This window comes from Rhodococcus sp. B7740 (assembly GCF_000954115.1).
Lineage (GTDB): Bacteria > Actinomycetota > Actinomycetes > Mycobacteriales > Mycobacteriaceae > Rhodococcoides.
The window spans coordinates 519042-631332 of record NZ_CP010797.1; the positions used below are offsets into that span (position 1 = coordinate 519042).

At 64.0% G+C, this 112291-nt stretch carries 128 protein-coding genes, 3 tRNA genes and 2 pseudogenes (2 of these 133 only partly in view); 102 read left to right on the forward strand and 31 right to left on the reverse strand.

What is annotated here, in order from left to right:
• A protein-coding gene (locus NY08_RS02355; RefSeq protein WP_032379159.1) for a glycine--tRNA ligase crosses the window boundary here: on the forward strand, positions 1 to 178 show its 3' end. It extends 1208 nt beyond the left edge of the window; the window shows 178 of its 1386 coding nt (coding positions 1209–1386); its start codon lies beyond the left edge, outside the window; it ends in the stop codon at positions 176 to 178.
• Positions 179 to 247: 69 nt separating this feature from the next.
• Here NY08_RS02355 and NY08_RS26560 read toward each other — a convergent pair whose 3' ends face one another.
• Positions 248 to 2299 carry a TPM domain-containing protein gene (locus tag NY08_RS26560; protein ID WP_045194684.1) on the reverse strand — a complete coding sequence of 684 codons (2052 nt, stop codon included), beginning with the start codon at positions 2297 to 2299 and terminating at the stop codon, positions 248 to 250.
• Positions 2300 to 2427: 128 nt separating this feature from the next.
• On the opposite strand from NY08_RS26560, the gene NY08_RS02365 reads away from it, so the two are divergent.
• The 7 genes from NY08_RS02365 to dnaG are packed head-to-tail and all read left to right on the forward strand — an operon-like array spanning position 2428 to position 9934.
• Positions 2428 to 3342: an ABC transporter ATP-binding protein gene (locus NY08_RS02365; protein ID WP_045194686.1), complete on the forward strand. Its 915-nt coding sequence runs from the start codon at positions 2428 to 2430 to the stop codon at positions 3340 to 3342.
• Positions 3339 to 4142, forward strand: coding sequence for an ABC transporter permease (locus NY08_RS02370; RefSeq protein ID WP_045194688.1), 804 nt, complete (start codon positions 3339 to 3341; stop codon positions 4140 to 4142). Before NY08_RS02365 ends, NY08_RS02370 begins: the two co-directional genes overlap by 4 nt.
• A gap of 46 nt (positions 4143 to 4188) precedes the next feature.
• Complete coding sequence (locus NY08_RS02375; RefSeq protein WP_032394750.1) at positions 4189 to 5298, forward strand: sensor histidine kinase; 1110 nt, start codon at positions 4189 to 4191, stop codon at positions 5296 to 5298.
• 12 nt (positions 5299 to 5310) lie between these two features.
• Positions 5311 to 5919, forward strand: coding sequence for a response regulator transcription factor (locus tag NY08_RS02380; protein ID WP_032394536.1), 609 nt, complete (start codon positions 5311 to 5313; stop codon positions 5917 to 5919).
• Between the two features lie 55 nt (positions 5920 to 5974).
• The gene (locus NY08_RS02385; RefSeq protein WP_045194690.1) at positions 5975 to 6691 is read left to right on the forward strand and encodes a YdcF family protein; all 717 of its coding nucleotides are present in this window, start codon (positions 5975 to 5977) and stop codon (positions 6689 to 6691) included.
• Positions 6692 to 7966, forward strand: a complete 1275-nt coding sequence (locus NY08_RS02390; RefSeq protein ID WP_045194692.1) for a deoxyguanosinetriphosphate triphosphohydrolase — start codon at positions 6692 to 6694, stop codon at positions 7964 to 7966.
• A 51-nt stretch (positions 7967 to 8017) separates the two neighbouring features.
• Positions 8018 to 9934: a DNA primase gene (gene dnaG, locus NY08_RS02395; RefSeq protein WP_045194694.1), complete on the forward strand. Its 1917-nt coding sequence runs from the start codon at positions 8018 to 8020 to the stop codon at positions 9932 to 9934.
• Here the strand turns inward: dnaG and NY08_RS02400 are convergent.
• Complete coding sequence (locus NY08_RS02400) at positions 9931 to 10176, reverse strand: hypothetical protein (RefSeq protein ID WP_032394749.1); 246 nt, start codon at positions 10174 to 10176, stop codon at positions 9931 to 9933. The two genes, dnaG and NY08_RS02400, sit on opposite strands and share 4 nt — an antisense overlap.
• Positions 10177 to 10336: 160 nt before the next feature.
• Here NY08_RS02400 and NY08_RS02405 point away from each other — a divergent pair.
• Positions 10337 to 10409, forward strand: a tRNA-Asn gene (locus tag NY08_RS02405).
• On the opposite strand, the gene NY08_RS26680 is transcribed toward NY08_RS02405, so the two are convergent.
• Positions 10371 to 10742: a helix-turn-helix domain-containing protein gene (locus NY08_RS26680; RefSeq protein ID WP_082073962.1), complete on the reverse strand. Its 372-nt coding sequence runs from the start codon at positions 10740 to 10742 to the stop codon at positions 10371 to 10373. The two genes, NY08_RS02405 and NY08_RS26680, sit on opposite strands and share 39 nt — an antisense overlap.
• Positions 10743 to 10840: 98 nt before the next feature.
• Between NY08_RS26680 and NY08_RS02410 the strand changes: the two genes are divergently transcribed.
• From NY08_RS02410 to NY08_RS26565, 66 genes are all read left to right on the forward strand, one after another.
• Positions 10841 to 11032, forward strand: a complete 192-nt coding sequence (locus NY08_RS02410) for a helix-turn-helix domain-containing protein (RefSeq protein ID WP_045194696.1) — start codon at positions 10841 to 10843, stop codon at positions 11030 to 11032.
• Positions 11029 to 11169: a hypothetical protein gene (locus NY08_RS25975; protein WP_158462496.1), complete on the forward strand. Its 141-nt coding sequence runs from the start codon at positions 11029 to 11031 to the stop codon at positions 11167 to 11169. Before NY08_RS02410 ends, NY08_RS25975 begins: the two co-directional genes overlap by 4 nt.
• Positions 11166 to 11795: a hypothetical protein gene (locus NY08_RS02415; protein WP_045194698.1), complete on the forward strand. Its 630-nt coding sequence runs from the start codon at positions 11166 to 11168 to the stop codon at positions 11793 to 11795. Before NY08_RS25975 ends, NY08_RS02415 begins: the two co-directional genes overlap by 4 nt.
• Before the next feature lie 114 nt (positions 11796 to 11909).
• Complete coding sequence (locus tag NY08_RS02420; protein ID WP_045194700.1) at positions 11910 to 12257, forward strand: hypothetical protein; 348 nt, start codon at positions 11910 to 11912, stop codon at positions 12255 to 12257.
• Positions 12250 to 12486: a hypothetical protein gene (locus NY08_RS02425; RefSeq protein WP_045194701.1), complete on the forward strand. Its 237-nt coding sequence runs from the start codon at positions 12250 to 12252 to the stop codon at positions 12484 to 12486. The genes NY08_RS02420 and NY08_RS02425 overlap by 8 nt, the downstream gene beginning before the upstream one ends.
• Position 12487: 1 nt before the next feature.
• On the forward strand, positions 12488 to 12727 hold the full coding sequence (locus tag NY08_RS02430; RefSeq protein ID WP_045194703.1) for a hypothetical protein: 240 nt from the start codon (positions 12488 to 12490) through the stop codon (positions 12725 to 12727).
• 228 nt (positions 12728 to 12955) lie between these two features.
• Entirely contained in the window at positions 12956 to 13750 is a 795-nt protein-coding gene (locus NY08_RS02435) for a hypothetical protein (RefSeq protein ID WP_144407297.1), read from the forward strand.
• Entirely contained in the window at positions 13747 to 14145 is a 399-nt protein-coding gene (locus NY08_RS02440; protein ID WP_045194707.1) for a hypothetical protein, read from the forward strand. Before NY08_RS02435 ends, NY08_RS02440 begins: the two co-directional genes overlap by 4 nt.
• Positions 14146 to 14221: 76 nt before the next feature.
• The gene (locus tag NY08_RS02445) at positions 14222 to 14473 is read left to right on the forward strand and encodes a hypothetical protein (protein WP_143545184.1); all 252 of its coding nucleotides are present in this window, start codon (positions 14222 to 14224) and stop codon (positions 14471 to 14473) included.
• Between the two features lie 34 nt (positions 14474 to 14507).
• Positions 14508 to 15944: a ParB/RepB/Spo0J family partition protein gene (locus NY08_RS25040; RefSeq protein WP_052683695.1), complete on the forward strand. Its 1437-nt coding sequence runs from the start codon at positions 14508 to 14510 to the stop codon at positions 15942 to 15944.
• Positions 15945 to 15947: 3 nt separating this feature from the next.
• On the forward strand, positions 15948 to 16121 hold the full coding sequence (locus NY08_RS25980) for a hypothetical protein (protein ID WP_158462498.1): 174 nt from the start codon (positions 15948 to 15950) through the stop codon (positions 16119 to 16121).
• A 3-nt stretch (positions 16122 to 16124) separates the two neighbouring features.
• The gene (locus tag NY08_RS02455) at positions 16125 to 16847 is read left to right on the forward strand and encodes a hypothetical protein (protein ID WP_045194709.1); all 723 of its coding nucleotides are present in this window, start codon (positions 16125 to 16127) and stop codon (positions 16845 to 16847) included.
• A complete protein-coding gene (locus tag NY08_RS02460; RefSeq protein ID WP_045194711.1) occupies positions 16847 to 17179 on the forward strand; it encodes a DUF7352 domain-containing protein in 333 nt (110 codons plus the stop codon). The genes NY08_RS02455 and NY08_RS02460 overlap by 1 nt, the downstream gene beginning before the upstream one ends.
• Positions 17176 to 17997 carry a hypothetical protein gene (locus NY08_RS25045; protein ID WP_052683696.1) on the forward strand — a complete coding sequence of 274 codons (822 nt, stop codon included), beginning with the start codon at positions 17176 to 17178 and terminating at the stop codon, positions 17995 to 17997. Before NY08_RS02460 ends, NY08_RS25045 begins: the two co-directional genes overlap by 4 nt.
• Positions 17994 to 18548 (forward strand): hypothetical protein, encoded by a 555-nt coding sequence (locus tag NY08_RS02470; RefSeq protein WP_045194713.1) that lies wholly within the window; start codon positions 17994 to 17996, stop codon positions 18546 to 18548. Before NY08_RS25045 ends, NY08_RS02470 begins: the two co-directional genes overlap by 4 nt.
• Entirely contained in the window at positions 18545 to 19132 is a 588-nt protein-coding gene (locus NY08_RS02475) for a hypothetical protein (protein ID WP_045194715.1), read from the forward strand. The genes NY08_RS02470 and NY08_RS02475 overlap by 4 nt, the downstream gene beginning before the upstream one ends.
• Positions 19133 to 19137: 5 nt before the next feature.
• Positions 19138 to 19938, forward strand: coding sequence for a DUF6551 family protein (locus tag NY08_RS02480; RefSeq protein ID WP_045194716.1), 801 nt, complete (start codon positions 19138 to 19140; stop codon positions 19936 to 19938).
• Positions 19935 to 20099 carry a hypothetical protein gene (locus NY08_RS25985; RefSeq protein ID WP_158462500.1) on the forward strand — a complete coding sequence of 55 codons (165 nt, stop codon included), beginning with the start codon at positions 19935 to 19937 and terminating at the stop codon, positions 20097 to 20099. Before NY08_RS02480 ends, NY08_RS25985 begins: the two co-directional genes overlap by 4 nt.
• Before the next feature lie 113 nt (positions 20100 to 20212).
• On the forward strand, positions 20213 to 20773 hold the full coding sequence (locus NY08_RS02485; protein WP_144407298.1) for a hypothetical protein: 561 nt from the start codon (positions 20213 to 20215) through the stop codon (positions 20771 to 20773).
• The gene (locus tag NY08_RS25990) at positions 20770 to 20907 is read left to right on the forward strand and encodes a hypothetical protein (protein ID WP_158462502.1); all 138 of its coding nucleotides are present in this window, start codon (positions 20770 to 20772) and stop codon (positions 20905 to 20907) included. Before NY08_RS02485 ends, NY08_RS25990 begins: the two co-directional genes overlap by 4 nt.
• Positions 20904 to 21077, forward strand: coding sequence for a hypothetical protein (locus NY08_RS25995; RefSeq protein ID WP_155290788.1), 174 nt, complete (start codon positions 20904 to 20906; stop codon positions 21075 to 21077). The genes NY08_RS25990 and NY08_RS25995 overlap by 4 nt, the downstream gene beginning before the upstream one ends.
• Before the next feature lie 98 nt (positions 21078 to 21175).
• A complete protein-coding gene (locus NY08_RS26190) occupies positions 21176 to 22669 on the forward strand; it encodes a hypothetical protein (protein ID WP_052683697.1) in 1494 nt (497 codons plus the stop codon).
• A gap of 2 nt (positions 22670 to 22671) precedes the next feature.
• Complete coding sequence (locus NY08_RS25055) at positions 22672 to 23325, forward strand: hypothetical protein (protein WP_052683950.1); 654 nt, start codon at positions 22672 to 22674, stop codon at positions 23323 to 23325.
• A complete protein-coding gene (locus NY08_RS02500) occupies positions 23322 to 24431 on the forward strand; it encodes a hypothetical protein (protein ID WP_045194721.1) in 1110 nt (369 codons plus the stop codon). The genes NY08_RS25055 and NY08_RS02500 overlap by 4 nt, the downstream gene beginning before the upstream one ends.
• Positions 24428 to 24712, forward strand: coding sequence for a hypothetical protein (locus NY08_RS02505; protein ID WP_045194723.1), 285 nt, complete (start codon positions 24428 to 24430; stop codon positions 24710 to 24712). Before NY08_RS02500 ends, NY08_RS02505 begins: the two co-directional genes overlap by 4 nt.
• A 234-nt stretch (positions 24713 to 24946) precedes the next feature.
• Positions 24947 to 25105, forward strand: coding sequence for a hypothetical protein (locus NY08_RS26180; protein ID WP_162484859.1), 159 nt, complete (start codon positions 24947 to 24949; stop codon positions 25103 to 25105).
• Positions 25102 to 25512 carry a hypothetical protein gene (locus NY08_RS02515; protein ID WP_045194725.1) on the forward strand — a complete coding sequence of 137 codons (411 nt, stop codon included), beginning with the start codon at positions 25102 to 25104 and terminating at the stop codon, positions 25510 to 25512. The genes NY08_RS26180 and NY08_RS02515 overlap by 4 nt, the downstream gene beginning before the upstream one ends.
• Entirely contained in the window at positions 25509 to 26075 is a 567-nt protein-coding gene (locus NY08_RS02520; protein ID WP_045194727.1) for a hypothetical protein, read from the forward strand. The genes NY08_RS02515 and NY08_RS02520 overlap by 4 nt, the downstream gene beginning before the upstream one ends.
• Before the next feature lie 330 nt (positions 26076 to 26405).
• Positions 26406 to 26675 carry a hypothetical protein gene (locus tag NY08_RS02530; protein ID WP_045194730.1) on the forward strand — a complete coding sequence of 90 codons (270 nt, stop codon included), beginning with the start codon at positions 26406 to 26408 and terminating at the stop codon, positions 26673 to 26675.
• Between the two features lie 505 nt (positions 26676 to 27180).
• On the forward strand, positions 27181 to 27351 hold the full coding sequence (locus NY08_RS26000; protein ID WP_158462504.1) for a hypothetical protein: 171 nt from the start codon (positions 27181 to 27183) through the stop codon (positions 27349 to 27351).
• A 14-nt stretch (positions 27352 to 27365) separates the two neighbouring features.
• Positions 27366 to 27710, forward strand: coding sequence for a hypothetical protein (locus NY08_RS02535; RefSeq protein WP_144407299.1), 345 nt, complete (start codon positions 27366 to 27368; stop codon positions 27708 to 27710).
• Positions 27711 to 27846: 136 nt separating this feature from the next.
• On the forward strand, positions 27847 to 28350 hold the full coding sequence (locus NY08_RS26185) for a hypothetical protein (RefSeq protein ID WP_045194732.1): 504 nt from the start codon (positions 27847 to 27849) through the stop codon (positions 28348 to 28350).
• Positions 28337 to 29386, forward strand: coding sequence for a hypothetical protein (locus tag NY08_RS26195; RefSeq protein WP_045194733.1), 1050 nt, complete (start codon positions 28337 to 28339; stop codon positions 29384 to 29386). The genes NY08_RS26185 and NY08_RS26195 overlap by 14 nt, the downstream gene beginning before the upstream one ends.
• Positions 29373 to 30011 carry a hypothetical protein gene (locus NY08_RS26200; protein ID WP_045194734.1) on the forward strand — a complete coding sequence of 213 codons (639 nt, stop codon included), beginning with the start codon at positions 29373 to 29375 and terminating at the stop codon, positions 30009 to 30011. The genes NY08_RS26195 and NY08_RS26200 overlap by 14 nt, the downstream gene beginning before the upstream one ends.
• Positions 30012 to 30021: 10 nt before the next feature.
• Positions 30022 to 31512 carry a phage portal protein gene (locus tag NY08_RS02555; protein ID WP_235387079.1) on the forward strand — a complete coding sequence of 497 codons (1491 nt, stop codon included), beginning with the start codon at positions 30022 to 30024 and terminating at the stop codon, positions 31510 to 31512.
• Positions 31490 to 33706, forward strand: coding sequence for a hypothetical protein (locus NY08_RS26205; RefSeq protein ID WP_052683698.1), 2217 nt, complete (start codon positions 31490 to 31492; stop codon positions 33704 to 33706). Before NY08_RS02555 ends, NY08_RS26205 begins: the two co-directional genes overlap by 23 nt.
• 8 nt (positions 33707 to 33714) lie before the next feature.
• Entirely contained in the window at positions 33715 to 33975 is a 261-nt protein-coding gene (locus tag NY08_RS02565) for a hypothetical protein (RefSeq protein ID WP_144407300.1), read from the forward strand.
• A 140-nt stretch (positions 33976 to 34115) separates the two neighbouring features.
• On the forward strand, positions 34116 to 34823 hold the full coding sequence (locus NY08_RS26005; protein ID WP_158462506.1) for a hypothetical protein: 708 nt from the start codon (positions 34116 to 34118) through the stop codon (positions 34821 to 34823).
• 31 nt (positions 34824 to 34854) lie between these two features.
• The gene (locus NY08_RS02575; protein WP_045194747.1) at positions 34855 to 35217 is read left to right on the forward strand and encodes a hypothetical protein; all 363 of its coding nucleotides are present in this window, start codon (positions 34855 to 34857) and stop codon (positions 35215 to 35217) included.
• A gap of 17 nt (positions 35218 to 35234) precedes the next feature.
• Complete coding sequence (locus NY08_RS02580; RefSeq protein WP_045194749.1) at positions 35235 to 36257, forward strand: major capsid protein; 1023 nt, start codon at positions 35235 to 35237, stop codon at positions 36255 to 36257.
• Positions 36257 to 36631: a hypothetical protein gene (locus tag NY08_RS02585; RefSeq protein ID WP_045194750.1), complete on the forward strand. Its 375-nt coding sequence runs from the start codon at positions 36257 to 36259 to the stop codon at positions 36629 to 36631. Before NY08_RS02580 ends, NY08_RS02585 begins: the two co-directional genes overlap by 1 nt.
• Before the next feature lie 3 nt (positions 36632 to 36634).
• Positions 36635 to 37111 carry a hypothetical protein gene (locus NY08_RS02590; RefSeq protein ID WP_052683699.1) on the forward strand — a complete coding sequence of 159 codons (477 nt, stop codon included), beginning with the start codon at positions 36635 to 36637 and terminating at the stop codon, positions 37109 to 37111.
• A complete protein-coding gene (locus NY08_RS25065; RefSeq protein ID WP_052683700.1) occupies positions 37108 to 37527 on the forward strand; it encodes a hypothetical protein in 420 nt (139 codons plus the stop codon). Before NY08_RS02590 ends, NY08_RS25065 begins: the two co-directional genes overlap by 4 nt.
• Positions 37528 to 37547: 20 nt before the next feature.
• Positions 37548 to 37814 carry a hypothetical protein gene (locus NY08_RS02600; protein ID WP_045194751.1) on the forward strand — a complete coding sequence of 89 codons (267 nt, stop codon included), beginning with the start codon at positions 37548 to 37550 and terminating at the stop codon, positions 37812 to 37814.
• A 46-nt stretch (positions 37815 to 37860) separates the two neighbouring features.
• Positions 37861 to 38163 (forward strand): hypothetical protein, encoded by a 303-nt coding sequence (locus tag NY08_RS02605; RefSeq protein WP_045194752.1) that lies wholly within the window; start codon positions 37861 to 37863, stop codon positions 38161 to 38163.
• Positions 38163 to 38465, forward strand: coding sequence for an HK97 gp10 family phage protein (locus tag NY08_RS02610; RefSeq protein WP_032394500.1), 303 nt, complete (start codon positions 38163 to 38165; stop codon positions 38463 to 38465). Before NY08_RS02605 ends, NY08_RS02610 begins: the two co-directional genes overlap by 1 nt.
• The gene (locus NY08_RS02615) at positions 38462 to 38953 is read left to right on the forward strand and encodes a hypothetical protein (RefSeq protein ID WP_045194754.1); all 492 of its coding nucleotides are present in this window, start codon (positions 38462 to 38464) and stop codon (positions 38951 to 38953) included. The genes NY08_RS02610 and NY08_RS02615 overlap by 4 nt, the downstream gene beginning before the upstream one ends.
• Before the next feature lie 91 nt (positions 38954 to 39044).
• A complete protein-coding gene (locus NY08_RS02620; RefSeq protein WP_045194755.1) occupies positions 39045 to 39605 on the forward strand; it encodes a hypothetical protein in 561 nt (186 codons plus the stop codon).
• A gap of 40 nt (positions 39606 to 39645) precedes the next feature.
• A complete protein-coding gene (locus NY08_RS02625) occupies positions 39646 to 40101 on the forward strand; it encodes a hypothetical protein (RefSeq protein WP_045194757.1) in 456 nt (151 codons plus the stop codon).
• Between the two features lie 44 nt (positions 40102 to 40145).
• Entirely contained in the window at positions 40146 to 40550 is a 405-nt protein-coding gene (locus tag NY08_RS02630) for a hypothetical protein (RefSeq protein ID WP_144407302.1), read from the forward strand.
• Positions 40551 to 40554: 4 nt separating this feature from the next.
• A complete protein-coding gene (locus NY08_RS25070) occupies positions 40555 to 45441 on the forward strand; it encodes a phage tail tape measure protein (protein ID WP_052683702.1) in 4887 nt (1628 codons plus the stop codon).
• Positions 45438 to 46307 (forward strand): hypothetical protein, encoded by an 870-nt coding sequence (locus tag NY08_RS02640; RefSeq protein WP_045194758.1) that lies wholly within the window; start codon positions 45438 to 45440, stop codon positions 46305 to 46307. The genes NY08_RS25070 and NY08_RS02640 overlap by 4 nt, the downstream gene beginning before the upstream one ends.
• Positions 46304 to 47899: a Gp37-like protein gene (locus NY08_RS02645; RefSeq protein WP_045194759.1), complete on the forward strand. Its 1596-nt coding sequence runs from the start codon at positions 46304 to 46306 to the stop codon at positions 47897 to 47899. Before NY08_RS02640 ends, NY08_RS02645 begins: the two co-directional genes overlap by 4 nt.
• Positions 47900 to 47910: 11 nt before the next feature.
• Positions 47911 to 48525: a C39 family peptidase gene (locus NY08_RS02650; RefSeq protein WP_052683703.1), complete on the forward strand. Its 615-nt coding sequence runs from the start codon at positions 47911 to 47913 to the stop codon at positions 48523 to 48525.
• Complete coding sequence (locus tag NY08_RS02655) at positions 48522 to 48848, forward strand: hypothetical protein (protein ID WP_045194761.1); 327 nt, start codon at positions 48522 to 48524, stop codon at positions 48846 to 48848. Before NY08_RS02650 ends, NY08_RS02655 begins: the two co-directional genes overlap by 4 nt.
• On the forward strand, positions 48848 to 49669 hold the full coding sequence (locus NY08_RS02660) for a glycoside hydrolase family 19 protein (RefSeq protein WP_144407303.1): 822 nt from the start codon (positions 48848 to 48850) through the stop codon (positions 49667 to 49669). Before NY08_RS02655 ends, NY08_RS02660 begins: the two co-directional genes overlap by 1 nt.
• The gene (locus NY08_RS02665) at positions 49669 to 50148 is read left to right on the forward strand and encodes a hypothetical protein (RefSeq protein WP_045194763.1); all 480 of its coding nucleotides are present in this window, start codon (positions 49669 to 49671) and stop codon (positions 50146 to 50148) included. Before NY08_RS02660 ends, NY08_RS02665 begins: the two co-directional genes overlap by 1 nt.
• Positions 50148 to 50582, forward strand: coding sequence for a hypothetical protein (locus NY08_RS02670; RefSeq protein WP_045194765.1), 435 nt, complete (start codon positions 50148 to 50150; stop codon positions 50580 to 50582). Before NY08_RS02665 ends, NY08_RS02670 begins: the two co-directional genes overlap by 1 nt.
• Positions 50566 to 50985 (forward strand): hypothetical protein, encoded by a 420-nt coding sequence (locus NY08_RS02675; RefSeq protein ID WP_045194767.1) that lies wholly within the window; start codon positions 50566 to 50568, stop codon positions 50983 to 50985. Before NY08_RS02670 ends, NY08_RS02675 begins: the two co-directional genes overlap by 17 nt.
• The gene (locus NY08_RS02680) at positions 50985 to 52070 is read left to right on the forward strand and encodes a hypothetical protein (protein ID WP_045194769.1); all 1086 of its coding nucleotides are present in this window, start codon (positions 50985 to 50987) and stop codon (positions 52068 to 52070) included. The genes NY08_RS02675 and NY08_RS02680 overlap by 1 nt, the downstream gene beginning before the upstream one ends.
• A gap of 4 nt (positions 52071 to 52074) precedes the next feature.
• Positions 52075 to 54441, forward strand: coding sequence for a hypothetical protein (locus tag NY08_RS02685; protein ID WP_045194771.1), 2367 nt, complete (start codon positions 52075 to 52077; stop codon positions 54439 to 54441).
• A gap of 10 nt (positions 54442 to 54451) precedes the next feature.
• The gene (locus tag NY08_RS02690) at positions 54452 to 54730 is read left to right on the forward strand and encodes a hypothetical protein (protein WP_045194773.1); all 279 of its coding nucleotides are present in this window, start codon (positions 54452 to 54454) and stop codon (positions 54728 to 54730) included.
• Positions 54727 to 56547 carry an SGNH/GDSL hydrolase family protein gene (locus NY08_RS02695; protein WP_045194775.1) on the forward strand — a complete coding sequence of 607 codons (1821 nt, stop codon included), beginning with the start codon at positions 54727 to 54729 and terminating at the stop codon, positions 56545 to 56547. The genes NY08_RS02690 and NY08_RS02695 overlap by 4 nt, the downstream gene beginning before the upstream one ends.
• A gap of 1 nt (position 56548) precedes the next feature.
• Entirely contained in the window at positions 56549 to 58612 is a 2064-nt protein-coding gene (locus NY08_RS02700) for an Ig domain-containing protein (RefSeq protein ID WP_045194778.1), read from the forward strand.
• A 36-nt stretch (positions 58613 to 58648) separates the two neighbouring features.
• Positions 58649 to 59893 (forward strand): O-antigen ligase family protein, encoded by a 1245-nt coding sequence (locus tag NY08_RS25075; protein ID WP_144407304.1) that lies wholly within the window; start codon positions 58649 to 58651, stop codon positions 59891 to 59893.
• Positions 59890 to 60021 carry a hypothetical protein gene (locus tag NY08_RS26565; protein ID WP_268748826.1) on the forward strand — a complete coding sequence of 44 codons (132 nt, stop codon included), beginning with the start codon at positions 59890 to 59892 and terminating at the stop codon, positions 60019 to 60021. Before NY08_RS25075 ends, NY08_RS26565 begins: the two co-directional genes overlap by 4 nt.
• A gap of 50 nt (positions 60022 to 60071) precedes the next feature.
• Here NY08_RS26565 and NY08_RS02710 read toward each other — a convergent pair whose 3' ends face one another.
• Positions 60072 to 61316, reverse strand: a complete 1245-nt coding sequence (locus NY08_RS02710; RefSeq protein WP_082073672.1) for a Fic family protein — start codon at positions 61314 to 61316, stop codon at positions 60072 to 60074.
• Positions 61317 to 61737: 421 nt separating this feature from the next.
• Here NY08_RS02710 and NY08_RS02715 point away from each other — a divergent pair, with 421 nt between their 5' ends.
• Positions 61738 to 61995, forward strand: a complete 258-nt coding sequence (locus NY08_RS02715; RefSeq protein WP_144407305.1) for a hypothetical protein — start codon at positions 61738 to 61740, stop codon at positions 61993 to 61995.
• A gap of 184 nt (positions 61996 to 62179) precedes the next feature.
• Positions 62180 to 63106 carry a tyrosine-type recombinase/integrase gene (locus tag NY08_RS02720; RefSeq protein WP_045194782.1) on the forward strand — a complete coding sequence of 309 codons (927 nt, stop codon included), beginning with the start codon at positions 62180 to 62182 and terminating at the stop codon, positions 63104 to 63106.
• A gap of 25 nt (positions 63107 to 63131) precedes the next feature.
• Here NY08_RS02720 and NY08_RS02725 read toward each other — a convergent pair whose 3' ends face one another.
• From NY08_RS02725 to NY08_RS02735, 3 genes are read right to left on the reverse strand one after another with little or no spacing between them, the layout of a single operon-like run.
• Positions 63132 to 63797: a hypothetical protein gene (locus tag NY08_RS02725; RefSeq protein WP_144407306.1), complete on the reverse strand. Its 666-nt coding sequence runs from the start codon at positions 63795 to 63797 to the stop codon at positions 63132 to 63134.
• 38 nt (positions 63798 to 63835) lie between these two features.
• Entirely contained in the window at positions 63836 to 64369 is a 534-nt protein-coding gene (locus NY08_RS02730; RefSeq protein ID WP_052683707.1) for a DUF2637 domain-containing protein, read from the reverse strand.
• A gap of 13 nt (positions 64370 to 64382) precedes the next feature.
• A complete protein-coding gene (locus NY08_RS02735) occupies positions 64383 to 65249 on the reverse strand; it encodes a tyrosine-type recombinase/integrase (protein WP_235387082.1) in 867 nt (288 codons plus the stop codon).
• 463 nt (positions 65250 to 65712) lie between these two features.
• On the opposite strand from NY08_RS02735, the gene NY08_RS02740 reads away from it, so the two are divergent.
• The gene (locus NY08_RS02740; protein ID WP_045194788.1) at positions 65713 to 66627 is read left to right on the forward strand and encodes a ScbA/BarX family gamma-butyrolactone biosynthesis protein; all 915 of its coding nucleotides are present in this window, start codon (positions 65713 to 65715) and stop codon (positions 66625 to 66627) included.
• Here NY08_RS02740 and NY08_RS02745 read toward each other — a convergent pair.
• The gene (locus tag NY08_RS02745; RefSeq protein WP_045194790.1) at positions 66605 to 67246 is read right to left on the reverse strand and encodes a ScbR family autoregulator-binding transcription factor; all 642 of its coding nucleotides are present in this window, start codon (positions 67244 to 67246) and stop codon (positions 66605 to 66607) included. The genes NY08_RS02740 and NY08_RS02745 overlap by 23 nt on opposite strands.
• 82 nt (positions 67247 to 67328) lie before the next feature.
• On the opposite strand from NY08_RS02745, the gene NY08_RS02750 reads away from it, so the two are divergent.
• From NY08_RS02750 to NY08_RS02760, 3 genes are all read left to right on the forward strand, one after another.
• Complete coding sequence (locus NY08_RS02750; protein WP_045194792.1) at positions 67329 to 67796, forward strand: NUDIX domain-containing protein; 468 nt, start codon at positions 67329 to 67331, stop codon at positions 67794 to 67796.
• A 74-nt stretch (positions 67797 to 67870) separates the two neighbouring features.
• Complete coding sequence (locus tag NY08_RS02755; RefSeq protein WP_032394474.1) at positions 67871 to 68068, forward strand: hypothetical protein; 198 nt, start codon at positions 67871 to 67873, stop codon at positions 68066 to 68068.
• A 52-nt stretch (positions 68069 to 68120) separates the two neighbouring features.
• A complete protein-coding gene (locus tag NY08_RS02760; RefSeq protein WP_045194796.1) occupies positions 68121 to 69587 on the forward strand; it encodes an MFS transporter in 1467 nt (488 codons plus the stop codon).
• Positions 69588 to 69596: 9 nt separating this feature from the next.
• On the opposite strand, the gene NY08_RS02765 is transcribed toward NY08_RS02760, so the two are convergent.
• The gene (locus NY08_RS02765; protein ID WP_032394472.1) at positions 69597 to 70352 is read right to left on the reverse strand and encodes a GAF and ANTAR domain-containing protein; all 756 of its coding nucleotides are present in this window, start codon (positions 70350 to 70352) and stop codon (positions 69597 to 69599) included.
• A gap of 114 nt (positions 70353 to 70466) precedes the next feature.
• Here NY08_RS02765 and NY08_RS02770 point away from each other — a divergent pair, with 114 nt between their 5' ends.
• The 4 genes from NY08_RS02770 (at position 70467) to NY08_RS02785 (ending at position 73825) form a co-directional block, all read left to right on the forward strand.
• A complete protein-coding gene (locus tag NY08_RS02770; protein WP_032394471.1) occupies positions 70467 to 70934 on the forward strand; it encodes a universal stress protein in 468 nt (155 codons plus the stop codon).
• Positions 70935 to 71040: 106 nt separating this feature from the next.
• A complete protein-coding gene (locus tag NY08_RS02775; RefSeq protein ID WP_045199606.1) occupies positions 71041 to 72831 on the forward strand; it encodes a TIGR03767 family metallophosphoesterase in 1791 nt (596 codons plus the stop codon).
• Positions 72828 to 73178, forward strand: a complete 351-nt coding sequence (locus NY08_RS02780) for a hypothetical protein (protein ID WP_045194800.1) — start codon at positions 72828 to 72830, stop codon at positions 73176 to 73178. Before NY08_RS02775 ends, NY08_RS02780 begins: the two co-directional genes overlap by 4 nt.
• An 8-nt stretch (positions 73179 to 73186) precedes the next feature.
• Positions 73187 to 73825 carry an EI24 domain-containing protein gene (locus tag NY08_RS02785; protein ID WP_045194802.1) on the forward strand — a complete coding sequence of 213 codons (639 nt, stop codon included), beginning with the start codon at positions 73187 to 73189 and terminating at the stop codon, positions 73823 to 73825.
• Here the strand turns inward: NY08_RS02785 and NY08_RS02790 are convergent.
• The 3 genes from NY08_RS02790 to NY08_RS02800 all read right to left on the reverse strand — a co-directional run bounded on the left by NY08_RS02790 (position 73766) and on the right by NY08_RS02800 (position 76787).
• Positions 73766 to 74383, reverse strand: a complete 618-nt coding sequence (locus tag NY08_RS02790; RefSeq protein ID WP_045199608.1) for a YdeI/OmpD-associated family protein — start codon at positions 74381 to 74383, stop codon at positions 73766 to 73768. The two genes, NY08_RS02785 and NY08_RS02790, sit on opposite strands and share 60 nt — an antisense overlap.
• A 126-nt stretch (positions 74384 to 74509) precedes the next feature.
• Positions 74510 to 74583: transfer RNA gene (locus NY08_RS02795), tRNA-Ile, on the reverse strand.
• 68 nt (positions 74584 to 74651) lie between these two features.
• Positions 74652 to 76787 (reverse strand): molybdopterin-dependent oxidoreductase, encoded by a 2136-nt coding sequence (locus NY08_RS02800; RefSeq protein WP_045194804.1) that lies wholly within the window; start codon positions 76785 to 76787, stop codon positions 74652 to 74654.
• An 85-nt stretch (positions 76788 to 76872) separates the two neighbouring features.
• On the opposite strand from NY08_RS02800, the gene NY08_RS02805 reads away from it, so the two are divergent.
• From NY08_RS02805 to NY08_RS02815, 3 genes are all read left to right on the forward strand, one after another.
• Entirely contained in the window at positions 76873 to 77676 is an 804-nt protein-coding gene (locus NY08_RS02805; protein WP_045194805.1) for a serine hydrolase domain-containing protein, read from the forward strand.
• 144 nt (positions 77677 to 77820) lie between these two features.
• Positions 77821 to 78333: a DUF3145 domain-containing protein gene (locus NY08_RS02810; RefSeq protein WP_032394465.1), complete on the forward strand. Its 513-nt coding sequence runs from the start codon at positions 77821 to 77823 to the stop codon at positions 78331 to 78333.
• A 91-nt stretch (positions 78334 to 78424) separates the two neighbouring features.
• The gene (locus NY08_RS02815; protein WP_032394464.1) at positions 78425 to 78874 is read left to right on the forward strand and encodes a cold-shock protein; all 450 of its coding nucleotides are present in this window, start codon (positions 78425 to 78427) and stop codon (positions 78872 to 78874) included.
• A 201-nt stretch (positions 78875 to 79075) separates the two neighbouring features.
• On the opposite strand, the gene NY08_RS02820 is transcribed toward NY08_RS02815, so the two are convergent.
• From NY08_RS02820 to aceE, 6 genes are all read right to left on the reverse strand, one after another.
• The gene (locus NY08_RS02820; protein WP_032394463.1) at positions 79076 to 80509 is read right to left on the reverse strand and encodes an acyl-CoA carboxylase subunit beta; all 1434 of its coding nucleotides are present in this window, start codon (positions 80507 to 80509) and stop codon (positions 79076 to 79078) included.
• Between the two features lie 129 nt (positions 80510 to 80638).
• Positions 80639 to 81889: a KasA/KasB family beta-ketoacyl-ACP synthase gene (locus NY08_RS02825; protein ID WP_032394462.1), complete on the reverse strand. Its 1251-nt coding sequence runs from the start codon at positions 81887 to 81889 to the stop codon at positions 80639 to 80641.
• Between the two features lie 8 nt (positions 81890 to 81897).
• The gene (acpM, locus tag NY08_RS02830; protein ID WP_045199610.1) at positions 81898 to 82242 is read right to left on the reverse strand and encodes a meromycolate extension acyl carrier protein AcpM; all 345 of its coding nucleotides are present in this window, start codon (positions 82240 to 82242) and stop codon (positions 81898 to 81900) included.
• 87 nt (positions 82243 to 82329) lie between these two features.
• Positions 82330 to 83238, reverse strand: coding sequence for an ACP S-malonyltransferase (locus NY08_RS02835; RefSeq protein ID WP_032394461.1), 909 nt, complete (start codon positions 83236 to 83238; stop codon positions 82330 to 82332).
• A gap of 128 nt (positions 83239 to 83366) precedes the next feature.
• Complete coding sequence (locus NY08_RS02840) at positions 83367 to 84746, reverse strand: PucR family transcriptional regulator (protein ID WP_235387083.1); 1380 nt, start codon at positions 84744 to 84746, stop codon at positions 83367 to 83369.
• Between the two features lie 87 nt (positions 84747 to 84833).
• The gene (gene aceE / locus NY08_RS02845) at positions 84834 to 87653 is read right to left on the reverse strand and encodes a pyruvate dehydrogenase (acetyl-transferring), homodimeric type (protein ID WP_045199614.1); all 2820 of its coding nucleotides are present in this window, start codon (positions 87651 to 87653) and stop codon (positions 84834 to 84836) included.
• Positions 87654 to 87908: 255 nt separating this feature from the next.
• Between aceE and NY08_RS02850 the strand changes: the two genes are divergently transcribed.
• From NY08_RS02850 to NY08_RS02860, 3 genes are all read left to right on the forward strand, one after another.
• Positions 87909 to 88331 (forward strand): DUF3052 domain-containing protein, encoded by a 423-nt coding sequence (locus tag NY08_RS02850; RefSeq protein WP_032394460.1) that lies wholly within the window; start codon positions 87909 to 87911, stop codon positions 88329 to 88331.
• Between the two features lie 31 nt (positions 88332 to 88362).
• Positions 88363 to 88824 carry a peroxiredoxin gene (locus tag NY08_RS02855; protein WP_032394459.1) on the forward strand — a complete coding sequence of 154 codons (462 nt, stop codon included), beginning with the start codon at positions 88363 to 88365 and terminating at the stop codon, positions 88822 to 88824.
• Between the two features lie 87 nt (positions 88825 to 88911).
• Positions 88912 to 88983: transfer RNA gene (locus NY08_RS02860), tRNA-Val, on the forward strand.
• A 4-nt stretch (positions 88984 to 88987) separates the two neighbouring features.
• Here the strand turns inward: NY08_RS02860 and NY08_RS26685 are convergent.
• Positions 88988 to 89665, reverse strand: a pseudogene (locus NY08_RS26685) (transposase); the annotation flags it as partial.
• Between the two features lie 204 nt (positions 89666 to 89869).
• Between NY08_RS26685 and NY08_RS02870 the strand changes: the two are divergent.
• Positions 89870 to 90775: a hypothetical protein gene (locus tag NY08_RS02870; RefSeq protein ID WP_144407308.1), complete on the forward strand. Its 906-nt coding sequence runs from the start codon at positions 89870 to 89872 to the stop codon at positions 90773 to 90775.
• 317 nt (positions 90776 to 91092) lie between these two features.
• On the opposite strand, the gene NY08_RS02875 is transcribed toward NY08_RS02870, so the two are convergent.
• From NY08_RS02875 to NY08_RS02885, 4 genes and pseudogenes are all read right to left on the reverse strand, one after another.
• Positions 91093 to 92157 (reverse strand): DUF3644 domain-containing protein, encoded by a 1065-nt coding sequence (locus NY08_RS02875; protein WP_082073673.1) that lies wholly within the window; start codon positions 92155 to 92157, stop codon positions 91093 to 91095.
• A gap of 144 nt (positions 92158 to 92301) precedes the next feature.
• Positions 92302 to 92591 (reverse strand): annotated as a pseudogene (locus NY08_RS26380) (5,10-methylene tetrahydromethanopterin reductase); the annotation flags it as partial.
• Between the two features lie 289 nt (positions 92592 to 92880).
• Positions 92881 to 93408, reverse strand: coding sequence for a hypothetical protein (locus NY08_RS02880; protein WP_144407309.1), 528 nt, complete (start codon positions 93406 to 93408; stop codon positions 92881 to 92883).
• 224 nt (positions 93409 to 93632) lie between these two features.
• Positions 93633 to 94778 (reverse strand): IS3 family transposase, encoded by a 1146-nt coding sequence (locus NY08_RS02885; protein ID WP_235387084.1) that lies wholly within the window; start codon positions 94776 to 94778, stop codon positions 93633 to 93635.
• Positions 94779 to 94969: 191 nt separating this feature from the next.
• Here NY08_RS02885 and NY08_RS25790 point away from each other — a divergent pair, with 191 nt between their 5' ends.
• Positions 94970 to 95653 (forward strand): hypothetical protein, encoded by a 684-nt coding sequence (locus tag NY08_RS25790; protein WP_144407310.1) that lies wholly within the window; start codon positions 94970 to 94972, stop codon positions 95651 to 95653.
• A 1217-nt stretch (positions 95654 to 96870) separates the two neighbouring features.
• Positions 96871 to 97545 (forward strand): nitroreductase, encoded by a 675-nt coding sequence (locus tag NY08_RS02895; protein WP_045194812.1) that lies wholly within the window; start codon positions 96871 to 96873, stop codon positions 97543 to 97545.
• On the opposite strand, the gene NY08_RS02900 is transcribed toward NY08_RS02895, so the two are convergent.
• Together NY08_RS02900 and NY08_RS02905 are read right to left on the reverse strand one after the other, a co-directional pair.
• A complete protein-coding gene (locus NY08_RS02900; RefSeq protein ID WP_045194814.1) occupies positions 97542 to 97970 on the reverse strand; it encodes a hypothetical protein in 429 nt (142 codons plus the stop codon). The genes NY08_RS02895 and NY08_RS02900 overlap by 4 nt on opposite strands.
• 44 nt (positions 97971 to 98014) lie before the next feature.
• Complete coding sequence (locus tag NY08_RS02905; RefSeq protein ID WP_045194816.1) at positions 98015 to 98956, reverse strand: NAD(P)/FAD-dependent oxidoreductase; 942 nt, start codon at positions 98954 to 98956, stop codon at positions 98015 to 98017.
• Positions 98957 to 99060: 104 nt separating this feature from the next.
• Here NY08_RS02905 and NY08_RS02910 point away from each other — a divergent pair, with 104 nt between their 5' ends.
• Positions 99061 to 100470, forward strand: a complete 1410-nt coding sequence (locus NY08_RS02910) for an amino acid permease (RefSeq protein ID WP_045194817.1) — start codon at positions 99061 to 99063, stop codon at positions 100468 to 100470.
• On the opposite strand, the gene NY08_RS02915 is transcribed toward NY08_RS02910, so the two are convergent.
• Complete coding sequence (locus NY08_RS02915; protein ID WP_045194818.1) at positions 100467 to 101633, reverse strand: iron-containing alcohol dehydrogenase; 1167 nt, start codon at positions 101631 to 101633, stop codon at positions 100467 to 100469. The genes NY08_RS02910 and NY08_RS02915 overlap by 4 nt on opposite strands.
• Positions 101634 to 101721: 88 nt before the next feature.
• Positions 101722 to 103215, reverse strand: a complete 1494-nt coding sequence (locus tag NY08_RS02920) for a CoA-acylating methylmalonate-semialdehyde dehydrogenase (RefSeq protein ID WP_045194819.1) — start codon at positions 103213 to 103215, stop codon at positions 101722 to 101724.
• A 112-nt stretch (positions 103216 to 103327) separates the two neighbouring features.
• On the opposite strand from NY08_RS02920, the gene NY08_RS02925 reads away from it, so the two are divergent.
• From NY08_RS02925 to NY08_RS02935, 3 genes are all read left to right on the forward strand, one after another.
• Complete coding sequence (locus NY08_RS02925) at positions 103328 to 104224, forward strand: LysR family transcriptional regulator (RefSeq protein ID WP_045194820.1); 897 nt, start codon at positions 103328 to 103330, stop codon at positions 104222 to 104224.
• Positions 104225 to 104415: 191 nt separating this feature from the next.
• The gene (locus tag NY08_RS26570) at positions 104416 to 104541 is read left to right on the forward strand and encodes a hypothetical protein (protein ID WP_256978899.1); all 126 of its coding nucleotides are present in this window, start codon (positions 104416 to 104418) and stop codon (positions 104539 to 104541) included.
• Positions 104542 to 104587: 46 nt separating this feature from the next.
• Positions 104588 to 105556 (forward strand): cobalamin biosynthesis protein, encoded by a 969-nt coding sequence (locus tag NY08_RS02935; RefSeq protein WP_045194822.1) that lies wholly within the window; start codon positions 104588 to 104590, stop codon positions 105554 to 105556.
• Here NY08_RS02935 and NY08_RS02940 read toward each other — a convergent pair.
• Genes NY08_RS02940 through NY08_RS02950 form a run of 3 tightly spaced genes read right to left on the reverse strand, consistent with a single transcriptional unit; the run spans position 105497 to position 107616 of the window.
• Positions 105497 to 106435 (reverse strand): SURF1 family cytochrome oxidase biogenesis protein, encoded by a 939-nt coding sequence (locus tag NY08_RS02940; RefSeq protein WP_045194828.1) that lies wholly within the window; start codon positions 106433 to 106435, stop codon positions 105497 to 105499. The genes NY08_RS02935 and NY08_RS02940 overlap by 60 nt on opposite strands.
• 18 nt (positions 106436 to 106453) lie before the next feature.
• Complete coding sequence (locus NY08_RS02945; RefSeq protein WP_045194830.1) at positions 106454 to 106927, reverse strand: low molecular weight protein-tyrosine-phosphatase; 474 nt, start codon at positions 106925 to 106927, stop codon at positions 106454 to 106456.
• Positions 106924 to 107616 (reverse strand): HAD-IA family hydrolase, encoded by a 693-nt coding sequence (locus NY08_RS02950; protein WP_045194832.1) that lies wholly within the window; start codon positions 107614 to 107616, stop codon positions 106924 to 106926. The genes NY08_RS02945 and NY08_RS02950 overlap by 4 nt, the downstream gene beginning before the upstream one ends.
• A gap of 55 nt (positions 107617 to 107671) precedes the next feature.
• On the opposite strand from NY08_RS02950, the gene cobC reads away from it, so the two are divergent.
• The 4 genes from cobC to NY08_RS02970 all read left to right on the forward strand — a co-directional run bounded on the left by cobC (position 107672) and on the right by NY08_RS02970 (position 111802).
• Positions 107672 to 108709 (forward strand): Rv2231c family pyridoxal phosphate-dependent protein CobC, encoded by a 1038-nt coding sequence (gene cobC / locus NY08_RS02955; RefSeq protein WP_045199619.1) that lies wholly within the window; start codon positions 107672 to 107674, stop codon positions 108707 to 108709.
• Positions 108710 to 108723: 14 nt separating this feature from the next.
• Positions 108724 to 109845, forward strand: a complete 1122-nt coding sequence (locus tag NY08_RS02960; RefSeq protein ID WP_045199620.1) for a Nif3-like dinuclear metal center hexameric protein — start codon at positions 108724 to 108726, stop codon at positions 109843 to 109845.
• 104 nt (positions 109846 to 109949) lie between these two features.
• A complete protein-coding gene (locus tag NY08_RS02965) occupies positions 109950 to 110687 on the forward strand; it encodes a zinc ribbon domain-containing protein (RefSeq protein ID WP_045194834.1) in 738 nt (245 codons plus the stop codon).
• 5 nt (positions 110688 to 110692) lie between these two features.
• A complete protein-coding gene (locus NY08_RS02970; RefSeq protein WP_045194836.1) occupies positions 110693 to 111802 on the forward strand; it encodes a bifunctional RNase H/acid phosphatase in 1110 nt (369 codons plus the stop codon).
• A gap of 17 nt (positions 111803 to 111819) precedes the next feature.
• Here NY08_RS02970 and NY08_RS02975 read toward each other — a convergent pair whose 3' ends face one another.
• Positions 111820 to 112291 carry the 3' portion of a helix-turn-helix domain-containing protein gene (locus NY08_RS02975; protein WP_235387085.1) on the reverse strand. The gene runs 452 nt beyond the window's last position, so 472 of the gene's 924 nt are visible here — the last part of the coding sequence; its start codon lies off the right edge, out of view; the stop codon is at positions 111820 to 111822.

Here is a 112291-nt window from a genome sequence, read left to right on the forward strand (position 1 = left end):
CATCGGTCGCCGTTACCGTCGACAGGACGAGATCGGCACCCCGTTCTGCATCACCGTCGACTTCGACACCCTCGACGACCACGCAGTCACCATCCGCGAGCGCGACACGATGGCGCAGGAACGCGTGGCACTCGATCAGGTCGAGGGCTACATCGCCTCCCGTTTGATCGGCGCGTAAGAACCTCACTCACCCGACAGGGCCCGATCTCGCGATGAGATCGGGCCCCGTCGGCTGTCGAGGGGTGGGTCAGAAGCGGCCGCCACCACCACCGAATCCGCCGCCACCGCCGCCTCCGCCGAAGCCCCCGCCGCCGCCGAATCCGCCACCGAAGCCTCCGCCACCCCCGCCGCCGCGAAGCACACTGTTGATCAGAATGCCGCCGAGCACTGCGCCGGCGATGTTGCCGCCGCTGCCGCCGCCGCGAGGACCGTGACGATTCTCCCAGTTCTGGACATCGGACTGGGCGATCTGCGATGCGCGCGAGGCCAATTGGCTGGCAGCGTGAGCATGCTTGAGGGCTTCGTCGGGGTTGTCCTGGCCCAGCTGCCGAGCCGCGCCGAGGTGGCGTTCGGCCTCGGACAGGCGCGTTCTGGCATCGGCCCCCACACCGCCACGGCGGGTCGAGATGTAGTCCGCGGCCGCGGTGATCTGCGCCTGAGCGGCCGCGATATCGCGATCCAGACGGGCCCGCAGTTGGTCCTCGGCAGCCTTGTCCGCCGAGGCCTCGTCGACGATCTTCTCGAGTTCGGCGTCGGCCGCCGCGAGCGCGGTGTAACTGCCCAGAGGGTCCGAGGACTGCGCGGTCTCTGCGTTCTTCAGAGCCGCCTGCGCCGCCGTCATGGCCGACTGCAGTTCGGCCCCACCGTGTTCGGCCAAACCACGAGCCTGCTCGATGTCGCGGCGAACGTCCGCGATGGCGTCGGGCAGGGTGGCGATGGCATGCCGGATGTCGTCTCGCGCATGGTCGACGCCGTCGAGCAGGGTCTTGGCCTGGTCGACGGCTCGTTCGGCCGTTCGAATGGCGGTCACAGCAGGTCCCTGCTTTCCGGGCGGGAGTGCTGCCGCCTTGCGGCCGGCTTCGATGTTGTCCTCGGCCAGTGCCATTCGGTCCTTGGCCATCGTGACGTTGTCTGCGATCGAGGCCAGGGCGGAGGCGGCGAATTCCGAATGCAGCTGCGCGAGAACCGTTTCGGATTGCGGAATTCTCACCGTCAAGCCGACGACCGCCTGGGTCAGCTCGTCGAGGTGGGCGTCTGCGTTCATCACGAGATCGCGGAACCCGTCGAATTCCTCCACCCGCGAATCGAGTTCGCGATCGGCCTGGCCACAGGAGGAGATGATCTCGACGAGCATGGCGCGACGCTGATCGGGAGTTTCCGGAATGGCGTCGTCGAGGCGTTGGCGGATCTCGAAGGCGGACGCGAGGGCCCGTTTGGCGTTGTCGTGGGCGGCGATGAAGGGTGCGGCCGCAGAATCTCCGAACTCTCCACGAGCGAGGTTCAATTCCTCTTCGCTGGCGCGTACTGCATTGTCGGTCTCGACCAGGATTTCCTTGGCGCGGGTGTCGAGTACGTCGATGGGGAAGGCGGCCAGTGCGGCCGGATCGTTCGGGTCGATCTTCGCCACGGCCTCGACCTCGGCGGCGACGCGGGCCTTCTTGCGTCGCGACGAGTAGACGACGGCTCCGCCGCCGGCCACGGCCAGTACGCCGACGCCGATCAGCAGGGGTGCGGACGAGCCGCCGCTGCCGCTCGAGGCATACGCGTCGCCGAGCGCGCCCGCTGCTGCGATGGCCGCACCGGACCAATCTTCTTCGCGCAGTGCGGGTTCGACGTCATTGACCCGAATATCTTCCTGCTCGGACGAGGTGATCTGCGACAGTCCGGTGTTCACACCGAGGTAGTACGAACGGTCCACGGTCGCGACCGCGAGCAGAACGTCGCGCTGCCCGAGATCGCTCCTCGATGCAGTCTGCTCGGCCCAGCTCGCCGCCGACATGTTGTCGAAGTCAGCGACGTACGTGACCCACAACCGAAGCTGGCTGCTGCCGTAGAGGTCGTCGACGGAGGTCTGTACCTCGGCCATCGAGTCGGGGTCGAGTGCCTGGACGTTGTCGGTGATCTGCGTGGGCAGGCGCGACGGAGCCTCTGCGGAGGCGACCCCCGGCGCGAGCAGGACCGCCGCGAACAGGGTCAGGGCACCCACGGCGGCGAGACGACGAAATCGATGGACCGAGCTTCGGGCGGCTGACTTTCGAACGACTGTGGCGCTGCTGTGCCGCCGGTGCTGGACTGCCATGCGCTGAAATCTACCGGCTGGGCGGCGAGGAGATCGAGCAGGTCGATGTGGATGCATGACAGTTGTCACCTCGCAATCGTGACGCTCGAACGAGGTCGACGCTGCTCGATCGCAGCAGAGTGATTCCCATGACCACAACGAAGGCAGTCGAACTGCGAAACGTCACCAAGACCTACGGCTCGGTCCGGGCGGTCGACGGGCTCAGCCTGTCCATCGAACCGGGCGAGGTCGTCGCATTTCTCGGACCGAACGGAGCGGGAAAGACGACCACCATCGACATGATGCTCGGCCTGGCGACACCCACCACCGGGTCGGTGTCGGTGTTCGGGGGAACACCCGCGGACGCGATCGCCCAGGGCCGCATCTCGGCCGTCATGCAGACCGGCGGTCTGCTTCGCGACCTGACCGTCCGAGAAACCGTCGAATTGACGTCGGCACTGTTCGCCCGCACACGGTCGGTGAAGGAAGTTCTAACCCGGGCCGGCATCGCCGACATCGGACATCGCCGAGTGGCCAAATGCTCCGGCGGACAGCAGCAGCGACTGCGATTCGCGCTGGCACTGCTACCCGATCCGGACCTGCTGGTGCTCGACGAGCCGACCACCGGAATGGACGTCGAAGGACGTCGCGACTTCTGGAACGCCATTCGCCAGGACGCCAGCACCGGCCGAACGGTGCTGTTCGCAACGCACTACCTCGACGAGGCCGACGCGTACGCGGACCGCATCGTGCTGGTGCGGCACGGCAAGATCGTCGCCGACGGCAGCGCCGCCGAGGTGAAGAACCTGGCGGCAGGGCGCACCGTCACCGCCACGCTGCCCGGCGTCGACCAGTCGGTGTTGCTGGCTCTGCCGGGAGTGGACCGCGTCGATACGCGTGGCGACAAGGTGATCGTCCACGGACGCGACTCCGACGCGGTGGCCCGGTACCTGCTCAACGACGCACACGCGACCGATCTCGAAATCGTCTCGCGCAACCTCGAGGACGCATTCCTCGCCCTGACCACCGACTCCGAAAACAACCTCGCCGGGAGCATCCGATGACCACGACCACGCAGTCCACAACCACCCGCACATCCGGCAGAGCCGTTGCCTGGGGCGGATTCTCGACCACGTTCCTCGGACTCGAAATCCGCAGACTGTTCCGAAACAAGCGCACGCTGATCTTCACGTTGGTCATGCCGCCGGTGTTCTTCGTCATCTTCGGCACGCAGTCGGACTACCGCTCCGACTATCCCTTTGCGCACGGCAACGTCACCGGTTACATCGCCATCAGCATGGCCGTCTACGGAGCGATGCTGGCGACGACCAGCGGGGGAGCGATGGTGTCGGTCGAGCGGGCACAGGGGTGGAGCCGACAGCTTCGCCTGACGCCGCTCAGGCCCGTCGCCTACATCGTCACCAAGGTGCTCGTGGCCATGACGATGGGCGCGGCCTCGATCGTGGTGGTGTTCGTCGTCGCGAAGTTCCTCGGGGCGGACATGCCGATCTGGGTGTGGATCGTCAGCGGCCTGATCGGCTGGATCGGCTCGGCGGTGTTCGCCGCGTTCGGACTGTTCATGGGCTACCTGCTGCCCTCGGAGAACGTGATGCAGATCCTCGGACCCGTGCTCGCGTTCCTGGCGCTGGCAGGCGGACTCTTCGTTCCCCTCGGTGACAGCGGCTGGTTCCCGATGTTGGCCCAGTTCACCCCGCTCTACGGCTTGGCCACCGTGTCCCGGGCCGCGTTCGCCGGGACCGAAACCGGAACGTTGCTGGTCGCCGTGATCAATCTGGTGGTCTGGGCGACGATCTTCGTCACAGGCGCGGCGATGCTGTTCCGGAGAGACACCAAGCGTGCGTGAGACCGAAACCGCTGATCGTGTCGCCCACAGGGATACCGTGGGCGACATGACCACGTTCACCGCCGATCTCCCCGAGGGCCGGGTCTGGCGGTACGGCTGGATGTTCGGAGCCATCTGGCTCATCTATCTGATCTATCCGTTGAACGAGATTCTGTCTCTGGAATCCGTGCCGGCCCGGGTCTTCGGGATCGTCGTGATTCTCGGCTTCGGTGTCGTGTTCACATCCACCTTCTGGCGTTTCCGCAACGGACACCGCCGAGGACATCCACTGCCGACGTCGCAGGCATGGATCGCGCTCGGGGTGATGGTGGCCCTGACTTTCGCGATGAGTGCCTTGGTCGGTACCACCGGTTTCGGCGCGACCGTCTACATAGCGGTGCTGGCGATGATGACCCTGCCGGTCCGGCAGGCCTGGGCGTTGGTGGCGGCGATGGTGGTGATCGTCGAAGCGGCTCCACGCTTCGTCGATTCCTGGGAGCCCGACAACTTCTTCGCCTTCCAGCTGCTGATCAGCGCGGCCGCGGCTTGGGGAATCACTCAGGTCTTCCAGCGCAATCACGAATTGGCCGTGGCCAGGCAACAATTGGCAGACCTGGCCATCGTGGCCGAACGCGAGCGCATGAGCCGGGATGTGCACGACATCCTCGGTCATTCCCTGACCGTCATCACCGTCAAGAGCGAACTGGCCGGCAGGCTCATCGAGATCGACCCCGCCCGAGCGGCCGTCGAGATCGCCGAACTGGAAACCCTTGCCCGGCAAGCACTTGCCGATGTGCGCAGCACCGTCGGGGGCATGCGACAGGTCGACATCGGATCCGAGTTGGCCAGTGCACGAACCGCATTGACCGCTGCGGGAATCGATGCCGAACTTCCCGATGACGCCGACGTGGTGCCACTGCGACATCGAGAACTGTTCGGTTGGGTGATCCGGGAGGCGGTGACCAATGTGGTCCGCCACTCGAGCGCACGACATTGCCGAGTGACGCTGACGGCGTCGACCATCTCCATCGTCGACGACGGAGTGGGACCGGCAGACAAGGATTCCGGCGGCAACGGTCTGCGGGGTCTGGGAGAACGAGTGGCCGCCGCGGGTGGTGCACTGACGATCGCCCGGGTGCCGACCGGTGGTTTCAGGGTGGAGGTACACGGTGAATAGGACGCAGGCGCAATGACCATCACACTCCTGCTGGCGGACGACCAAGCCCTGGTGCGGGGAGCGTTAGCAGCTCTGCTGGGGCTCGAACCGGATCTCGACGTCGTCGCCGAGGTGGGACGCGGGGACGAGGTCGCCGCTGCCGTTCTCGAACATCGACCCGACGTCGTCCTGCTCGACGTGGAGATGCCCGGCAAGAACGGTATCGAGGTCACCGCCGAACTGGCCCTGATCGCTCCGGAGTCGAGAGTGCTGATCGTCACCACATTCGGACGACCCGGCTACCTGCGGCGCGCGATCGATGCGGGTGCGTCGGGTTTCGTGGTCAAGGACACCCCAGCCAAGCAGTTGGCCGACGCCGTTCGGCGCGTGCACATGGGGCTTCGCGTGGTCGATCCGACGCTGGCGACCGAAACCCTCACCGACGGCGTCTCTCCACTGACGGCCCGAGAGCAGGAGGTTCTCCGGGCGGCCGCCAAGGGCGGGACGGCGGGATCCATCGCTGCTCAGGTCCACCTCTCGGAGGGCACGGTACGCAATCATCTGTCGTCGGCGATCGGTAAGACCGGCACCAGTACCCGGGCCGAGGCGGTACGGGTGGCCGAGGACAGAGGGTGGCTGTAGGTCGTTCGGGGCGCGCCGTGACCACGCCGACGAGCAGGCCTGGCAAACTCGAGGGGTGAATTCAACTCTCGACCGAGATTCGTACGGAGACCCGTACGACGATCGGTATGCCCCGGACCCCGGTCCCGAGCGCCTGGGCTTCTTCGGAACGCTCGGACGCTGGGCCGGTCGGCTCGTCGCGGGAGTGGTGCTGATGTCGCTGGTGCTGGTCGCGGGAACAGCAGTGCGGGTGTGGCAGGTGGCGCGCATCGACGACTATTCCAAGGCGGACGCCATCGTGGTGCTCGGTGCCGCGCAGTACAGCGGCACCCCCTCGACGGTGTTCGAGGCACGACTGTCCCAGGCCGCGTCGCTGTACGAGCAGGGTATAGCCCCCGAGATCGTCACCGTCGGCGGCAAGCAGGAGGGGGACCTGTTCACCGAGGCCGCGTCGGGCCGCAACTATCTGATCGATCAGGGCGTTCCCGCCGACGCCATCGTTGCCGTCGAGACCGGCTCGGACACACTCGAGAGCATCGAGGCCGTGAGCAACACCCTGCGCGAGCAGGGCAAGTCGTCGGTGGTGTTGGTCAGCGATCCGTGGCATTCACTTCGCACCCGAACCATGGCGCGCGACGCAGGCCTGGACGCCTGGACCTCGCCGACGCGCACCGGTCCGGCCGTCTACACCAGAGAATCCCAGGCGCACGGAATCGCCAGGGAGACAGGCGCTCTGCTGTGGTATCAGCTGACCCACTTCACCGCGGACTTCTCCTACACGGCAGGCCAGTAGATGACCGGCACATACTCGGCCCACGACGTCGAACGATTCGTCCCCGAACCGCCCAAGACCGCGGGACTGCGGGCCGGGGCAGACAACGCCTCGCACCGAAGCGCCTTCGCGCGCGATCGAGCGCGCGTGTTGCACTGCGCCGCACTGCGCAGGCTCGCCGACAAGACCCAGGTCACCGGACCGCGAGACGGAGACACCCCACGCACGCGGTTGACGCACTCGCTCGAAGTTGCCCAGATCGGCCGCAGCATCGCCGAAGGACTCGGCAGCGATCCCGATCTGGTGGACCTGGCCGGGCTGGCGCACGACATCGGCCACCCGCCGTACGGGCACAACGGCGAACGCGCCCTCGACGAAGTGGCCCAGGATTGCGGTGGGTTCGAGGGCAACGCGCAGAACCTGCGCATTCTCACCGGACTCGAGCCGAAGATCCTCGATGCCGACGGTCGCAGCGTCGGGCTCAACCTGACCCGAGCCTCGCTCGATGCCGCCACCAAGTACCCCTGGATCCGACCAGCCCCGGGCGCGAAATTCGGTGCCTACGACGACGACTCCGCCATTCTGGGTTGGGTGCGTGACGGCGCTCCGGACGAACACAAGTGCCTCGAAGCGCAGAGCATGGACTGGTCCGACGACGTGGCGTACTCGGTGCACGACGTCGAGGACGGTGTGATCGACGCTCGAATCGACCTGCGGGCGCTGTCCGATCCGATCGAGCGACGCGCCCTCGCAGAACTCGGCGTCTCCGAATTTCGCGGACTCGATGTCGATGAACTGATCGAGGCCGCGGATCGCCTGTCGAGGATGCACGTCGTGGTCGCGGTCGGACGCTACGACGGAACTCTCGCCGCATCGGTGGCGCTCAAGCACATGACCAGTGAACTCGTCGGCCGCTTCGCCACCGCCGCCATCGAGGGCACGCACGAGAAGTACGGCACCGCGCCGTTGAGTCGCTACGACGCCGACCTGGTGGTGCCGTCGATCGTCGGCTCGGAGGTTGCGCTGCTCAAAACCATGGCCCTGCGGTACGTGATGTCCGACGCCGGACACAAGATCCGCCAGGAGCGTCAGCGCGATCGCATCCACCGCGTCGCCGAGTGGTTGATGCGCTCGGCTCCGGGCGAGCTGGACCCCATCCTGGTGCCCGCCTGGCAGCGGGCCGACAGCGATGCCGAACGGACCCGAGTGGTGGTCGACCAGATCGCGTCGTACACCGAAAGTCGACTCGAACTGATCGACAAGCGTTCGCTCGGAGCTCAGGCCAGCTGGGGCTGACCGCTCGCGACCGAATGTGGGTAGGTCCGGATCGGGACTAGACTGCCCTTCGTGGCCGGCCGAATTCCTGAACGCGACATCGCCGCCATTCGCGAACGCACACGGATCGAAGACATAGTCGGCGACTACGTCTCTCTCAAGCGCGCGGGCGGCGACTCCATGAAGGGGTTGTGCCCCTTCCACGACGAGAAGTCTCCGTCGTTCCATGTCCGTCCCAATCACGGTCACTATCACTGCTTCGGCTGCGGCGAGGGAGGCGACGCCTACTCCTTCCTCCAGAAGATCGAGCACATCTCCTTCGTCGAGGCCGTCGAGCAATTGGCCGATCGGTTGAACTACTCGATCTCCTACGAGGGCGGCGGGCCGTCGGTTCAACGCGATCGCGGCACCCGAGCGCGCCTGATCGCCGCGAACGCGGCCGCGCAGGAGTTCTACGCGGGCAGGCTCGGCGGTCCCGACGCCCAGGCTGCGCGGGACTACCTCACCGAGCGCAACTTCGACGGGCATGCCGCCTTGGCATACGGCTGTGGTTATGCGCCCGACGGCTGGGACACCCTCACCAAACACCTGCTGGGCAAGGGCTTCGAGGCCAAGGAAATAGTCGACGCGGGGTTGGCGACACCCGGTAAGCGGGGGACGCCGATCGATCGCTTCCGGCGTCGGCTGGTGTGGCCGATTCGCAGTCAGAGCGGCGACGTCATCGGATTCGGCGCGCGCAAGCTGTTCGACGACGACACGATGCCGGGTAAGTACATCAACACCCCGGAAACGATGCTGTACAAGAAGTCTCAGGTGTTGTTCGGCCTCGATCTGGCGCGCAAGGAGATCGCGAAATCGCATCAGGCCGTCATCGTCGAGGGCTACACCGACGTGATGGCGATGCACCTGGCAGGCGTCAAGACTGCGGTGGCGTCCTGCGGAACCGCATTCGGCGAGGATCATTTGGCGATGCTGCGTCGATTGATGATGGACGACAGCTACTTTCGCGGTGAAGTGATCTACACCTTCGACGGCGACGAGGCGGGCCAGGCGGCCGCGATGAAGGCATTCGAGGGTGATCAGAAGATCGCCGGTCAGACGTTCGTCGCCGTCGCGCCGGATGGAATGGACCCGTGCGATCTGCGCTTGAAATCCGGCGACAACGCCGTTCGCGATCTCGTGGCCAGGCGCACTCCGATGTTCGCTTTCGTCGTCAAATCGCTCCTGCGAGAACATGATCTCGACACGCCCGAGGGTCGCGTCGAAGCATTGAAGCGAACCGTCCCCGTGGTCGCCCGCATCAAGGATGCGTCGCTGCGGGACGAGTACGCGCGGCAGCTCGCCGGCTGGACCGGGTGGGACGACACCGCGATGGTGCTCGCCCGCGTGCGCGACGAGGCGAAGAAGGGTGCCCGAGGCGACTCGAGTGGAAAACGCGTGCCGTTCGAGAAGCGTCAGGCAGCGCCCGCCGAAGCCCCCGCCGGGCCGCCGCGTCCCAATCCCACCGATCCGTCCCTGTGGCCGCAACGGGAAGCTCTCAAGGCGGTATTGCAGATGCCCGCGATGGCAGGAACGGTGTTCGATTCGCTCCCGCCGGAAAGCTTCCATCACCCGGCGTACGCGGCTGTGCGCGACGCAGTGGCGGCTGCGGGAGGCACCGCGGCCGGGCTGGGCGGAGGGGAGTGGGTCGACGCCGTGGCCAAACAGGCCAAGGACGCCGTTGTCGTGTCGTTGGTCACCGAGCTCGCCGTCGACCCGATGCGCGTGGCCGACGACGCCCTCACCCGCTACATCTCGGGCGTGCTCGCACGACTCCAGGAGGTATGGGTCGGCCAACAGGTGGCGGAACTCAAATCGAAACTTCAGCGCATGTCGCCGGTGGAGAAGCCCGACGACTACAACGCGCTGTTCGGCGACCTCATCGCCCTCGAGCAGTACCGCCGCAGTCTGCTCGAGCTCGCCGTCGGGAGTGTGGCCGAGGTCGGTTAGCGCCGCAGCTGATCGCGGGGAACGAAGACCTGGGTCTCGTCGTCGATCGGCTTCATCGGTTCCAGTCGTGGCTGGGTGTTCAGGGAATCGGACAGCTTCTGACGGCCGACCTCGATCGCCTTCTTGGTGGCCGGGCTCGACGCGACGGCGCTCGCCGTCTTGCGAATCTGCTCGTACCGGCCACGTCCCGCCTTGGCACCGAGTACGTAAGCAGCTCCGGCCGCCAGTACCAAACGAATCATCAGTAGGTCCTCCCATAGGGCGTGCGGCTGTTCTTCCATCTTGCCCGACGAACCTCTAGCAGGGCGATTTGGTACTCGGCAGAACCCGATTTGGTAGTAGCAAGGGGGTGTGCGCTATTGTTTCCAACGGCTCGCACGAGAGTGTGACGCCGCGAGGTAATCCCCCATAGCTCAATTGGCAGAGCATTCGACTGTTAATCGAAGGGTTCCTGGTTCGAGTCCAGGTGGGGGAGCGTCGAGCCCCCGTTCGGATCTTCATCCGGGCGGGGGCTTTCGCCGTTCTGTAGCCAGTCATAGGACACGCCGCACTTCAGCGCCCACTGCTTTACGAAGACTTTCCGCGGCGCAGCCCCGTGGCCGTTGAGCCAACGGCTCAGGCTGCTGCGCGCCATTTCGAGCTCGTCCGCCATATCTTGGACGGTGAGCCCTGCGTGGCCGAGTGCCATCTGTAGACGCCACCCCAGGGTGAGTGGGGGGACCACGCCGCGTTCCTGCTGGGTAACGACGTCTGTTTGTGACGAAGTCTCGATGCTCATACCGCGAAGTATAGGACGCATGTCGGACATACGACAAGCGTAATTCACGACACACCGGTTCGGTGAAGATCAATGATCGCGAAACCGACGGTTGACGGCCATGCGACATATGTCGTACGGTGCTACCCATGACCGAACTCGAACTACTGACCAGTGGTGAGGCGGGTGTCCTGCTGACCAAGAGCGCCCGCACCGTTCAGCGCATGGTCGACGCCGGCACTTTGAAGCCAGTTCGTCGTCTCCCAGGCGTGAACGGTGCGTTCCTCTTTAAACGCTCCGACGTCGAAGCACTCATGCCCAAGCCGAAGGTCGCACGGTGATTGCGCTGCAGCGCAAGCGATCTCCGCGCAGCCTCGCGCTGTGGTTGCTCGGAACCTGCGCGGCCGGCGCGGCGGGGTGGGTACTGATCCTCCACGTTTTCATGCTCGCTGGTGCGGCACTGCGGAGCTGGCTGTGAGCGCGCCGGAGCGGAGCGGTAAGCGGTTCCTGCTGTCGCCGGACAAGCGTCCCTACGACCTCGGGCGTCTTCCCAGTCACGTGCCCCACGTTGTCGAGCAGCAGCGGTTGCGTCAAGAGCGGGAGCGAGAGTGCGCCAAACAGGCTCAGTCCGCCGCGCGCACTGCCACCTCGTGGATGCGAGACGCTATCCGTGCGATCGAGGACCTGGACTATGCAGACCGCGTAGGGATGCTCGCTGAAGGCACTGAGCGAATCGATCTTGTTGTGGGAGAACTGAACAAGCGGATGATGCGACTGTGCGAAGCCCTACGCGAGGTGCTTACCGTCAATGCGGATCCGGTTCCGTACATCTCTACGTCTACCGCTGCCATCGGGTCGGACATCGAAAAGCTGATGGCTCGCAGTCCGGCCATGACGGCCCAGGTCCACATCAACAACACGATCGAGCACTTCCATCAGCTCACCGGCAACGATGCGTTGCGCACGGAGCCGGATGTTCCGAAGCCTGGCCAGCATCTCAAGAGCCGCCCGTCGGGGAAACCTGTCGGGCCGACTGACCGTCACGGTGGCGCGCTGAATCCCACTGCGGCCCCTGATGGTTCAGGCCCCGGTGGTGGCGGCTGACCGGCCCCCCGGGTCGCCGCCACCACCGGTCACCACCTACCTCGACCGACAAGTAACGGGCCCCGCATTGCCCGCGAGGCCCGTCTACTCACCAGAAGAATCGAGTGAATCCTGATGAGCACCAGCAACAATACCCCCGACTGGTCGCAGCAGCTCTCCGACGCGATGGCCGCCGACGCGCAGCTCGCGTACGACCGCTACATCCCGGCCGCCGCGACACCGACGGACCGGCCCGACGGCGTCGATCTTCTCGTCCCACACGTCGACGAGAACGGCAAGACCAAGTACACGGTGTACCCGTGCCGAGTGGTGTACCGCGGTGAGCTCGACGGTCTGCACCTGTGGCAGGCAGTCAACGACCGATGGATGCAGCCCGGCGACAAACTCCGCGTCGCATACCTGCCCCCGCACTCGGAGGTCACCGGACCGCCTGTCGCAGCTCCGGCGGTGGCTCATGGCTGACACCGCTTGCGTCGGAGTGATCAACGGCCGCCGCGCCGTCCGTCTCGCCCGGGAGGCGAAGCGCGCGCAGCTGATCGACAACGCCGAAGTCATCCGCCGTGCCGCCAAGAGTGCACTCGATCAGCTCGCCGAAACCGACGACGCGCGCGATCAGCACAAGCTCATCACCCACATCGGTTACCAACTCAGCCTGCTCGAGGCAGTCCTCGAAAACGTAGCGGAGGCATGACATGTCCGACATGAAAGTGATCGTGTCCGAGGTCAACGCGAAACGTGGCCTGGTCAACGAGCGGTACTTCATCCAGATCGATGCCGTCGACAAGAAGTCGCCACTCGGCAAGGCGGTCGTCGAGCAGTCACCGCAGGGCGGCGGCGAGACACCGATCACCGAGGTCACCGCCGACTCTCTCCCGAAGCATGTCCGTGACGCCCTGTACTTGTGGCTCGCATCGGTCGAGGTGACCGCGTGATGACTGCCGAACGCATCGCCTACGTGTTGATCGCCGCCAGTGCGGTGTGCGGATACTTCGCGCTCCGTCTGATCTGCTCGCTCGTCATCGCCGCCGGGTGGTACGTCTCATGAACGAGCAGCTGCCACCGCAGGTTCGGTGCCGCCTCCGCTTCTACATGCTGTTCATCGTCGGTCTCGTCGGCATCATCGTCGTGGCCTCCCTCGCCCCGTTGGTCGGTGGTGCGTGATGCCGTTCTTGACCGACAGATCGACGTTCGAGTACTTCACCGCGGCGTGCCGGAAGTCAGATGCCCGGGTGGCGCTCTCGGTAGAGGTCGATGGCACGCGCTTTGACCTTTTTGGCCTCGACCATGTCAGTTTCTACTTCGTCGCGCGCGTCGAGGACGATCCATCCCTGGAGGTGTATGGCGCACTGGACCGCGCGTTGGAGGTACTCGGTATCGACGGCACCGTCTTCCCCCTGGTAATCAGCGCGGAGGACCGAGAAGCCATCTTCGCCGGGGACGTACAGGGCGAATCGTGTGGATACGCCGTCTTCGCTCGAAAACTCGGACACGATCGCCGCGTGTCCAGCAAGTCGAGCGGTGGCATCGAGGGCCTTGACCAGGCTGGCGACGATGTGGGGTTCTGCTCGCAGCTCGTTCCTGTCGCTGCCGATGAACAGTCTGGCGTGAGGCATGAGTCGTCTCCTGGGCTCGGGGGTGGTGACAGCGTACGAGACGACCGCCCGCAGACCGGGTGGGCAAAGCTGATCGTGCGGCCTCCGGTGCGCAGGTATCAGCAGGTACCTCGGCAAGTCGACGCGGTGCAGTGGACCGGGAGCAACTTCGGCGACCTGATGGTCTTCGTCGCCGGCGTGAACGTCGCTAGGCGTGGGGACCGGTTCTGCATCGAGCCGCTGGACGAACCGTCCATTTTCGCTGTGCCGGGTGACTACATCGTCCGCGACGCGGCAGGGAAGTACCAGTGCATCCCGGCCGTCGAGTTCCAGTCCACTCACGCCGTCGTGGTGTCGCTGTGAAGCGCCTCGATCACCCGGAACGATTCGAGCAAGCGCTCGCCGGACATCTGCCGGGTGAAGCGTTGTCGCCGTATGACCGCCGCGTGCTGGTGTCCACCCTCGTCGGCCGGTGCATGACCGACCGCGAGATCGCCGAGCACACGAAGTGGACGGACTACACGGTCGTCCGGATCCGTGAGCATCTCGGACTCGAATCCGTCCACCCTGCCCCTGATGTCCCCGAATCGGTGGGTGCCGATCACATCCCGTGCTTGCTGTGCAACCAGATCACCGCTGTCACAGCCGAATCTGCCCGTCACGGAATGTGCCCGGAGTGCGCGCCGGTGATGGCCCAGACACGAGCGACTGTGCGCAGGCATCGAGTGCTCGCCGGTATTCGCGCACGGACCGGCTGAACGAGAGGAAGGAGGAACACGGGCTGTGGCGAGCGAATGCAAGGACTGTCACGCACCGGTGCATTGGTGCAAGTCGATGTCCCGGGAGGACCGATGGATACCGGTGGACATCTCACCGGACCCGGAACTCGGCACCGTCCGCAAGCACTTCTCCGGACCGGTGAACGGCCGCGTGGTGTACGGCGAAGTCCTCAAAGGCTCCGACCTCGACGCTGCCCGAGCAGACGGGGAGCGCCTGTGGATACGGCACTCCGAAATCTGCACCGCACGCAAGCCGTACAACCCCCGCCCAGCTCACGTCCAACTCGATCTGCCGAACAGAACATGACCGCCCGCCCGCTACATGCCAGGAGCGACACACGATGACCACCACCACGACGCCCGCCACCGAGGTCCGCGAGACCACACTCGAACACCTCCGGCCGACTGCGATCGTCCCGCACCCGAAGAACCCACGGACCGACCTCGGTGACGTCACCGAGCTCGCCGAGTCCATTAAGGGCCAAGGTGTCCTCGAACCGTTGATAGTGACGCCCGCGAAGGCGAAGGGAAAGTACACGCTCATCGCCGGGCACCGCCGTCACGCGGCCGCGAAGCGAGCGGTACTGAAGACGGTGCCGTGCATCGTCCGGTTCGACCTCGCCGGAGACGACCGCGCGCAGCTCGAAGTGATGCTCACCGAGAACCTGCACCGCTCCGACCTCAACGTCGTCGAGGAGGGCAACGCCTACCAGTCACTGCTCGAGTTCGACGACGTCGACCTCAAAGGCCTCGCCACCCGGACCGGCCACAAGCAGAAGACCATCAAGGATCGGATCAAACTGGCGAATGCGCCGCAGACGTTGCGCGACAGGCTCGTCGCCCGTCAGGTGACGATCGAGGACGCTCTGGCGCTCACCGAGTTCGCCGACGATCAGCAGGTGTACGACCGCCTTGCCCTGTTCCTCGGTACCCCGAACTTCGCATTCAACGTCGAGGAGGCGCGCAAGCAGAGGGCCTGGCTGAGACGCGAGGCGAAGATCGTCAAGGAGCTCACCGACAAAGGGATTCGCGTGGCCACCGACGACGCACTCGACGAGGAGGCCGACGCGGCAACGGACGCGGCCGAAACTGATCCCACCGTTGTCACCTTCGATTGGATCGAAGCTCAATCCGAGGACGAGATCCCCGACGGTGCAGAGCGCGTCGCTCTCACCGACCGGCACGTCGAGTCCGGATACGTCTGGAAGTACAAGCAGTTCTTCTCCGGCTCCGACACGGACGCCACCGACTCATCGGGCAAGCCGATCAAACCCGCCGTCGAGACGCCGGCGCAGGCACAGGCGCGGGAGGAGCGCGCTCGCAAGGCCAAGCTCGACGAGGATCTGCGAACCGCGGCCACGGTGCGCCGCCGTTTCCTCGCAAAGGCCGCAGCCGAAAGCAACGCCGACTTTGCTGTCCAGTGCCTACGCCTATACGTCATGGATCGATCGACCCGATCCGGGATGACCAAGTCCGCATCCATGGAACTTCTCGGCGTGCCGCCGATGACGAAGGACGACGACGAGAACGACCACGCTGAGATCGAACGCCACGTCAACAAGATGACCCTGCCGCAACTGGCGGTGTCTGCGTACCTGCTGGACAAGGTCCTGCAGGAAGAGCACCTGGCCAACGCATTTCAGTGGCAGCGCGAACCGTACCCGGCGCTCGATGCTTGGCACCACGACCTCACCGAAGTGTTCGGCTACGTGTACACCGACGCCGAGCAGGGGCTTCTCGACGCACTCGATGCGGCCACGGCCGATGCGCAGGAGTAACCGGTGGACTCCGCCGCTCTCACTGCCGCACAGCAGTGGTTCCTGTCCCTCCCTCCGGAGCGGCAGGTCGGTATCCACCGCTACATCGCGGGTAAGGAAGCGGCCCCGCACACCGAAGTCGAAGGCCAGCTCGCCATCCCCATCCCCGGACAACGCCACCGATCAGGAAGGACGTAGACCATGAGCGACGTCATCATCACAGTCGGCACCGCCGACCTCCGCGCCGCACTCTCCTCGGTCGTCGTGCACGCCGGAAACGACGAGCACCTCCCGACCTACACGCGTGTCCGGTTGCTCGTGGACCCGGTCAATCTGTGGGTCACGGCCACCGACCGGTTCTCGATGGGACAGGCCATCGTCTCGATCTGGGAGCAGGTCGAACCGGGTCTCGCGACGATCGATGTCCTGCCGGAGGACGTGAAGAAGATCCTCTCGATCTTCAAGGCAGGCAAGGAGAAGGCTGACTCGGACGCACCAGAGTTCCAGGTCCGGATCGAGGCCGACGACGAGTTCGTCACCCTGATCGACTGCGCCGGGTTCGTCGACGGCCGCTCCTACAAGATCCCACGGCTTCCGCACGATGAGCAGTTCCTCGACATCCCGAAGCTGATCTCACGATCCCACCACGCGCCACCGGTGTTGCTCGAGAACATGGCCGTGAACGGTACGGACCTCGCACGCTTCGCTGTCGCCGCCAACGCGTACATCAAGCCGCTGCTGATCGAGTCGCACACCGGATCTCGCGCCCTTCTGATCCGGGCGGGGGAGTCGTTCCTCGGAATGCTGTTGCCCCTGAACATCAGCGAGGACACCGAGGCCAGGAACAAGGAATGGGCTGTCGCGTGGTCGTCGCGGCTACCGAACCCCGACCACATCAACAACCACGATGAGGCGGCGAGCTGATGTCCAACATCTTCAACGTATTCCGGTACTCGATCCCAGTCACCGACTCGGAGTTCTTCCTACCCCTGAGCCCGAACTCGGTGGTGCTGTCGGTCGCCGACTCCCGTAACCGCCCGACCGACTACGTCGATGTGTGGGTGCGGGTGCCCAAGGCCGATCGCTACGCCACCGAGACGGGACGGTACGCGGTGTTCCGTATCGCGGGCACCGGACACGACGTCGAAGCCGAGGACGCGACCCACTTCCTCGGCACCGTCGTCACCGCCCTCGGGCTGGTGTGGCACGTCTTCTACCGCTTCGAGACCTCGACAGACGGGATGGCCATCCGATGAACGACCCGCACACCCCGGCATCGACACCGGCCTTCATCAGCACCTTCGTCGCCACGCAATCCCCGGAGGCCGCCAGCGACATGAGAGTGATCATCACCTGCCGAGGAATCGGCGAACCGTACGGCACCAACAGCCTGTCCGGCGTCACGAAGAGCCTGGACCCGAAGAAATACCTGATCATCGAACTGGTCTGGTCGGCCGCGTTCGGGCCGGTACCGCGCTGGGACGGAGACAGTTTCACAGTCAACGTCCTTCACGCCGAACATGCTCTGCTGGGACTGATCGCGAAGTACCCGGGCGCGATCCTCCTTGGGTACTCAGGCGGCGCTCAGGTCGCCGGAAACGTCGCTGCCCAGATCGGTGAAGGTTGGCACCCGGCGTTGACGATTCGCGCGGTCGTTCTGATCTCCGATCCCTCCCGCCACACGAGTCAGATCATTGGCGTCAACCGCGGCGGGCAAGGCATCCTCGGTGGCCGGTACATCAAGTCCGACCGGTTCCAGGTGCTGCAATTCTCCGCCCCCGGCGACCCGATCTCCGAGCTCCCCGAGGGCAACGCCCTCGCCGACCTCGCGCAGCTGATCACCAGTCTGTCGCTCGTCGACGTACCCGCGTGGATGGAGGACCTCCGCCGCAAAGCACTGAAGGGTGCACTGCAGATCTGGAAGCGCTCCGGAGTCGACTGGTGGAACGCCTACAAGTGGTCCCTCGGCTACACCGCACACGGCCGCCACACCTGCTACCTGCACGAGAAGATGCAGGGCGAGTCCGTCACCTACGCTGAGCGCGCCGCTTCGATGATCGCAGGCGTGCGATGACGATCACGACACCAGCAGGTGCACCGGATATCGATCCCGAGGAGCTGATTGCCAAGGCGGTCAACGCCCTTGTCGATCGCCAGCGCATCTTCGACAACGGCATCGCCAATAAGTTGACGGGCGAGCAGGTCGCCGATGAGGTGCTGATGGAGCTGCGGAGTAACGGCTGCTCGATCTCGACGCCTCAACGATTCACACCTACACCCGCCGACTTCGCATTCACGGCGTACGGAGTCAGTCTCTCCGAGCTCGGCGAAGACAGCGACAGCATGATCGCCCTCGGCCACGTCGAGCCACGCCGAATGTTGGCCGCTCTCAACAGGTACTGGCGCAAGTTCTGCGGACTGGACTACGCCGACATCAAGTGGGCCTTCGAGGACACTGTCGGATCGACCCAGGTCAAGCACAGGTGGGTTCAGTTCACCAGAAATCCTCACGCCGACGGTGGGGACTTCGAGTTCGAGTGGATGGCGTGGCCGGCACCGGCCCCGAACCCCGGCGACCCCTACCGCTTCGATGTGGCTACTCCCGTGACGAGGTGGGAAGCATGACCTGGCCCGTAACGCACGTGTACCGCAGCACCGCAACAGATCTGGTCGAAGCACTCACCTTGGCAGAGGCGCGGCGCGAAAACTTCAAGGCCGAGTGTGACGATTGGGCAGACACCTACCCGATGGATTCCGTCGATCGCGAGTATCAGATCCGGTACGACGGCGTCACCCTGGACCGCTGGTTCGCGGGCTTCGAGTTCGTGGAGGGTGATGACACCAGGTACCGCCGCAAGGCAGCCGACGCACCGCACCCGGGCTGGAAGTTCAACCGCCGAATCGGGTGCTGGGTGGCCGACCCTCGCACCGAAGCAGGTAAGGCGCTCGGTCGATCGATGCCGTACGTAAAGGGATCGGCGTCGATCGCCGATCGGCTTACTGGCCTACCCACCATGATCACCGTCGGTGAGACCGGTAACGGCGGCTTCTCCTGCACGTCGGCACGCATCACCGTCGCGGACGGCGTTGTTACAGCTGCTTGCCCAGGCGATCCGTTCGACCAGCGAGGTCCGAAGCCGAGAGAAAAGTTCGCCAGCTACTGGACGCCCGTGAAGTTGTCCGACTACTACGCCGAGCAGGGGCTCTGATCACGATGACCACACCGACCTCGTTTCCGATGGCCGTGGCCGTCACCGATCTGTTCGTCGACCACACCTACCAACGGGACTGCGACGTCAAGCGAGTCCGCAAGATCGCCGCCGAATGGGACCCGCGCCTTGTCGGCGTCCTCGACGTCTCCGATCGCGGTGATCAGGCGCATCCTCGTTTCGCGATCATCAACGGTCAACACCGCTGGGCCGCAGCAGGTATGCGCGACCCCGACGCGCACCTCGTCGTTAACGTCCACACCGGCCTCGACGTTGCGGGCGAAGCGAAACTGTTCGACGACATCGACCGCAAGACCAAACCCATCTCCACGTGGGACCGCTGGCGGGCCCGCAAAGCGTCCGGCGACCCCGACGTCACCGTCATCGAAGACGCAGTCACGCAACTCGGGTTAGAGATCAACCCCCGACCCGGACCGAAGAACCTGCGCTGCATCACCAGCCTGGAGAAGCTACTTCGCAAAGGCGGCCAATCGCTCGTCGTCAACACACTGTTCCTGATCACGGATACCTGGCCCCCGTCTCAGGACGCACTCGAAGGCGCGATTGTCGCCGGCGTCGGAATCCTTCTCGAGTCGTTCGACGACGTCGAGGCTGGTGCAACCTTCAAGACCGGGCGGCTCGCCGACGCGATGACAGAGATGACACCCCGTCAGATCCGCGCGCAGGCTCAGAGCCTGCGTGAGTTCGAGTCCGGCTCTCTCGCAACGATGGTCGCCGTCGTGCTGGTCCGCCTGTACAACCGCGAACGTGGACCGAAGCTCGATGAGAAAGCGATCCGCGGATGACTGCGATAGGACAGGAATACGCCTGGGTGTTCTTCGTCGCCGTGGCCGGTATCGCGCTGTACGCGCTTGCCTGGTCCATTCTGCGCGAGTCGGATTCGACGCGTGCGCGCGGCTATCCCCGTAATTCTCCCGAAGCTCGAATCTTGAGAGGTGAACTGTGACGAACGCACTGGTGTTCTTGGATACGGAAACGACTGGCCTGCATCATGATCGGCGGCCGTGGGAGATCGCACTGATTCGCCGAGAGCCGAACGGCGACACGGCGGAGCTTCGGGTGTTCGTCACCGACGTGGATCTGTCGTCGGCCGAGCTGATGGGCCTGAACGTTGGGCATTTCTACGACAACCATCCGTCGTTCCGAACCGATTCTCCGATGGGGATTCCCTGGGGCGATGAGGAGTTTCAGACCTCTCCGGGGGTGTGGCTGGCCACGGAAGCGAAAGCTGCCGTGCTGGTCGAGCGGATCACTCGCGGCGCGACGATCGTTGGCAACAATCCGACGTTCGATGTCGAGGTGCTGGCCGCGATGCTGCGTCGTCACAAGCTGTGTCCGGCATGGCATTACCACCCAATCGATGTCGTGTCGCAGGCCCTCGGGTTCCTGAGTGTCCTCAACCTCAAGGTGTTGGGGGACTTGCTCGCGCCTGAGCTCGTAGAGGACCTGACGCCGCCGTTGAAGTCGGACAAACTCTCGAAGCTCTGTGGCATCACACCACCCGAGGGGGATGAGCGCCACACGGCGATCGGTGACGCCCGGTGGGTGCAGCGGTGGTACGACCGGCTGAGCAAGCCGTTCGAGGATGCCGACACGACCGAATCGGAGCAACCGCAGTGAGCCGCACCGAGATCGGTTCGGTCGCGGTGGCGTTGGGTCTCGCGACGTCGGCGGTGTTCTTCGTCGCGTTCCGAGTGACATCGGCGGCCGTGGCGTTCGGCGAGGTGTATCTCGAGCGTCGGGGTCGGACATGATTCGGCCGTTTCTCGAGCGCGGGATGAAGGGCTGGAAGATCACCTGCGATTCGTGCGGGAAGGTCGCGCACTTCTACGTCGACACCGCGCGTGAGGCGTTCGACCTTGCTCGCCGGCACTCGTGGATCAAGAGCAGCAGCCGCGATCTCTGCCCCGACCATCCGTCCTGACCGAAGGAGAAGCCAGTGCGTGTATTCGCCAGGGCACCGCCCTTAACCATTAATCATGTCGCCCCCGTTGTTACCCGTTCTCCGACAAAGGATGTCCGTTGCCGTTCTTCCAGCTGGTCGACGAGTTGGCCACCAACCGCAAGATCAAGGCGCTGTTGGATCCCACACTCGACGGCGACACCTCTGGATGTGCAGCGTTCACCGTGTGGGCACTGGCGGGAACGACGTGTCAGGCGTCAGGTGAAGATGGGGTAGTCAAACGTGCTGACGTGGCGAGGATTCTTCTCGACACTCGGATGAGCCTCGACGCCGCCACCATGTTGGTCGAGGTGGGTTTGTGGCACGCACCGGGGCACGAGTGCCCTCGGTGCCCGCCTGTCGCGGACGGGACATTTCTGTTCCACGACTGGTTCGATCTGAAGTACGACACGGGCGCAGCGGTCCGGCTCAAGCGGCGCAAGGCCGCGGAGCTGAAGACCGACAAGATCGTTGCGGCTGTGTGGGCGCGGGATTGCATCGATCCGAAGGTCCCGGCGAAGCAGATGTCGGCGCACTGCCGTTACTGCGGCGTCGTGGTCAAGCGCATGGACAACAGGTCGGGTGTCAAAGCACACCTCGAGCACGTCGACCCTGCAGTGGCGAACGGTGCACGCAACATCGTGATCGCGTGCTCGCCCTGCAACCAGAGCAAGGGCAACCGAACACCGCAGGCCGCGGGAATGACGTTACGTCCGGCACCGCGCTCGGGTCCTGAGCAGCACAGTTCCACCGTGGTCTCGCCGCCACGTTCCGATGACGGGCTGGTTTCGTCTCCGCGTTCCGACGCCGGGTTGTCTTCGACGGGTAGCTCCCGCGAAGGCGTACTCGCCGGCCGCGATGCAGACGATGCGGTACTCGCCGGAACGGACGACGCAGGGACGCGCAATGCCTCCCAGGACCGCCGCACACGGCCTCAGGTGGCCGACCCGTCAGCAGTTGTCACGCCAGGCTCACCGGGGCAACCCGTCGCTGGGACAGTGCACGACAACGCCGACGAGTCGGCCACCACCCGGCCAGCGGGCGACGAGCCGACCAAACCGGAACAACCGGCGATCAAACCGCCACGGCCAGCGTCGAATCCGGAACAAACCCCGATCAAACCGGATCAACCCCGGAATCAACTTTCGGGAGCTGTGCTCGGGCGCGTGCGGGCGCAGGTGCGCCAGGCAGGGTCAGGGCAGGGTGATGGTTTGGGTAGGGGTCTGGGGAGGGGTCACTCGTCTGGGTCACCCGACCACCATCCATCCGGAGACACCGCTCGTAAACGTGGACGCCGCAGATCTCGTGGCCGTTCCCGTAGCTCTACGAAACAGGCCAGTCCAGATCCATCTCCCGACCGACCTGTGAATCCATTCCCACCAAGGGAGTTCACCACCGCGCAAATGCTCGATCCATCGATGGACGCGGGCGCTGCACCCGATGTCGAAGTCCCCGCCAGATTCGGCTCGCCGTGGCACGGCTGGCGCGGCCCGGCGTCGACGGTGACGGAAACCATCTGCGACATCCACGGTCAGCACGAACCGTGTTCCACCTGCAAGACGAGCGAGGAGTGACCGTGAGCGATTACCCATCCGGCCTGACCCTGCGGCCGATCGAGCGTTGGCCGGCACCACGAACCGAACAGCCCGGTCCGTCACCGTTCTCCGCCCCGTGGCGATCGACCCTGCAGCTCCTCGACCGTGAGCTTCGGGCGATCGGTTCAGGCAACCGACCAGCGACGGCGATCCTGCAGATCGCGATGCGCGAGCAAGACTTCCGAAACGATGGGCTTCCGAGAGCCAACGCGGTGCCGAAGCATCCCGGTGTGATCCTCTCGATCGAGTCGAGCAAGGGCCCGTTGTCGTTCCCGTGCGATCGGTTCACTCACTGGCAAGACAACCTGCGGGCGATCGCGCTGTCGTTGGAGGCGCTCCGCAAGGTCGACCGATTCGGCACCACACCGAATGCCGAGCAGTACACCGGGTTCCGTGCAATCGGATCGGCGAGCTCCACTCCCACTGAGTCGACCGCTCAGGCATTGCGTGCCCTCGAACTGATCGCATTCCCGGACACCGACGGCGTCGACCCATCCGGCATTGCCTCGTCCGACCGGATCAAGCGACTGGCGAAGGCGGCCACCCATCCGGATCGAACCGGCGGCGACAGCAACGCGTTCCAACGCGTGCAGGACCTGATCAAGATCCTCGGCTGGGATGAGGGCCGCGCATGAGCATCGACGTCGCCGCAACCACCTGCGTGTGCTCCCTCCCACACAAGCGCATCCCCGACAAGGGCGAGCCGTTCACCGCGGCCGACGGCAAGACCGGCGTCGGAGACGGGATGACCGCGGTCTGGGAACGAGCAGTCGACGGCGGCCGCGCGGTCACCGCGTCCCACGACGGCTCGACTCTCTGCCGCGGGCACCTCACCCGGCTGCAGGATCTCATCGCATCCACCCCGCGCACGGTGGAGTGGATGCGCGAGCAGATCGAGCCGTCGAACACCGCTCCGGATCGCAGTGCCGGATACACCAAACCGTCGAAGAAGGAACCGCCCCTGCCGATCTCCGCGGCCGCCGTCGACGCCGCCGACGAGGAACTGATCTTCCTGAGCGAGTGGGCAGACCAGATCGCGGCGGCCCGCGGCGAGATGGGACCGGACTTGACCGGCGCACGAACCACGTGGCGGTCGACGTACCGGCCGCTCGCACCATTGCAACAAGAGCGCCGCGTCGTCGGATTCCGCGCGATCGAACCGATCATGGTGAACCGCACCGTCAACTCGGTCACGAAGTACCTGCTCGATCGACTCGACTGGATCGCCGAGCAGGAATGGGCGGGGGAGATGATGGCCGAGCTCGGCGCGAACCGACGCTCACACACCAACCGGTGGCCACTCGGCGATACCTCGCGGCGCGCCAAGGGATTCCGGTGCATGGACTGCAACCGCGAATCCATCGTCGTCCACCCGCCAGCGCACGCACCGATGTACGAGGAGATCCCGGTGCTGCGGGAGCCGCCCGAGCACTACCCGCCCGGCGGTGTCGGCCCTCGGATGGAACCGGCCCCGTTCCCTCGGCTCGACGGGTACGGGCACCCGCTCCTCGACGACGCCGGCCAACCGGTCCTGCACGTCATCCGCCGGGAGCTGTACGCGCACCCGATGCTGGTCGCCTGCTCGGACCTCCGCTGCGGCGGCCGGGTCGACGAAGTGTATTGGAACTGGGCCAGTCTCGTCGCCGAGTCCGGCGCAGACATCCGAGACAAAGACATCCGCAGGAGAGCGATGGGCACCACGTCCGGAGCGAGCATCTACGAAGGGAACGGCTGGACATGAGCCAAGTCATCGTCGGAGGAACAATCGTGCTGTGGGCCGCGCCACGGTGGCGTCGAGCGCTCTACCGGATCGGCCTGAAACGGCATCATCGCTGGTTGGGTGATGTCGGTGGAAGCGCACGGATTACGGCCCACGGCAACGAAATCCTGGAACTCGCGTGTGAATGGTCGGACTACCGCAAGGAATACGGGACGAGAAACCTGCACCGCGAGCACGAAGCGTTCAAGGCTGGGTGGGAAGCAGCTCGCGGCAAGTCATTCGAGCCGGGACCGCTCCGATGAGCTCAGAGATCCGCTCGGCTGCTTGCAAGCACTGCGGGGAGCCCATCGAGTATTCGACTGACCGATGGCGTCACCTGACCCCAGGCTGGAAGGGAATGCTTTCCTGCCCCGCATACCTCGACCCACTCGACAGTCGCGGCCGACGCCAGATGGCCGCACCGAAGGAGACACCATGAGCGACCCGCGCATCGAACCACAGGACATCATCCAGATGGTGGAGTCGACGATTCCGGCGTGTGGTCGCTGCACGCTTTGGCGGCGCGGATCTACGCCCGCGGTTTCGAGGATGGCGAACGAGCCGAGAGCGAACGCAGCAACGCGCAGCGCCGACGTGAACGTGAAGCACGCATCACTGCCGAGAAGCGCGTTCCGATTTCGGGGGTGGTGTTGTGAGCACACCGGTCTGTCAGGACTGCGGCGTCGAGATGGTCACCATTCAAGGCCCGGAGAATTTGATGACGGTCAAGTGTCCGCGTTGCGGCGAGGGCTGGAATCCCGCTACCGAAGCTCTCGCGGAGAGCACACCAAACCCCACACACATCATTGCGGACGCCGTCGCGCAACTGGAAGCCGCAGCACCGAGCGCTGTTGCTGCGCATGTGATGTCGAAGCTGACGGACGCCGGTTACAGCATCATGCCCAGCGGGGACGTCGAGCTGCTGGAAAATATTCGCTGGACCGTCAATGGCTCTACGCCGATGGACCTCAATGACGAGTTCGCAGACGGTTTCAATGCCGCGATGCGCAACATTCATCGGATACTGCATCCCGCCGCTGCCGCCGAGGGGGAGAAGCCGTGAGCGCGCCACTACCGGAGGCTGTCATCGCAGGGCAGGTCGCCGATTCGATTGGACGCGCACTGTTCTCGGTCGTACGCGCCGAGGAGATGGACCGCAAGATGCCGGCCGTCACGCGTCCGGATCTCATTCGATGGATGCAACGGAACGGCTGGGTCCATCGGGCCGTGGGTTCGCTCGGTGGCATGTGGCAGCACATCGATACTCACACCGATGTCGGCGTGCCCTTCGTTCTCGACGCCGAGTATGAGCCACACATCCTGGCACGCCTGATCCGCTTCACTCACCTCGGTGAGGATCTCGACGCCCTCCGACGCGTCATCACGGCTACCCAGTTCGGTGCAGCGAAACCAAGAGCCGAGGCGCAGGCCGAGCCCAGATACGGGGGCATGGGTGCAGATCGCCGGGTCCAAGTCGGCGACACCGACTACGAGGTGGCGATCTACGAGGGGCGACTGACGATCTTCGGTTGTGACTGTTGCGAATCTGTGCCGACCGTAGACAACGCCGAAGCGATTAGGGATCTCATTGAGGAATGGATCCACTACACGCCGAAGGCGCACTGACCTATGGACGGTGCCGATCCTCTGGACGTGGACTCCGATCAGTACGTGACGCTTGGCGAAGCTGTGCGCCGGACCTCCCGATCGCGACCGACGATCTTGCGGTGGGTGAAGGCCGGCACGGTGCGGACGATCGAGCGTCGAGGCGTTCGCGGCTTCCATCTCGCCGATCTCGTTGACGCCGAAGCGGCGGCACATTACAACGCGGCTCGGACACGAAAACGGTAGAAGCGCTGTGACCAGCGTGTGGACATATGGTGGTGTACTCTTCGCGTAAGCGATCGGTGACTCCACGTCCCGGTCGCTTTGTCGTTCCCTGACTGAGGAGATCCAATGTGCCGCAGTGAGGAGCAGCGTGAAGCTGACGATGCGCTGACTGCCGCTATCGATCGTGTCTGGCTCGCGTACTACCCGGATACTGAGCCGGGCATTCTGATGGAGTATGTCGTCAACGCCAGGCGTCGAACCTTCGACAAGGATGACGGCAGCCCGCTCACCTCGAACGCGACGATGCCTCAGGATGGTGATGTGCCACTCGACACCATGCTTGGTCTTCAGATGTTCGGAGTGCTGCGGACGCAGGCTCAGATACAGCAGGACTGATGGCACGGGCATCCAAGCGTGTGTGCTCGGTGCCTGGGTGTCCGTCGATACAGGCTGGCCCACTGTGCACGGTGCATGCGCGTGAGCGGGAACGGTACCAACGAGCAACGGTGCCGACCAAGGTCACTCGCGATCGAGCTGAACAAGAGCGTCGAGCGCAGGCGGTCGCGGATTGGGTTGCCGTGCATGGCTATTGGTGTCCTGGTGTTCGCCGGCCAGGCCATGCGTCGCGGGACCTGACTGCGGCCCACGATCCACCGATCGCACTCGGCGGCGACCCGCACGGACCGCTGAAGGTGCACTGCCGAAGCTGTAACAGCAGGCAGGCTGCACGCTTCTGACCAGCGGAAACGCAGATGGTTCGCGTCGGTAACCAATGCTCTGACCTGCGGCGATGCACCCCAGGGGGGTGCCCCTACGGGGCCCTCCTCGAGGTTCGCCGTGGGGGAGGGCTCTCCGAGGTGCGGAGGGTTCAAGAAGTTCCAAAAAATCGAGAGGCCTGCCGATGCACGCGTCATACCTGCCGATGCACGAGTCACCGTCCGCGAGGTACGTGCGGCAGATGCAGACCTGGATGAATCCCGGTCTGGACTTCAGCCAGGAGAAGGCCGCCGAAAAAGAGCGCATCGCTCGACTGTTCGGCAAGGCCTTGCCTCCCGTCCAAGCTCAACACTGAAAGGAAACTGCGACATGCCAGCGCAGAATCTGAATCGCAACCGCAGTCGAATGAGTCATTGGCCGAGAAGGTTCCGTACTCGCCGCGTCGATCTCGACGCGATGCAGTTCCTCGGGTCATCGGCCAGCGGGAAAGACATCGTTAACTGGGTGTTTCTCAGTGGTGGTGTCGCGTCGTGGACCGAAGCCACGCCGGCCTTCGAATCGGACGACGGTATGCAAGGTTGTCCAGCGCAACCATGCAGGCTGACTGTCTGTCACGTCGAGGTCGTCCCGGGATCCTGGGTGTTGCTCATCGACGGTGAATGGACCGTGATGGACGATGCGCAGTTCCACGAGAGGTATCAGCCGTGGCCCTGATGGATCGATGGCACAACCTGGTCGCTGCATGCGTCCGGAAGCTCGCCCACCGAATGGGTTGGTTCTGATCGTTTCTCCCGCGGCGCACTGCTGCGGTGTCTGTTCGGCGCACTGCCGAACGTAGGAGTTGGTGGCGATGACGAATCACGGAGGTGCACGCAGCAGGTCCGGGCCGAAGCCGTCGATGTACTCGGCGCGTTCGGACGCTCGCGATCTGAAGGCAACTCGTCTGCCGGTCGAGGGTTACAGCGACGACTTCCCTCCGCTGTCGGAGTTTCTGCCCGATGCGTCCGAGCGTGAAGGCCTGGTGTGGGCCGAGGCCTGGACGACTCCGCAGGCTGCTCAGTGGATTCGCGAGCCGTACCGGTTCCGGACGATCGCGATGTGGGTTCGCTGGACCGTGAAGATGGAGGACCGGGAAGCGCCGGCCGCTGTTGCGTCCGCGGCGTTGCGTCTCGCTGACCAGATCGGTCTCACGCCGTCGGGTCTGAAGGAGAACGGCTGGGTGATCGTGCCCAAGGATCAGATCGTTCCGGAGTCGCCGCCGGCGAAACAGCGTGCAGCGGGCAAGGTCATCGAACGCACGACGGGAACCGGTCGCCGGTTGCGTGGTGTAGTCCGGTCCGATGGCAGCGACTGAGTCGTACGCCGTCGACTTTCCCACCCTCGCTGATGTTCTCGACCCCTGGTATCAGGCGCACTGCTCGATTCCCGACGGATTCAACGTCGGGGATCCGTTCGTCATGGCCGACTGGCAGTTCTGGTGCACCGCGAACCATTACCGGGTGAAGAAGTCCGCTCGGTGGCAGCCGCGGAAGCCGATGCTCAACCAGGCGTTCACATATCGGCGCTCGCAGATCGTCGGGCCGCAGAAGTCGGGCAAGGGTCCGTGGTCGGCGGCGGTGATCGCGGGCGAGGCCGTGGGTCCGACGTTGTTCGCCGGTTGGGCCGAGGACGGCGACGGGTACGCGTGCTCGGACTTCGGGTGTGGCTGCGGGTTCGAGCACGCATACAACCCGGGCGAGCCGATGGGTATGCCGTGGCCGACACCGATCATTCAGCTGACCGCGACGTCGGAGGATCAGGTCGACAACGTCTACGGACCGTTGACGACGATGATCGAGAACGGCCCGCTGTCGGAGCTCATGGGCATCCGGGAGAACTTCATCCGGCTACCGGGCAATGCCCGCGACTCGATGGTGGAGAAGGTCACCTCGAATGCACTGTCCCGCATCGGAAAGCGCGTCTCGTTCGTACTCAACGACGAGACCGGCCTGTACACGAAAGAGAACAAACTCGTCGACGTCGCTGATGCACAACGTCGAGGTGCGGCAGGTATGCAGGGCCGCACGATGGAAACCACGAACTGCTGGAATCCAGCGCAGCACTCGTATGCGCAGCGGACCTACGAATCGCGCATGAAAGACGTATTCAAGTTTTACCGGATGCCGCCGACTGGGTTGCGTTGGGAGAACAGGAAAGAACGTCGGGAACTGCTGCGGTTCGTGTATGCGGGTTGCCCGTGGATCTCGATCGATTCGATCGACGCCGAGGCCGAGGAAATTTCGGAGACCGACCCGCCGAAGGCGGAGCGGTGGTTCGGCAATCGCCTCGTCCAGGGTGTGGGTGCCTGGATGGATCAGGATGTCTGGGACGGTGCGTATGCGAGGGCCTGAGCGACTGTGGTTGCCGAATCCCAAGGCCGGGACTCAGATCTGCGTCGGCTTCGACGGCTCGGAGTCCAACGACTGGACTGCGATCCGCGCGCAGACGAAAGAGGGGTACTCGTTCACGCCGCGTTACGGTGACGAGCGGGCCCTGCGGCCGACGATCTGGAATCCGGCGGAGTACGGCGGCCAGATACCGCGTGATCAGCTCGAGGTGGCAGTCGAGCACATCTTCGACCGCTGGGATGTGGTCCGGATGTACTGCGACCCGGAGGGTTACTACTCCGAGATCGGGTCGTGGTCTGTGACGTACGGCGCGGACAAGGTGTTCGAGTGGCAGACCAACCGGCCTCGGCAGATGCACGAGGCGCTGCTGCGGTGCGAGACCGATCTGCGGAGCAAACGAATGACGCACGACGGGTGCCCGATCACGACCCGCCATGTCCTGAATGCACGCAACGTGCCGATGCCGTCGCAGCGGCACGGCATCCGCAAGCCGGTGGGTGAGCATCACCGCAAGATCGACGCGGCGGTGGCCACGGTCCTCGCCAACGAGGCCACGCAAGATGCGTTGGTCGCGGGCTGGCCGGATCCGGTCGATCAGCGCGTGTTCTTCTTCCGAAACCGAAAATGAAGGAGGGGTTGTGACAGCACCGATTCTGCGTACGACCCTGTCCTCGGAGCACCGGGACCTGATCGGCAAGATGAACGCGAGTCTGTCTCGCCTGCAGGCTGCCGACCGTCTGCACGATCTGTATTTCGAGGGCGATCAGCGGGTCAAGCAGCTCGGTATCGCTGTGCCCCCGGAGTTGCGGATGTTCGAGACCATCGCGAACTGGCCGCGGATGTACGTCGAGGAGATCGCGCGGCGGCAGCGAATCAAGTCTCTGATTCGACGCGATTCCAAGTCTGCGGTCGTCATCGACGAGGAGGGCAACGAAGAGCCACCGAAGGCGTCCCGCCAAGACATCGCCTTGCAGGAGAGCTTCGACGTCAACAATCTCGCCTCCGAGATCCGACTGCTGAACAAAGAGACGATGATCTACGGCCGCTGCTACATGACGGTCGGAACCAACGAGGACGATGCCGACCACCCGCTGATCTCGGTCGAGTCCCCATTGCAGATGTCGTGCCTGATCGACCAGCGGCGACGCCGGATGAAAGCAGCGTTCCGCCAGTTCCGCACGGACGACGGCGATCGTGTCGGCACGTTGTTCCTGCCAGATCAGACGATCCAGGTGATTGCCGGGCCGCGTGGCTGGCAGTACGACGAGGTGGGCGGCGACGCCGAGAACGAGGACGACAACGACGCCGTCGACGATCACCAACTCGGTGTCATTCCGGTCGTGCTGTTCCTGAACCGTCGTCGGCTGGGCAAGTGGACAGGCACGACCGAGATGAAGGACATCATGGGTCTGACCGACGCGTGTGCCCGCTCTCTGGCGAACATGCAGGTTGCCCAGGAGACGCACGGCACGCCCGGCAAATGGCTGCTCGGCGCGACGAAGGGCGACTTCGTCGATGAAGAGGGGCAGCCGATCCCACTGTGGGAGTCGTACTTCACTGCGATGGCTGCAACGGCCAAGGGTCCGCGCGATGCGATGTTCGGTCAATTCTCGGCATCGGATCTACGGAACTTCCACGACACGGTGAAGTTGTACGCGGGACTGGGCTCGTCTGTGACGGGTCTGCCGATCCGGTACTTCGGCCAGAACACTGCGAATCCCGCTGCCGAAGGTGCTATCCGGGCCGACGAGTCACGGATCAACGGCAACGCCGATGAGAAGAACGAGAGCCAGGGGACAGGAATCGGGTGGGTGATGGTGCTTGAGGAGCGATTCCGCACTGGTGAGTGGCCGGATAAGGGCACGGCGATCAAGGTCGAGTGGAAAGATCCCGCTACCGCAACGAAGGCCGAAGAGGCGGACCATATCCAGAAGCTCAACGGCGGCACACCGGTGTACTCCCGCGAAGGTTCGTGGGACGAGCTCGGCTGGGACGAGGCACGTAAGAGCCGCGAACGCCGTAACTTTGCGGCCGAGAGTGATCCGGTGCTGGACCGGCTCAATCGCAAGTTGACCGAGGTACCCAAACGCACCCCGGGAGACATCGATGATTCCGGAACCGGCAGCTGACAGTTACGTTCGCCAGCAAGGCATCCAGAACGACGTCATCGAGGCCGCAACGCAGATCTGGGGCCGTCGTCCGCCCCGCGATTTCGATGTGTGGTTCGCCGACAACGTCGATCGACTCGTTGCCGTCGTCGCTGCCGGACAGCAGGCTTCGGCCGTTGGCACCGACGAGTACGTCGCGGACACCCTCGACGCACTCGACACCGTCGTCGAGCCGATCGCGCAGGTCGATCCGGAAGGCCTGATCGGAGTTGCGTCCGACGGCCGCGCTCTGGACACGCTCATGTACTCGCCGATCATCACCGCGAAGGGCGAGATCAAAAAGGCGGTCGACCGCGGCCTCCCGATCGGCCCCGACGTGCTGTCGGCCGCGTGGGAGACAGGGCTGCGCATGACTCAGCTCCGGGCGCAGACGCAGGTCGCCGACGTCAACCGCGTCGCGACCGGGCTGAGTGTGACCGTGCGCCCGGACGTCGGGTACGTGCGGATGCTCAATCCGCCGTCGTGCTCGCGGTGTGCGGTGCTGGCTGGCCGGTTCTACCGATTCAGTAGCGGTTTCCTTCGGCACCCGTTCTGCGATTGCCGGCACATCGCGTCGACGGAGGACATCGCCGACGACCTCCGCACCGACCCGATGGACTACTTCGCCTCGCTCGATCCGCGGATGCAGGACAAGATCTTCACTCTCGCAGGGGCGCAGGCCATTCGCGAGGGCGCGGACATCGCGCAGGTCGTCAACGCGCGCCGCGGTGCGCACGGACTCGCCACCGCGGGCCGACTCGTTCGCCGTGACGTCTACGGGCAGAGCCTGTTCACCACGACCGAGGGCGTCACCAAGCGCGGTGTCGCAGGCAAGCTGATCCGACGCCGCGGCCGGACGCCGGAGACGACACCCAGGCTGATGCCCGAGGACATCTACGAGCTGTCGGGTGGCGATCGCGACGAGGCGCTCCGTCTCCTGCGGTTGAATGGCTACGTCCTCGACCGGTCGGGTCCTCGCTCTGGAATCGGATCACGAATTGGCCTGGTGCCCAATCTCGACGCGACCGTCAAGCCGCCGATGCCGGTGAAACCGCCCATGGTCGATCTCGATGCAGTGGCCGATTGGCTCGGAGCCGAGGACAAGTACAAGGCCGACGTCAAGAAATGGCTCGCGGCCGAAAAGAAGTACACCGCCGACGTGAAGAAGTGGCTCGCAGCGGAGAAGAAGTTCAACGCCTCGCGGATCCTGTCGCCCGCTACGCGCGAACTCGTCGCCACCGCCAAGGCGTCTCTGCCAGTGGACAGAGCCGGATGGCTCGACACAACGATCAAGTACCCGAAGGACCGTAACGGCGCAAAGCTGGTCCCCGAAGAGCTGCGGCGGCACCTCGACTCGACATTGTCTGTCGGTCGTGCCGTGCGCGACGATGCGATGAAACGCATCGCCAAGGACACACAGGTCAAGAGGCTACTGGCCGAGGAAAAGGAACTGGTCGCCAGCGGCGGTGCGTTTGCTCCGCGTCGCAACGAGATCTCCAAGCTCGTAGCCAAGCGCGAGCAACAGCTCATCCTCGACACGCTGCGGGAGATTCGCCAGATCGGTGGAGTGAAGCAGCCAGCAGTCATCGCCGACTTCGGCATATCGAGTGCAACAGCCGGCACTGCGGAAGGCTTGGCCTCTCTGCGCCGAGCAGAATCGATCTTCCCCGCAGATTGGTTGCGGACCGCATCTGCCAGCCGCTTGGATATCGGCAAAGCAGATCGAGCCTTCTATTCCGCAAATTACGACTACATCGCCGCTGACGCCAAGGACGAGAAGCCCAACTACCGCGGAGGTTTCGACTCCCATCCCGACGAGGTGATGGCACACGAACTGGGCCACCGCATGGAATCGAAGATCGACGGACTCACGCAGCTGGAGTTCGCCCTGCTTCGCTCCCGCTCCACGAAAGACGGGGTCCTCGAACAGCTCACCCGGGTGTATCCCAACGATGCTGCACTGGCCGCCGAGGTTGGGTACGAGGACGACTGGAAGGATCGGTACGCGGGCAAGTCGTACGCCGACGACTCCACGATGGCCGATCCGGCGCGCCGTCCTGCGGAAGTGTTCCAGGTAGGTTTGCAGGACACATTCGGACGCAGCAACACCAAGGGTGAGTTCGACGAGTCGAGTCAGCTACAGGAATTCGTGATCGGAGTGATGGCGCTTCTATGACCTGGAAAGTGACGTCCCAGACGGACCCGGAACGGTGGCTCGAGTCCACCGGCGGTATCGAGTTCACCGCCGACCCCGAGACAGTGTACGAGCTCGGCGATCTCGGCCAGCTGGTGTACCCGCTGACCCCGGTCGGCCCGGGGGTACGCGGAGTGCAGACACCGTCCGAACTGTTCGGTGCCGCGTGGTACGTCATTCCGTCACCTCGAGTGGCCGGCGACCATCCGCCTTACCCGGCCATTCCGAACGATCCTGACGTCATCTACTGACTGACTTTGCAAGGCCCCGAACGCAACTGCGGTCGGGGCCTTTCTCATGCCCGTGTCACGCGCGGGCCGTTTTCGCCTGACCCGCACTGGGGCAGGTATCACGCTGCCCGCACGGGGCGCACCACTAGGAGAAACCGCTCATGCGCAGAACCATCCTGTCCGACGAAATGTTCGCCTCGCTCGTCACCCGTGGCCGCCAGCCGGTCGTGTGGTCGGTCCAGCCGCTGCAGCAGCAGATGGACAAAGACGATCCCGACGACAAGGACGACCCTGACGACTCCGACGATCCGGACGACGACAAGGACGACCCCGACGACGACAAAGACGACGTCGACGACACCGACGATCCGGACGACGACAAGGACGACCCCGACGACAAGAAGTTGGGGCCGAAGGGTGAACGCGCTCTCGCTGCGATGAAGGAGAAGCTGCGCACCGAGCGGGCACGCCGCCGTGCGGCCGAAGCGAAGAACTCGGCTGCGGTAGTGGACGACAAGGCGAAAGAGGCGGAGCGGGACATTCTCGCGAAAGCCAACTCGCGAATTCTGCGTTCGGAAGTACGGGCCGCTGCTGCGGGCAAGCTCACCGACCCTGCCGACGCAATCAAGTTTCTCGACCTCGATCAGTTCGATGTCGGTGAAGACGGCGAAGTGGACGAGGACGAGATCGGGGATGCGATCGACGAACTGGTCAAGCGGAAGCCGTATTTGGCCGCGCAAAGCGGCGACCAGAAGAGAAGGCGTGCACCCAAGGGTGACCGCAGGCAGGGCGGTGGTGGTCGCGATGCGACCGGCACGGTGTCTGCCGGCCGCTCGCTGTACGAGGCCAAGAAGAAAAAAACCACCTAATCGAACTGACCTCTGAAGGAGGGACATTCACATGGATCTCAACGTCAAGCGCGAAGATTTCGGCCAGGACGATCGGTCGTGGCTCGCCACTGCACACGGCACCGAGACCGCGCGTCCGATCAACATCGACGTCGCGTCGTTCGCTGGCAAGGTCGTCGACGGCTGGATCAAGTCCGGGTACGCGCTCAAGAAGATCGGATCTCGCTACGGACTCCGGACCGATGGCGACGCCGACGCGATCGAGGGCCACCTCTACACCGCGGTGAAGGTTCCGGCCGGACTCTCGGTCGTCGCCGGCGCTTTGTACTGGCACGGCGCGGTCGTCACCGCAAAGCTGCCGCAGTCCGTCAACACCGCGGGGCAGGCAACTGCACGCGACATCCGATACTTCTAGGAAGGGGCTGAACAGCAATGGTGGCTCTGGTACTCAACAGCGACTACATTTCTCCCGCCGAACTGTCCGGCTACGTCCGCGAGGCGTTGAAGGACCGCCCGATCAACGATCTGGCGCTCGTCGACGATCTGCTCCCGGACACCCTGATCGACGACGTCGACTTCCGGGCGAACATCACCCAGCTCGGACTGCGACGTGCCGCGAAGTTCCGCACGTACGACACCGAGGCTCCGCAGTCCGCGCGCAAGGGCGTGGCGCGGATCTCCGGTGAGCTCCCTCCGATCTCGGAGAAGCGCATCCTCGGTGAGTACGACCGGCTGCGTCTGCGCAAGGCGGACAGCGCGATTCTCGACATCATCCTCAACGATGCCGTCGAACTGGCCGAGGCGCTCAAGACCCGCATGATCATGGCCAAGGCTCAGGCGGTCGTGACCAGCAAGGTCTCGCTCGCGCAGGACGGCCTAGAAGTCGAGGCCGACTTCCAGCGGTCGGCCGGTCACTCGGTCACCGCGGCGACGCTCTGGTCCGGCGCGGCCGATCCGATTCTCGATCAGGAGTCATGGTTCACCGTCTTCCGACTCCTCAACTCGGGCAACCCCGCCCGTGCGATCACCTCGCAGCGCGTGATGTCCACGCTCATGCGCAACCCGGTGATCAAGGCGATGTGCCTCGCTCCCGGTGCGACGCAGGGAATCGTCACGCGGGAACAGGTCAACGCCTTGTTCACCTCGTTCGGACATCCCCCCTTCGAGATCTTCGACGCCCAGGTCGAGGACTACAACGGCAACACGGTCCGCCTGATCCCGGACGACCGGATCCTGTACATCGCCTCGAACGGTGCCAAGCTCGGCGAAACCCTGTGGGGCATCACGGCCGAGGCCATCGAGTCCGACTACAACATCGACGCCACCGAAGCGCCGGGCATCGTGGTCGGCTCATACATCAACCCCGATCCGATTCAGCGTTGGACGAAGGCCTCGGGCATCGGCCTGCCGATCCTCGGCAACTCCAACGCGACGATGATTGCGAAGGTGCTCTGATGGCAAACCTCACCACGATCGTGCACGTTCCGGACGAGAACGGGACCTACCACATCTTCAACCCCGGTGACGAAGTGCCGGACTGGGCGGTCAAGGCGATTACCAACCCGACAGTGTGGGACGAACCGCCGGTGATCGCAGCCAAGACCACGGCCGCGAAGAAGACCGCGGCGAAGAAGGCAGCACCGCGCAAGGCAACGGTCGCCGCGGCCGCCGACGCCGGAACTGGCTCCGACGCCACCGGTGGTGACACCGACGGAGACGGTGACAATGCGGACGGCGGCGACAGCAGCGGCGAGGACGCAGACTCGTCGGGTGGCGGAGACAACGCCGACTCGACTGCTGCCGACTCGTCGGCGTCCATCGGGGACTGACCGATGGCGTCGACGGATCCGCTGATCACCGTCGACCACATTCGTGACGCCAGCCAGGAAAGCTTTCCCGAGGACGCGAACTCCCCGGAGCTGAAGCAACTTCAGTTCCTCATTCGGTTCGCGTCCGGGAAGGCCCGCAACGACGTGCGCCGCACGTCAGGGCTGGACCTCGATCGCGGACTCGCAGAGGGCCTGCTCGACCGAGACGTGATGATCGGCGTGATGTCGGTGGCGGTCATCCGCGCACTGACAAACTTCCGGCGAGGCCTCGGCGTGAAGTCGATGCAATTTCCGGAAGAGACGACCGAGTTCGATCTCGCTCCGGACGCGTCGTCGCTGGTGTACTTCACACCGAGCGAAATCGCGGACCTCACACCGATGCCCGCCAAGGGCGGACTCGAATCGTCGTCGTTCTCAATCTCGCCGTCCTACGCACCGGACCGCCGACCGCAACACTTCCGTCGGGACTTTCTCACATGAGGCGGTACCCGCAGAACTGGTCGGTGCTCCGCGAGAACCCTCCGGTCTACGACGAGTCGACAGGCAACAAGATTCCGGTCCCGCCGACGGCAGTTCCGGTCACCGGACTGCTGTCGCTGCGTTTCCTCGAGACGAAGCAAGAGCAGCTTCCCGGAGAGCTGACGACCAGTCAGATGGTGCTGCAGCTCAACGCTCCGGTACCGGGCGGACTGAACGGCCGGGACCGACTCCGCTTCGACGGTGATACCCGCACGGCCGGACCGGACGCGACCGACATCGTCGAGGTCGGTCAGATCGTGTACGTCCGTGGCCGGCCGAAAGAGCGACGGTCGGCCGCCGGAGGCCCGGTGCAGTACGTGGTGGCAATCGTCGAGCACGGATCGGATATGGCCTCGAACCCAGAGTTGACCCCGTAACCGAAAGCGAGTGATCCGCAATGGATCAGCCCGAAGCGCATCAGCCGAAACCGCAACCGCCCTACCCGACGACGTCGCATTTTGTGGTGACGCAGTTGGCCAAGGATCTCGACGGTCTGGCGTTCGGTGCGGCCGATTGGCATTTCAACTTCAGGACCGACCCGAACTATTACGCGTCACTCGCGCAGGCAGTGCTCAACGCACAGGCCGGGTGGTTCCTCGACATGCGGACCCGCGAATGGGTTCTGCGTGAACAGCTTTCCGATGAACAGAAGGCAATGACCTGACCTGTCCCGGTCGGGTCGCCCGCACTTACGAAGGAGATTGACCACCATGGCCGATACCGAAAACACCGAGCCGTCCGCTCAGCCGATCGTCGTGTGGACCGACGACAAGGGGCGCAGGCACCACGCCGCCGAGGGCACGTTCGCTCACAAGGCGTACCTGGCCGAGGAAAAGCTGAAGGAGGGCAAGACTGCTGCGGCCGCCGAGCCCGACGCCGACGCAGACCAGGGCGGGGATGCTGACGTCGCTAAGACCGACGCATCCGTTCCCGCGACTCCTGCCGAGCTGACCTCGACACCGGGTGGTCGGCCTGCCGGGCCGCCGAAGGCCGCCGCGCCCAAGTCGTCCTGATGTCTGCTCGCCTGACCATCTTTCCGGGGCAGGTACGCGAGCAGGTCACCGCGACAACGATCGAGGGTCGCATCGCAATCGCGACGGAGATCGTCGACGAGGCGCGCGCAGCTGCCCCGGTCGACACCGGCTACTTCCAGTCGGAGTTCCTGGTGGAGTACGAGGGTAGGCGGGTGTTCGCGGTGAACGCGGCCGACGACGCCAGCTACATCGAGTACGGCACTCTCGATACTCCGCCGGCGGCGGTGATGACCGATGCGGCTCGCGCGCACGGTAAGTACTCCGGCTGGACTCCGCGATGACGCCGAAGGTGCGAATCCCGTTCGCTCCCGGTGCCGTTCGTGAAGCGCTGCAGGCGGACGGCGATCTCACCGAACATGTTCCTCTGAGCTTGATCACCACTCGTGACATTCCCGAGAACATCGTCCGGCCGTTCATCGTCATCCGCGGCGCTGGCAATCGGGGTGATGACCCGATGCTGCGCAAGCCGTTCGTACAGATCGACGTGTTCGCTCCGCCGCCGGCCATTCTTCGGGCCGAGCCGTACCCGATCAACGCTGATCCCGAGGAAGTTGCATGGGATCTCGCTGGTCTGTGTGGGGAGATCATCGGTCACACGACCGCCCGGCAGTTCCGGAATTGCTCGTGGAACGGCCGATGGGTCGACGGTCCCGGTATCGGCCCCCAGATCGACAAGTCCCGCGGTGAGAACATGCCGCTCTACCGCCAGACGGTGCGAGTCGAATTGACCGTCACCGTCCGAGAACACCCCACTTTCTGGTGGGCGTGAACTCCGGTCCGGGGTGTCCTGGCATGCGCCCCGGGCCGGACCCAAACATCGAGCTCACGGACGTGGGCCGAAACGCTGAAAGGAATCACCCGTGAGCAACCACGCCGATCCGAACCTTGCAGTCGTCTACCTCGACTGCGACTTCTACCGGGCACCCGCCGGTACTCTGCTCCCCACGAATCCGTTCGCCGACAACCCAGTCACCGGCACAGCGCCCGGCGTGGCATGGGATCCGTTCGGTGGTCTGCAGATGGGCTTCGATATGACGCCCTCGCAGGACATCAAGAAGCACCGAGTGATGAACTTCCGCAAGTCCGCCTACGGTGTGACGTCCTCGCCCCGCGACGACACGCTGAAGTTCAAGGCGACGGACCGCTCGAAGGCCACGTTCCTGACGATGCTCGAGGGTGGCGAGGTCATCGAGCTCAGCACCGGAAACTACGAGTACAAGAAGGGCAACGGCGAGGAATTCGCCGTGCTCGCAGTCTGCCGTGACATCACCGCCAACGCGTGGTTCTACTGCGAACGTACCCGCCTCGGCACCCCGCCCCCGCGCTCGTTCAAGGGCGAGGATCTCGACGGTTGGGAGTTCGAGCTGATCGCGCTGAACGAGGTCCGTGAGGGCGGCGACGCCAACCCGCTCGCTCCCTGATTCCACATCCCACCCGGCTAGGTAAGGAACTCGAATTCACATGCCAGAGAACAAGAGCAAGAACAAGGACCCCCGCCCCGTCGACACCGACGAGGCGGGGGCTCCGCCTCAGCCCGAAGAGGACACGACCAACGACGCGGAAGAACGTCGGGAACCGTTCGACCTCGAATCGGTCCTCGCGGTCGGCGGTCCACCGGTCAAATTGCCGATCGAGTGGAACGACTACCGCCCGGTGCCGATCGTGTTCGACGGCGTCGAGTACGTGATCGGGCGACGGTACTCGGCCAAGACCGTGCGCAAGTTCTTCAAGCTGATGCGTACGACGGGCGAGGATGTCGCGGACCAGATCCTCGGCGTAGTTCTCACGGAGGGCGACCCGAAGCAGCTGTGGAAGGACCTCGGTGTGCTGTCGATGCCGGAGTCGGACAAGCTGTTCGCCACCATCTACAAGATCGCCGGCCTGATGAGTCTGTCGGGGAAATTCTTGGCGTCCTAGCCACCCTCGACGACGAGGAAGGTTGGGACGCAGCACTCGCCGCGGTGCGGGCACACTGCCACCTCGATCTCCGCGAGGCCATGGAATCGATGCTCTGCGCGGACCTCGCCGCGCTGGTCGAATACGCACTCGCACGAGACGATCAGCAGGGTCGCACGGACGAGAACATCGCAATGCTCCTCGACCGCGACAACTTCGAGCTCGATTCGCTGTACTCGCAGTGGACCACGGACCCAAACGATCCCGAGGTCAAAGCGGCCGCGGCCGACCGGAAGCGCCGCGGAATCAAGCCATCGCCGCAGCCGCTGATCTATCCGATCGCCCTCCGCCGCCCGGAACTCGCGGACATCTACATCAAGCAGTACACCGAAGCGGTGCAACGGTATTCGGCTCCGCAGTCCGATCGAAAGCTCACCTTGGCCGAAGTTCTGCGAATGCGAAAGAGGTGATCTCGTGCCCGGTGGTCGGATAGACGTCGAAGTTGCAGTCAACGCACGCAACGCACCGGGCGATCTGCAGCGTGCTCTCGCGCCTGCGATGACTCAGGCGAAGGCGTTCGGTGGCGCGATGGGGTTGGCCATCGGTGGCGCGGCCGTCGCGGCCGGTGTCAAAGAAGTCATCGACATCGGCAACGACTACACGACCACGATGAACACCCTGCAGGCGGTGACGCGGGCGACCGAGTCCCAGATGTCTGCCGCGGGCGATCGCGCGAAGGCACTCGGCAACGACATCTCCCTGCCGGGAACGTCGGCGTCGGATGCTGCAGCGGCAATGACCGAGCTCGCCAAGGGCGGGTTCTCGGTTCAGCAGTCCATGGATGCCGCGAAGGGCACGCTGCAGTTGGCGGCGGCCGCGCAGATCGATGCCGCGTCGGCCGCGACGATTCAGTCGCAGGCGCTGCAGTCGTTCGGTCTCAACGCCGACTACGCGGCCACGGTATCGGATGTACTGGCGAACTCGGCGAACGCCTCTTCGGCCGAGATCACCGACGTCGCAATGGGTCTGGCGCAGTCGGGAGCGGTGGCCAACCAGTTCGGCATGTCGATCGAGGACACCGCGGCCACCCTTGGTGTCCTGGCGAACGCGGGAATCCAGGGCTCCGACGCAGGTACCTTGCTGAAGTCGACCCTGTTGGCACTGACCGATCAGTCGAACCCGGCGCAGGGCGCGATCGAAGATCTCGGTCTCACGGTCTACAACGCGCAGGGACAGTTTGTCGGTATGTCGGAGTTGTTCCGTCAGCTCGACGAGGCCGCGGCGTCGATGTCGCCGGAGCTCTATCAGGCGGCCACCGCAACGCTGTTCGGTTCGGACGCGATGCGTCTGGCCGGTGTCGCTGCCGAGCAGGGGCAGGCCGGGTACGACAGCATGCGTACCGCCGTCGAGCGGCAGGGCGCGGCAGCGGAGGTCGCGGCCGCGAAGACGAAGGGTCTACCGGGCGCGATGGCGTCCGCGGGCAATGCCGCCGAGACCCTCGCGCTGGGTGTGTACGACCTGGTGGACGGTCCGCTCGAGGGTCTGATCACCAAAGGTGCCGAGTTCGTCACGAACACCACCCCTGGTCTGATCAGCGGTCTCGAATCCGCAGGCCAGGCGATGGCTCCTGTAGCCGGGTTCGTCGGCGATCTGGTGAGTGCGTTCACCGAACTGCCCGGGCCGGTTCAGGCTGTGGCTGTCGGTCTGGGTGCGCTGAAGATCTCCGGTCTCGACGACTCGATCGGTGAGCGGATCGGCGGCTGGCGCGACTCGATCTCGGACTTTCGCCGTGAGATGGGCGACCTGCAGATGGAGCAGGCGCTGTCGGGCATTTCAGATACCGACACGGCGAATCCGATCTCGGCTCTGACCGGTGATGCAGAGGATCTCGCGGGCGCACTCGAGGAGAACGCGGAGCCGCTCTCCGAACTCGCGGCCGGCCTCGCCACGTTGGAACGCCGCTCGCCCGCGATCCGGAACATGGCCGAGGGTTACCGCGGTGTCACTGCTCGCACGCGAGAATTCGCGAACCAGCAGCGCGCGGCCGCCGGACAGTCCGGCGCGCTGACGTCGGCGCTGCGCAACGGTGCGGCTCGCGCGGCTCAGTTCGGTGGCGTGATCGGCGGCTCCGCTGTCGCTGGCCTGCGTGGCATGACGTCCGCAGCCAGGGGCGCGATCGGTGTCCTCGGTGGTCCGTGGATGGTCGGGATCATGGCTGCGACGTACGCGGTCGGCAAGATCTCCCAGGAGATGGCCAAGACCGACACCCAGCAAGAAGCGGTGGCCACGTCTGCCGCAGCTGTGTCCGTCGCGCAACGCGATATGGCCAAGGCCTTCCAGCAATCTCTCGGCGCTGTCGACGACACAGTACTGTCCACTCTGGCGATGCAGATCGGTGCCGTCCGTGACGAAGCCCAGAGTGTCGCCGAGACCGCACCGGGATTCTTCGCTCCACTCAACGATGTCGGCAAGGACCTCGGAGACCTGTTCAGCAAGGGTGACTTCTCGGTTCTCACCGGCGAGCGCGCGTCCGCGGCCATCGACAAGCAGCAGCAACTCGCAGACGCGGCATCGCGAACGAAGGACTCGTTCGACGAACTGCAGTTGTCGAACGAGGAACTGGCAGCAGGTTATTCGGGCAGCGACGCCGAGTTCCAGTCCCTGATCACCAGCTTGGAGGGCACCAGCAACGGCGGTGCAGATGCGATCGCGAGGATAAAGGAGCTTCGGGCCGAGGTTGTGCGTGCGAGGGAATCGGCGCAGAACACGACGCCGGGATTCTTCGATCTCCGCGATGCGGTGAAGGTGTTGTCCGACGAGTCGTCGTCGGCAACGGACCGTATCAATGCGATGAAGACTGCGCTGGATGTGTTGTCGGGCAAACCGATTCCCTTGTCCGATGCGCTGCAGACGTACAACGATCAGGTTCGGGCTACAGCCGAGGCCACGAAGGACGTCTGGGATGCCGCCGAGGGATGGGGCAAAGAACTCATCAAGGCCGACGGATCGGTCGAATCGGCGTCGGCCAATGGTTCGCGATTGCGGGATGAGCTCCTGCGTATCAAGGATGCCACGGTCACTGTGGCAGAAGCCGGCGGCGACCTCGCACCGGTGTGGGCACAGAACGATGAATCGCTTCGAGCGCTGTCGATCTCGACTGGTGTGAGTGTCGAGGCGCTGTATCGGATGATCGAGGCCGAGGGTCTGGTTCCGAAGAACCTCGAGATGCTCGCAAGCTTGCGGGGCGCGGACACGGTCGAGCAGCAGATCGCGATCCTCGCGGGTCTTCTCAACTCGGTCGGTCAGCCGGTCGATATCCCCGTGGATGCCCTGACCGAAGACGCGAAGAACAAGATCCTCGCAGTCGGTGGCACTGTCGAAGAGAACATCAACGGCAAGCCGGGCATCGTCCGGATAACGGCACCCAACGACGAGGCACTTGCGGCGATCGACGCGATTGCCGCGAGCGTCAACGGGATCCCGAAGTCCATCATGATCAACATCGACGCGCAGGCTACGGCGCGTGCGCAGGCTGCATTCAACGCCAACGGTGTTCAGGGGCCGGTCGCACCGGTACTGATCGATCCTCCCCGTCGTGCGACCGGTGGCGCATTGGTCGGTCCGGGGACGTCGACGTCGGATTCGATGCTCATGTACACGCCCGGGTTCGGTGCGTGGCGAGGCTCGACGGGCGAGCATGTCCTCGACGCCGGTGACGTGCAGGCGATGGGTGGGCAGGAGAACGTCTACCGGTTCCGGCAGATGCTCGACATGAACGCCTTGCCTATGGAGGACCTGCTCAACGGGAACCTCGCTCTGCCGGGGTTCGCTGAGGGTGGCGCGCTGGATCGGGTGTTCGATCTCGGTCGGCGCGGCAACGGTAACCCGTACGGCTGGGGTGCTGCGTCGGTGTCGGCGGCGGACTGCTCGGGCTGGGTTGCGATCCTGCAGAAGGCAGCGATGGGTCAGGGCGAGTCGGGCCGTTTGGGCACGACGTATTCGTTGCTGGCCGGTGAGTGGCCGGGTCTGGTGCCGGGGACTACGGGTCCGTTCGTGGTGGGCACCAACGAGGAGCACATGGCTGCCACCGTCACCAACAACGGGACTTCGGTGAATTTCGAGTCCGGTGGCGCGAACGGAAGAATGCAGATGGGTGGCGGTGCTGCGGGTGCGTTCGATGCGCAGTTCACCAACCAGTACTACCTACCCTGGGAGTTGTTCGCGCCGCCCTACGATCCGGCGACGTCCGGTGCGCCGGGTACCGCGGGGATCGAGGGTCTGGATTCTGCGAGCTCGTACAGTAGCTCCGGTGGTTCGCGGTCGAAGAAGGCGACGTGGGCGGAGAAGGACGAGCTGGCCCTCGATTCGGCTCGCATCGCGATCAGGCAGGCCGAGGAGGATCTCGCGGCGGCGCTGGGCAACCCGAAGAAGTCCGACGCCGACAAGGACCAGGCTCGGTCGAAGGTCGATCGGGCCAAGCAGAAGGTCAAAGACCTCGAGGCGAAGAAGGACGCTGCCGCCCGCGGGTTGAACGAGCCTCCGGCTCCGCAGGCTCCGGACCTGACGACCAATCTGTCCGACGAGGAGTTGTCGGCGCAGGATGCTCAGGCCGCGGTCGTCGAGGCCAACGCTCGCCGCAACGAGGTCTACGCCGATCCGGAGTCGACCCCGGAGGAGAAGGCGGCCGCGGACCGTGCGCTGCAGCGTGCACGGAACTCGGCTGCCAATCAATCCGTCGGTGGTGCTTCGGGATCGGCAACGGGTGCGTTGACGACGGCCGATCAGTGGTCGTCGGCGCTCGGCGGCATCGTCGGTGACTTCGTGACCGAGAACATCGCAGATGTCCTCGGCTACTACGAGGCCGACAACATGGGCCCGCTCGCCAAGGCCGGGATGGCGGTCGTGACGGGTCTGGCGCAGATGCAAAAGCAGCATCTCGAGGACAACGCCAGGTTGCTCGACACTGCCAAGCCCGCGACCGAAGACGAACTCGCCAATCAGTTGCCGGCCACTCCGGGCACTCCGGAATGGATCGAGTTGCTGGCGAAGGGGATGGTGACGCCGACCCCGAAGTTGTTCGACACCGGTGGTCTGTGGAAGCACGGCCAGCTGGGTCTGAATCTGTCGGGTCAGACCGAGGAGGTGTTAACCGGCTCGATGCGTACGTCGGTGGCGCAGGAGTTGGCGTTGGCGCGTGCGGAGCGGATGGCTCCGCAGCGGTCCGCTCCGGAACGTCGGGAGGCCAGTCCGATCACGGTGAACAACAACGGATTCGACCGTCATGAGGTGGAACGCGGTATCCGTCAGGCGCGCCACGAAGACGAGTGGCGCTCGAACAGTGTTCGGTTAGGGGAGTCGTGACGTTCTTTCCGGAGGGCACCGCCAATGTGGTGATCGCAGGGCCCGGCGCAGCAGCGGATCTTCCGGAACGGGCCTGGTATCTGTCCGAACACCACCTCGTCGGACGTCAGTCCGGCGGGGTGGTGCTCGCTGGTGGCTGGGCCGACTACGTCGAGCCGGAGGCCAAGCATCAGTGGTTCGAGACCGCGCGGGGTGACGGTGCAATCTGGCTGGGTGCGGTGATCGAGCCTCGGCGTTTCAAGATCCCGGTGTACGTCCACGAGATCCACGGCTCGCCGATTCACAAGGTCGAGGATTCGTTCTGGTCGGACATCTGGTACGAGTTCCAGTCTCGCTTGTACGTAAATTCCCCACGCGGCGTGAAGTATTGCGACTTCCGTTTGGACGCACCGCCGTCGGTCGAGCACGAGTCCGATCCGGTGTTCGAGGGTTTCCAGCCGTATCTGATTCCGGTCGTGGTGGAGAACGCGTGGTGGTTCGGTCTGCCGGAGGAGTTCGCGTGGGCGAACGGACAACCGGTGACGAAGAAGTCGCTCTACAACTCCGGTGACCGCAAGGCCATGCCGGTGATCACCATCAAGGGGCCGGGTGTCTTTCAGCTCCCGGACGGTGTCAGTGACAAGGTGGTGACCACACCGAACCTGAAGCCCGGGGAGGTGGTGGTCATTCACACCGACATGTCGGTACGCCCGAAGTCCAACATGCGCAACAACTTCTACGGCGACATGGGCGGTCAGCGCTTCCTCAGGGACAACGCGATACCAGGTCGTCGGCGGATGGACATGTCGCGTCTGAAGTGCATCGGCGGCAATGCCGCGTCGTCGGCGGTGTTCACGATCGAACCGAAATCACGGAGGCCGTTTTGACCGCACCGGTGATGGACCCCGTCAACGTTCCTCTCGATTCGTGGTCGGCCGCGGCATGGCGTGAGTTGCTCGACGAGCCGCCGCGTCGCGGATCGGCAGCCGAGTTCAGTGTGGAGGTCTTCACCCCGCAGTTGGTGCCGCTGGGGATGGTCACCGACTACGGCGAGGCGCGATTCAAGAAGCAACGCCGCGGTGTGGGTCCGGCGAAGCTGCTGTTGCCGGGGTCGACCGAGTTCGCTGAACTGCTGATGAAGGCGGACACCACCGTCATCCCCGTGCGGATCACCTACAACGACGAGCACTACGACGGGTTCGTCGACACCGCAGTCCGCAAGGGCATCAAGGGAAACAAGACGATCACCGTCACCCTGGTGGACTCGAAGATCTTCCTCTCGTGCATCTTCGCCTACCCGATGCCGATCCCCGGGTTCGAAGAGGTCCAGTTCCCGCCGGAGGACCTGTTCGTCGGACCGCTCAAGGGCGGCGTTCACTGGTACTCGGAACGCAACTTCTTCCGACTACGCTTCCGCACGGGCCAATGCCCGGTCACCATGCTGCCGTACGACTTCTTCTCCGACCGTTCGGAGTGGACGACGATGCAGGCCCGCATGGTCTCGCTGGAAGAACTGTTCGATCCGGTCCTCAAGGACTCGGACGTCATGATCGAGATGGGCTTCTTCATCAAGGGCCGCGACAAGCAACCGTCCGATCGGGTGACCCTGCTGTCCTCGCAGGTGTGGATGCGGGTGGTCGATCGACCGAAGTCCGGCGGCATCAACACCGGTGTCGCACCGCTCGACGGTCTGGCGAACACCATCGCCCAGATGATCGCCGACGGTGTCGACTCGTTGATCGGCGGCTTCCTCCCGGGCTTGGCCGAGCAGATCTCCAAGCACCTCAAGCAGACCGAAATCCCGTCGTGCATCTGGACGGAGGACTCCCCGGGCATCATCGACGCCACGTTGGAAGTGACTCACCCACAGGCCTATTCGGTGATTGTTGGGGGGAAGAGCCCCACCTGGCTGAACAAGTTGCTCCAGCTCGCAATCGAGCAGGGGATCATCGCGTTGGCCACCGCGGCGCTGACAGCGTTGTCGATTCCGATCGGCGGTCTGGGCGGGATCATCGGCGCGGTCGCAGGTGCCCTGTCGACGATCCTCGACGATGTGTTCCTCGCGTTCATGAAAGCCACGAACTACAGGGCCAAGCGCGAGCTCGGCCCGCTGGCTCGTCCGGAGAAGTTCGTCAACGGCGGCTCGGCCGGATACACCTTCTCCTCCAAGCAACGCGCCGATCAGGGAATCTTCGACATCGCCGGAAAGCGGCGAGGCAAAGTCTCGATCATCGACTGGGCCCCGCACGCGGCATTCCGCGATTTCGATATCGGGCATCTCGTCGGATGGGAAGACGAAGGGGAAATGTTCACCGACCGGGTGGAGTCGATCGAGGTCGTCGACACCCGCGAGGACCGTGTCGTGGTGGACACGGTGATCGGTGACGACGAGCCGGAGAAGTCTCCGCAGCAGCGCAACCAGGAACGGTTCAAACGACTGTTCTCGATGTTCAACGCCATGACCCTCGCAACGAACTAGGAGAACGCACCATGCCGGACATCGTTCTGCCCCACAATGTCTCGATCATCCCACAGGAAACTTTCTACTGGTGTGGGCCTGCGTCGACTCAGGTCGCGCTCGATGTGAGGGGGATCGGCTCGACAGAATCGGATCTCGCCGAACAACTCGGGACTACCCGTAACGGCACAAACCACGTTGGGCTGATCACCGACCTGCTGAACCGGAACGTCGACGCCGACTACGTCACCCGGCAGATCCCCGGCAACGATGCGACACCTGCACAGCGTGAGTTGCTGTGGTCGGACATACGGTCGTCGATCCTCGGTGGTTATGCGGTGGTCGTCAACGTCGTTGTGCCGCCGTCGAACTACCCGCGCGGTACTCGCGGCGAGAAGCCCGCATACGGCGGGGGGACGGTCTACCACTACTTCACGGTCGTCGGTTTCAATGCCGACACCCGCGAGGTGTTCGTCGCCGACTCGGGCTTCCGGCCGTACCAGTATTGGATGTCGGTCGATCAGTTGGCGTCGTGCATCGCGGGTAAGGGGTACACGGCGACACCGGACGTTGCGCCTGTCGCGGCCGCCGACGACGAAGCGACGTGGGCTCGGATCGAAGAGCAGTTCATGGGCCCACGCCGATGAGCGCGTACCTGCCCGATGGCAGCACAAACGAGGACGGCGGTAAGTACGACGCCGGTCACGGAATGCGTTACACCCCTAGATACACCGACCCCGAATGCACTCAGCTCGAAGGGATTACCTTCTGGCATCCCTGCAAGCAGGACCGTCACCCTGACTTCGAGGGTTGGGCCAACGGGCGCACCGGGGAGTCGGACACTCCCGGTACCGGGTGGACGCACACCAACACCGACAATCCCGAGCGCCTGACCGTGAGCCCCTCGATCCTGTGCGTGACATGCGGGTTTCACGGTTTCTTGGTCGAGGGAAGATGGGAGCCCTGCTGATGGATGCTCAGACGCTCCGGGCGGCGATGCAGGAGACCTACGTTTCCGCCGCCACCATCGCCGCATACCTGCCGCATTTCGAGGAGGCGATGCGCGCCGCCCAGATCACCACCGTCCTTCGGGCCGCGGCGTGGTGCAGCCAGATCGGCCACGAATCATCGGGCTTGCGCTACATGGCAGAGATCGAAGAGTCGAACCCGACGTGGACGTGGGATCGCACCAGGTACCGCGGCCGCGGACCGATTCAGCTCACGTGGCAGGGGAACTACCGGCGATTCGGCGAATGGTGCAAGGCCGCCGGATACGTCACCGACTCCGAGCTGTTCGTCAACCGCCCCGAGCTCGTCGAGGAACCGCGGTGGGGATTCCTCGCAGCGTCGTGGTACTGGCTCAACGGTGGGCCGCGCCGCGGTGAGATCAACGCTTTCGCGGATGCGGGCGACATTCTCTCAGTCTCACGATGCGTGAACGGCTGGGTCCCAACACCGAACGGGATGCCGGACAGGCAGTCCCGCTACACGCGCGCACTGAAACTCGGTGATGCGCTCCTACCCCAGGAGGATGACATGGCAGGTGCAGCGGAGAACATCGAAGAGCAGTTGCTGGGACGCAAGGAAGTTGACGGACAACGGCGCGGCTGGGATCAACTGGGCGACCACATGCAGAAGAAGCGCAGCCTCGTCGACGGCGTGGGCCGTGTGATGCAGATCGGCAACTTCGAAGTCGAACAGCTCAAGCGCGTCGAGTTGAAACTCGACGCGGTCCTTGCGGCACTCAAGGTCGAGAATCCTGCACCGTACGAGTACGAAAAGGGGAAGTGATGGCCGACAGAAATGTGGTCGATCTGATCACCGAACGTGTCGTCGAGCAGGTGTCGGCCACATTCGCGGGTGCGGTGGCACAGCTCGAAGCGGCCGGCGCAGATGCCCGTGCGCGTCTCGATGAAACATTCGAGCGGATCGAGGCCGAGGGCCGCGCGAAGCTCGACTCGCTGTTCGACCTCGGAGGCCTGCCGTTGGGCGGTCCGGTGATCACCGAGGATGGGGACTTCGACCCGGTCGGCTGGATCAAGTCTCAGGCGCGATCGCGTGCGTTGCGCACTCTGATTCAGAGTCTGCTCGCGGTCGTAGTGGTAGCTGGCGGCAACGTCGTGATTCAGGCGGTCACGCAGGGGACCCTGAACGTGTTCTCGTGGGACGACTGGAAGGTCGTCGGCACTCTTGCCGGATCGGCTGCGATCGCGTCGGTGATTGCGTACGTGCAGAACAAGTTCGGCATCAAGCCACCGAAGGCGGGCTGATGCGTCGGCGGTCGATCGACCTCGGTCTCGTCTCGTCGGCCGTCATTCAGGTGACGGTGTTGGTCGGTGCGTTCTTCCGTGGTCTGGACTACGCGGTGGGGACGGAGACCGGCGCTGCGATTCTGGGCGATGTCGAGCGAGCGGCACCTCTGCCGGTGTGGGGGTGGGCTCTGATGCTTGGTTCGGTTGCGGCAGTTGTGGGGTGGCTCGGCTGTGTTCGGCGCGCGGTGGCTCTCGGCTACACCGTGATCGGCCTGGCTCTGGTGGGAATCGGGTTCGGGCAGTTGGTGTCCGTGCTGTCCAAGGACGAGATTGATGGGTACCGCACTCCGATTGGGGTGATGGCCGGAGGTGTTGTGGCACTGGCGTTGGCGGGCTCGGCGTGGATGCAATCGCTTGCAGAGAAGGGTGTCCCTGATGCCGCCGACTCCTGAAACCGAGTTCGTTTCACAGCACCCGATCTACCTGTACGCGGCCCTGCTGCTCGCAGTGGTCGTGATCATGGCTCTCGTATCGGAGAAGGTCCGACAGGTGTTCGGCCCGATCGGTACGTGGATTTCCACCCGCAAGGAGCGCGCTACCGAACGCAAGCGCAAACAGCTGATCTCGAAAGGCCGTCTCGACGACGAGCGTCTGGCGACGGCCGAGAAGCGCATCGAGTACCTGGAGAAGGAACTCGCGGACGAGCGCGCGGAGAAGCAGCACTACTCGGACCAGGCTCGGTCACTCTCTCGCCAGTTGGCCGAGATGAAGATCAAGCTCGATGAGCTGACGGTTCAGGTGATCGCCCTGCGGCGCGACCTTGAATTGAACGGCCGACAGACAGGTGGGCAGTGATGGCAGGCTTCAACTTCGAATTGCCGATGACCCTGAAGCTGCGACTCCACGACGAGTGGAACATCCGCACAACGGGCCGCGGTCTCGCCGAGATCGAGGGCGGCGAAATGGACGTCGACGTCCTCGCCTACAAGGGCGACCCCGGCGACGCCGGCCGGGACGGCACCCCGGTACAGATCCACCGCGCACAGATCCCGGCCGACATCCCGGCGATCGGCACCCTGTCGCCGGAGTGGATCGGTCACGGCTGGCGTGTCGACGGGTCCCGCGACGTCAAGATGGTCGTCGAGGAATACCCGGGCGGGCCCGTCAAGTTCGACACCCTCACCAACTACCTCGGCGACAAGGGCGACACCGGCGCAGTCCCGACGTTGACGGTGCGGTCGGTGACCTCGACGACCGACGGCAACGGATCGGTCGCGTTCGAGGAGATCTCACCGGGCGCGTACGCAGCCGACTTCGTGCTGCGCAAAGGTGACACCGGAGCGCCGTCGACCGTCCCCGGCCCGGCTGCTGCGGTCGAGGCAGCGACGGACTACGAGGACGACGACACCGCGGCGGTCACCGGCGATGTGCTCGCGAAGCGATCGGACGGTAAGTGGGGTCCCCGCAAGATCTTCCAATCGCCCGGCGTCTACAAGAAGGCAGGCTCGGCCGAGGACTGGCTGGCGGTGAACTCGGGCAACGGGTGGGCGGGGGAGTACCTCTCGATCGTCACGATGCCGATGCCGGCGCAGCCGTTCGCATGGGAGCCGGAGGTCGACGGCATGGTCGAGTTCTTCACCACTGCCAACGTGCGCATCGACTTGGAGTGCCGCCTCGGTGCGGTGTCCGGGCCGCTGCTCGCGCGTGGTCCGGCCATCGCGATCACCGCCTTCCAGAATCAGTGGATACCGCGTGTGCTCTCCCGCGCGGCGGAGGAGACGATCTCGGTGCCGACGTCGTCGTCGACGATCGTGCCGAAGAACACCGCGGTGAACATCTTCCTGATCGCGCGCAAGATCGAGACGACGGCCCAGACACGTCTCGAGACGCGCAAGGAACGCGCGTACCTGCGGGTCCGCCCGATTCCGGTTCCGGTGTAGGCCTGTGCCTGAATACTTCGCTCCGAACAATCCGGACATCGGCTACAACGGTCGCGATCAGGACAAGCCCAGCGGCATTCAGATCGGCAACTCCGAGACGCTCCGCGCGCTCGGTCAGGTGTTGGCGGGGGATCAGGGTTTCGAGAACACCCCCGATGCTCAGGACCGCGAGTACACCGCGCAGGTTCTCACGGCGGGACTGGCGGCACGGGTGCAGACGCTCGAGGGTCGGATGGCGGCGGGAGCTGAGTACTCCGACAACTTCAACCGCATCAACGCCTCGACGCTCGGGTCTCCGAACCCGGGCGTGATTCCGGTGTGGCAGCAGTTCGGCGACGGGCAGTCGTTGGAGATCATCGACCAGGCCGCGCAGCTCAACCAGTCGGCCCCGTTCAATCTGGTCGACGACGGCACCCGGTATGCGCTGTGTCCGCAGGCGGCGTCGTCGCCGAACTACTCGGTGATCGCGATCGTGCACCCGCTCTCGAAGTCGGGGAAGATCGCGACCCGTGCGCGTACGAGCATCTACGGCCGGTGCAACGCGGCCGGCACCGAGGGCGTGTACGTCGACTTCTGGGGCGGGCACTGCGAGCTCGGCCGGTTCACGCGGTCGGGCAACTCGATGACCCGATCGCAGTGGAAGGCGAACGACGAACGGTCTTACAGCTTCTCGTCCACTCCGGAACTGCGGATGAAGGACGCCCGCTACGTGGTGGTGGTCGATGGTGTCGAGCTGATCGTCCACGACGACGTGTCGGGCTTCCCTGTCGACGGGAACCACAAGTTCTCGATGTTCTCCTGCATGACGTGGACCGGGTTCTTCGGTGCCACACCGGAATTCTCGGCAGGACTCACCGGTTTCGCGATCCGCGGCAGCGAGTTCACGGCGATCGAGGACGCGAAGGCCGATGCGGGCGCGGCGCTCGAGGCGGCGCAGGGCGCGCAGGAAGCGATCGGCACGGTCGTCGTCGATGCCACCGCGGCCGCGACGTCGGCGGCCGAGGCCGCTGCCGCGGCGATCGGTGCCGCTCAGCAGCAGCAGGTCAACGCGGTACAGGCCGCGATCATCGGTGTGCAGAAGGGCCTCCCGGTCGTTCCGTACCACCACTGCATGACCAACCACGAGTGCACGTTCCACCAGATCTCGCGTGACCGCGACGTCAACGGACTCAGCGGCGGCGTGTCGAATACGTCCGGTTCGGGGTGGAGCACTCACGACCACGTGCGTGGCACCACCGGATCCAACACCGGAAGTAGAACCCTCGACCCGCACGGACACAACGACAACTTCGCGGTGACCAAAGCGGACCCGGTGTACCTGCCCCCACAGAACTCGGTCGAGGCAGGATTCGTTCGGGTGCAGTGGTCCGGTGGTCGTGGTTCGGTCGTGTACGCGTTGGGCAGCATTCCTGCGTCGTCGCCGAACCCGATCTACATCCTGATCGGGCGAATGAGTCCGGATGACGGGTCGGTGTTGATCGAGCACGTCTCGCCGAATCAATCGGCTGCGATCAGCGGGCCGGGGGAGCAGATCTACAACTTGCCGAACGAGCTGGTGTTCGAGGCGAACGAGTCGGTGTGGCTGGGAATTCACCAGCCTGGTCCGACGAATTCGCAGCGCCAGCTGGTGGGCAAGATCAACAACGCGGCTGTCCCTCGTGAGGGTTTGCTGTATCCGCCGCAGATCGCCAACCGCATCATCTCGTCGTCGGTGATCACCGAGCAGTCAACGATCGCGGCGTCGTCGTTGACGTTCACTCCGGCTGCGGCATTGCCCTGGATTGGGATCGGACAGCCGACGAACCTGCCCCTGCCTGAACTGGTGACCTATTTCGAGGACTTCTCCTCGGGGTCGATTCCACCGACGCTCTCCCGCCAGGAGGGCGCAGCCGCAGTAGTGGTGTCGGGCGCAATCATGTTGCCCGGCGGACTGATCGACAACGGCCGCCGCCGGTACCGGGTGACAGCGAAGATGGCTCGCGACGATCACGAGGTGTCAGGCCAGATCCGCACGCCCACAACCAGGCCTGCGTATCTGCGGGTCCGTAGCTATGTCGATGTCGAAGTCCGTTCCACCGGTGTGACGTTGGCGTATCGGCCGTGGCTCGGTGGTGGGGTCTTGGCGTCGCAGGACTTCACGGTCAACTCCGGTGACGTCTTCAAACTGCGTGCCGAGGGCAACGTGTTCATCGTCTACAAGCTCACGGGAACCGACACGTGGACCCCTGTGCTCACGTATCCGGATACGGCCAATGCGATTCCGCGAGGCTCGGCGTACCGCTACACCGAGTTGGGTCTGAGCCGCGCGGACTTCGGTAACTCCGGCGGCTGGGAATTCATCCTGGCTCGAGATCTCCCTGACCCCGAATAGGAGCGTTCACATGTCAGCAGCTGTGTTCACCGACGAGGAAGGGTTCGAGTACACCGCGCGTCGCGACGGCGCGATGTTGGTCATCACTCGAACCGATCAACCCGACATCTCGTTCGCGGGCCGCGTCGAGCCGTTGCCCGCGTACGAGCCGGTGTTCGTCGTACCCGAGCCGGAACCCTATGCGGGGATGGGCCCGGCCCTCGACGGCCAGATTCTCGAAGGTCGGATTGTCACCGAGTCCGATCCCGACGCGGTGCTCGCTATCGAAGCTCAGGAAGGATCGGCATGACGTCACCGGTGTTGGAGTACGGGCGTGTGGAGGATTGGATCGGTGGTCTCGTCATGGACGGCCTCGACTCCGACGATCTGCCCGATGATGTGGCGTTGACGGGGACGGTGAAGCTCGAACCGATGCTCGCCGAGTCGGCCGGCGGAATTCGTGTGCCGACGATGCCGAAGTGGCTGTCCGTGCAGCCGATCACGTGCTCCTACGTCAACGGTCGGCTGACTCATCGTGGGTTGCCATACGTGATGCTGCTGGCCCCGAACGAGGCGACCAATCCGACGAACTGGAAGTGGCAGGCCTCGTTCGATCTGCGACTGAACGGTGCGCAGGTGGTGCGTAAGCAGTTCGCGTTCGTGCTCCCGGTCTACGATCCGGATGCCGCACTGGTGGCGGGGCGCAATCCGACGGTCGTGAATTTGACGACGGTGCAGCCGGTGAATGTGCCGGGCTCCGGCACCGGAATTGTCCAGGGACCGCCGGGGTTCTCGATTTCCGGTGTGGAGATCGTCGAGGACGGGATCCAGTTCTACCGGGACGCGCCCGGTTCACCGGGTGGGCAGGTGCCGGTCGGTGTTCCGGTTCCGTTGCCGGCGGGCAGTGGGGAGGTTCCGGCCGATTCGATCGACGCGGCCAAGCTCGCCCCGGCAGTCCGCGAGAAGGTGGAGTCGGCCATCACCGACACCGAGGCGGATGCGCGGTACACCCCGGCGCTCACGCCGGATTCGTCCCGCCCCGGCCTGTATTTTTTTAGCGGTGCGGTCGCTGCGGATGGTGCGTTGGCGGCCGCGAGCAGCTACTACAAGTCCGCGGCGCTCGCGTCCGGTACGACTCGGCTGAAGTTGCTCACTCTCGGTGACTCGACGAACGACGGTTTCGGTGCGCCGGGTGGTCCGAGTTCGTGGGCGAAGGTGTGGCCGCAACGCCTCGCCGAACTGCTCCGCGCACAGCTCGGCCGCCCTGCCGGTGGTCGGGGATGGATTCCGCCGTCGCCGCCGGTCGGCCCTGGCAGCTACTCGTTCAACACCGCGCAGCAGTTGCCGGCCGGTCGCACGCTCGACGCGCTCAATGTACCGACGTTTCAGACGGGCATCCCCGGGTCGCTGTGGTTGCAGCGTGGACATGCGAGCAACGCCGACGAGGTCGTCTACACCTTGTCGGCGGGTGTGACGGCGGTCGACGTTCTCACCACCGGCTACAGCGGCAACATGATCATCACCGCAGCCAATGCGGGGTCGTCGATCACGAAGTCCTCGGTCGGGGACCGCGTGATCACCAGGATCACCAATCCCGGTGCGACGCTGTCGATCCGCGGCGACGTCGGCGTAGGTCTTGCGATCCTCGGCATCATCGAGCACGTCGGCGACGAGGGAGCCGGGGTGACGCAGGTGAACCTCTCGCAGGCCTCGATCCGTGCGTTCGAGGTGGCGGGCTGGCTGACGGGGTCGGACAAGTCGACTCTGCCGCTCATCGATGCGTACGACCCGCACGTCGCGCTGATCACGCTCGGCTCGAACGACAAGGGCACCGGGCGGACCCAGGCCGAGATGTCGTCCGCGATGTCGACGATCGTCGATCGACTCCGCTCGGCGGTGGCGCAGATGGAGATCGTGTTCATCGTCCGCCCCGATTCGGATGCTGCGTGGACGGCATACGGCAACAACATCGTCTCCACCGCCTCGACGCTCGGTGTCCGATCGCTCGATCTGCGGGGCAAGCTCACCAGCTCCTCGCTGTACGTCGCGGACGGTGTCCATTTCAACGAGGCAGGCGAGAACGCCATGGCCGATCTGGTGCTCGACTACATGAAAGTAGGTGTGTGACATGGCGCGTGCGATTGTCACGGTCGACGACCAATCCAATCTTCCGGATCCGGTGCGCACGAAGCTGAAGGGTGAACTGGACAATCGTTATGCTCCCGTTTTCCAGCCCCTCACGGCGTATGTCGCCGGACAGGTTGTCACGGCAAACGGAATCGCGATCTCACGTATTGCCAGCGGAACATCCCGTGCGAGCTACGACTCGACCGAGCAGGCATTGTGGACTCGCGTCGTGGCAACCCCGTCTGATCTGACCCCGCTGGTGACGAAGCCGAGCGGCGGAACCGATGGTCAGGTGCTCGCCCGCTCCGGCACGGCTGTCGTGTGGGCAACCCCGTCTGCCGCATCTGCTGGCATCGCCGCCCTGTCGACGTTGGGAGACTCGATCACCGCAGCGGGGCAGGGTGGCGGCATCAAGTGGCACGAGTTGGTCTCGGACTGGCTTGGCATCCCCGCGTTCAACCCCTCTGTTCCCGGTGAGGCTCCTGCCGACATCGCCGTCCGGCAGGGCGGTCTCGCGCCGCAGATCACGCTCACCGGCAACTCGATCCCTGCAACCACAGACCCGGTCACTGTCACCACGATTGTGCCGTCGACGGGGTTCATCACCGACTCGCCCGGTAATGCATTGCGCGGTGCGTTCGTCGGACGGCTCTGCGGCGTCGCTGGCACGCTCAAGCACGACCAGTCGACGGGCGCATGGACGTTCACCAGGACAGCAGCGGGCACCGTCGCGATCAACTGCCCGGCCGGTTCGACGTTTCGTGTCGACGACTCCAAGACTCACCGCGGCGACATCCAGACATTCTGGGGTGGCCGCAACGGCAGCTCGACGCTGCTCCGTGACACCGCCAGCATGGTTGCCTACCTGAACGCGCCGAAGCGCTTCCTGGTCTTGTCCATCTTGACCAGCGGTGCGGACGTCAGCGGCAGCGCCGGGTACATCTCGATCCTCGCCCGCAACGCCCAGCTCGCCGCGGCGTACCCCGACAACTATTTCGACATCCGTGGCTATCTCATCGCCAGCGGACTGTCCGACGCCGGGATCACGCCAACGACGCAGGACAACGCCGACATCGCGGCCGACACCGTTCCGACATCGCTACGCGACGACTCGATCCACCCGAACGCAATCGGGCACTGGGTCATCGCCCGCCGCATCGCGAAGTTCATCGTCGATAAAGGATGGGTCGACCCTGCGTCGGTCTACATCCCTGCATCGCTCGGAACCGCGGTAGCACCCGTAGTCACCACCACGACCGTGCCATCCGCACTGGTCGGCACGGCCTACCCGAGCACGACACTCAACGCGACGGGCACGGCACCTCTCACGTGGTCGATCGCCTCCGGTGCACTCCCGAGCGGCATCACCCTCAACGCGTCGACGGGTGTCCTGTCGGGCACGCCGACCGCGGGCATTCCCGCATCGTTCACTGTTCGAGCCACCAACTCGGCCGGCTTCGACGATCAAGCCCTTACCATCGCGCAGGGGGTACCGGCTGGTCCGACCGTTCTCGACATGCCGACGAACGGTGCGGTCGCGTCCATCGCGGCACCGGCAGGACTCATCGCCGCCGACTCCATGCGTATCGAGGTCGTCGGACACTTCGACACCCTCACCTCGCTGAGCAGCATCATCCGCCGTCTGGCGACTGCGGGCGATCAGCGCTCGTGGCAGCTGCTCACGCTGTCGTCGATGAAGCTGCGGATGCAGATGTTCCAGTCGGGCACCTCGACGCCGGTTGTCACCACAGACTCGACGTTGGGCGTGACATTCACGGCTGGTGCGCTGCTCGGCATCCGTGTCGACATGGATGCGTCCGTGCGATCGACCGCGTTCTACACCACCACCGACGACGTCACGTGGACGCAGCTCGGCACCACCATAACCGGCGCGGCGACGACGTTGTTCGACGGCACCGCGCCACTCGAACTCGCAGGCTTCGCGGGCGATGTGAAGCGCGTCAAGGTGTCCACCATCGATGGGTCGACCGTCTGGGTGAACGAGGACTTCACCGACAACTCGGCCGCAGGATGGACGCTCTCGGGCGGCGCAGTTCTCGTCTGAGGCGCGTTGGACGCACTCACCAGGTACTTTCACCTGGTGAGTGCATCCAACAATCTCAAGCCGCGTATGCCCTTGATCGTCCTCGTTGCGCTCGCGTGGGCGCTGGTCGTCGACGTTCCAACTGGCATTGGCCTCGGCCCACTCAGCCTGTCGGGCGCAGCCACGCTCGGCGTCGCTGCCCTGCTCGTCCTGGCTTCGCCGCTACTCGTGACAACAAAGGGGCGGAACACCCTGCCGGTCGGCGCGGACGGCGGACACGAGCCGTACATGACAGGAAGGTTCGACGACCGAGCCTTGCCGATCGCGATGACGTTGTTCGCCGTCGCAGCAATCGCCCTCCTGGCGTTGAGTCCGAATACCGACGGACTGCAGAACGTCGCTGTCTATGTTCTGTTCATCGCCTCGATCCCGATCACCGCCGCGCTCTGCTCGCAAGGTACGGCCGACGCCACGTTGAAATGGCTGCGCCGCATTGCAATCACGGTCGGCGCTGTGACAGCGGGGCAGTCGTTAGTTGGCGTCGAACTGTACGGGCCTCGTTCGGCGGCGTTGATCCTCGTTGTGTTCGTCGGAGTAACGCTGGTCATGCCGAAACACAACTGGTTCGACCGCGCTCTGCCATTCCTTCTGGTCGCCGCGTGCGCACTCACGTTGTCCCGGACGGCCATGTTCGTCGCAGCGATCCTTATCCCGATCTCGTACCTCTTCACAGCCAAGCGAAACGGCGCGGTGAAGGTGCTCGCCGCAGCTATCCCGATGCTGTACCTGATGTACGTCCTGGTAACGACGTGGGCACCACTACGTGATCGGTTCCTCGAAGGCGACAACGCGTACTCGGCAGGCGGACTGGATCTGAACACATCGGGCCGCACCGTTCTGTGGGAGATGACCACCGACTCGTGGCTGCAGTCACCGCTCCTCGGCAATGGGCCAGGTTCGGCGTCTGCGATGATCTCCGCGCGTTTCGACAACATCGCTCACCCGCACAACGAGTACCTGCGTATCCTTCACGACTTCGGAATCATCGGGTTTGCTCCGTTCGCGATCGGACTGATCATGATCACGGTCGCGATCTGGAAGCGAGCACGGCAGCTCCCCGGCGCGATTCACAAGGCGGCGGTGCTGTCGCTGCTGGGAGTCCTCGCAGTTGCGTTCACTGACAACGTGCTGATCTACCCGTTCGTGATGGTCCCAGTCGGCGTGATGGTTGGCCTATCCATGGCGCACCCGCTTCCGAAAGCGGCGACCGCGACGGCTACGCGGGACAGTGTGTCGGCGTGAGCGACGACCCGATCAAGCGCTGGCTGATCCGCCACGAGTACGACCTGAAAGAGCTGAAGGTCGTTGTTCCCGGCGCACTCGTGCTGACACTCGTCGTGATGTGGTGGCTCGGCATGGGCCCGTTCTGACTGCGATCCAAACGGGCGCATAACGCGAGTTATGCGCCCGACTGCTCGGTCTACGGTTCGTCGAACAATGTGGGTTCCTCCAACGGGGCAAGGTCGGCAAGAGACTCTGAGATCGTCGGCTCATGAGGTGTCTCCCACGTGGGCGGAATGAACGCTCTGATGATGCTTCGCCTCGCTCGGTAGAGCCGTTTGTGTTTGTCCACGAGATGCATGCGTTCGAGATCGTTCAGATCGCGAGCTGGTGTTCGGTCACCGACCTTTGCGTAGAGCCGCGCCAGGCGTGTATTGAGCTGAGTTACCTGGCGAGCGGTGATCCACTGACCGTCCGGCATTGCCAGTGCTAGTTCGCGCTGTCGCGAACGAGTTTCAGTTGAGGGCTGCCCACGAAATGTCTCGTACACGAAGCTTTCCCAATGGATTTGAACGTTCTCTTCTTTCACCACCTCGATCTGCGCACGCACCTCGTCGAGGAATCCGTCGAGCGCGTACTCGATGAACGCCACGACGTCGTGTTGGGCGGCGTCCAGTGCTAGGTAGTACCCGTCACGGGTCTTGTTGTAAAAATCGGACAGTAAGTTCGTCGCCACGATGGGAACCACTCCGGACTCGGAGAGGATTTGCACCTCGATCAATCGGGCGAGGCGACCGTTCCCGTTTCCGAACGGGTGTATCCAGGCGATGTACAGGTGAGCGAGGATGGCAGTGAGCATCGCGTTCACGAACTTGTCGGTGTCGGACGAGTTCGCCGTGACGGACGAGCGCATTTCGTTGAGCCACCGCACAAACCGTTCCAGAAGTTCAGGCACATCGTGTGAATCCGGAGCGAGGTACCGGCCCGCACTGACGTTGTGGTGGCGGATCTGCCCGGGGACGACCTCGGGTTTGTCCGGGATTCCTGCAAGAATTTGGTAATTCAGCAGTTCTAGTCGTTGGCGAGTGATCGGCAATGTCTCACCGGATCGCAATGCTTCGTCGATCCTGACTATGGCACCGAGAACATTCTGCACCTCGCGTTCTAGATACTCACGCGACTTCCCGACCTTGGCGCTGCCATTGTCGACGATGGCCTGCACCTCCGCTGCCGACAGCGTGTTTCCTTCGATTGCGGTCGTTGCTTGCACCCCGCGAGCGAGGTAGATGGAGGCCATATCGTTTGCTCGCACGGGCTTCAGTGGTACCCCGGCCAGGTGTTGGCACTTGCTCATCGCCTCACCCAGAGCCAGCCATACCCCTGGCTGCAGTAGGCGCGGGTTGAATTCGAAGCTGATGAACGGATGCTGGTCCGGCCTTGTCATGCGCCAAATGTACACCCATTTTCATGCGCGCTGAACAGGAATTTATCGCTACTTGGGGTGTTTTTCGGCAGTTTTTGCGTCCACTTGAGGAACGAACGCCAACCACTGTGTGAGGCGGTGCACTGATGCTTCCTGTCGACTGTGTGTGGTGCCGCGGTGCCGGACGCATTTCCGCTGGCGAAATGCGTCACGGCAAGACCGTCTCGTCGTGGCCCGACCACCCGTGCCCTGACTGCGGCGGCGCAGGCACCCGCGAGCCGTCGCGGCGGCGTCGGTGGCCCAAGAACTGATCGGTGAGTATCGCCCGATCGCAGGACTTCTCAACAGGAGGAGGTGTCGCCCTGTGTGGTGGCAGATAGGCGGAGCGGTCGCACTCGCGGCCGTGCTCGCATCGATGGAACACTCACGAAGGAGCATCATCATGGCAGTAGGAACCGAATCCGCCAAGGCCATCGCCGAGGTCCGGGAGGCCATCGCCGTCGAGGTCGATCAGGCCGCGACGAAGATCATCGAGGCAACCGGAGCCGACGCGGATACCGCCGCCGAGATCCGCACATTGCTCGATCCCGTCAAGGGCATCGTGCCCGACGCCGCCGTCGACAACGGTGGCGGTGACACTGGCGGCACCGCCGAACCCGGCACCGAAGGCGGAGTCGTCGCCGACGAGACCGCGCTCTGATCTGACCGGTCTGCTCGACGACGAAGCCCCACCCGCAATCCGTTGCGGGTGGGGCTTTTTCGTGTCTGAAACGAGTACCGCAGTGCCCGTTTTGGGCGTACTGTGGCGACAGTCAAAGAGCGGCCCCGGCCGGTGCTGGAACACCGGACGAGGCCTTGCCACCCACCAATCGTGAAATTGGAGTGTGACCGTGCTGAACGGTACCGTGCTGTCTGCTGTCCCGCAGTCGATGCCCCCGATGGACCGCGAATTCTATGTCGAGTCGTTCTTGCAACGCTGGGACGGGAACACTCGGGTGTCGTATCGATCGGATATGGACATCTTTTTGTTGTGGTGTGACAGAACAGGATTCGATGTGTTCGAGGTACGGCGACCGCACCTCGAAATGTACATGCGCTATCTCGCCGAGGAACGACACAACTGCTCGTCGACCATCCGGCACCGTATGGGCACGCTGAAACTGTTCTACGAGATCGCCCTGGACGACGACCTCGTCACGAAAAACCCTGCGCGCCTGCTGAAATTGCCCAAGGATCGTCGGGACACGACCACGAAGGTGCACCTCGACCGGAACGAACTACAGGCGGTGTGCCGCCAGGCCTACGACTCTTCACCCGTCGATTATGCCCTGGTTGTCATTATGGGCTACAACGGATTACGAGTCTCCGAAGTCTGCGGCCTCGACGTTCAGGATGTGCTCGGCTATTCCCGTGGCCACCGCGTCATGACGTTCACCCAGAAGGGCGGGGCTCAGGCTATCGTCCCGCAACCCGCCGTCGTCATGCGCGCAATCGACGCGGTCATCGACGGCCGCACAGATGGACCGCTGCTGCTGCGCCGCGACGGCTCACGCATGGTCCGTCACTCGGCCGCGAAAGTGTGCACCCGCGTGGCTAAACAAGCCGGCATCACCATGCGCGTGAGCCCGCATACGTTCCGGCACAGCATGATCGTCAACGCAATCGACGCAGGTGTCCCGTTGCGGGAAGTGCAGATCGCCGCGCGTCACGCCGACATCTCGACGACCATCGGCATCTACGACCGCGGCCGCCGCAACCTCGACACCCACGCCGCGCACACCCTCGCTGCGTATCTCGGCGCGGTCGCGTGATGCAAGTGGGCGCGCGCCGTGTCAATCAATTGGTGCGCGTCCACTTCCCGCAGTCGTTCGAGGTGAAACCGGAGTCCGAGTCGGCTATCACGACGGTGATCGGGGGAGCGATGGAGACGAAGTTGTTGTCGATGATGTTGCCCTGCGCGTCGGAACGTTCCCAGTAGCAGTCGGAGACGGCGGCCTCTGTGGTCCAGGTGCCGGGCTGAATAGTGGGTGAGCCCTCGATCGGCGTCTGGGATACCAGGAACTTCCCACCCAGAATGCTGGTCTGTGTGAGCTCACCGAAGCGTGCAGCGTCGATCGCGGGTTGCATGTCGGGGCAGAGTAACGGAACCATGACCGTGATGCGTAGACCGTTGACGTCCTGCTCGCGCACACCTTCGCGGGTAGCGAGGTTCCACGTGTCGAGGCTGCCGTCGCGCAGTTGCCCGCAGATGGACACGTCGCTGTAGTAGGTGCCCGACGTGCCGGGACGGATTGGGATGCGCCGGTCTTTCATCAGCTTGACGTATCGGTCGTACTCGGTGAGCGCTGCAGCCGTCGTCGTAGGTGGCGTGGTGGTCGCCGCTGCCGTGGCCGACGGCTCAGCTGCGGCGGCGACCTCCTCGGACCCTGCATCATTCGTGCACGATGCGAGGAGGGCCGCGCTCGCCACTGCGAGTATCACTGTTGTCGACGTCCGAGTCATGCACGATGTGTACCAGACTCAGCGGTAGGTGGTGAATGTTATCCAGCGGCACGAGCCTGGCGAAACGAGGCACCGAGGTCGGGAACCTCGCTTCGGTCTCCGCGCGCAGCGGTGAGCAAAGGCGCGATGTCCGCGCCGGTGCGGGTCGCGTCAACGACGATGTCGGCCTGTGCGATGCTCGGTTCGATCGCAGCGGTTGGCCGGTGTGCGAGTAGGTACGTCAGATGTGTGACGGCGAGCAGTGACAGTGGCGGTACGGCGGCGACGAGTATGCGGACTGCGACGGGCAACTCCCCGGTGTACGTCGCGTGCAGTGAGTTGCCGGACAGTGACAGGCTCGCGCCGATGCCGAGCAGTGTCCAGGCGTACCAACGGTGGGCGTCGAGGGCGACGACGGCGACAGTCGCGACGAGGACCAGGCCGTCGACGATCAGTGGCCATACCCAGGCCTGCCCGGTGGGGACGCCGGATCTCTCGGCGAGGTCTCGGAGTGCGGTGAAGCTGAGCCAGAATGCGCCCAGTGCGATGAGTATGGTTCCTGCGATCGAGGCCGCAGAGGGGAATCGGGACATGGTCTCTCCTGTGTCAGGCCGCGGCGGCGAGTGCGTTGACTGCCGCGCGGAGGTCTTCGTTGCTGGTGGCGAGGTAGCGCTGGGTGGTGGCGACGTTCGAGTGGCCGAGGAGGCGGCAGACGATCATGATGTCGCGGCCGCATGCGCGGTACATCCGGGTGGCGAAGCGGTGGCGGAGTTTGTGCATGGTCCATCCGGGCGGGAGCAGGTCGCCGACGAGCTTGCCGACGTAGTGCGCCGAGATGTGGCCGTCGACCGCGCCGGGGAAGAGGTAGCCGCGGCGGCCGAGACCGTACGTGTGCCCGCCGGGTCCCTGGAGGATGTCCTTTGCCAGTTTGTCGGTGATCGGCACGGTGCGTTGCTTGCCGCCTTTGCCGTGCACGACGAGCTCGTAGCCGTCGAACGATTCGAGAACGTCACTGGTGTGGCACTTGGCGACTTCCTCGCGGCGCATGCCGACCTCGTCGGCCAGTCGCGCGGCCATGAGCTCGCGTGGTCCGGCGTTGACGATGAGCTGTGCCCACATGTTGTCCGGGACCGGGCGGGGTCGTGGCCGCGACTCGGAGACCTTCGGTAGGTCGATCGCCGGGTTGCTGGTGGCGATGCCGACCTTGATGGCCCAGTCGAAGAACTTGATCAGCGACGACTTCAGGCCGCGGCGGTGGTCTTTCGACCAGTCCTGGTGCGCGGTGACGTGGACGATGTCGTCGGCGGTGACGGTGGCCGGCGAGTCGGACCCGAGCTTGCGGGCGACGCCACGTACGTGACTGCGGCGTGTGCGGATCGTGGTCGCGGGAGCGCCGCCGGAGATGAGCCATTCGACCCAGCGAATGACGGCGTCTTCCCATTCAGGGGGCAAGGAATACATTTGCTTGTGCATGGTGTGACTGTGACGCAGATAACGGGCAGCGTGGTTGGGTTTTGGGACACTCGTCCCAGTGCCGTCGCACGCATTTAGCGTCGGACGCAGGTGTGTCGTGTGCATGATCGCCTCACGCTGCCGCGGGGAAAGCCAAGGTCACGACCTTGCTGGACTGGTAATCGAAGGGTTCCTGGTTCGAGTCCAGGTGGGGGAGCGCAGTCCCCGTCCGGTTCGCCGGGTGGGGATTTTTGCTGTCGGGGGTAGGCCACCGGAGCCCAGGCGCGGCGCAGGAACGTACCGGACATGTGGTACCGCGAGTTCGAGCTAGATAACAGATCGTGACGGTTATTTCTGTATATCGAATGAATGAATCCCGTCGACCGATGTCAGTTTTGTCGGTCGTCCGCGACATACTGAACGAGCGATCCCGGTGGCTCGACAGTGCTATTAAAAACCGGGTCGGTCGGTTTTAAGGGGCTTCATGAGTTTGAGTTACGCAGCAACCGTTCCACGACACCTCGTGCATCGGCGGTCTCCGGCCGACGTTCTGTTGACCGATTACGAGACCGTCGACGGCACCCATCGGGCGGCGGTCCAGTTCCCCACATCGCATCGCATGTTCGCGCCGGTTCGCCGAACCCACGACTCGTTGATGGTGGCCGAGGCTCTACGCCAGGCAATCAGCCTCTTCTCTCACGTCAACCACGGCGTGCCACTCGATCACGTGGTGTTCATCGAGCACTCTCGCTTCGAGATCCTGGACCCGCTGTCGGTCGACGACATCGAAGACTCGCTTGTCGCAGAGTCGATCACGACCGACGTGACGTTCGAGAACGAGTCGCTGGACAACATGAAGCTCTCGGCCCGACTCCTGAACGGCACCCACCTCGTCGCGTCGGGGACGGCGTCGGTCCGGACCATCGGACCCGAGGTGTATTCGCAGGTTCGGAAGTCGACCGTTGCCGACCCCCACTTCCGTTTCCTGCCGGCCGGAACCGAGGTGGTCCCGCCGTCCTCCGTCGGACGCCTCGATCCGTCCGACGTGGTGCTGGCGCGGCACACATCCGACGGAACCATCGTCGTCGCGCCGGATCCGCGCAACCTGGCGATGTTCGACCATTCGGTCGAGTACCTGCCGGGAGTCACGATGCTCGAGGCGGCCCGTCAGGCTCTACGCTTGGCCACCGGAACACCGGCCTTGGATTTCACCTCCTGCGAGGTGAGGTTCATGGGATTCGCCGAGTGGACCAACCCGTGCTCGGTGATCGTCGACACGGACTCCACCGACGGCGTCTTCCGTATTCAGTTCGAGCACGACGGCGCGGTGCTGTCGGCGATGTCCGTCACGGCGACGTCCGAACCGTGGTTGGCTCCTACCGATCGCTCCAGTCGATAAGGGCGTCCTCGGCAACTGACATCGCCCGCGGGAGGCGTCGGCGCGGCACCACAGCGGGCAGCAACATCTGCCACATCTCGGTCAGCCGCTGCTGTAGATCGGCACGTCCGGTCAGCATCTCCGAGACCGTCTGCACGCCGGTGAACGACGCGATGATGTAGCGGCCGAGCGTGAGTGCGTCCATACCGTCGACGATGTCGCCCTCGGCCTGAGCGCGCGCGGCCAGATCGCCCATCTTGCCGACCCAGTCCTCGAACGCTTGCGCATTGGGACTGCCCACGATGGCCGACTCCAACGTCAACCGCATACCCCCGCGGGCGATCGATTCGGTCTGCAGTTGGCGTCCCAACTCCTTGCTCACCAGGATCAAGGCGTCCAACGCTTTCGGCGTCCGCTCGATGACGATGGCGCTCGCACTCGCCGCCATGGCCAGTTGCGCGTCGATCACGGCCTGCGCCAGATCTTCCTTGGACGAGAAATGGAAATACATCGCGCCTTTGCTGACCCCGGCATGCGCGATGATGGTGCTCAAACTTGCTGTGCCGTAACCGAACTTCTCGAAACTGGCGGCAGCACCTTCGAGTACGGCCTGCCTGGTGGACGCTGCACGCTCCTGCATCGGTCGACAATAACTGTTACCCGGGTTCGCGGCACGGCGTGCAGCAAGACATTCTCCTGCGAATTGATGGCAGGCTGAGACCATGGTCGATACGAGCGCAGGAATTCTGTTGTACCGCGTCGGAGTCGACGGTCCGGATGTGCTGATCGCTCACCCCGGCGGACCGTTCTGGGCTCGCAAGGACGACGGAGCCTGGTCGATCGTCAAAGGTCTGATCACCGACGGCGAAGACCCGTGGACGGCGGCGCAGCGAGAATTTCGCGAGGAAGTCGGGATCGACGTTCCGGCGGGAGATCACATCGAACTCGGCACGGTCACGCAGCGCGGCGGGAAGATCGTCACCGCGTTCGGCGTCGAGTCCGATCTGGATGTGTCGAATGCGGTGAGCAACACATTCGAGATCGATTGGCCTCCGAAATCCGGCATCACGACATCGTTTCCCGAGGTCGACCGCGTCGAGTGGTTTCCGCTGGCTCAGGCGAGAGCGAAGTTGCTCGCCTCGCAGCACCCATTTCTGGACGCGCTGGAGGCAGTTGTCGCGGCACGGTAGTTTCGGCGCGGGTTCCCAGGGTATCCACCGGCCGGAAATGACGAGGGTCGCGGATGCAGGGTGGGAATCGAATCATGACGACGATGGATACGGCGGGCGCGAAAACCGTCTCGGAGGGAACTCGTGCCGAGACTTCGGTCGTGGATACATCGGTCGTGGAGACATCCCTCGTGGAGACTCAGTGGGGTGGCCGAATCGTCGCATCGGCGTTCGTGGTTCTGGCCGGCGGACTGTCGTGGGTCTTCGTCGCAACGGCAATGATCGGCCAGTGACCGAGGATCGGTCGGCCGATACCGCCCGGCGACAACGACGAAGGACAACACAGTGACCGACGGCATCGCCTCTGCAACCCCACCGGCAACGGAGGTTCCCAAACGCGCCTGGCAGGCGCTCGTGGTCCTTCTACTCGGAATGTTCATGGCGTTGCTCGACACCACGATCGTCAACGTGGCGCTGCCGACGATCAGCACCACATTGGAAGCGTCGGAATCAGTTCTGTCGTGGATCATCTCGGGGTATGCACTCGCCTTCGGCCTGGCTCTCATCCCGGCAGGCAAGGTGGGCGACCGGATCGGCCACAAGTGGGTCTTCTTCACCGGGCTCGCCCTCTTCACCCTCGCGAGTTTCGCGTGTGGGCTGGCTCAGGACGATCTGCAGCTGGTCGTCGCGCGAGTCGTGCAGGGTCTGGCCGGCGGTATGTTCGTCCCCGCGGTCACGGCGTTCATTCAACTGCTGTTTCCAGGTCCGGTGCGAGGCAAGGCATTCGCCATCATGGGTGCGGTCATCGGCGTCTCGACTGCGCTCGGACCGATCGCGGGCGGCCTCATCATCCAGGCTTTCGGCGACGAGAACGGCTGGCGGCTGGTCTTCTGGGTCAACCTACCGATCGGAATCGTCGGTCTCGTCGCGGCTGCAGTGCTGCTCCCGAGCAAGACCGACACCGAACCGACGGCGCGCCCCGGAATCGACTGGCTCGGACTGTTGCTCATCTCGGCAGGTCTCATCGCACTGCTCGTTCCGCTGATCGAGGGCCAGGAATCGGGCTGGCCGATGTGGACTTACCTGACGATCGCCGCAGGCCTCGGCCTCATCGCGCTGTTCGGCCGGTGGGAAGTGATCCGGAGCGGCCGCGGACAGAATCCGTTGGTGCCGCCTCGATTGTTCACCCGTCCGGCGTTCACCGGAGGTGTGATCCTCGCGCTCGTCTACTTCGCCGCCTTCACGAGCATCTTCTTCACCATCTCGCTGCTGTGGCAGACCGGGCTGGGCAACACGGCACTGGCATCGGGACTGGTGTCCATACCGTTCGCCATCGGCAGCATCATTGCCGCCTCGCAGAGCAACAGGCTGACGATCCGGCTCGGTCGTACCGTTCTCGTACTCGGGGCCTCGCTCGTCTCGATCGGGCTGATCTGGCTGTGGATCATCCTTGCGACCAGCTCCGCCGACACGATCTCGCACTGGACGCTGCTGGTTCCACTGTTCATCGCGGGTCTGGGCAACGGCGCGTTCATCGCACCCAACGCGCAGTTCATCGTCGCGACCGTCGATCGCGACGACGCGGGAGCCGCGAGCGGGGTCATCTCCACCATGCAGCGCGTCGGCTCCGCGATCGGCATCGCCGTCATCGGCAGTGTGCTGTTCGGATCTCTGAACATCACCGGCCCCGACACCGTCGGCTCCGGTTTTCTGCACGGCGCGGCCATGGCGATGGCCGTGAGTGCCGCGTTCAGTCTCGTGGCACTGGCGTTGGTGTTCGCGCTCCCCAAGAAGGTCCAGAGTGGGCACTGAGCGCACAGCTCAGGACTTCAAGCCCTTGCTGTGCCGATCGACCACGGTTGCTGCGAGGTCGGCGATCTTGACGTTCAGGTCCTGAGAGGACTTACGCAACAGGGCGAACGCCTCGTCGCCGGACACATCGTGCAGAGCCATGATCAGGCCGATCGCCTTGCCGATCTCACGGTTGCTCTCGAGTCCGTCACGCAGAGTCGACGCCTCCTGACCGTTCATGACCGCAGCAACGGCGACGGCAGTGAACGCCGTCAGAATGATCGCCTTGCTCGCGCTGTCGGCGTCGAACACACCCGGCTCGTCGGTGAACAGGTTGAGCGCGCCCACCTTCTGATCGTCCACCTTCAGGCGAAATCCCATGGCCCCTCGCACCGGCGTGCGGTTCAACACACCGCGAGCCATCGCGGGCCACTGCGTCGGTGTCCGGAAGTCGGCCTCGAGCTGCGCCGCCTCGCTGGTGATCGCGTCCAGACACGGGCCTTCGCCGGTGGCGCGCTCGATGTCGTCGATGACTCGAGCGACGTCGTCGGAGGCCGCGACGGTGACGGGCTTTCCGTGACGCATCAGCATCAGGCTGGCGTGATCACAGTGGGGAACGATCAGCACGGCGGCATTGCAGATCGCGGTGTAGATCTCTTCCGCGCTGCTGCCTCGGTACACGATGTCGGCAAGCGCGGCGAACACGGTGGCCGGGTCGGTCACCGGGCCGTCGGTGGAGCCTGCAGGAACGGCTGGAGGTCCGCTCGGCTGCGATTCGTCGTTCATTGGTTACTTCCGTCCAGTGTGTGAGCATCGAGTGACCGGGACTCGGAGTGCATCAACCGTACCGTCACCGGATCGGGTGGCCGATAGGACGGGTCTCGGCAGTAGCCTCGACTGGTGAGCGACGCACAAGGATCCACCGGTTTCGAGTACGGCCACGACGGTCCGAAGTCGATCGTGGTGGGTGTCGACGGTTCCGATTCCTCCTGGCGCGCCGCCGCCTATGCGGCAGGGCTCGCTCGTAGACAGCGGTCTCTGCTGGTGCTGGTGTACGTGCAACCCATTGCGACGGCGTCGTGGGGCCAGGCCGGCATCTCTCTCGTCGAAACCGGCCAGCAGATCGCCGACGAGTTGCTCGAGTACGTCCGTGCCTCCGCTGCACGATTCGGGGATCGGGAACACGTGCGGTGGGAGTTCCGGACCGCGCAGGGCGACCCGTACAACGGGCTGATCGCCGTGGCAGAGCAACTGCGCACCGACGCGGTCGTGGTGGGGGCGTCCGAGACTGCGGGCCACCGAATCGCAGGTTCGGTGGCGGTGCGGTTGGTCAAAGCAGGCCGCTGGCCGGTGACCGTGGTGCCCTGAACGATCCGAAATCGAGCCTGTCTGCCGTCGGCCCTGTAAAAATAGGCAGTCACCTCGTCGGATGCGAGGCGGACGTGGTGCCGTTCTCGAGGATCCGAGGAGTTCCATGGCTGGGCTGTCGCGTCGACAATTCATCACTCGGGTGGGCGCGCTCGCGGCGGCCTGGGGAATTGCACCCCACGTGCTGGGTCAGGCTCTCGTTGCGCGCGCCCAACCTGTGGAGGCGGACGGGACCGGAACACTGGCGCAGACGATCCTGCGAACCTCGACAGGGCCGGGCAAGTACCGCGTACTCGGTACCGGACCGGGGGAGCCCTACGTCGCTCGCCTGGACGTCCTCGGACGAGCGCCGAGTCCATCGAGGGTGCAGTCCCGACGGTCGTTGCTCTACCTCGGACACCTCTCGGACATGCACGTCATCGACGCGCAGTCGCCCGGACGCATCGAGCCCATGATCGTCTCCGACCACGCCGCATGGGGCTCGGCGTTCCACCCGCAGGATCCGCTGACCGTGCACGTCACCGCGGCGATGGTGAAGGCGTTCGCGGATGCGCGGATCAGCCCGGTCACCGGCGCACCGATGGGGGCGGCCGTGGTCACCGGGGACAGTGCCGACATGCATTCTCATCTCGAACTACGCTGGTACATAGACGTTCTCGACGGAGTCCCGGTTCGGCCGACGAGCGGGGCCGCGAACGTCTTCGAGGGTGTTCAGGCCTGGCCGGAGGCGCAGTGGGCCTATCGGCCCGGTGACCCGTCGGGAGGATCGTTCGGCGACTACGGATTCCCGACGCTTCCCGACCTTCTCGACCAGGCGATATCGGGCACCGTCGAATCGGTGGGTCTACCCGTGCCGTGGTACTCGGTGTACGGCAACCACGACACCCTGTTGCTCGGCACCTTCGATCTGTCCTCGCAACTGCACGCGCTCGCTGTCGGTGGTCGCAAGGCGTACACGCTCGAGGCGACAGCCACCTCGGCCCTTGCCGGCTATGCCTCGACCGCGAGTCCGCTGCAACGAATGGTCGATGCGCTAGGCGTGGGATCCGGTGCGCGACCGGGGTTTCGCGCGGTGTCCGCCGATCCGGCTCGATATCTGTTCGAGCAACGCGAGTTCATGGCGGAGCACTTCGAGACCACCCCGACGCCGGGTCCGATCGGTCACGGCTTCACCCAACACAACCTCGACTCCGGCGAGACCTGGTGGACCGCAGACCCCACACCGAACATTCGCACGTTCGGGCTCGACACGTGCAATGCCGTCGCCGGCCCCGACGGTGCGGTTCCGGAGAACCAATTCGCGTGGCTCACCCAGCAATTGGAGCGGGCGCAGGCCGAGAACAAGCTCGTACTGATCTACACGCACCACAACAGCCTGACACTGGAGAACCGAGCACAGCGGCCAGGGCAATCGGTGAAGCTCTACGGCGCAGACGAATTCGTCGATCTGCTGCTGAAGTATCCGGTGGTGATCGGTTGGCTCAACGGCCACACCCACCAGAACCAAATTCTGGCGCACTCGCGAGACGGACGAGGATTCTGGGAGATCACCACCGCGTCGTGCATCGATTTCCCGCAGCAGCAGCAGGTGGTCGAGATCGTCGACAACCGAGACGGGACACTGTCGCTGTTCACCACCGTTCTCGATCACGCATCTCCGGTCACGCCCGGAAACAGTGGCAGCTACCTGGATCTGGCGTCCCGTAGCCGTGAGTTGGCAGCCAACGACTGGGCCGAGAATCCGCTGATGCGGAGGGGTTCGCGCCTCGATCGCAACACCGAGCTGCTCCTGCCTGCACCGTTCGATCTGAGCAGCATCACCGACGCCGCGCTCGAGCAGCAACACCTGGACGAGCACGCGAGACTGATCGCCTACGAGACGAGGCAGGGCCGATGAACAGTGTTCGCAGGACGATCCTGCTGTTGTCCGTGCTGGTGGCGTGCGCGGGGTGCTCGCAGACCGCCGCACTCGCCCCGGTCGGTGGTGCCGAGCTCGGTGACCTCCGCTACGCAGTGAACGACGTCCTGTTCGAGAAGGGGATCGAGATCCTGGTCGCACCGGTGTGCTCGGGTACCGGGGCCGATATCGAATGTGCCGGGGAGACAACCGACAACGATGCGATCACCGGTTCGGCCACCTCGGACGACGCGAGCACCGTCGAGGTCAAGGTCGGTACGGAGGTCCTCTACTCGGGGTCGGTGCAGGACGTGCTCGATCGCAATTCGACGGTCGGTGCACCGTGAGGGGGAGTGTGGTTCTCGCTGCCGTGGTGGTCGTGTCGGCACTGGTTCAGGCGCTGACCGTACTGGGGGATCCGGTTCCGACGTCGTCCCTCGGTTTCGCGGGGCTGGTTGCGGCCTCCGCCGCGGCACTGTTGATCGCCCTGTGGATCACCGCATCGACGGCACTCGACGTGGTGGACGGCCCTGCGCTCGGCGTACTGGGTCGGGCGTGGCGACGGCCGCGTGTCCTGATGTGGTGCGTGGCGTTGACTCTGGTGGCCGTTGCGCTGGCGATTCTGTTCCCACTGCTTCCGGTCATCGTGATTCTGGTTGCGCTGCTGGTGCTTCCGGCCGTGGCCGACGGGGAACAAAATCCGTTCCGCGCAGCGTCGGCGACTGTCCGGCAGTCCCCGGGGCGGTGCGCAATCGCGGCAGTCGTCACGATTGTTGCCTACGTCCTCGCCTGGGTCGTGGCACTGGTACTGGGCTTCTTCGTCACCGGTGTTGTGGCCGCGTTCGTGACGTGGCTGTGGTTCGGGGCGAATACCGCTGCGTTGCTGGTCCTTTGGTCGCGGCTGTATCGAAGGGCGGCGATGCTTCGACGGCACTCAGCCGCGGGCTCGCCGACCGGCCGCGGCCTCGGCGACGATGTGCGCGATTCGAGCTGAGCGAGTGGCGTCTCGCGCAGCGCTGACGACCCACCACAGCATCTGTTTGCGGGCACTGGGCGGAAAACCGTCCCAGGTGCTCCGGGCGTTCGGGTCTCGGTTCAGGGCAGTTGCGAGTTCGAGTGGCTCCTCGAGGTCTTCGACCTGATCGGCAATCGTCCACCAGCCGTTGGCCTTCGCGGCAGCGATGGCACGTCGGCCTGCTTCGGTCATGAGGCCGCTGTCTTCCATATCGGCTGCGCGTTTTCGGTTGAGCCGGGTCCACGGACTCTTGGGCCTGCGTGGCGTGAACATCTGCAGGCTGCGCTCGTCGTCGAAGTTGCTGCCGGTGGAATCGATCCAACCGAAGCAGATGGCTTCCTCGACGGCGTCCGGGTACGGGCACCGTGGCCGGGTGGTGGTGTTGCGCCACGAACACAGCCACACGCCACGGGTGGATGCATGATGGAGCTCGAGCCAAGTACGCCACTGTGTCCGAGTCTCGGCGTGAAAAATCGGGTACTCGAACTTCCACGTCGGCGGGTGGTCGGATGCCGTCGGCGGCTCCGGTGACGTCACGTGCTCGCGCAATCTATTGCTGCCGGTGCCACCTCGCCACGGTTCCACATTGTTTCAGTGTGCTCGCTGTCGAGGAAATCTGCTGTCCCATTGTCGGGTGAAGATCGCGTACGCCGGACCTCGTCGTGGGGCGGGCGGGGCTCGAACCCGCGACCAATGGATTATGAGTCCACGGCTCTAACCGACTGAGCTACCGCCCCATGCCCGTACCAGGTACGAGCCTGCAGAATCGTACAGAATCCCGTCGCCTCGACGGTTCATCGGGGCGCTATTTCGCCCTCACCTGCACCGGGACCCCGTTCAGGATCGCATTGGCCGAGACGGCGTCGACCCGGCCCGGGTCGGTGATGTCGTTGACACTGGGGCCCGTCACCGTCGTGGCAACGGACAGCTCCACGCCGGGGCGCTGATGCCCGAAGCCGTGCGGCATGCTCACCACACCCGGCATCATCTTGTCCGATGCTGCCACCTCGATGTCGACGGTTCCGGCGGCGGAGGTCACCGACACCATCGCCCCGTCCTCGATGCCGCGGTGTTCCAGGTCGTCCGGGTGGGCCAGAAGCTGATGTCGCGCTTTGCCTTTGGTGAGCCGGGCGGTGTTGTGCATCCAGGAGTTGTTGCTGCGCAGGTGTCGCCGACCGATCAGCAACAACTCGTCACCGGTCGCAACGGCGCTCGAGTGCATCAGATCCACCAACGCGGGAAGTTCGGCAACAACGATGTCCTGAATCAGCTGTACCCGCTTGTCCCGCGTCTTCAGCTTCTGCGGGAAGCCGGGCCGCAGGGGTCCGAGATCGACACCGTGGGGGTTGGCTCGAAGCTTCTTGAGCGACAACCCTTTTCGTTGGCTGCGGAGCAGGATGTCCAGGGTGCGCGCGGGCGACAGGCGCAGGCGCGCCTCGCTGATCACGCTCTTCGGAGTCAATCGCGACTTCACTCGACCGATCGTCGAACCGGCCATCGCGCTCTTGTAGCGGAGTGACAGGTCTCGGAATATCTCCCAATCATGCTTTGCGTCGGCCTTCTTGGGCAGGACCGCCGGCATGTACTTGGCAGTGTTGTGTACCGCGAAGGAATTGAAGATCAGATCGTAGTGGTCGCGTTCGAGAGACATCGTCGGCGGCAGAATCACGTGTGCATGACGCGAGGTCTCGTTGATGTAGAAGTCGAACGACACCATGAAATCGAGACCCGCGAACGCGTCGTTCAGGGTGGTACCGCCCGGCATCGACAGCACCGGGTTGCCGGACAGAACCGCCATCGCGCGGATCTGGTCCTTGCCCTCGGTGGTGATCTCGTCGACGAGCGTCGAGCAGGGGTATTCGCCTGCGAACTCGGGCAGGTCGCGAACGCGGCTGCGCCACTTGTCGAAATGTCCGCGGCCGACGATGCCCTGCTTGATCAGATCGATCGCAGGATCGGTCACCATGGCACCGCCGGGGCGGTCGAGATTGCCGGTGATGATGTTCAGTACCTGAATCGCCCACTGGCACACGGTGCCGAACTGCTGGGTCGAGACCCCCATTCGGCCGTATGCCACCGCGGACTTCGCCGACGCGAAATCACGTGCCAGGGCCGAGATGTCCTCCGCGGCGATCCCAACGACCGGAGCAACGGATTCGGGGGTGAATTCGGCGACGAGGTCGGCGAGGCGATCGGCACCGTCGATGTAGTCGGCCACGCGCACGGTGCCGTCGGCGGCGATGACGTGGATCATCGCGAGCAGGAGCAATGCATCGGTGCCGGGGCGCACGAAGAAGTGCGTGTCGGCGATGTCGGCGGTCTCGGTCTTGCGCGGATCGACCACGACCAGGCGTCCGCCGCGTTTACGCAGTGCCCGCGCTCTCTTGGCGAAATCGGGGACGGTCATCATGGAGCCGTTGGACGCCATCGGGTTGCCGCCGAGTACGAGAAAGAAGTCGGTGCGGTCGATGTCGGGGATAGGCAGCAGCAGTTGATGCCCGTACAGCAGGTGATCGACGAGCTGATGCGGGAGCTGATCCAGCGAGGTGGCGGAGTATCGATTACGCGTTCGCAGGAGCGAGGTGAAGGGAATGCCGTGGGTCATCGCACCCATCGAATGCACGTTGGGGTTGCCCTGATAGAGACCGACCGCATTGCGCCCGTACTTCTTGCGCGTCGAGATCAGGCCGTCGATCACGAGGTCGTATGCCTCGTCCCAGCCGATCTTCTCCCACTTCTCACCCACGCGTTTGACCGGTGTGGTGAGTCGATCGGTATCGGCGTGCAGGTCGATCAGCGACAGAGCCTTCGGGCATATGTGACCGCGCGAGAGCGGGTCCTTCTCGTCACCGCGGACGGACGTGACCGCATCGTTCTCCACCGTGAACTCGAGCCCACAGATCGCTTCGCACAGATTGCACGAGCCATACACAACCGACATCGCATTCCTCCCACTCATGTGCTGCGAGCGTAGCCCGGCGGGGGACCGGGGCACCGTCATCGACAGACAATTAGGCTCGTGAATCGTGACCACCCTCGATCTCACGTCCTCCTGGCCCGTCGACCACGTCAGTGCAGCAGTCGTCACCGACTCCGGAGTTCGTGAGGAGGTCGGCGACACCGATCGCGTCTACGAGCTGGCCTCGGTCACCAAACTGCTCAGTGCGTACGCCGTCCTCGTCGCCGTCGAGGAAGGTGCGGTGGAGCTCGATCAAACCGCAGGGCCGGAAGGGTCGACGGTGCGTCACCTGCTGGCGCACGCGTCGGGCCTGGCGTTCGGCGACCGCACGGTCCAGGCACCGGCCGGCACCAAGCGGATCTATTCGAGCTCCGGGTTCGAGGTACTGGCCGAACTGATCGAGACCGAAGCAGGCATCGCCTTCCCGGACTACCTCGACGAGGCCGTGTGCCGGCCACTGCAGATGACGAACACCGCGCTACCGGGATCGGCAGGCCACGGTGCCAGCTCCACCCTGGCGGACCTGAAGAAGTTCGCGGCGGAGTTGTTGGAACCCACGCTCCTCGCGTCGCAGACCCTCTCGTCGGCGACGGCCGTGCAGTTCCCCGGCCTCAACGGCATCGTGCCCGGGTACGGATCGCACAGGCCGTGCGACTGGGGACTCGGGTTCGAGCTGCGGGGTGAGAAGAGCCCGCACTGGACCGGAAGCGACAACTCGTCGGCCACGTTCGGTCACTTCGGTCAGGCCGGAACGTTCCTGTGGGTGGACCCGTCCGTGCGGACGGCATGCGTGGTGTTGACCGACCGGGCCTTCGGAGACTGGGCGAAACCGCTGTGGCCGGAACTCTCCGATGCCGTTCTTGCAGGGTGAATGCCGATCGTTCACAGATTGCACTGGCGCAACAGGGGTAACTCGGGGCACACTAGTACACATACGTGTTGATTGACTGCAGCCAGCCGAAGCATGTCGAGGTCGTTGGGGAAGACGTCCCTCGTCGAAGCTGGAGGTAGTGCAATGCGTGGATCGAATCAATTCGCAGAAGCGACGTCGGGTGTCGTGTACATCCACTCGTCGCCCGCTGCGTTGTGCCCGCATGTCGAATGGGCGTTGTCCGACGCCCTCGATTGCCGTGCGAATTTGAAGTGGTCTGCGCAGCCGGCCTCCGACGGGCAGCTGCGCGCCACCACCGACTGGGTAGGCCCGGTCGGCACCGGAGCGACCCTCGCCGGCATCCTGCGCTCGTGGCAGATGCTGCGCTTCGAGGTGACCGAAGACCCCAGCGAAGGCGTCGACGGCGAACGATTCTCACACGTACCCGGTCTGGGGCTGTGGCGTGGATCGACGAGCGCGAACGGTGACGTGGTCCTCGGCGAGATGCGACTGCGCGCCCTCATGGAGAACAACCAGGGCAACCTCACCGCGGCCGTGGAGCACGCTCTCGGGTCGGACTGGGACGCCGCCCTCGAGCCGTACCGCACAGGGGGAGCCGGAGCCGAAGTGACGTGGTTGAGCCGCAACGTCGGCTAGTGGTGAGAGTTGCTGGGGGTTCGAGGTCGCGGTAGTTTCGCGGGCGTGCCTGGGGTAGGCATGAGGGAACGACCGTGGAGTGGTGAGTTCGATGTTGTCGACCGGAAAAGTGATTCGATTCGACGAATTCAAGGGGTACGGATTCGTCGCGCCGGACGAGGGCGGCGAGGACGTGTTCATTCACGTCAACGATCTGGATTTCGACAAGAGACTGTTGGCACCGGGTGTTCGCGTCGAGTACGTCGCCGTCGACGGTGACCGAGGGCTCAAGGCCACCCAGGTACAGATAATCGACGGTCCGGCATCGACCGCGCTGGTGACCCGACACAAGCCCGACGTGCCGTACCACCACACCGTGCCGGTGACCGACCATCAGAACCTCGAAGACGTCATCTGCGACGTCCTGTCCGAGGCGGACTTCACCGCCGAGGTGACCGAGGCACTGCTGACGTCCAACGGAACCGTGACGGCAGCGCAGATCCTCGACATCCGATCAGCGATGCTGCGAATGGCTCACGACCACAAGTGGATCGAGAACTGACCGACGCGTAGCCCCTTCATACCGCCCTGCAGCCCGTTCGGTTACGGATGAATGTGGCTTCGTTGCAGTCGGAGCGCTACTGATTCACACCGTGAATGGACCATTACATACGTCTGGGCGCTGCAAGGGTCCATTCACGCGGCCGGGGGAGGACGACTCTGGGGCGGGGGCTGAGTCAGGGCCGCAAGCGAGGGCGGTTGATCAGAGCGGAATGTTCTTGTGGTTGCCGCGTGCCGCGGGCGCGGCCGCGAGAGCCTTGGCGACGGTGCTGCGGGTCTTGCTCGGTTCGATGACCTCGTCGACGACACCGATGGCCACTGCACGCTCGACGCCACCGGCGATGCTTTCGTGCTCGACGGTGAGGCGATCGTGCAGTGCCTCGCGCTCCTCCTCGGGAGCGGCCGCGAGAGCCTTCTTGTGCAGGATTCCGACGGCAGCCTTCGCGCCCATCACGGCGACCTCGGAGCCGGGCCAGGCGTAGACCGCAGTGGCACCGAGCGCGCGAGCGTTCATTGCGATGTACGCACCGCCGTAGATCTTGCGGGTCACGAGGGTGACACGGGGGACCGTGGCTTCGGCGAAGGCGTGCAACAGCTTTGCACCACGACGCACGACGCCTTCCCATTCCATGCTGACGCCGGGGAGGTATCCGGGTACGTCGACCACCACGACGAGCGGTATGCCGAACGAATCGCACAACCGAACGAAACGTGCTGCCTTCTCGGCGCTTTCGGAGTTCAGGCAACCACCGAGTCGGATGGGGTTGTTGGCGATGACCCCGACGGTGCGGCCACTGATACGGCCGAGGCCGATCACGATGCTGCGAGCCCAGCCGCCCTGGAATTCCTCGAAGGTCGACTCGCCTTCGACGTTGTCGAGCAACTCGTGCACGATCGGGTGGACGTCGTATGCGCGACGGTTCGATTCGGGCATCAGTGCCCGGAGGTCGGTGTCACCGTGTTCGGCAGCGGCGATATCGAAGTCGCCCTGCTCGCAGAACATGGACACCAGACGGCGGGCGCGGGTGAACGCGTCCATCTCGCTGTCGGCGACGATGTGGCACACGCCGGACTTCTTGTGGTGGGTGTCGGGGCCGCCGAGCGAGGCCATGTCGACCTGCTCGCCGGTGACGCTGCGGACGACGTCGGGACCGGTGACGAAGACACGTCCCTCGGGAGCCATGATGACGACGTCGGTCAACGCAGGACCGTAGGCGGCGCCGCCGGCTGCGAAGCCGAGGACGACGGAAACTTGGGGGACGAGGCCGGACGCTCGGACCATGGCCTCGAAGACGAGTCCGACGGCGTGGAGAGCTTCGACGCCCTCGGCGAGGCGAGCGCCTCCGGAGTGCCAGACGCCGACGATCGGGGCGCGCTGCTCGATGGCCGTGTCGATGGCGGCGACGATGTGCTTGCAGCCGTCGACGCCCATGGCACCGCCCATGACGGTGGCGTCGGAGCAGTAGGCGATGGTGTGGACGCCGTCGATCTCGCCGGACGCTGCGAGGATGCCGGATTTGTCCCGATCGTGCAGCGGGACAGTGGTTCCGGCGTCGAACAGATTCTCGAGGCGGGCGAGTGGATCGCGGGGATCGGTCGAGGTACCGGATCGTGTGACAGGGGCCAGAATAGTCATCGCTTGTCCTTCTTCAGGGCCCCTGAGGGGGCGAGGCCCGAACCGGAACCGTTCCCTGGGAAACGGCCCCGGTCCGGATCATGCACTGCGAGAGCGAGATCGGCTGAGTCGAAGAAACGACTCAGTGCATCACGCCTTTCCGAAGGCGAGCGCTACGTTGTGCCCACCGAATCCGAACGAGTTGTTGATCGCGTAATCGATCTGTCCGACGCGGGGCTCGCCCTTGACGACGTCGAGATCGATCTCGGGATCCTGGTTCTCCAAATTCAGTGTGGGAGGGATGATTCCCTCACGCACTGCCAGCACCGTCAGTACCGACTCGAGTGCGCCGACGGCACCGATCGAGTGGCCCAGAGCGGATTTCGGTGCGTACACCGCTGCGTGATTTCCGACTGCCTTGTTGATCGCCAGCGCCTCGGCGGTGTCTCCGATGGGAGTTGCCGTTGCGTGGGCGTTCACGTGGGTGATGTCGGACTTCTGCAGGCCTGCGGTCTCGATGGCGCGCTGCATCGCGCGCGCGGCACCCTTGCCCTCCGGATCGGGAGCCACCAGGTGGAACCCGTCGGAGGTGATTCCGGCACCGAGCAGGCGGGCGTGAATCGTTGCGCCGCGAGCCTTGGCGTGCTCTTCGGTCTCGATGACCATGAGCGCACCCGCTTCACCGAAGACGAAGCCGTCACGGTCCTTGTCGAACGGACGTGACGCACCCTTCGGGTTGTCGTTGTTGGTGCTCATCGCCCGCATCATGGAGAAGCTGGCGATCGGAACTGCGTCGATGTAGCCCTCGACGCCGCCGGTGACGACCATGTCCGCATCGCCCATCACGATCATCCGCCACGCGTGTGCGATGGCTTCCGATCCCGAGGAGCAGGCGGAGACGGGAGTGATGACACCGGCCTGTGCTTTGAGCTCGAGTCCGACGACCGCTGCGGGGCCGTTCGGCATGACCATCTGAACGGCGAGCGGAGACACCTTGCGGTAGCCGCCTGCCTTCATCTTGTCGTTGGCGTCGATCAGCGAATCTCCGCCACCGAGGCCGGTACCGATCGACACACCGAGGCGAAGGGGATCGACGTCGGGGGTTCCGGCGTTCTTCCAGACCTCGCGGCCGAGGACCGTCGACAGTTGCTCGACATAGCTCAGGCGACGAATCTCGACCCGCGAGAGCAGGCTCTGCGGGTTCACCGCGAGGTGTCCGCCGATCCGCACAGGCAGGTCGTACTCGGCGACGAAATCGTCTTCGAGCTTCGCGATTCCGCTGTCGCCGTTCAGCAGACCCTTCCACGTGGCATCGACGTCACCCGCAAGTGACGTGGTCGCAGCGAGGCTGGTGACGACGACACTGGGGAAGCGTCCGTTGGCGGTGGATGGGTTGGTCATGGGCCCTGTCACTCGCTCGCGGAGTCGTCGAGCTTGGCCTTGATAGCTTCTGCGGCTTCGGGGTTCTCCGCTTCGAGCTTCTGGATGTAGTTGACGGCGTCACCGACGGTGCGCAGACCTGCGAGGTCCTCGTCGGGGATCTTCACGCCGTACTTGTCCTCGGTCTGCACTGCGATCTCGACCATGGAGAGTGAGTCGATGTCGAGGTCGTCCACGAAGGACTTCTCGATGGTCACCTCGGACGGTTCGATGCCCGTGACCTCCTCGATGATCTCTGCAAGTCCGGCGATGAGGTCTTCCTGGCTGGCCACTGTTGTGGCTCCCTTCTCTTCTGTGTAGAACGCCGAAGTCATGTGCTTCGAGACGCGATTGTGCATTTCTGCCACTCGGGGAGTGGAAGTGCGATCCGCAGTGTGTGACGGCGGAGTGTGTGGGGCGAGCTAACCGAGCTCGGCCATTGCGGAGATGTCCGCCGGTGTCTTCAGGCCGAGGTTGGCAACGCCACGCAGTTCGCGTTTGGCGATGCCGACCAGTGCGCCTGCCGGGGGCAGTTCCACAAGTCCGGTGACCTGCGCGGTGCGCAGGTAGGCAGTGCACAGGTCCCATCGCACGGGGCGAGTGACCTGAGCAGCAAGCTTGTTCAGTGCGTCGGCACCCGAGGCGACCGGCTGACCGTCCGAGTTGGACAGCAGCGTCCGCGTCGGCTCCGACGGAGTGATCGCGGCAGCGGCTGCGGCAACGGTGTCGCCGGCAGACGCCATGTATCTGGTGTGGAACGCGCCTGCGACCGGCAGTGCGCGAACCCGAGCCTTCTCGGGCGCGCTCTCGGCCAGCTCGGCAAGTTTTGTGAGCAGGCCGGCGGCGACGATCTGACCTGCAGCGTTGACGTTGGCCGGCGCGAGGTCGAGTTCTTCGAGGCGGGCCAGGACGGCAGCTTCGTCTCCGCCGAGCACGGCGGACATGCCGGTCGGTTCGAGTGCACACGCCTTGGCCATTGCTGCGCCACGGACGGCGGCGAGTGAAACGGCGTCGTCGGAGGAGATGACGCCGGCGATGGCAGCAGCGGCGAGTTCGCCCACGGAGTGCCCGGCGACGACGGCGTCCTCGGGGAACAGGCCGCGCGATGCGATCTCCTCGAAGGCGAGCAGGGCCGACGCCACGACCAGGGGCTGGGTCACCGCGGTGTCGGTGATCTCCTCGGCGGTTGCTGTGGTGCCGAGGCGGACGAGGTCGAGACCTGAGGCCTTCGACCACAGTGCGAGTCGGTCTGCCGCACCTGGCAATTCGAGCCAAGGCAACAGCATGCCGGGAGTCTGAGAGCCCTGACCGGGCGCAAGCAACGCAATCACAGGGTTAAGAGAACACTGTCGGGTGCCGAATGAGTGATGTCGCGCTCGATGAACTCTCGACAGGCAATTTGTGGGAACCCTACAAATCGCCTCGTGGGGACTCGCTATCGCCGGAGGGTGGTGGAGCGTTACGTGACCACTTGTCCGAATGTGACCTGTGTGACATATGGGGCTGGATGTGCCGGTTCGTGATGCGTTCGAGCCAACCTACCTACCGTTGCCGCGACCCTGAGCACGTACGCGTCGCGCGGGTGAGTGGGGTCGCGACCGGTGACCTCTGCGATGCGCTTGAGCCGATACCGAACGGTATTTGGATGAACAAACAGCTGCCGTGCGCAGGTTTCGACGGCTCCGCCACAGTCGAGATACGCATCGAGGGTGTCGGCAAGTCCAGAACCCGCCGCCGCCAATGGAACGACCACGTGATCGTTCAACGCCGATATCGCCGCACTGTCGTTGAGCAGTGCGCGTTCGGGCAACAACTCGCCTGCGTGCACCGGACGCGGTGCACCACGCCAGCCGGCGACGGCCTGCATGCCGGCGAAGGCTTCCACCGCGCTCGAGTGCGCCGCGCCCAGGGTGCGAGTGGTCGGGCCGATGACCACGGGCCCGTCGGAGAAGTTCTGCAACATGTCCTCGATGAACGCGTGGTGGGCCGGCGTGTCCTCGATCTGGCCGCTGACCACCATCACCAGCCGAGTGCCTTGCACCACGGCGAGTGCCGCGCGGCCGTGCTTCTGCGCCACGGCGTGCACTGTTCCGACCACCGAGACGCCCCGATCGTCCGGGGGAGTACCGACCAACACCGTCGCGGGGGCCGTGGCGTCCCAGTTCAGTGTTGCGGCACGCGAGAGCATGTCCGAGCCGGTGTCCCCACGCACGACGGCATCGACGACGAGAGCTTCGAGGCGGGTGTCCCAGGCACCGCGAGATTCGGCCGCACTGGCGTAGACCGACGCGGCCGCGAAGCCGAGCTCGCGGCCGTACCGTAGGACGGCCTCGGTCAGGGCCACCAACTGCTGATCGTTGCGAGCCAGTGCCGGAAGCCACTGCTCGAAGAACTCCATCGCCACCCGGACCATGTCGACGGTCTGGCGCAGAGTGAGGCGGCGGGCCAGGTCTTGGGGGATGACCTGGAATGCGTCGAGGCTGAAGCGGATATCGCTGTTCGGGTTCTTGAGCCATTCGAGAAAGTTGTCGACGGCTGTCTGAATCAACAACTGCACGCTGGCGCGTTGGGCCGCGTCGAGATCGCCGAAGAACGGCAACTGGCCCTGCATCGTGGTGACGGCTTCTGTCGAGAGTCGGCCGGAGAACTGTTTGACCCGCCGCAGCAGGGCATCGGGCAGGGGATCGCGCTTCTGGCGTGAGGGAGCCAGTGAGGCGACCGGAAGATGCACTTCGTTGTCCGAGGTCAACGACTCACGCAACGCCTCACGATAGGCGTCGCGTCGGGACACTTCGCGTGTGGACGCACTGTCCGGGGAACCGGGCTTCGCATCGGACATAAGGAGAACCTACGCCCGACCCCCGCCCACCTCGCGCTGGACGTGCCGCGCGAGGTGGAACGGGGGTCGGGTGATCAGGGGTCGAACCTACGCCGAACCGGTATCGGCGTACGACGTGGGAGCGGCGGTGACGTCGTCGATCTTGTACTTCTCCGCGGCCTCGACGGCCTTGGAGCGGTCGATCTCACCGGATGCCGCCAGAGCCGACAACGTGGCGACGACGATCGACTCGGCGTCGACGTTGAACACGCGGCGCGCGGCCGGACGGGTATCGGAGAACCCGAAACCGTCCGTGCCGAGGGTGACGTAATCGCCCGGAACCCACTGACGGATCTGGTCCGGAACCGCACGCATCCAATCCGAGGACGCGATGACCGGGCCGTTGGCGTCGGCCAGCGCCGAGGTGACGAATGGAACGCGCTTGTCGGCACCGGGGTTGCGCAGAGACTCCTGCTCGGCCTCGACACCGTCGCGGCGCAGTTCGCCCCACGAGGTCACCGACCAGACGGCCGAACGAACGCCCCACTCGTCGAACAGCAATTCGCGGGCCTTACGGGCCGACACGATGCCGACGCCGGACGCCAGCAGCTGCGCCTCGGGTCCGTCGCCCTCCTGCGGCTCGGCGAACCGGTAGATGCCCTTGAGCAGACCCTCGACGTCGAGGTTCTCCGGCTCGGCCGGCTGTACGTACGGCTCGTTGTAGAGGGTGATGTAGTAGAAGATGTTCTCGCCGCCGAAGCCCTCGACACCTTCGGTTCCGCCGTACATCCGTCGCAGACCGTCCTTGACGATATGCGCGATCTCGTACGAGAACGCCGGGTCGTAGGCCACGGCCGCCGGGTTGGTCGAGGCCAACAGCAGTGAATGACCGTCGGCGTGCTGCAGACCCTCACCGGTGAGCGTGGTGCGACCTGCGGTGGCACCGAGCACGAATCCGCGAGCCATCTGGTCTGCTGCCGCCCAGAGACCGTCGCCGGTGCGCTGGAAGCCGAACATCGAGTAGAAGATGTACAGCGGGATCATGACCTCGCCGTGCGTGGCGTACGAGGTACCGACCGCGGTGAACGACGACGTCGAACCGGCCTCGTTGATGCCCTCGTGCAGGATCTGGCCGACCGAGCTCTCCTTGTAGGCGAGCATCAGCTCCGAGTCCACCGAGGTGTACAGCTGGCCGTTGCGGTTGTAGATCTTCAGCGACGGGAACCACGAGTCCATACCGAACGTGCGGGCCTCGTCGGGGATGATCGGCACGATTCGGTGGCCGATCTCCTTGTCTCGCAACAACTCCTTCATGACGCGCACGAGCGCCATGGTGGTGGCGACTTCCTGCTTGCCGGAGCCCTTGCGGAGCGTCTTGTACGTGTCGTCGCCGGGCTGCGGGAGCGGCTTGACGTCGACCCGCCGCTCGGGGACGAATCCGCCGAGCTTGTTGCGGCGATCGAGCATGTACTGGATCTCGGGAGCATCCGGGCCGGGGTGGTAGTACGGCGGCATGTACGGATCCTTCTCGAGCTCTTCGTCCGAGATCGGGATGTGCTGGAGATCGCGGAACGTCTTGAGATCGTCGAGCGTGAGCTTCTTCATCTGGTGCGTGGCATTGCGGCCCTCGAAGTGCTTGCCGAGGGTGTAGCCCTTGATGGTGTGCGCCAGGATGACCGTCGGCTGGCCCTTGTGCGACATCGCCGCCGCGTAGGCAGCGTGCACCTTGCGGTAGTCGTGGCCGCCGCGCTTGAGGTTCCAGATCTCGTCGTCGGACAGATCCTTGACCAGTTCCTTGGTGCGCGGATCGCGACCGAAGAAGTGATCGCGGACGTACCCGCCGTCGTTGGCCTTGTACGTCTGGAAGTCACCGTCGGGAGTGGTGTTCATCAGGTTCACGAGCGCGCCGTCGCGGTCTGCGTGCAGCAGTGAATCCCACTCGCGGCCCCAGACGACCTTGATGACGTTCCAGCCCGCGCCGCGGAAGAACGACTCCAGCTCCTGAATGATCTTGCCGTTGCCGCGGACCGGGCCGTCGAGGCGCTGCAGGTTGCAGTTGACGACGAACGTCAGGTTGTCCAGACCCTCGGTGGCGGCCACGTGCGCGAGTCCGCGCGACTCCGGCTCGTCCATCTCGCCGTCGCCCAGGAATGCCCAGACGTGCTGATCGGAGGTGTCCTTGACGCCGCGGTCGTTGAGGTAGTGGTTGAAGCGGGCCTGGTAGATGGCGTTCATCGGGCCGAGACCCATCGACACCGTCGGGAACTCCCAGAAGTCCTGCATCAGGCGGGGGTGCGGGTACGACGGCAGTCCTCCGCCCTCGTTCACGTGACTGGCCTCCTGACGGAAGCCGTCCATGCGCTCGGCCGGGATGCGGCCCTCGAGGAAGGCGCGGGCGTAGATGCCGGGGGAGGCGTGACCCTGGATGAAGATGTGGTCGCCGCCGCCCGGGTGGTCCTTGCCGCGGAAGAAGTGGTTGAAGCCGACCTCGTACAGCGCAGCCGACGAGGCGTACGTGGAGATGTGGCCACCGACGCCGACGCCGGGGCGCTGCGCGCGGTGCACCATGATGGCTGCGTTCCAGCGGATCCAGGCGCGGTAGCGGCGTTCCATCGACTCGTCGCCGGGGAACCACGGCTCGTTCTCGGTGGGAATGGTGTTGACGTAATCCGTCGACGTCAGCGACGGCAGCGCGACGCGGCGCTCACCGGCGCGCTCGAGCAACCTGAGCATCAGGTAGCGAGCGCGGTTGGGGCCGGACCTCTCCAACAAGCCGTCGAACGACTCGATCCATTCGTTGGTCTCGTCGTTGTCGATATCGGGCAGGTACGACGCGACACCCTCGCGGATGACGCGGACCCGGCCGTCAGAGCCCTTCTTGCCTGCAGACGATGTGTTCTGCCGTTCGCCGCTGTTCACTTCGGACAACGTGTGCACTCCTCAATGTGGCGGACGCTCGGTGTGGCGTCCGGTCCGGTAGCGCGCCCCTGTGACGGCGCTCTACTTTCCTCGTTCTCGTGATTCCTCCCAATCCTGCTACATCTTCTCGGTTCTGGTAGTACAGAGGTCCGATACCCACCAGTAGAAATTTATGTACGCAATTTCGGCGCGGTCAGCTTGCGCGAACGGCTCCGACCCTGTTCGCTTTGTCTACTGCACCCACAATTCAAGGAGGTCACCACCGTGGTCGCCGCGGCGGACGCTCAGAACTACGCTCAGAAACTTGGCATCACTCGCGACATGGTCGTACAGGAGCTGGGCTGGGACGAGGACACCGACGATGATCTGCGCGCCGACGTAGAAGATGCGATCGGTGGCGAGACCCTCGACGAGGATTCCGACGAGGTGATCGATGTCGTACTGCTGTGGTGGCGCGACGGAGACGGTGACCTGGTCGACGCACTCATGGATGCCATCGGGCCACTCTCGGACGATGGAATCGTGTGGGTCCTCAGCCCCAAGACCGGCCTGTCCGGTCACGTCGAACCCAGCGAGATCGCCGAGTCCGCCCCGACCGCAGGATTGACGCAGACCTCTGCGGCAAACCTCGGTGACTGGATCGGAAGTCGTCTGGTTCAGCCCAAGACCCCTGCCACCAAGCGGTAGGTCGATGCTCGATACAGGAAGACGGTTCTAGATGCCGATCGAGGTTGGCGCGGTTGCGCCCGACTTCACTCTGAAGGATCAGAACAACCAACTGGTCACGTTGTCGTCGTACAGGAACGTGAAAAACGTTCTGCTCGTGTTCTATCCACTGGCCTTCACCGGCACGTGCCAGGGCGAGCTGTGCAAAGTACGCGACGAGTTGCCGACATTCGAGAACGACGAGACTGCGATCTTGGCAATCTCGGTGGGTCCGCCTCCGACCCACAAGATCTGGGCTGCAGAACAGGGTTACACCTTTCCGCTGCTGTCGGACTTCTGGCCGCACGGTGAGGTTGCTCAGGCGTACGGCGTGTTCAACGACAGCGCCGGCTTCGCCAATCGTGGAACGTTCGTGGTCGACAAATCCGGAATCATCCGGTTCGCCGAAATGAACGGACCCGGTGAGGCTCGCGACAGTTCGTCGTGGGCCGAGGCTCTCGCACAGGTGAGCTGACCTGCGGAATTGTAGTTAGAGATCAGACACGATAAATTTCTCCAAGCGTTCCGGTGGCCCGGGGTTGTACCCAGGCCACCGGTACTCGGGCGTATAGCTCAGCGGTAGAGCTCTGGTTTTACACACCAGCGGTCGGGGGTTCGAACCCCTCTGCGCCCACTTCATATTGCTGTTGGTTGGCGACCTGCCCGTTCCGACCGTGCGACGTGCACAGCGTTGTTGAATATCGCCGGGTACACACGCTTGAGCGGCAGGTTCTACCACTCAGTACTCTCATCGACGATTTTGTCGGCGACACGGGAATGGTGTCCTCCGGCTGAGTCGCTCCGCAGATGTCCTGGAAGTGCGCGGACAATTCGCCGGTGGTCAAACCCTTGGTAGTCAAGGACGACATGATTCCGTCGAGACCGGTGAGGCGGCGTTGCCGTTTCACCGGCTGGGTCGACGTGCGACTGACCAAGAAGGGTGAGGCCGTGTGCAAGCGTGCCGGTCAGCTACTTGCCGGGGCGGGAGTTCTTGACGATCGGCGGAGCGAGGGGAGAGTCGGAGGTCGCGTGGGACGTCGATCTCCACCGGCCCGGTCTCGGTGAGCACCGTCTTCGATCGGGTGCCGTTCCGGGAGTCGCCGCTGCCGCGGCTGGCAGCGTTGTGTTTGTCGTAATCGAGATGCTCGGTCATCTCCGCATCCAGTGCGGATTTCCAGGACATTCTTGGTGAGCTGATTCGTAAGCCCATTCGGGCCCATTCACTCCACGCCCTGCTCCTTGGCCTGAGCCAGGAGCTCCCAAGCCAACTGCTTCTGATCCACCACGTCCACCATGGAATTCAGTGTTTCGGGCATCGTTGATTCTTCCCGCCAAGCTCAGTGCTTCGAACCAAGACTAGATCGTGTGCTTATTCGAAAGTCCCTGTAGAACTAGTAACAGGTATGTGGGCATCGGCTCACGACGCATGGTGGGGAGCTTTCTTTATGTCGTACACAGCGCTGGTAGTCCAAATTCTGCTGTCGAGTCCGAGCGATCTGCCAGTCGAGCATCATGGCATCGTGACTAGGGCCGTAAGACGGTGGAACTCCACCCACGGTCGGATCTACGGAATCAACTACAGTCCCACCGATTGGCAAGAAGGTGGCTCGTCTGGCTTCGGTGAGTACGCCCAGGCGGTCTTAAATGAGCAGATCGTCGAGGACTCAGACATGGGCCTAGTAATCTTTACCGACAGGCTTGGTACACCGACGCCGAACTTTCCGTCGGGAACAGCAGAGGAGATTGACCTGCTCCTGAAGGCCGGTAAAGAAGTCGCGATCATCATGAACGAGACGCAGCGATCACCAAGCGGCAGGCCTGACTCTGGCGAGCAGCGCACAGCGTTGGACGCGTACATCAAGCAGCAGCAGGCCAAGGCGTTCATGAGTTCGTACGACTCTGAGGCGCGTCTGACAGAGATAGTCGAGCAAATTCTGACGCGCCTGGCAGTTAAGTATCGGAATGACAGCAGGCCGAGCGCGGAGGCTTCGGCTCCAGATGAAAGTCGGCCGTCTTCCAGTGGGAATGTGCTGTCTTATTTGTCTACAGCTGATCTACCTAGCATCGACGACATCGAACAGGGGATCTGGCCTCGTATTGAGGTCAGCGAATCGCAAAAGACTGATTCTAAAGGGAGACTCAAGTCTTCGAAGAACTGGAAGTTGGTTCTATACAGCACTTTGAACTACGCGGCAAGGAATGTCAGGTTTGTTTATCTTGACAAGGACCGCAACATAGACCAGACATTTGACGTAGTCGGTTCATCACGAGACATGGAACCAATCGGTGTGTTTCCTCCGCGTGGCGAAGTCAGTTTCCCTTTGTATCTGACGTTTGGCTCTTCAACTCAGGCACTGTGTGTAGTTGAGTGGGAAGACCAGAAGGGGCAGGTACACTCATCTGAGGCCACAGTGCGCACTATGTAAGCACGGTTTTTCGAGCGCCGAACTCGTTGTGCCTATTTATGTGGGCTCTGCTGTGTTCATTTTGAACCCGATAGATCTCACTTCCATGTCAACCTACTGTTCGGTTCAGTAAGGACCTCAACGCTCTCTTCATGCTCGGTGGATGCGCTTACTTTGATGCCTGGCGGTGTGGCCTGTTCAAGCCGAACATGCCAGTGACCCTGTTTGACGTGTAGGGCCTCAAGACATCTTTGACCGATCGTCAACCAAAACCGGTGCTGTCACAAATGATGCAATGGTGAAGTAGAAATAGGGTGTGGATAATTGTTGGGCACGCTCTACTTGAGTCGGGGTTCGTGGCCGGTGGCTTCACGGAAACCGTCTGCTGTCTTGCACTTCTTGATCAGCCACTTAACGCATGCATCGGTGTAGAGATAGTCCCCGTGCGCGCTGTCATAGACGCAGAAGTCAGAACGAGTCGACTCTGGTTCATCGGATTTAGATGACGGCCTCCAATTCTGCTTACGCCAGGCCGCGGCCATTTGGGATGAAGCGCCAAAGCGGTACGGGATGGCCTCAGAAACTTTTTTGGCTACAGCACCAGCTCGGTGCTTACCGATATTTGACACCGGTACTTTCTTTTGCTTGGTGATCACGTAACCCTTGTCGGCTGAGATCTTCTGCATCACCTGGCGTTCTTCGTCCGTCAGATCCTTGTCGTTAACAAACTGGAGCGACAGATCGCCCTTCCGGTTCCCGCTTTCGAGCAGAATAGTGAGCCGCATGCAGTAGCGGGGATCGCGTGAAACAGCGTCATCCAACCCGGCGTCGTACTCGGCCAGGAATGTCCTTAAGTCTTTGGGGAGGCTTTTGCTGAGCTTGAGTAGGTCGCTCTTGCCCTGGTCGGTGAAGCCCCCGATGAACACTGGAAAGTGCAGACGATGGGCCAGGGAGTATTCGACTCCTGCAAAGTCAGTTACGAACTCCTCGTAGTTCAGCAACATGGAGTGGCATTCGCCGTTCACGACAGTCATGAGTGCAACATCCGTGCCGGTGTGCCTGTGCTCGATTTTGTTGCGCAGCTTTATGAAGAACTCCAGGTTTGCGCGTGCTCCGGACTGTTGAGCCGGCCACTCCTCGCCGACGAACCACTCCAAAGGTTGCGACATTCGCTCGCCGTTGATCTGTTTGTAGCGCCGAGGCCTTTCTGACCGTAGTACGTGGTAGTTCTTGACATCACGAAGCCACTTGGACTGAAACGCGTAGAGCCAAGCGATGTGCATGTGGATGATGAAGCCTTCGAGTGCCCGGTCGCGGCCAGGATCATTGAACAGGCTGACAGCGAGCATCGCCTCTTGCTGAGACGCCCTCAGCAAGAGCTTCCAACGTTGTGGACGTGCCATCTGATACTCGATCTCCAATCGACGCCGAATCGCCCGCCGTGAGCGTCAACTGTGGCGTAGATCAATCCTGCCAGACGATAAATCACGAGGATGCTGAGGCGTGTTCGCCGCCTCTAGCCAGCCAAGCAAACAGCCTCGGGGACGGGTTCGATGAGGAGACGGCTCGGCCAGTTATTCCGGGCACCGTGAAGTGCTCGCCGCGGTGGCGCATTCGATGGACCTTGGCAGAGTCGGTAAACACCGGTCTTGCGATCACGGACCACGGCATCGTCGTCCCAAGACGCCTCTCACGACTTTTAGAGCACCTCGAGACATTCGTCGGCGTGGTCGTAACGATACGTCGCGCTTCAGCTTATCGTCGGATCCCATGTATTGCGCCGCCGAAGGAGGATAACCGGTGACGCGTTCCACCCGATGCGGCCGTTGGTCAGATGGTAACGCCGAAGTTCGACAACAAGGTCTACCCGATCGTTTCAGTGATGCGCGACTTCAACCCTGACCCTAGAAACTGTGGCGGAAGCAAAAGATTGGTACACCGCTCTCGACGAACGCGTTCGCAAGTTCTGCAGACGATGCATGGCAAATTTGTTAGGCTGAATAAATCTTTAAAGACGGTGATGTATTCGAAGGGGATGATGGCAAGACAACCAACTTAGACGACGGCGATGTGCAAGGAAGTCCTCTTCATGCGAGCTTCAGGTGCGCACTCATACCACTGTTGACCTAGTTTGCGTCTGTGCCCAAGTCGGCTCTAGCGCGGTCGATGAAGTTGTCGTAAAGTCGTTGGTCTCCACCAGTTTCGAAAAGCAAGCTTTGATCGTAGGTCTCTAGTTCGAGTGTGACACTAATTGGGTCGGGCTGGAAGCCGCCGGTCATGGATATTAACCGGGTAACTGCAAGGTAACTTCTGACTTTTAAAATGTCACTGGCTATGTCGCCGATTTCCTTGCTGCCAACAAGCTGGACGGTTGCTAGCTTGTTGGTAAGATCCTCGATTGTGCTTTGAAAACTTAAGATTGCATCACGAAACTTCTCATCAGGTTCAGCATTAATGTTCAAATCAAAGTGGTCGCGATTATCAACTGCAATGGCGGCAAGCAGTGAGCTATAGAAATCAGAATAAGCTTGCCGCCGTTCTTGCACAAAAAACTGTTCAGTTTCATTTATCGCTGCCGCTTCACTCTGATTTCCGCCAGCTTGGAAGGAAAGAATGCCAGCAGCTAAGGCGCCTATTAGGCCTATGATTCCCACGAGGAGCGTTGCACCAATGCTTCGCAACCAGCCTGAGTTTGGCGATGAGGGGACCGGGGGCAGAGGCGGCAATGCAGGCAAAGGAGGGACTGGAGGTAGAGGGCGTGCTCTTGGCGGCATTCCGTGGATGCTAGCAACTTTCAACTGGACGCACTGTCGTTCGTTTGACTATTGATGAATTGTTGCCTTTGCTACATTTTTGGGTCAGATATGAAAACAGGACTCTATAACTTCACAATCGAGCAAGGAACCACGTTCAAGCGGACGTTTACCTGGAAAGGGGACTGCCCCGAGTTCAGTTGACTCGTGGGGTTGAGTGATTCAGGCCGCCTGTGCGGTCCGGTTGATTGTCTCAAACTCAATCGGAGTGAGCTTGCCGCGGCGCCGTTGACGGCGCTTGCTGTGATAGGTCTTTCGATCCAGGTCACGATCGCCAGTCGTAGTTGCTCGCGGGTCGACCACCGCTGGCGGTCGAGGACGTTCTTCTGCACGAGTGCGAAGAACGACTCCATCGCGGCATTGTGACCGCACGCCCCGACCCGCCCCACGGAACCTCGTAACCCGTTGCGCAACAGGGCATGTACGAACTTCCTGGACCGGAATTGGCTACCGCGATCCGAGTGAACGGTAGTGCCCAACGAGCCTCTTTGCGCCACAGCATTATCCAATGCGGACACCGCCAACGAGGCCTTCATCCTGGAGTCGATCGAGTAGCCGACGATCCTGTTCGACCAGACGTCCTTGATCGCGCAGAGATACAGTTTGCCCTCGTCGGTGCGGTGTTCGGTGATGTCGGTCAGCCACAGCTCGTCCGCGGCCTGTGCGGTGAACTGACGGTCGACGAGGTCATCGTGGACCGGCGGGCCGGCTTTCCTGTTCAGGCCTCGCTTCTTCGAGAACACCGACCAGATGCGTTCTTGTGAGCACAACCGCGCGACCCGGTTCTCGCAGGCGGTGATGCCGCGGTCGGGTAGCTCGTCGGCGATGAAGCGGTAGCCGAATGCGGGGTCGTCGTCGTGGATCTCCCGAGCAATGTTGATCAGATGTGCATCATCCCAATCTCGCTGCGGGACTGGCTCTTCCTTCCATTTGTAGAACGCTTGGGTGGAGAATACGAGAACCCGGCAGGTCACTGTGACGGGTACTCCGTTGCCAGCAAGGTCGAGGACCAGCGGATACATCATTTTGGGTTGACGTCCCGGGACAAGTAGGCGACCGCGCGACGCATGACCTCGGCTTCTTGCTCGAGCAGCTTGATCCGTTTGCGGGCTTCTCGTAGCTCGGCGGACTCGTCGAGGCCTGTCTTCTCGGCGGTGCCGCGTTCGATGCCGTCGTCGCGGTCGGCGATTTTGAGCCAGCGGTGCAGGCACCCTTCGGAGATTCCGAAGTCCTTCGCGATCTGACGCAGCGGGGCCTCGCCTTTGCGTGCGACCGCGATGACGTCGCGGCGGAACTCCTCGTGGAATGCTTTCGGCATGGTGAACATCCTTCTACCGTGAGGAGCGATCCTCACAGATCAGATGTCAACCAAAGCCGGGGCGGTCCCGTCACACCACCTGACGTGATCGTGAATATGCCCAGCACAGGATTACCTGGTTGGCTTGCACCTGTCATTGCAGGTGTCTTCACGCTCGTTGGTGTTGGGGCAACCTTGTTTGTGAACTCAAGACTACAAGACAAAAAGAAAGAATTGGATCACAAGCAGCAAGTTCACAAGGATGCACGCGAGTGGAGCGAAAAGGTTCTCAACGCGGGAACAAATATTTTTAAGTGGGTCCAAAGGCAGGAGACGAAGACGTTAAGGATGCCAGTACGGGAAGGGACTCGTCACGCGGCAGATCTAGCAGACAATTTATCGAGCGTTTTTAACGGCGTCGACCTGTATTTACCCGAAGAATCCAAACCATTTGCAGATAAGTACTTCCAAGAGGCGATTCTGCTCTGTCTACCAGTTTGGAACCAAAACGGCTATGCCAATAAAAAGTCCGATTTTGTCGAAGCGGAGCGGCAGCTTGTCAACGAAATACGTCGACTAGGCGACCTCCCGCCACTGTCAAAGCCTCCAGTGGAGTTTAAGACATACGCAGAATCTCGCACCGCAGTGAACGAAATGTTCGGAGAAGGAATTCGAGCACACATGGAGTTCTTAGGGTTCGAACGTGAAGACATAGAAGAAATGCTAGCGAGAGCGAAAGCGTCGAGAAAGGAGGGGGATGTCGAATCCGAGGCCGGAGATATGGAATAGCGACCTGCAGCGGGCGTCTATTCTAAGCAACACTGATTTTCTATTTCGATGGAGTGGACGGTTTGGTCGGCGCGCCGTTCTTAGCTGCCTCCTGAGCAGCTTTGACAGTGTCTTGGCCTTCCGCCTTGGCGTCAGCTAGTCCTTTCTTTGCAGCGCCGCGTAGCTCTTGAGCATGGGCTTTTGCTTCCTCAAGCTCGCTGACTTCAACGACGGACTTCTCACGGTTCGGGTCTTCAACCGTGCCGGCAGGATGAGGTCAGCTACAGCCTCATCTTCCTTCGAAATTGTCACCTCTTTTATAGTCTTAGCCGTCGTTTTTGATCGGACTTAGTATTGTATGTGATTCACTCATTTCACCCCCCTGTGGAATCGCTTTTTTAACTATGTACAAACGCTTCTGGCATTAAATTGGTAGTTGCAGTCGTCGTGCGCAACGATCTCTGTGAGAATTTTTTCTTCTCTTCACGAGTTGCGAAGCGCCCACCGTCAAGTTGGAACCTATAGCCACCGTTGATCTCTTTGAGTCCTGGTCGTGGCGTGACGTAGGCGAACACAACGTCCTTGCCCCATGCAGGTGCAAACGTCTGCGCAAGTTCCTCAACTGACGTGTCGTAGCGAGCGTCGCCTACGAGAAGGTTCTGATGCCGTATGGACGGAGGAGGATCAAGAGCAGATCTTTGGTGACTGTGCCACCGACTGCGTACTGTTCGAGTGGGCAACAGAATTCATTCAAGCGCAAGCTGGTTCCAGCGCATCGAACGAGCGTGCATATGTCCTGGTACGGATGCGCACACATCCCGACGCGTTCGAGTCAGCAAGTATTCAGGGCAGCGTCCGGTCGGAGGTCACGCCTGCGCGCGATGAGCCCGGACTATTGGCACGATCCACTGCGCCCGGTGCTCCTCGGGCAGTCGATCACCCTTTGCCGAAAACCATGTGGCGCAGCTTGCCCGGCGTGTATTCGGTGCGATAGACACCGCGGCGATGTATTTCCGGTACGACGTACTGCAGATGTCTGATCGGAGACGATGGTGAGCAGCTGATCGATCCGCGCGGAATACGAGTCACTGCCTGGCCAACCACCCGCAAGTGAAAGACATCCTGCTACCCCTGCAGTAGCGGTACCCTGCGCCCGACGGTCCAGCAGCTGACCGTCGGGCGCAGCCGTGGTGTTACCTTCGACCCGCACCCGACAGCACTGACACGAGGCGGACGACGTGACCCGGTACGACGCGCTGACAGAACTACTCGACGAGCGGTACTCGTGCCGGCAGTTCCTGCCGAAGCCGGTCCCTCACGAGGTCCTCGCGCAGCTACTCACGGCCGCCCAGCGAACTCCCTCCTGGTCCAACACCCAGTCGTGGCAGATCATCGTCACCGAGGGCGATGCCACCCGAAAGTTCTCCGAGGCCTTGCTGGAGCACGTGGCATCCGGGGCACCGCAACCGGACTTCCCGTTCCCGGCGAACTACAACGCCCTGCACCGAGCCAGACGACGCGAATGCGGTGGCGCACTCTACGAGAGCATCGGGGTGGTCAAGTCCGACACCGAGGCAACGACGCGTCAGTTCATCCGCAACTACGAGTTGTTCGACGCACCGCACGCGGCCATCATCACCACCGACGCCGATCTGGGCACGTACGGGGCCGTCGACTGCGGGTTGTACCTCCAAACCTTCCTGCTTGCTGCGCAGAGTCTCGGTCTCGGCGCCATCGCGCAAGCAGCATTGGCCGCGTACTCACCGTTTCTACACGAATGGTTCGACATCCCGGACACCCGAAAAGTGGTGGCCGGCATCTCCTTCGGCTACCCCGACGAGACACATCCGATCAACGGATTCCGCACCAGCCGAGCGCCTCTGGACGAGACGGTGACATTCGTCAGCAGCTAGGGAGCGAGCTGCGGGCCGAACTTCGTCTCGATCTCGGCGAAATACGCATCGGCCAATGCGACGAACCGCTTCTCGTCGAGCGCGATTCGATCGCCGACGGCGTATCCGAGAATGCTTTTCGCAGGATCGAGATTTATGGTCGGATCGCTGGTCATGACGTCGTCGGCAGTCGTCATCGACGCCGCCAGGACTCGGACCTCGTTGAGTGGATTGCCGTTCTTCTTCTCCTGGCCGCGCATGCGGTGGAGAAAATAGACCTCGAGCGTCAGGACGAGATTGTTGAAGAAAGCGACGTCGAATGCCTCGTCCACGGCAGTCGTCGTCGTTCGATTCGACGCGACCGCACGGTATGCGGCGAGCTGAGAATCGAGGCGCGCACGGCAGGTGTCGATGTATTCGCGGGAGTACGACTTCACGGACAGCACGCGGGCGATCTTAATCCGGCTCGTGGTCCGACGCCGGGCAAACGTCAGTGCGAAAGGCGGCGCACGAGTTCTCTGCCCACGTCCGTCCCCGAACGCCAGGCGCTCTCGACCCGGGGCACTCCGGACTCGCACCACTGATCGCCGGCCAGTCCGACGAAGCGTCCGTCCTGGTGCTGGAGCTCGAAGTTGGAATCGTGTTGCGCCGCAGGCTTGGCGAAGGTCCACCTGTGGGCGTGGGTCCACGCGGGGTCCGCCGAGACGACGGACAATTCGCGTAGCGCGTCGAGAACCGGGGCGATCGCCCCGTCGGGGTTGTCCAGATGCTGCTGCGCGCGCCCCGACGTCGTGTGCGCCACGAGAACCGGAGCGCCGTCGCCGCGCCGGGCACCGTCGTCGACGACGAAGTCGATATCGGGATGATCGTTGACGAACGCCGCATCTCGAAAGGGAATGTCGAGTCCGTCGAATCCACACGCCACCGCGATGACCGGGTCGTAGTCGACGGCATCGGGAACGGCGGTCAGTCGCGTCGCCTGCGGATCCGGCATCGCCACCACGACGTGGCCGTCGGGAAGGTCGGTCAGCTCCGTGGAATGTTCGATGTCGAAGCCGTCGAGCATGTTTCGCACCAAGGATCGAAGCCCGTTCGGGGTCGCCCAGCGAACCGGGCCGGTCGTCGTGCACGGAACCGTTTCGGGTTTGAGAATGCCGAACGTGTTGGCCCACTGACGCGCCAATCCACCCGACTCCCAGTCGGCCACGACCGTCGCAAATTCTTGATCTCGGACGGTGAAGTAGCCCGCCCCCAGATCGACGCGACGGCCGTGCAACTCGGGCGAGGACATCCGCCCACCCGGAGCGCGGCCTCGGTCGACGATGCGAAACGGTACGTCCGCGTCGCGGAGAACCCGCGCGCAGGCCGCGCCTGCTATGCCCGCACCGATGATGGTGACCGGATCGGAGATGATGCCCGCTTCGGAGTTCATCCGTCCAGTATGCCGGGATTCGTCCGAATATCTCTGTACCACCGGCTGTCTGGACATATCGGTCACCCGCTGCGTCTGCGTTCACTTTGTGTTCGACTACAGGGATGGCCATTACGGAGAAGCCGGATACCGGCGAGAACGGACTCGGCACCAGCCTCAAGCCACGGCACGTGACGATGATCTCGATAGCCGGAGTCATCGGCGCAGGTCTGTTCGTGGGTTCGGCCAACGCCATCGCGACGGCAGGCCCAGCGGTGCTGCTGGCGTACCTGTTCGCGGGAACACTCGTGATCCTGGTGATGCGCATGCTGGGGGAGATGGCGACGGCCAATCCAGACACCGGCTCGTTCTCCACCTATGCCACTCGCGCCCTGGGGCATTGGGCCGGATTCTCGGTCGGATGGCTGTACTGGTGGTTCTGGGTGTTGGTGATCCCGGTCGAAGCCACCGCGGCTGCATCCATTCTCACGAACTGGCTCGGCGGCGCGCAATGGATGTGGGCATTGCTCATCGTCGTTGCCCTCACCGCGACCAACCTGATCAGCGTCGGCAACTACGGCGAGTTCGAGTTCTGGTTCGCCCTGGTGAAGGTCGTGGCCATCATCGCGTTCATCGGCCTCGGGATCGCGGCGATCTTCGGGTTGCTACCCGACTCGGAAGTCAGTGGTGTCGACCAACTCTGGGCCTCGGGGGGTTTCATGCCGCTGGGCTTCGGCGCGGTGATCGCGGCCATGCTGACGACGATGTTCTCGTTCATGGGCTCGGAGATCGTCACCATCGCCGCTGCCGAATCCAAGGATCCGGCCAAGGGAATCACCCGCGCCACCAACTCGGTGATCTGGCGAATCTCGATCTTCTACTTCGGTTCCATCTTCGTCATCGTCGCATTGGTGCCCTGGAACGAACTGGATCCCAATACGGGCTCGTACCAATTCGTCCTGTCCAAGATGGGGATTCCGCACGCCGAGACCATCATGGACATCGTCATTCTGACCGCGGTTGCGTCGTGCCTGAATTCGGCGCTCTACACCGCGTCGCGCATGCTGTATTCGCTCGGCGATCGAGGTGACGCACCCAGGGCGGTCAAGAAGATCACGACGAACGGGGTGCCGTGGGTTGCGGTGATCGCCTCGATGGTGCTCGGGTTCCTCGCGGTGGTCGGAAACTACATCCTGCCCGAGAAGCTCTTCACCTACCTGCTGGCGACCACCGGCGCCGTCGCGCTGTTCGTCTACCTGGCCATCGCCAGTAGCCAGCTGGTGCTGCGGCGTCACCTCGACCGCGACGGCGAACGCCCCGCCGTTCGGATGTGGCTCTACCCGTGGCTGACGTACCTTGCCATCGGGTTCATCGTCTTCGTGCTGGTGATGATGGTGGTGCGGCCGGAGCAGCGGTCGTCCATTCTGCTGTCGGCAGTGCTGGCGGCCGTGACCGTTATCGGTGGAATTGCGGTGCAACGCCGAAATGCGCGGCGCGACACCGTGGCCGCCCGCGCATCCGGTTCTCCCGACTAGATTCCCGCGTACACCTGCCGGTACAGGTCGACGATCTGCTCGGCTGTCGGCACCACCGGATTGTTGCCCGGGCTACCCGAGGCCAGCGCCTGCTCGGCCATCAGCGGCAACAGCTGGTCCCACTTCGCCTTCTCGATCCCGAAGGTCTCCGGAGTCGGAACCTCCACCTCACGGCACAGTGTGACGATTGCGTCCTGCAACTTGCCACCGGCAAGCTGATCCGAGTCGCTTTCCGACGCCGCGCCCAGTGCGCGGGCGCAATCGGCGTAACGCGCCTGGGCCCCGTCGATCGAGAATGCCGTGACGGCAGGCAACAGCATCGCGTTGGAAAGCCCGTGTGCCACATGGAAATGCGCGCCGATGGGTCGACTCATACCGTGCACCAGGCAGACGCTCGCATTGGAGAAAGCCATTCCCGCCTGCGTCGAGGCATGCATCATCGCCTCGCGCGCCTGCCGGTCGTCGCCGTCCCGATAGGCCCGCAGCAACGACGTCCTGATCGTGCGAATCGCACTGAGGGCCAAACCGTCGGAAATGGGGTTGGCCTTCTTGCTCACGTACGCCTCGATGGCATGAGTGAGCGCATCGACGCCGGTATCGGCCGTCAAGCGCGCCGGCATCGACATCGTCAACTCGAAGTCGATGATCGAAGCAATCGGCAGGAACGACAGCCCGGGGCACAACATCTTCTCGTCCGATGCCACGTCGGTGATGATGGTGAACTGAGTTGCCTCCGAACCACTTCCGGCCGTGGTAGGTATAGCGATGATCGGTAGCGCGGGGCCGGTCGACAGCACCGGAGCCTTGAAGTCCCGCATCGTGCCGCCCTGCACCGCGAGAATGGCCAGTGCCTTGGCCGTATCCATCGGACTGCCGCCGCCGAACCCGATGATCGAATCGGCCGAATGCTGCTGCACCGCGTCGAGGCCCGCGACCAAGGAATCGGTCGTCGGATCGGGAACGGTGCCCGAGAACAGTGCCGGGGTCTTCCCGGCCTCGGTCATGATCTTCATCAAACGATCCGCCGAGCCGTTACCGGCCATGAACGCATCGGTGACGAGCAACGGCCGTGACACGTCGAGATCGGTCAGCACCGTCCCCAGCTCTTCGACGGCACCGCCGCCCAGCTTGAGGAACCGAGGAAACGAGATGTTGGAAACCATGGTGTGCTCCTTCGCGAGGTGACCATGTGCGCGGAACTTCGTAACCTGCTACGAAGTTCCGCGCACATGGGCTGGCTGTTTTCGGGGCTCAGCTGTTCTCAGGGAAGCCGAGGTTGATGCCGCCGTGGCTCGGGTCGAGCCAGCGGCTGGTGACGGCCTTTCCTCGGGTGAAGAAGTGCACTCCCTCGGTGCCGTGGGCGTGGCTGTCGCCGAAGAGCGAGTTCTTCCAACCGCCGAAGCTGTAGTAGGACATCGGAACCGGGATGGGGACGTTGATGCCGATCATGCCGACCTCGACCTCGTTCTGGAAGCGTCGGGCCGCGCCGCCGTCGTTGGTGAAGATGGCGGTGCCGTTGCCGTAGGGATTGTCGTTGATCAGCTGCAGCGCGTCGCCGTAGGTGTCGACGCGAACGACCGACAGGACGGGTCCGAAGATCTCGTCGGTGTAGATGCTCATGTCGGGAGTCACGTGGTCGATCAGGGTGGGGCCGAGCCAGAATCCGTCGGTGCCACCGTCGGGCTGGACGGTGCGGCCGTCGACGACGAGGGTGGCGCCTGCCGCTTCACCTGCATCGACGTACGAGGCGACCTTGTCACGGTGTGCCTTGGTGACGAGCGGACCCATGTCTGCCCCTCGGGTGCCGTCGCCGGTGACCAACGGTGTTGTCCGCTCGGCGATCTTGGCGACGAGTTCGTCGGCGATGCTGCCGACGGCGACGAGGGCGGAGATGGCCATGCAGCGTTCGCCTGCGGAGCCGAAGCCCGCGTTGACCATGGCGTCGGCGGCGAGATCGAGATCTGCATCGGGGAGGACGACGGCGTGATTCTTGGCTCCGCCCAGGGCCTGGACGCGTTTTCCGTGGGCGGTGCCGGTGGCGTAGACGTACTGGGCGATGGGGGTGGAGCCGACGAAGGAGATCGACTTGATCTTCTTGTTCTCGAGGAGCTCGTCGACGGCAACCTTGTCGCCCTGCAGGACGTTGAAGACGCCATCGGGTAGGCCTGCCTCGGCCCAGAGCTCGGCGAGCCAGATACTGGCGCTCGGGTCTTTTTCGGACGGTTTGAGGACGACGGTGTTGCCTGCCGCGATGGCGATGGGGAAGAACCACATCGGGACCATGGCGGGGAAGTTGAAGGGCGAGATGATGCCGACCGGTCCGAGCGGTTGACGGATGGAGTAGACGTCGACGCCGGTCGACGCGTTCTCGGTGTATCCGCCCTTGAGCAGATGTGCCATGCCGCAGGCGAATTCGACGACCTCCTGGCCGCGGCCGATCTCACCCAGGGCGTCGGAGAGAACCTTGCCGTGTTCGGCGGTGATGATGGCGGCGAGCTCGTTCTTCTTGGCGTTCAACAGCTCTCGGAAGGAGAACAGGATGGAGGTGCGCTTGGCCAGTGAGGTGTCGCGCCACGCCGGGAATGCGGCTGCGGCGGCGTCGATGACCGCACGGGCATCGTCTGTGTCGGCCAGGGTGAGCGTTCCGGTGACCTCGCCGGTGGCGGGGTTGGTGACGGGGGCGGTCCGGTCGGAGACGCCGGAATAGGTCTTTCCATCGAGCCAGTGCGTGATGACGTCGGTCAACGTTCGATCCTTCCATCGGTGTGTCTCGAGTCTCACTTGTACGGATGCACATGTCAAAGGCCAAAACCGCAGATCGCTGTGCAGAAATGCACACCGGCGATAGTCTCGGTAGGTGTTCAACGCAGACCATCTCCGCTACTTCCTCGAAGTGTCGAGGACCGGGCGTTTGACCGACGCCTCGCACACTCTCGGTGTCGACCACACCACCGTCGGTCGGCGCATCACGGCTCTCGAGAAGTCGGCCGGGCAGCGCCTGTTCGACAGAACGCCGTCGGGTTGGCGACTGACCGAGGCGGGTCGACGCCTCGTCGCATACGCAGAGACCGTCGAGTCGACACTCATCGCGGCGTTCGAGGATCAGACCTCGGACACCGGCTCCCTGCGAGGAACCGTGCGGATCGCGGCCCCGGACGGTTTCGGAGCGTTCGTGCTGACACCGAAACTGGGAGTACTCCGAGACAAGCACCCCGATCTCGACATCGAACTGGTCACCGCCACCGAGCACAACTCGCTGGCCACCAGGGAGTTCGACATCGCAATCACGTTGGAGCGGCCGTCACCGAGGTTCGTCACTACCCGCAGGTTGGCGACGTACTCCCTCGAGCTCTATGCGTCCGCCGAGTACCTCGCCGCGATGGCACCGATCAGGACCGTCGACGAGCTGCGTGAACACACACTGATCTCGTACGTGGACGCGCTGCTCGATGTGGCACCGCTGCGCATCCTGGATGCGATCCTGCCGGAGGGCCACGCTCAGATTCAGACCAACAACATCACCGGGCAGTGGATCGCAGCGAGATCCGGTGTGGGGATTGCGCCCCTGCCCAGCTATATCGGTGAGCCGGACGGGGCCCTCGTGTCGGTGCTGCCCGGTGTCGTCTCGGTCGAGCGCACGTATTGGACGGTGGTACCGCGAGAGCTGACCGGACTCGCGCGGGTGAAAGCCGTCGACGAATTTCTCCGGTCGGTCGTGACCGACGAACAGCATCTGTTTCCTGTGCCGCAGTAACGACGGGACAAACGCACATCCCGAGAGTGTCGGTGGCCGTTGATATTTGGACGATCCGATGAGACCGACGTCTCGTGACCACGGACACACGTGACGCCGACCTCAAAGGCGTGGGAATCGCCTTACTCGCGGGTAACAATCTGTTACGCCCACATCCGCTCGGCGGATCCACACGAGATTCTGGGGGAATCATGACGATGTTCGTAATGGCAGCAGTCGGCTTCGTAGGAATGGCAATCGCCCTGCTCAACGACGGAAGCGACATCGACTTCCGCAACCGTCAACTGGCAGGTGCGTACCGTCACCGCTGGGCCTGACAGTCCGGTGTCCTGAGCCCGGTGTGCAGTTGGCAAGATTCGTGGGATGTGGACACACCCCCGAGCGATCGGCTTACTGGTCGGCTACGGCCTCGATCGAGTGTTCGCAGACCCGAGACGCTGGCACCCGGTCGCAGGATTCGGGACCACGGCACTGCGCGTCGAACGCGCCCTCTACCGCGACAGTCGAGCCTCGGGCGTCGTCCATGCGGCCGCGCTGATCGGCTCGATGACCGCACTCGGCGTCGCGTCGAGTCGCGTGGCCGCCCGTGTGGGTGCACCTGCTGAAGTTGCTCTGGTCGCGGCGGCTACCTGGGCCGCGCTCGGAGGCACGTCACTGTCGAAGGTGGGGCGGCAGATGGCCGACCATCTCGACAACGACGACCTCGAGAGCGCACGCGCACTGCTTCCGTCACTGTGCGGTCGAGATCCGGAACCACTCGACTCCGACGGTCTAGCACGCGCCGCACTCGAGTCCATCGCGGAGAACACCTCCGATGCGACGGTCGGCGTGTTGGTGTGGGGAGCGCTGGCCGGGGTGCCGGGAATTCTGGCCTACCGAGCGAGCAACACGCTCGACGCGATGGTCGGCTACCGCTCGCCGAAGTATCTGCGCTTCGGTTGGGCCGCAGCACGAATCGACGACGTCCTGAACCTGCTGCCGGCCCGCGTCACCGGCGTGGCGACGGTCGTCGCAGCTCCGTCGGTGCAGGGTTCGCCCGCCCGAGCCCTGAAGATGTGGCGACGCGACGCCGCGCAGCACCCCAGCCCCAACGCAGGTGTCGCGGAGGCGTCGGCTGCCGGGGCACTGGGGCTGCAACTGGGTGGCAGAACGCAGTACCGACACGGCGTCGAGATCAGGCCGACACTCGGTGACGGACACGCGCCGACCGCACGCGATCTTCGCCGATCGGTCGCACTGTCGAGCCGAGTGCAAGAACTGTCTGCGGTCGCTTCAGCGATTCTTTCCGTAGCGATCGGCCAGGCGAGGATCCGACGGCGTCGTCTGGCGTGACGCCGCGCGTGCCCTCGCTCGCTTCTCGCGACGCGTGGGCAGCGTGAACTCTTCTTCCTCGTCCGGACCGGCCTGAGCCGGACCGGCCTCGTTCTCGCGCTCGGGCTCGGTATCCGGCTCGCCGGGGATCGCGTCCGCGAGTTGTGCACGCGCATTGCGGCGTTCCCGAATCTCCGCCCGAGCGAAATAGGCCAGACCCAACGGTGCCATGATGCCGAACGCCAGCCACTGCAGACCGTAGGACAGATAGGGGCCTGCGTCGGTCTGCGGCAGTTCGATCAAGCCGAGACCGCCCGGCTGACCGTCGTCGAGCTGGAGATATCCGTCGATGGCGTCGACTCCTACCGCCGCGCCGATCTGTTCCGGGTTGATGTTGTAGACCTGCAGTCGACCGTCGTCCTCGACGGGCTCGCGCGAGGTGCCCTCGGCTTGTCGTACCCGTGCGTTCAGTGTCACGTCACCGGTGGGGGCCGCCTCGAACTCGGGCGCTCTGGTTCCTTCCACCGGCAGTACGTATCCGCGGTTGACGAGCACGGTGGGCCCGCCGTCGATTACGAACGGGGTGATGACCTCGTATGCGGGCTGATCACGGATGCTGCGCAGCCGCACCAGCACGTCGGAATCTGCGACGTAGGACCCGGGGGCGATGACCCGACGCCACTCGTCCTCGGCCGGAAACCCGTCGGCGGTGAGAACGTCCGAGATCGGTACCGGATCCGCGTCGACGGATCGGGTGATCAGATCGTTGCGCTCGGACGTCGAGGTGTTCTTTCCCAACTGCCACGGAGCGAGCACGCTGAAGCACAGGAATGCGAAGGCCAGCACCACCGCAGCCAGCACCAACCACTTGGGTCGCAGCAAGAACGCTAACTTGTCCACGCCACCACGGTAGCCGGGTCAGCGAGGGAGCCGAGACCGTGCCCAGTCCAGCAAGCCGGGCACGGCACCTTCGATCTGCTCGCGCACCTCGGTGAATGCCGAATCGGATGAGTAGTACGGATCGGCCACCGACGAGTCGTCGGCATCGGGGTCGAACGACCGCAGCAAGGCGACACGATCGGCCGGAGCACCGAGCTGCAGCAGGGCGCGAGCATGGCCGGTATCGAGTGCGACGATCAGATCCGCTGCCAGATGATCCGGCCCGACCTGCGCCGCCGCGTGCTCGCTGTCGTATCCGTGGGCATCGAGCTCGGCGACGGTTCGAGGATCCGCGCCGTCGCCCACATGCCAACCGCCGGTCCCGGCGCTCGAGACGCGCACCGCCTCGCTCAGGCCGGCGTCGCGCAGATGAACGGCGAAGACCTTCTCGGCCATGGGCGATCGGCAGATGTTGCCGGTGCACACGAACGTCACGTGCAGTGGCTCGGTCATCGCACGGCCGCCGTGTTCTGCTCGAGCACGGCGGCCAGCTCGTCCATGCTCGACGCGGTGAACGCGGCGTCGTCGCTCTCGCCGTCGACGCCGTAGCCCCACTCGACGTACACCGTGGGAATGCCGAATCGAGCGGCACCGTGCACGTCGTGATCACGATCACCGATCATGATCACCCCGGCGGTGCCGCCGTCCGCGGACTCCACCGGGTCGATGCCGAGGTTGGTCAGCGAATGCGCGATCACGTCGGACTTCGCCCGTCGGGTGCCGTCGTTGCTGGCACCGCCGATGAACTCGAAGTAGCGCGACAGACCGAAGTGGTCCAGAATCCGGACCGCGAATCGCTCCGACTTCGACGTCGCCACACCGAGCCGGACGCCGCGATCCTGCAATCGCGTCAACACCGACTCGATGCCGTCGAACGCGGTGTTCTCGGCCCAGCCCCGCTCGTCGTAACGCTGGAAGTACGCCGCCGGGGCACGCTGCGCAGCATCCTCGTCCAGGCCGAGGCCGCGCAACGTGTCGATCAGTGGTGGTCCGACGACCATCGACAGCTGTTCCTCGGTCGGTTCGGGGGCATCCACCGACGCCAGTGCGTGGCGAAAACCGGCGTGAATTCCCGGTGCGGAATCGGTCAACGTCCCATCGAGATCGAACAGGACAACGGACGCGGGAGCATCGACGGACATGGTCGGAGCCTATCGGTGCGGGCTGTTCGGTGACGGCGCGGCTACGCTCGTCGCGATGTCCGACACAGCTGCCGATCCCGATGCGCTCCTCCGTCACCACGGAGACGTCGAGGTCGATTCCGGATTCGTCGACTTCGCCGTCAACGTACGCGGCGACGGACCGCCGGCATGGCTTCGCGATCGGCTCGGCGCGGCACTGAGTTCGTTGGGTTCGTACCCGAGCACGGCCGCCGAGACGGCCGCGCGAGAACAGGTGGCCGAACACCACGGCCGCTCACCGGACGAGGTACTGCTGCTCAGCGGCGGGGCCGAGGGTTTCTCGATGCTGCCGCGGCTTCGGCCCCAGCTCGTGGCGACGATCCACCCGTCGTTCACCGAGCCCGACTGGGTGCTGGAGCAGGCAGGCAGTGCGGTGCACCGAGTGATCCTGCCGCCACCCTTCGAGCTCGACCCGACGCTCGTACCCGACACCGCCGACATGGTGATCCTCGGCAACCCGACCAACCCCACATCGGTTCTGCACCCCCGTGAGGCGGTCCTGAGTCTGCGTGGATCCGGACGCATGCTGGTGATCGACGAGGCCTTCGCCGACGCAGTGCTCGGGGAGGGGGAATCGGTGGCGTCACAGAGCCTGGACGATGTGCTGGTTCTGCGCAGCCTGACCAAGACGTGGGCGTTGGCGGGATTGCGGTGTGGATACGCACTGGGGCACCCCGACGTCCTCGCGCGACTGCAGTACGGCCGTGCGCACTGGCCCCTGGGGAGTCTGCAGATCGAAGCGATCCGCGCCTGCACCGAACCGTTCGCCGTCGATCGGGCACGCGTCGAATCGGAGCGCATCCACCGCGAACGCACCGCGATGACCCAGCGCCTCGAGGCCTTGGGCCTGGACATCACCGGCCCGGCCCGTGCGCCGTTTCTGCTGCTCTGCGTCGACGGAGCGGATGTTGTTCGAGAACGCCTGCGCACGATGGGTATCGCGGTGCGGCGCGCGGACACGTTCCCGGGACTCGACCGGCACTACCTGCGCGTCGCGGTACGGGACTCGCAGCGGGTCGACATACTGGTGGACGCGTTGAAGACCGTTCTGTGAGGAGAGCAGCGAACATGGCAGTGACACTGGCCGACGTCATCGAGGTGCTCGACGACGCGTACCCACCCCGACTTGCGGAGAGCTGGGACTCGGTGGGCCTGGTGTGCGGAGATCCGAAAGCTGTTGTGCAGCAAGTCGTGTACACCGTCGACGTCACCGACGCCGTGGTCGACGACGCCATCGCCCGCGGTGCCGATCTCATCGTCGCCCACCATCCCTTGCTGCTCAAAGGCGTCGACACCGTCGCGGCCGACACCGCGAAAGGATCGGTGATCCACCGCCTGATCAAGGCCGACTGCGCGCTGTTCACCGCCCACACCAACGCCGACTCCGCAGATCCCGGAGTCTCCGACGCACTCGCATCCGCGCTCGGGGTGATCGACACCCGGCCACTCGATCCCATTCCGTCTCCCGCACACGACAAGTGGGTGATCTTCGTGCCCACCGCCGACTCGGCGGCGGTGCGACAGGCCCTGTTCGACGCCGGAGCCGGGCAGATCGGCGAGTACAGCGAAGCGAGCTGGCAGAGTGCGGGTCTCGGCCGATTCCGTCCGGGCCCGAACGCACACCCGACGCTCGGCGTTCTCGGCGAGGTGCACACCGAGGCGGAGGATCGCATCGAGGTCGTGGCCCCCAAAGGGCTACGTGCTCAGGTACTTTCGGCGATGCGTCGGGCACACCCGTACGAGGAGCCCGCGTTCGACGTATTCGAATCCGCGGCTCTACCGTCGTGCACCGGCCTGGGCCGCATCGGAAAACTACCGAATCCGATGACGTTGGCCGAGTTCACCGAGGTCGTCCGCGAGGCGTTGCCAGCCACGACGTGGGGAGTACGCGCAGCGGGAAACCCCGACGCCATGGTTTCGGTGGTTGCGATGTGCGGGGGAGCGGGTGACTCGTTCCTCTCCGCGGTGGCGCGCACCGACGCCGATGTGTACGTCACCTCCGATCTGCGGCACCACCCGGTCGACGAGCACCTGCGCGCCGGCGGCCCCGCGGTGATCGACACCGCACACTGGGCCTCGGAGTTCCCGTGGTGCGCACAGGCGCGAGACATCGTCGACGCCGCGTTCGGTGACACCGAGGGATGGAACAGCTGGGTCACCGAGGTGCGTACCGACCCGTGGACACTGTGATCATCGAACCCGCGACCTGCCATCGAGTGGATCCGGCTCGCTCATTTTCCTGCAGCCGGTAGGGTAATCCGAATCAACTTCCATAGTCGCAGGAGTCATCAAGCGTGAACGTCGATCCCAAAGTCCAGGCCTCGCTGCTCGAATTGGCCGGTGTGGATACCGAACTCTCGCAGATCGCCCACCGCCGCAAGAGCCTCCCCGAACAGCAGGAGGTGGACAAGCTCGAGACCGAGCGCACCACGCGCAAGGATGCCGCGGTGACGGTGCAGATCTCGATGGACGACCTCGACCGGGACATTCGCAAACTCGAAGGCGAGGTCGACGCGGTTCGGCAACGCGAAGCCCGCGACAAGAAGATGCTCGAGAGCGGCACCATCGCACCGAAGCAGATGACCGAACTTCAGCACGAGCTCGGCAGTCTCGAACGTCGTCAGGGCATCCTCGAAGAGGAACTTCTCGAGGTCATGGAGCAGCGTGAGGCCAGCGAGCGGGACTACCAGCACGCCGGTGCGCAACTGACGCAGATCGAGGACGAGTTGGTCGACGCCGGCCGCCGCCGTGACGACGCCGTCGCAGACCTCGATGTCGCCGAGAAGCGCAGCGCCGAGCGCCGCGAATCGTTGGCCTCGGGATTGCCCGCGGATCTGCTTGCGCTCTACGAGAAGCAGCGAGCGCTCACCGGCCGCGGTGCGGCACTGCTGCAGGCTCGTCGATGTGGAGCGTGCCGGATCGAACTCGATCGCAACGAGATCGCGAGCATCGCAAACAAGCCCGCGGATGCTCTGATTCGTTGCTCCGAGTGCAACGCAATCCTGGTGCGCACCAAGGAATCCGGAATTTGAGTCAGGTGTCGAGGGTCGTTGCCGAGGCCGACGGTGGATCGCGTGGAAATCCTGGGCCCGCCGGATACGGCGCGGTGGTGCTCAGTGCAGATCGCTCGCAGGTGCTCGCCGAGCGTCGGGCGTCGCTGGGCGTGGCGACCAACAACGTGGCCGAGTACAACGGACTGATCGCCGCACTGACCGCGGCCCGCGATGTCGGTGCCCGTGAGGTTGCCGTCCGCATGGACTCCAAACTCGTCGTCGAACAGATGTCCGGACGTTGGAAAGTGAAGCACCCGGACATGATTCCGCTTCAGCGCAAAGCCGCCGAACTGGCTCGCGGCTTCGATTCCGTCACCTACGAGTGGATTCCGCGTGCACAGAACTCGCACGCGGATGCGCTGGCCAACGAGGCGATGGACGCGGCGGCCGAGGGCGTGGACCTGTCGGATCGGCCCGACGCCGAGCCGGTTGCAGCGAAGCCCGCGTCGCCTGGATGGACCGGTGCGATGGGGGAGCCGACCCGCCTGCTGTTGCTACGACACGGCCAGACCCCCATGTCGGTCGACCGTCGATACTCCGGCCGGGGCAATCCCGACCTGACCGAACTGGGTCGACGCCAAGCAGATTCTGCCGCAACGGTTCTCGGTGCACGGACGGATATCGACGCCATCGTGGCCTCGCCGCTCGCGCGCGCCCAACAGACTGCTGCGGCGACAGCCGACCGTCTCGGTTTGCCCGTCACCACCGTCGACGGTCTCATCGAAACCGACTTCGGCGACTGGGAAGGGCTCACCTTCACCGAGGCCATGGAACGTCACCCCGAGGTCCACAAGGCGTGGCGAGGCGACACCTCCGTTGCACCGCCGAACGGTGAGAGCTTCGACGCAGTACGCACGCGCATCGAAGCGACCCGCGATCGATTGCTCGCCGAGTACGCCGGGAAGACCGTTCTGGTGGTCACCCACGTGACACCGATCAAGATGCTGTTGCAACTCGCACTCGACGTCGGCCCGTCGCTGCTGTACCGACTGCACTTGGATCTCGCGTCGCTGAGCATCGCCGAGTTCTACCCCGACGGCGGGGCTTCGGTGCGCTTGGTGAACGACACCTCGCACCTGGCCTCGTCGGCCTGAATCGCGGCTAGGTTCCGTCAACGGGATCCGGGCGACAACAGCGACAACAGTCTCGACTCGTCTCGCGAGCCAGGTGCTGCGGTGTAGACGATCACCCGCACGTCTGAGCCGGCAGGCCGAAACACGTCTCCATCGAGGACCATCGACCCAACCAGGGGATGGTCGATGCTCTTGCGTGCTCCCCGGTAGACGGTCGGACGTGCAGAGCGCCAGCGATCGGAGAATTCGTTGCTGCGGGCCCGAAGGTCACGGACCAGACTGTTGAGCTCGGCGTCGTCGGGATGCGATATCTGTGCCACACGGAGGTCCCCGACCAGCGCGTCCCGATACTGCTCTCGTTGTGCGGGATCGACCCACATCGACGACGTGTCCTCGGTCATCTCGAACCAGACCTGGTTGCGTGAATGTCCGGACAGGTCCATCGGATCGCCCATCAGCGCGGACCACGCCGCGTTCCATCTCAGCAGCCACCAATCCGCCGCGTACACC

Excerpts from the sequence above, each read along its gene's own strand:
- NY08_RS26560 (WP_045194684.1), bottom strand. The coding sequence starts at position 2,299 with ATGGCAGTCCAGCACCGGCGGCACAGCAGCGCCACAGTCGTTCGAAAG.
- NY08_RS02365 (WP_045194686.1), top strand. The coding sequence starts at position 2,428 with ATGACCACAACGAAGGCAGTCGAACTGCGAAACGTCACCAAGACCTAC.
- NY08_RS02370 (WP_045194688.1), top strand. The coding sequence starts at position 3,339 with ATGACCACGACCACGCAGTCCACAACCACCCGCACATCCGGCAGAGCC.
- NY08_RS02375 (WP_032394750.1), top strand. The coding sequence starts at position 4,189 with ATGACCACGTTCACCGCCGATCTCCCCGAGGGCCGGGTCTGGCGGTAC.
- NY08_RS02380 (WP_032394536.1), top strand. The coding sequence starts at position 5,311 with ATGACCATCACACTCCTGCTGGCGGACGACCAAGCCCTGGTGCGGGGA.
- NY08_RS02390 (WP_045194692.1), top strand. The coding sequence starts at position 6,692 with ATGACCGGCACATACTCGGCCCACGACGTCGAACGATTCGTCCCCGAA.
- NY08_RS02400 (WP_032394749.1), bottom strand. The coding sequence starts at position 10,176 with ATGATTCGTTTGGTACTGGCGGCCGGAGCTGCTTACGTACTCGGTGCC.
- NY08_RS26680 (WP_082073962.1), bottom strand. The coding sequence starts at position 10,742 with ATGTCCGACATGCGTCCTATACTTCGCGGTATGAGCATCGAGACTTCG.
- NY08_RS02410 (WP_045194696.1), top strand. The coding sequence starts at position 10,841 with ATGACCGAACTCGAACTACTGACCAGTGGTGAGGCGGGTGTCCTGCTG.
- NY08_RS02420 (WP_045194700.1), top strand. The coding sequence starts at position 11,910 with ATGAGCACCAGCAACAATACCCCCGACTGGTCGCAGCAGCTCTCCGAC.
- NY08_RS02425 (WP_045194701.1), top strand. The coding sequence starts at position 12,250 with ATGGCTGACACCGCTTGCGTCGGAGTGATCAACGGCCGCCGCGCCGTC.
- NY08_RS02430 (WP_045194703.1), top strand. The coding sequence starts at position 12,488 with ATGTCCGACATGAAAGTGATCGTGTCCGAGGTCAACGCGAAACGTGGC.
- NY08_RS02435 (WP_144407297.1), top strand. The coding sequence starts at position 12,956 with ATGCCGTTCTTGACCGACAGATCGACGTTCGAGTACTTCACCGCGGCG.
- NY08_RS02445 (WP_143545184.1), top strand. The coding sequence starts at position 14,222 with ATGTCCCGGGAGGACCGATGGATACCGGTGGACATCTCACCGGACCCG.
- NY08_RS25040 (WP_052683695.1), top strand. The coding sequence starts at position 14,508 with ATGACCACCACCACGACGCCCGCCACCGAGGTCCGCGAGACCACACTC.
- NY08_RS02455 (WP_045194709.1), top strand. The coding sequence starts at position 16,125 with ATGAGCGACGTCATCATCACAGTCGGCACCGCCGACCTCCGCGCCGCA.
- NY08_RS02460 (WP_045194711.1), top strand. The coding sequence starts at position 16,847 with ATGTCCAACATCTTCAACGTATTCCGGTACTCGATCCCAGTCACCGAC.
- NY08_RS25045 (WP_052683696.1), top strand. The coding sequence starts at position 17,176 with ATGAACGACCCGCACACCCCGGCATCGACACCGGCCTTCATCAGCACC.
- NY08_RS02470 (WP_045194713.1), top strand. The coding sequence starts at position 17,994 with ATGACGATCACGACACCAGCAGGTGCACCGGATATCGATCCCGAGGAG.
- NY08_RS02475 (WP_045194715.1), top strand. The coding sequence starts at position 18,545 with ATGACCTGGCCCGTAACGCACGTGTACCGCAGCACCGCAACAGATCTG.
- NY08_RS02480 (WP_045194716.1), top strand. The coding sequence starts at position 19,138 with ATGACCACACCGACCTCGTTTCCGATGGCCGTGGCCGTCACCGATCTG.
- NY08_RS25985 (WP_158462500.1), top strand. The coding sequence starts at position 19,935 with ATGACTGCGATAGGACAGGAATACGCCTGGGTGTTCTTCGTCGCCGTG.
- NY08_RS25995 (WP_155290788.1), top strand. The coding sequence starts at position 20,904 with ATGATTCGGCCGTTTCTCGAGCGCGGGATGAAGGGCTGGAAGATCACC.
- NY08_RS02500 (WP_045194721.1), top strand. The coding sequence starts at position 23,322 with ATGAGCATCGACGTCGCCGCAACCACCTGCGTGTGCTCCCTCCCACAC.
- NY08_RS02505 (WP_045194723.1), top strand. The coding sequence starts at position 24,428 with ATGAGCCAAGTCATCGTCGGAGGAACAATCGTGCTGTGGGCCGCGCCA.
- NY08_RS02530 (WP_045194730.1), top strand. The coding sequence starts at position 26,406 with ATGTGCCGCAGTGAGGAGCAGCGTGAAGCTGACGATGCGCTGACTGCC.
- NY08_RS26000 (WP_158462504.1), top strand. The coding sequence starts at position 27,181 with ATGCACGCGTCATACCTGCCGATGCACGAGTCACCGTCCGCGAGGTAC.
- NY08_RS02535 (WP_144407299.1), top strand. The coding sequence starts at position 27,366 with ATGCCAGCGCAGAATCTGAATCGCAACCGCAGTCGAATGAGTCATTGG.
- NY08_RS26185 (WP_045194732.1), top strand. The coding sequence starts at position 27,847 with ATGACGAATCACGGAGGTGCACGCAGCAGGTCCGGGCCGAAGCCGTCG.
- NY08_RS26195 (WP_045194733.1), top strand. The coding sequence starts at position 28,337 with ATGGCAGCGACTGAGTCGTACGCCGTCGACTTTCCCACCCTCGCTGAT.
- NY08_RS26200 (WP_045194734.1), top strand. The coding sequence starts at position 29,373 with ATGCGAGGGCCTGAGCGACTGTGGTTGCCGAATCCCAAGGCCGGGACT.
- NY08_RS26205 (WP_052683698.1), top strand. The coding sequence starts at position 31,490 with ATGATTCCGGAACCGGCAGCTGACAGTTACGTTCGCCAGCAAGGCATC.
- NY08_RS26005 (WP_158462506.1), top strand. The coding sequence starts at position 34,116 with ATGCGCAGAACCATCCTGTCCGACGAAATGTTCGCCTCGCTCGTCACC.
- NY08_RS02575 (WP_045194747.1), top strand. The coding sequence starts at position 34,855 with ATGGATCTCAACGTCAAGCGCGAAGATTTCGGCCAGGACGATCGGTCG.
- NY08_RS02580 (WP_045194749.1), top strand. The coding sequence starts at position 35,235 with ATGGTGGCTCTGGTACTCAACAGCGACTACATTTCTCCCGCCGAACTG.
- NY08_RS02585 (WP_045194750.1), top strand. The coding sequence starts at position 36,257 with ATGGCAAACCTCACCACGATCGTGCACGTTCCGGACGAGAACGGGACC.
- NY08_RS02590 (WP_052683699.1), top strand. The coding sequence starts at position 36,635 with ATGGCGTCGACGGATCCGCTGATCACCGTCGACCACATTCGTGACGCC.
- NY08_RS25065 (WP_052683700.1), top strand. The coding sequence starts at position 37,108 with ATGAGGCGGTACCCGCAGAACTGGTCGGTGCTCCGCGAGAACCCTCCG.
- NY08_RS02600 (WP_045194751.1), top strand. The coding sequence starts at position 37,548 with ATGGATCAGCCCGAAGCGCATCAGCCGAAACCGCAACCGCCCTACCCG.
- NY08_RS02605 (WP_045194752.1), top strand. The coding sequence starts at position 37,861 with ATGGCCGATACCGAAAACACCGAGCCGTCCGCTCAGCCGATCGTCGTG.
- NY08_RS02610 (WP_032394500.1), top strand. The coding sequence starts at position 38,163 with ATGTCTGCTCGCCTGACCATCTTTCCGGGGCAGGTACGCGAGCAGGTC.
- NY08_RS02615 (WP_045194754.1), top strand. The coding sequence starts at position 38,462 with ATGACGCCGAAGGTGCGAATCCCGTTCGCTCCCGGTGCCGTTCGTGAA.
- NY08_RS02625 (WP_045194757.1), top strand. The coding sequence starts at position 39,646 with ATGCCAGAGAACAAGAGCAAGAACAAGGACCCCCGCCCCGTCGACACC.
- NY08_RS02650 (WP_052683703.1), top strand. The coding sequence starts at position 47,911 with ATGCCGGACATCGTTCTGCCCCACAATGTCTCGATCATCCCACAGGAA.
- NY08_RS02655 (WP_045194761.1), top strand. The coding sequence starts at position 48,522 with ATGAGCGCGTACCTGCCCGATGGCAGCACAAACGAGGACGGCGGTAAG.
- NY08_RS02660 (WP_144407303.1), top strand. The coding sequence starts at position 48,848 with ATGGATGCTCAGACGCTCCGGGCGGCGATGCAGGAGACCTACGTTTCC.
- NY08_RS02665 (WP_045194763.1), top strand. The coding sequence starts at position 49,669 with ATGGCCGACAGAAATGTGGTCGATCTGATCACCGAACGTGTCGTCGAG.
- NY08_RS02670 (WP_045194765.1), top strand. The coding sequence starts at position 50,148 with ATGCGTCGGCGGTCGATCGACCTCGGTCTCGTCTCGTCGGCCGTCATT.
- NY08_RS02675 (WP_045194767.1), top strand. The coding sequence starts at position 50,566 with ATGCCGCCGACTCCTGAAACCGAGTTCGTTTCACAGCACCCGATCTAC.
- NY08_RS02680 (WP_045194769.1), top strand. The coding sequence starts at position 50,985 with ATGGCAGGCTTCAACTTCGAATTGCCGATGACCCTGAAGCTGCGACTC.
- NY08_RS02690 (WP_045194773.1), top strand. The coding sequence starts at position 54,452 with ATGTCAGCAGCTGTGTTCACCGACGAGGAAGGGTTCGAGTACACCGCG.
- NY08_RS02695 (WP_045194775.1), top strand. The coding sequence starts at position 54,727 with ATGACGTCACCGGTGTTGGAGTACGGGCGTGTGGAGGATTGGATCGGT.
- NY08_RS02700 (WP_045194778.1), top strand. The coding sequence starts at position 56,549 with ATGGCGCGTGCGATTGTCACGGTCGACGACCAATCCAATCTTCCGGAT.
- NY08_RS02710 (WP_082073672.1), bottom strand. The coding sequence starts at position 61,316 with ATGACAAGGCCGGACCAGCATCCGTTCATCAGCTTCGAATTCAACCCG.
- NY08_RS02715 (WP_144407305.1), top strand. The coding sequence starts at position 61,738 with ATGGCAGTAGGAACCGAATCCGCCAAGGCCATCGCCGAGGTCCGGGAG.
- NY08_RS02725 (WP_144407306.1), bottom strand. The coding sequence starts at position 63,797 with ATGACTCGGACGTCGACAACAGTGATACTCGCAGTGGCGAGCGCGGCC.
- NY08_RS02730 (WP_052683707.1), bottom strand. The coding sequence starts at position 64,369 with ATGTCCCGATTCCCCTCTGCGGCCTCGATCGCAGGAACCATACTCATC.
- NY08_RS02735 (WP_235387082.1), bottom strand. The coding sequence starts at position 65,249 with ATGCACAAGCAAATGTATTCCTTGCCCCCTGAATGGGAAGACGCCGTC.
- NY08_RS02740 (WP_045194788.1), top strand. The coding sequence starts at position 65,713 with ATGAGTTTGAGTTACGCAGCAACCGTTCCACGACACCTCGTGCATCGG.
- NY08_RS02745 (WP_045194790.1), bottom strand. The coding sequence starts at position 67,246 with ATGCAGGAGCGTGCAGCGTCCACCAGGCAGGCCGTACTCGAAGGTGCT.
- NY08_RS02750 (WP_045194792.1), top strand. The coding sequence starts at position 67,329 with ATGGTCGATACGAGCGCAGGAATTCTGTTGTACCGCGTCGGAGTCGAC.
- NY08_RS02755 (WP_032394474.1), top strand. The coding sequence starts at position 67,871 with ATGACGACGATGGATACGGCGGGCGCGAAAACCGTCTCGGAGGGAACT.
- NY08_RS02765 (WP_032394472.1), bottom strand. The coding sequence starts at position 70,352 with ATGAACGACGAATCGCAGCCGAGCGGACCTCCAGCCGTTCCTGCAGGC.
- NY08_RS02775 (WP_045199606.1), top strand. The coding sequence starts at position 71,041 with ATGGCTGGGCTGTCGCGTCGACAATTCATCACTCGGGTGGGCGCGCTC.
- NY08_RS02780 (WP_045194800.1), top strand. The coding sequence starts at position 72,828 with ATGAACAGTGTTCGCAGGACGATCCTGCTGTTGTCCGTGCTGGTGGCG.
- NY08_RS02800 (WP_045194804.1), bottom strand. The coding sequence starts at position 76,787 with ATGTCGGTTGTGTATGGCTCGTGCAATCTGTGCGAAGCGATCTGTGGG.
- NY08_RS02810 (WP_032394465.1), top strand. The coding sequence starts at position 77,821 with ATGCGTGGATCGAATCAATTCGCAGAAGCGACGTCGGGTGTCGTGTAC.
- NY08_RS02815 (WP_032394464.1), top strand. The coding sequence starts at position 78,425 with ATGTTGTCGACCGGAAAAGTGATTCGATTCGACGAATTCAAGGGGTAC.
- NY08_RS02820 (WP_032394463.1), bottom strand. The coding sequence starts at position 80,509 with ATGACTATTCTGGCCCCTGTCACACGATCCGGTACCTCGACCGATCCC.
- NY08_RS02825 (WP_032394462.1), bottom strand. The coding sequence starts at position 81,889 with ATGACCAACCCATCCACCGCCAACGGACGCTTCCCCAGTGTCGTCGTC.
- acpM (WP_045199610.1), bottom strand. The coding sequence starts at position 82,242 with ATGACTTCGGCGTTCTACACAGAAGAGAAGGGAGCCACAACAGTGGCC.
- NY08_RS02840 (WP_235387083.1), bottom strand. The coding sequence starts at position 84,746 with ATGTCCGATGCGAAGCCCGGTTCCCCGGACAGTGCGTCCACACGCGAA.
- NY08_RS02855 (WP_032394459.1), top strand. The coding sequence starts at position 88,363 with ATGCCGATCGAGGTTGGCGCGGTTGCGCCCGACTTCACTCTGAAGGAT.
- NY08_RS02875 (WP_082073673.1), bottom strand. The coding sequence starts at position 92,157 with ATGGCACGTCCACAACGTTGGAAGCTCTTGCTGAGGGCGTCTCAGCAA.
- NY08_RS02905 (WP_045194816.1), bottom strand. The coding sequence starts at position 98,956 with ATGAACTCCGAAGCGGGCATCATCTCCGATCCGGTCACCATCATCGGT.
- NY08_RS02910 (WP_045194817.1), top strand. The coding sequence starts at position 99,061 with ATGGCCATTACGGAGAAGCCGGATACCGGCGAGAACGGACTCGGCACC.
- NY08_RS02915 (WP_045194818.1), bottom strand. The coding sequence starts at position 101,633 with ATGGTTTCCAACATCTCGTTTCCTCGGTTCCTCAAGCTGGGCGGCGGT.
- NY08_RS26570 (WP_256978899.1), top strand. The coding sequence starts at position 104,416 with ATGACGATGTTCGTAATGGCAGCAGTCGGCTTCGTAGGAATGGCAATC.
- NY08_RS02935 (WP_045194822.1), top strand. The coding sequence starts at position 104,588 with ATGTGGACACACCCCCGAGCGATCGGCTTACTGGTCGGCTACGGCCTC.
- NY08_RS02945 (WP_045194830.1), bottom strand. The coding sequence starts at position 106,927 with ATGACCGAGCCACTGCACGTGACGTTCGTGTGCACCGGCAACATCTGC.
- NY08_RS02950 (WP_045194832.1), bottom strand. The coding sequence starts at position 107,616 with ATGTCCGTCGATGCTCCCGCGTCCGTTGTCCTGTTCGATCTCGATGGG.
- cobC (WP_045199619.1), top strand. The coding sequence starts at position 107,672 with ATGTCCGACACAGCTGCCGATCCCGATGCGCTCCTCCGTCACCACGGA.
- NY08_RS02960 (WP_045199620.1), top strand. The coding sequence starts at position 108,724 with ATGGCAGTGACACTGGCCGACGTCATCGAGGTGCTCGACGACGCGTAC.